Source organism: Roseivivax sediminis (assembly GCF_900112685.1).
Taxonomy (GTDB): domain Bacteria; phylum Pseudomonadota; class Alphaproteobacteria; order Rhodobacterales; family Rhodobacteraceae; genus Roseivivax; species Roseivivax sediminis.
The window spans coordinates 15,025-127,179 of record NZ_FOMS01000004.1; the positions used below are offsets into that span (position 1 = coordinate 15,025).

The following is a 112,155-nucleotide window of genomic DNA, read 5'->3' on the forward strand; positions in this document are numbered from 1 at the left end:
CCCTCCTCCTCCCTGGTGTCGCCGCACCGAACATCGCGGGACAGGCCGACGAGGCCCGATCCCGCTACCGGCCGCGGACCCCTCCTCCTCCCTGGGTCCACGGGCTCTGCGGCGGCGCCCCTCCTCCTCCCTGGCGCCGCCGCATCCGAGCCACCGCTTTCCCTTCCCGCCACGCTTCGCTAGACCGTCCCCGACCACGCCCGACAGGGCACGAGAACGGGACCACGACCATGGCGATGGACAAGACCTTCGACGCGGCGGAAGCCGAAGCACGCCTCTATGCCAGCTGGCTTGAGGCTGGCGCCTTTGCCGCCGGCGCCAACGCGCGCGAGGGCGCGGAGGCGTTCAGCATCATGATCCCGCCGCCGAACGTGACGGGCTCGCTGCACATGGGGCACGCCTTCAACAACACGCTGCAGGACATCCTCGTGCGCTGGCACCGCATGCGCGGGCACGACACGCTGTGGCAGCCCGGGCAGGACCATGCCGGGATCGCGACGCAAATGGTCGTGGAACGGGAACTCGCGAAGGAAGGCGGCCAGAGCCGGCGCGAGATGGGCCGCGAAGCCTTCCTCAAGAAGGTCTGGGAGTGGAAGGCGCAGTCCGGCGGCACGATCATCAACCAGCTCGAGCGGCTCGGCGCCTCCTGCGACTGGTCGCGCAACGCGTTCACCATGTCCGGGGCGCCCGGGGCGCCCGCGGGCGAGGATGGCAATTTCCATGACGCGGTGATCCGCGTCTTCGTGGAGATGTACGAAAAGGGCCTGATCTACCGCGGCAAGCGGCTGGTGAACTGGGACCCGCATTTCGAGACGGCGATTTCCGATCTGGAGGTCGAGAACGTCGAGACGCCGGGCGGGATGTGGCACTTCAAGTACCCGCTCGCGGACGGGCGCACCTATACGTATGTGGAGAAGGACGAAGACGGCAACGTCCTCTTCGAGGAAGAACGCGACTACATCTCCATCGCCACGACCCGGCCAGAGACGATGCTGGGCGACGGCGCGGTTGCGGTGCATCCCTCGGACGAACGCTATGCGCCCATCGTCGGCGCGCTGTGCGAGATCCCGGTGGGGCCGAAGGAACACCGCCGCCTGATCCCGATCATCACCGACGAATACCCCGACCCGGACTTCGGCTCGGGGGCGGTGAAGATCACCGGCGCGCACGATTTCAACGACTATGCCGTGGCCCAGCGTTGCGACATTCCCTGCTACCGGCTGATGGACACGGCCGCACAGATGCGGGCCGACGGCGCCCCCTACGCCGAGGCGGCCGACATCGCGCTGGAAGTCGCCAAGGGCGAGCGCACGCTGACGCAGACCGAGACCGATGCGATCAACCTCGTTCCGGACGACCTGCGCGGGCTCGACCGGTTCGAGGCGCGCAAGCGCGTGGTGGAGCAGATCACCGACGAAGGGCTGGCCGTCATGGTGCCGCCCACGGACCCGCGCCTCGGCGGCAAGGCGCCGGCCGCGCCCGAGGAAGGCGGCGAGCCGCGCGACGAACAGCTTGTCCCGCTGGTGGAGCACAAACCGATCATGCAGCCCTTCGGCGACCGCTCGAAGGTGGTGATCGAGCCGATGCTGACCGACCAGTGGTTCGTCGACACCTCCAAGATCGTCGGCCCGGCGCTCGACGCGGTGCGCGACGGCACGGTGGAGATCCTGCCGGAGCGCGACAAGAAGGTGTATTTCCACTGGCTCGAGAATATCGAGCCGTGGTGCATCTCGCGCCAGCTCTGGTGGGGGCACCAGATCCCTGTATGGCACACGCCGGGTTTCGGAGAGGAATGGCGCTCCTTCTGCGCTGCGACCGAGGCCGAGGCGCTGGAGCAGATGCACGCCACCTTCGGGGACGACGCCGAGTTCATCCTCGTCGAGGACGAGGCAGCGGCCACCGACATGCTGGCCGAGTATTTCCAGAACGCGACCGACACCACCGGCGTCGACCAGCGCCGCCGCCCGCAGGCGATTCCGGTCTTCCGCGATCCAGACGTGCTGGATACCTGGTTCTCTTCGGGGCTCTGGCCCATCGGCACGCTCGGCTGGCCCGAGGACACCGAGGAACTGAGGCGCTATTTCCCGACCTCCGTGCTGATCACCGGATTCGACATCATCTTTTTCTGGGTCGCCCGGATGATGATGATGCAATACGCCATCGTCGGGGAGCGCCCGTTCGACACCGTCTATGTCCACGCCCTCGTCCGAGACGAGAAGGGCAAGAAGATGTCCAAATCGCTCGGCAACGTGCTAGACCCGATCGAGCTGATCGACGAGTTCGGCGCGGATGCGGTGCGGTTCACGCTGTCTTCGATGGCGGCGATGGGCCGCGATCTCAAGCTGTCGAAGGACCGCGTCGCCGGCTATCGCAACTTCGGCACGAAGCTCTGGAACGCCTGCCGCTTCGCGGAGATGAACGGCGTGTTCGAAGGCCATAGCTTCCGTGCCGAGCCGCCGTCCGCGAAAGCTACGGCGAACGCCTGGATCATCGGCGAGACCGCGAAGGTGCGGGAAGAGGTGGACGCCGCCATGTCGGCCTTCCGCTTCAACGACGCCGCGAACGGGCTCTATGCCTTCGTCTGGGGGATCGTCTGCGACTGGTACGTGGAATTCGCCAAACCGCTCCTGAACGACGAGGCCACCGCGGCGGAGACGCGGGCCACGATGGCCTGGGTGCTCGATCGCTGCCTGCTGATGCTGCATCCGTTCATGCCCTTCGTGACCGAGGAGTTGTGGGGCACGCTGGGCGACCGACCCAAGATGCTGGTCCACGGCGACTGGCCGCAGGATCGCGCCGAGGCCTGCGTCACACCCGAGGCGGAGCGCGAAATGTCCTGGGTGATCGCGCTCATCGACGGCGTTCGCTCCGCCAGGGCGCAGATGCGCGTGCCGAACGGCATGCACGTCCCGCTTCTGGTCGCCGATCTGGATAAGGCGGGTCGGAACGCCTGGGCCGCGAACGAGGCCCTGATCGCGCGGCTCGCCCGCGTCGAAAGCCTGACCGAGACGCAGGACTTCCCCAAGGGCACCGTCACCATCCCGGTGGGCGGCGCGACCTTCGGTATGCCGCTGGACGGCATCGTCGATGTCGCGGCCGAGATGGCGCGGCTGGAAAAGTCGCTGTCAAAGCTGCAGAAAGAAGTGGCCGGCCTCGAGAAGCGGGTAAGCAACCCGAAGTTCGTCGAGAGCGCGCCGGACGACGTGGTGGAGGAAACCCGCGAATCGCTCGCCGCCCGGCGCGAAGAGGAACGGACCCTCGAAATCGCGCTGGCCCGCCTGCGCGAGATCGGCTGATCGACAATTCTCAATCGTCAGGCGGCCCGGATGGCCGCCCGACGACCGCGTGAACCACGCAAAGGCGGCTTCACGTCCTTCGGTAACCCTATTCACCTGTCAACCGTTTGAAGCCTTCGAAATTGCCTATATGTTAATTGGGATTGACAGGTTCCGGAGTCACCTTTGCTCGACACCCACCCTTCCCGGCCGGCGCGCGCGTCCGGCCTGCACCCGCACCTGCGCGAGGCGACCCGCGCGGCGCATCTGCGCACGGAGGACGCGTTCGCGCCCTTCCTGCGGGCGCCGGTGGCCGAGCTCGGCCCGTTCCTGGCCGCGCAACTGGGCGCCGCAAGGGCGCTGCATGCCGCACGTGACGGCACGCCCGTGGCGGAGGAAAACAGCCTGCTCTGCGACCTCGGCGACGCCTACGAAAACGATCTCCGCGAGATCGGGCATGCCCCTCTGCCCGGCAACGCAATCTTGGCGCCGCGGCCGCTCGATACGCTGGCCGTGGGGTATCTCACGCTCGGCGCACGGCTTGGCACGGCGGTTCTGGCGCGCGCGCTGACCGCAGCCGGTGGCACCCTGCCCCGGTCTTTCACCCTTTCGGCGCCAGAAGGCGCATGGCGCGCTTTCCGGCAGCGCCTCGACACCCATTCCCATGATCCGGCCCGGTCCGCGCGCATCGTCGCGGATGTCGTGGCCGGGTTCGACCTCCATCGCGCGGCGGCGGCGCGTGCATGGCCACACCACGAAGATCGGAGCCCATGAGCCACGCATCTCCCGCCAAGACCGACCGGACAATCGACCTCGACAGCTGTGCCAGCGAACCGATCCACCTTCTCGGGCGGGTCCAAAGCTATGGCGCCCTGCTGGCGGTGTCGTCCGACTGGATGGTCCAGCACGCGTCCGTCAACCTCGCGTCTCTGCTGGGCGAGGAGGCCGCGGCCGATCCCATCGGACGTCCGCTGGGCGACATCCTGCCGGACGAGGCCTTCGCGACCATCCGCCGGCGCCTGCGCAGTCTCGAATCCGGCGCGCAGGCCACCCGGATTTTCGGGGTGGCCCTGCATGACCGGCGCTTCGACGTGTCGATCCATCAAAGCGGCCGACATCTCGTGATCGAGTTCGAACCCGAGGCCGGGCACCGAGACGAGGACGCGCTGGCCGGGACCTATCCGCTGATCCAGAAAGTCCGCGAAGCCGACACTCTCTCGCGTGTGGCGCACGAAGGCGCCCGCGCCGTGCAGGCGTTGTCGGGCTTCGATTCGGTGATGGTCTACCAGTTCCAGGACGACGGATCGGGCAGCGTCATCGCCGAGAGCAAGGTCGGCGCCTCGCCGAGCTATCTCGGCCTGCGCTTCCCGGCGAGCGACATTCCCGCCCAGGCGCGCGCGCTCTACCAGCGCAACCTGCTGCGCCTGATCGCCGATATCGACGATCCGGGCGCGGAGATCGTGCCCGGCCGCTCCCCGGAGGGCGAGCCGCTGGACCTGTCGCTCGCGGTGACGCGGGCTGTGTCGCCGATCCATATCGAGTACCTGCGCAACATGAATGTCGCCGCCTCGATGTCGGTGTCAATCATCAAGGACGGCAAGCTCTGGGGGCTCTTCGCCTGTCACCATCGCGCACCGCATTACGTGCCGTTCGACAAGCGCACGGCGGTGGAGTTGTTCGCGCATCTCTTCAGCTACGAGCTGACGCGCCTGCAGGAACGCGCGCGTACACAGACCGAATCGCGGATGCGCGAGATGCAGGGCCAGCTCATGCGCAAGCTCGCCGTGGGCACCGACCTCGCCGAGAGCCTGACCGGCATTTCCGAGCCGCTGGACCGTATCATCCCCCATGACGGCCTGGTCCTTGTTTCGGACGGCGCGGTCAGCACGACCGGCGTGACGCCGACGAAGTCGGAGCTGAACGACCTCACCCGCTTTCTGAACACCGCGGCCTCGACCGAGGTCTACGCGACCGATTGCCTGTCGCGCGAACACGCACCCGCACGCGACTACAGCGCCCGCTGCTCGGGCATCCTGGCGCTGCCGATCTCGCGCACGCCCCGCGACTACCTGATCCTCTGCCGGCGCGAGGAAGCGCATACCGTCGACTGGGCCGGCGCGCCCGACAAGACGGTGAGCGAGGGCCGCCTGCACCCGCGCAAGAGCTTCGAGGCCTGGCAGGAGATCGTGCAGGGCCAGTCGACCCCCTGGGGCGAGGAGGCGCTACGCGCGGCGGACATGCTGCGCAGTCTGCTGCTGGAAGTCTTCCTGCGGATCTCCGATTCGCGGAACATGGAGCGCAAGCGCGCGCAGGAACGGCAGGAGCTCCTGATCTCGGAGCTCAACCACCGCGTCCGTAACATCCTCAACCTCATGCGCGGGCTGATCTCGCAAAGCCAGCGCGAGAACGTGACCATCGACCGCTTTGCCGGCAGCCTAGACGGACGCATCCAGGCGCTCGCCCGTGCGCACGACCAGCTGACCCGCAAGGAATGGGCGCCCGCGTCGCTCTCGGAACTGGTGCGCCTGGAGCTTGCCGCCTATGTCGAGAACGTGGACCGCGCGACGGTCGAAGGCGACGACGTCCTGCTCGCACCGGACGCCTATACCGCACTGGCGCTGGTTCTGCACGAGATGGTCACGAATTCCGTCAAGTACGGCGCGATGAGCGATGGCAACGGACACGTGACCATCGGTTTCTCGCGCGATGCCGCAGGCGCGCTCGAACTCGACTGGCGCGAGCGGGGCGGCCCGGTCGTGCGTCCGCCCGAGCGGCGCGGCTTCGGCTCCGCCATCATCGAGCGGTCGATTCCCTTCGAACTCAACGGCGAGGCGGAAATCGACTACCGTGCGACCGGCGTAGCCGCCCGGTTTCGCGTGCCGCCGCGCTACCTGTCGGAGCCGGAGAACGTCGTGGCGCTGCAGCGCGTCGACAAGATCGTGCACAACAGCAAGCCCAAACTCAAAGGCCCGGCGCTGGTGGTCGAGGACGCGATGATCATCGCCATGGATGCGGCCGACATCCTGCGGGACTTCGGCGCCAGCGACGTGCGCATCGCGGCCAACGTCGCCGAAGGCCTGCGCGAGGCGCAGCGCGAGCGCTACGAGGTTGCCATTATCGACGTGAACCTCGGCGGCGAACAGTCGGTGAAGGTGGCCGAGGCGCTGGCGATGGCCGGCGTGCCCCTGGTCGTGACCACCGGCTACGGCGAGCGGGAGAATCTGCGCTCGACCTTCCCGCCGTGCCAGATCCTGCAGAAGCCGTTCTCCAACGAGAGCATAGGTCAGGCGCTGGCCGAACTCGGCTTCACCCTGTGACGGGCTGCCCGGCGGCGGCCCTCACTCCTGCACCGGCGGGGTGCCGTGGGTGTGGAAGGTCTCGATCGTCTTGAGCCCCCAGGCCTGGCCCTTCTCGCGGTCGGCCTCGGTCCACATCACCGGCTCCCAGTCGGGGGCGAGGATCAGCCGCGCGCCGGCATTGGCGAGTTCCACCCGGTTGCCCGCAGGCTCCCATACGTACAGGAAGAACGTGCCCTGGATCGCGTGCTTGTGCGGTCCTGTCTCGATGTGCACGCCGTTCTGCAGGAAGATGTCGGCGGCCCGCAGGATGTCCTCGCGCTGGTCGGTGGCATAGGTGACATGGTGCAGGCGCCCGTCGCCGCGGCCGTGCTCTTCGGTACAGGCCAGATCGTAGCTCTTGTTGTTGACGGTAAACCAGCAGCCGCCGATGCGCCCGTTGTCGAGCTGGATGTATTCCGTCACCCGGGCGCCCAGGCAGGTTTCCATGAAGGTCCGGAACTCGGCCACGTCCTCGGCCAGCAGGTTGAGGTGGTCGATTCGCCGCGGCGGCACGCCGGTGAAGGCGCTCGACATGTTCTTCAGCGCGGGACGGTCCGCGCCCGCGGGCGCGTAGCGGTTGGTGTCGTAGTAGATTTCGAAGACATGCGCGAACGGGTCCTCGAAACGGAAGGCGCGGCCATGGCCGGGATCGCCATCGACCCAGCCATGGACCTTGTAGCCGGCCGCCTCGATCGCCGCCGCCCGCCGCTCCAGCGCCTCGGGCGAGGCGGCGCGGTAGCCGATATGGCCCACCCCGGTCGTCCCGGCCCGCGTGAGCTTCAGCGAATGATGCTCGTAATCGTCCCACGCGCGCAGGTAGGCAGAGGCCCCATCCTCCTCCGTCAGCTTCAGCCCGTAGACGCGCGTGAAGAAGTCGAGGCTCTCCTCGTAGCGGTCGGTGAGCATCTCGACATGGCCGAGATGCGCGATGTCGCCGGTCATGGTGGGCCTCCGGTCCTTGGTCGCACGTGAATATGCCCGGATCAGCGTGGCACGAGAGCGCCCCGGAGGCCAAATCCGAAGCGCGTGCCGGCCCATAACTTTCGCTCCGGACGCGGGCCCGGCTGGGGAGAGGGATTCGCGGCCCGCGACCGGCGAAGCGGCCCGCCAGACCTTATCCGCGCATGAGCCGGGTCTTGCGGGCAAAATTTTCGAGAGGCTTGCCGGGGAGCCTTGAACCGGTGCGCCGCACCGACGGAAGGCGCACAGCCGCGTTCGGCCCCAGTGCCGTCACACCCGCTCCGGCGATAACGGAAAATTATGACGGATGAGTGGACCATCCACCCGGACAGAGGTTTCGCCGCTCTGCAGCGCGCGGCCGGCCAGCGCCCCGGAGGAGGCCGCGCGCACACCGCCCCGCACCGCTCCCCAAAGCGCCGCGCCGACCTGCGCCATGTTGTCTCGGATAGACGGACGTTTGGTGTCTGGTATCCCACAACACGCTGAATGCCGAGAACTTCCCCAGAGCTGCCGGATCGCCTCACCCAAATGCCGCGCCACCCCCGGCTGCACGGGCGTCGATGCAAGGACCGCAGTTTCGGACAAGGGGGCACGCGATCCCCGCCGAACTCTTCAAGGGACCGGAATCAGACAAAAAATTTCGACGCTACGCCGCGGCGCGGCATAGCTCGCCGCGCTTCTCGACGATCAAGGAGGTTGATCCTGCTGCCCGGTCCCGGTCCACGCGGCCGACATGAGCAGAGGGCCGCGAAAGGGCTCCGGAGGCGCCGTCGCGGCCCATGGCGAAGGAGGATTTCGCGCAACAAAATGTCGCGCGGCACTTGAGAGTTGGGAGAAACTTCCGCACTAAAGGGAGCAACGATAATGCCAATCTGGGGTGGTCCTTGTCGCTGTTCATCGTCGTCCTCATGCCGTTCCTCGGCGCACTGCTGCCCGGCGTGCTCTATCCCGCCGGTCGCAGGACCTGCGCGCTCGGCACGCTATCGGTTACGCTGATCGCGCTGATCGGCCTGATCTCGAATTTTCCGGCCCTTCTGGCCGGCGAAACGGTGACCGCGCGCATCGAATGGATGCCCGCGCTGGGACTGAACGCCACGTTCTTCCTCGACCCGCTGGGGGCGTTCTTCGCCACGCTGATCCTCGGCATCGGGCTGCTGATCATCGCCTATGGGCGCTACTACCTGTCCAGCAGCGACAACATGGGCGAATTCTACACCTACCTGCTGCTCTTCCAGGGCGCGATGGTGGGGATCGTCCTGTCCGACAACATCCTCATGTTGCTAGTCTTCTGGGAGCTGACGTCGCTGTCGTCCTTCCTGCTGATCGGCTACTGGCGGCACCTTGCCGAAGGACGGCAGGGCGCACGGATGGCGCTCACCGTGACCGGGATGGGCGGGCTTGCGATGATCGGGGGGATGCTGATCCTCGGGCAGATCGCAGGCAGCTACGACCTGACGGTGATCCTCGAGAACCGCGACGCGATCCAGGAGTCGGACCTCTACCTGCCGGCGCTGATCCTGATCCTGCTGGGGTGCTTCACCAAGTCGGCACAGTTCCCGTTCCACTTCTGGCTTCCGCACGCGATGGCGGCGCCGACGCCGGTGTCGGCCTACCTGCACTCCGCAACCATGGTGAAAGCCGGCATCTTCCTGATGGCGCGGATGTGGCCGGTCCTGTCGGGGTCCGAGGCGTGGTTCTGGCTGGTGACCGGCGCAGGCCTGATCACCGTGGTCCTCGGGGCCGTGATCTCGTTCTTCAAGCATGACCTGAAGGCCATCCTCGCCTTCTCGACAGTGTCGCATCTGGGCCTGATCACCATGCTGCTGGGCACCGGCACCGCTTTCGGGGCGATGACGGCGATCTTCCACATCCTCAACCACGCGACGTTCAAGGCCGCGCTCTTCATGTCGGCCGGCATCGTCGACCACGAGGCGCATACACGCGACATCCGCCGCCTCGGCGGGCTGAGGCACCTGATGCCGGTCACGGCGACCATCGCCACGCTGGCGGCGCTGTCGATGGCGGGCATTCCGCTCTTCAACGGCTTCGTGTCCAAGGAGATGTGGCTCGAGGAGGCGCTCCACACCGAGTTCTTCGCCAGCCCCTACTTCGTCGCGGCCATCTGCACGATCGGCGCGCTGTTCTCGGCGGCCTATTCGTTCCGCTTCATCTTCCACACCTTCTTCGGCGACACCCGGCGCGACTATCCCAGCCACCCGCACGATCCCAACCCGGGCATGTGGCTTCCGCCGGCCTTCCTCGTCTGCCTCGTGCTCATCATCGGCATGGCACCGTTCCTGGCCGAACCGCTGGTGAAGTTCGTCACCGCCGCCGTACTCGGCAACACCGCCGAGGTGCCCACCTACCACCTGGCGATCTGGCACGGGTTCAAGCCGCCGCTCTATCTGTCCGGCATCGCGGTCGCGGGCGGTATCCTGCTGGTGCTGTTGCACGCGCCGCTACAGCGGCTGTGGGACGCCACGCCGCGCCCCGAGGCCAAGAGCATCTTCGAAGGGCTCATCGCCGGCTGCGTCTGGGTCGCCCGGCGGATCACCTGCGGGCTCCACGACGGGTCTTTCACCCGCTTCGCGGCGATCCTGATGGTCGCCATCGTCGCCGGCGGCGCGCATGCCTACTTCACCGGCAACGCGACCGCCGCCACCCGCGACATGCAGCCGGCCAGCGTCGTGGCGATTGCCACATGGGCGATGCTGATCGCGGCGACCGGCTTTCTCGTCGCCGCGCACCGCAAGCGGCTGGCCGCGCTGATCCTGATCGGGATCATCGGGTTGATCGTGTCGGTGGCCTTCGCCTTCTTCTCCGCCCCCGACCTCGCGATGACGCAAATCTCCGTGGAGGTGGTGACCATCGTGCTGATGCTGCTGGCGCTGAACTTCCTGCCCAAGGAGACGCCGGTCGAAAGCTCCGCCCTGCGCCGCCTGCGCGACGGCGCGATCGGTTGCGTTGGCGGACTGGGCGCCGGAGCATTGTGCTACTACCTCCTCGTGCGCGAGTCAGTTGCCCCGCCGATCTCCGACTATCACCTGGAGAATTCCTATGCCGGCGGCGGCGGGACCAACGTGGTCAACGTGATCCTCGTCGACTTCCGCGGCTTCGACACGTTCGGTGAAATCATCGTGCTCGGCATCGCCGCGCTGGTGATCTACGCGCTGACCGAGGCGCTGCTGCGCGGACCGGTGCGCGCGCGGCTCCTGAACCGCACGCCGGAATCGCCGCTCGCCGGCGACCGTCATCCGCTGATGATGGTGGTGCTGACGCGGGTGATCATGCCGGTGCTGCTGATGATCGGCATCTACATCTTCCTGCGCGGCCACAACCTGCCGGGCGGCGGGTTCATCGCCGGGCTCGTGGTCGCGGTAGCGGTGGTGCAGCAATACATGGCCTCGGGCTATGCCTGGGCGACGCAGCGCCAGCGCTACCCGTATCACGGCATCGTCGGGGCGGGCGTGCTGATCGCCGGCCTGACCGGCATCGGCGCCTGGTTCACGGGGTACGAGTTCCTCACCTCGTCCTTCACCTACATCAAGTTGCCGCTGCTGGACGAGTTCGAGGTCGCCTCGGCCATGGGCTTCGACCTCGGCGTGTTCCTCGCCGTGCTCGGCGCGGTGATGCTGTCGCTGGAGAGCTTCAGCCGCCTGGCCCGCCGCGCCCACACGACCGACAGCCTGCACGCGATGGACATCGACCCGTCGCGCGACGACCAGACCGAAGGGGACCACTGACATGGAATTCCTCGTGGCCAGCGGCATCGGCGTGCTGACCGCCGCCGGCATCTACCTCGTGCTGCGCCTGCGCACCTTCCCGGTGATCGTCGGCACCGCCCTGCTGACCTATGCCGTGAACGTTTTCCTGTTCGCCTCCGGCCGGTTGACCGTGGGGGCGCCGCCGATCCTGACGGACGCCGAGCGTTACGCCGACCCGCTGCCCCAGGCTCTGGTGCTGACCGCGATCGTGATTTCCTTCGGGATGACAGCCGTCGTCGTCGTCATCGCCCTCGGCGCCTATCTGGGGTCTGACGACGACCATGTCGACGAGCAGGAAGGCGCCCTCGACACCGCCCGCAAGCTGGAGAGTGCCGAATGAGCCACTGGATCGTCACCCCGGTCGTGCTGCCGGCGATGCTGGCCGCGATCATCGTGCTGCTGTGCCGACATCATCCTGTGCTGCAGCGCATCTTTGCACTGGCCGGAAGCGGGGCGCTGCTCGCCGTCGCCATCGGTCTTTTCGTGCAGGCGTCCGGCGGCACGATCACGCTCTACCAGCTCGGCGACTGGCAGGCCCCGTTCGGCATCGTGCTTGTCGCGGATCGCCTGTCGACACTGCTGGTACTGCTGACGGCGGTGCTGTCGATCTTCGTGCTGCTGCACGCCATCGGCACCGGCTGGGACCAGCGTGGCCGGCACTTCCACGCGCTGTTCCAGTTCCAGCTGATGGGCGTGATGGGCGCCTTCCTGACGGGCGACCTCTTCAACCTCTTCGTCTTCTTCGAAGTGCTGCTGATCGCGTCCTACGGGCTGATGATCCATTCGGGCGGAACGAAGCGGACGCAGGCGGGCACGCAATACGTACTCTACAACCTCCTCGGCTCCACCCTCTTCCTCTTCGCGCTCGGCACCCTTTACGCGGAGACCGGGACGCTCAACATGGCGGACCTGGCGAACCGCGTGGCCCAGATCGCGCCCGAGAACAGCGCCGGCATCCGCACCGCCGCGGTGCTGCTGGTCATCGTCTTCGCCATCAAGGCGGCGATCGCGCCGGTGCATTTCTGGCTGCCGGCCTCCTACGCGGAGGCGCCTGGCCCTGTCGCCGCGCTGTTCGCGATCATGACAAAGGTCGGCGCCTACGCGATCATTCGCGTGTACACGCTGGTTTTCCCGCCGGAACTGGAGCTTACGCAGGGCCTTCTCGAAATGTGGCTGCTGCCGCTGGCGCTGATTGGGCTGGCCGTCGGCATGATCGGCGTATTGGGGGCCGTGCGACTCGACCGGATGGTGACCTTCGCGGTGATCGGATCCATGGGCATGCTGACGGCGGCCGTGGCGCTCTTCACCGCAGAGGGGATCTCCGCCGCGCTCTATTACATCGTGCATTCGACGCTGGCGACGGCGGCCCTGTTCCTCATCGTCGACCTGGTGGAAGAGCATCGCGGTAGCCGCGGGGCGGAACTGTCCACCGCGCCGCCGATCCCCGGCAACTCCATCCTCGCCGGCATGTTCTTTGTCGCCGCCATCGCCATGGCGGGCCTCCCGCCGCTCTCGGGTTTCCTGGGCAAGCTGCTGATCCTCGACGCGGCCTTCGACAGCCCGCTCGTCGTCTGGACCTGGGCGGTGATCCTCGGCACCTCCCTGGTGTCCGTTGTGGGTTTCAGCCGCGCCGGCTCGACCGTCTTCTGGAAGGCGGCCGAGTGGGAAGAACGGATGGAGGCCGCGTCCGACGATCCCGCCACCCAGATGGACAACGTCGCCACCACGCCCGAGGCGCCGGCCCGGCCGCAGCCGATCCTCCCGCTGGTGACGATCGGCGGGCTGATCGGGCTGATCGTGCTCTATACGATATTCTCCGGGCCGGTGTCCCGCACCATGACCGCCACGGCCGAACAGCTCTTCTCGCCAGAGCCCTACATCTCCACCGTGCTCGACACGCCGGGCAAGGAAATCGATTATCACGGCGACTACGAAGAGGACGGCGACGGCGGCGAGGACCACGCGGACGAGGACCAAGGCGCCGGGTCCGGTGACCACGGAGCGGCCGCAGAGACCGATGGCGACACCGCAGAGGAGGCGCATTGATGAAGAGCCTGACCCGCGCGGTACTGCCGCATCCGCTGCTGACCCTCCTGCTGATCGTCACGTGGTGCCTGGTGACGAATTCCGTCGCCCCGGGGACGTTCGTGCTGGGCACGATCCTCGGCGTGCTGATCCCGATGGGCACGTCCGCGTACTGGCCCGGCGCGCCCAACGGGCTGCGCGCAGGCAAGATGCTGGTCTACCTCGTCATCGTCGTGTGGGACATTCTCCTCGCGAACATCGCCGTCGCCTGGATCGTCGTGACACGCTCCAACCGCGCGATGCGGTCGACCTGGGTGGCGATCCCGCTCGACATTCGCACGCCCGAGGCGATCACCATGCTCGCCGGGACGATCACGCTGACCCCCGGCACGGTGTCCGCCGACCTCTCCGACGAGGGGCATACCCTCCTTGTGCATGCCCTCGACGCCGAAAGCCCCGAGGACGTGCGCGACGAGATCAAGCAACGCTACGAACGCCGGCTGAAGGAGATCTTCGAATGACCGAATCCTTCGTCACCTACGCGATCTGGCTCGCCTTCGGCTGCGTGTCCCTGGCGCAGGTCCTGGCCATGGTCCGGCTCATCAAGGGGCCGAACACGTCCGACCGGATTCTCGCGCTCGACACGATGACGGTAAACGCGATCGGGCTGATCGTCATGCTGGGCATTGCGCAGGGCACACAGATCTATTTCGAGGCGGCGCTGATCGTGGCGATGCTCGGCTTCGTGTCGACTGTCGCCTATTGCCGCTTCGTTCTGCGGGGGGACATCATCGAATGACCTTGGACCTGGTTCTCGACATCGCCATGGCCGCAAGCCTCGTGATCGGCGCGCTTTTCACCCTCGTCGGCTCCTTCGGCCTTCTGAAGCTCGACGACGCGATGAAGCGGCTGCACGCGCCCACGAAGGCCAGTACGCTCGGCGTCGGCGCGCTGCTTCTGGGATCGAGCCTCGCCGCCTTCGGCCGGGGGGAGCCGTCGCTGCAGGAAGTGCTGATCCTTGCCTTCCTGTTCGTCACAGCGCCCATCTCCGCGCATTTCATCTGCAAGGTGAACCTGCACCGGCGGAGCTGCGACACCCCGCCAACGCCCGCCAAGGATCAGACCTGGGCAACGCTCGACACCGCTGGCGACGAGACCCGCTGAACGCCCGCGCCGAAAATCCCGATCAAGATACTGGGCCGATTTTCCCCGAAACATCGGCGTTTCACTCCCCGAGCGCGATACCTTCGCGCCGCGGATCGGCGGCGCCGCTGAGGCCGTCGGTCCCGACCGCGATGGCATGAAGGCCCGAGGTCAGCGCGCGCGTTTCCGTCTCGAAGCCGATCTCGGCCAAAGGACCCGCGAGTGCCTCCGCCACGGTGCCGGCCTCGAGATCCATCGTACCGAAGCGATTGACAAGATGCGGCGCCGCGACCGCCGCCTGCACGTCCATGCCGAAATCGATCACGTTGATCACCGCCTGCGCGACGTAGCCGATGATCCGGCTGCCGCCCGGGGACCCGACCACCAGCACCGGCGCCCCCTCCTGCATCACGATGGTCGGCGCCATGGAAGAGCGCGGCCGCTTGCCCGGTTCCACCCGGTTGGCGATGGGCCGGCCGTCCTCGTGCGTGGCGAAGCTGAAATCGGTGAGCTCGTTGTTGAGCAGGAAGCCCCCTGGCGCGAAGAGGCGCGAGCCGAAGCCGTTCTCGATCGTCGTGGTCATCGACAGCGCGTTGCCCGCCGAGTCGACGATGGAGATATGCGAGGTCGAGGGAAACTCGATCGAGGCATCATCGCCCCAGAGCGCCGCGTGATCCCAGTCCGGCGTGCCCGGCGCCACCGTCTCGAGCGCCGCGTCGCGCCCGGCGATCAGGCCGGCCCGCTGGCCGAGATAGGCCGGATCGGTCAGTCCCGCCGTCGGCATCGGCACGAAATCGGAATCGGCCATGTACCGGCCGCGGTCCGCGAAGGCGAGCCGCGAGGCATCGCCGATCAGCCGCCAAGTCTCCGCGTCGTCGGGTCCGCCGGCAAGCTCGAACGCCTCCAGCGTGCCGAGGATCTGCCCCACCGTCAGCGCGCCGGAGGACGGCGGGCCCATCCCGCACACCTCGTGCGCGCGGTAGTCCACGCAGACCGGCGCGCGTTCGCGGACCTCGTAGATCGCGAGGTCGGTCTCGCTCAGAAGGCCCGGGTTGCCCTCCGCCCCACGCACCGTCTCTACCACCCCGCGGGCGATGTTACCGGTATAGAACGCGTCCGCCCCGCCCTTCGCGATCGCCAGCAGCGTCTGCGCGTAGGCGGGGTTCACCAGCGTGTCGCCGGCGGCGATCGGCGTGCCGCCCGGCAGGAAGTAACTCGCGGTCGCCTCGAACCGAGACAGCCGCTCCCGGTCCTCGGCGACCAGCTCTGCGAGGCGTGGCGAGACGGTGAACCCACCCTCGGCCAGGCCGATGGCCCGGTCGAAGAGGCCGTCCCAGTCCTGCGTGCCCCAGCGCGCATGCGCCGCCTCGAGCAGCGCCGGCGTTCCGGGCGTGCCGACCGAGCGGCCGCCTACCACCGCGTCGAAGAAGGCGAGCGGTTCTCCGGCCTCGTCCTGGAAATAGCGCGGTGTCGCCTCCAGCGGCGCGGTCTCGCGCCCGTCGAGCGTGGTCAGCTCGCCGGACGCAGCATCGTACCACACGAGGAACGCGCCGCCACCGAGACCGGAGCTCTGTGGCTCCACCAGCCCCAGCACCGTCTGCACGGCGACCATCGCGTCGGCCGCACTCCCACCGTCCCTCAGCACGTCTGCCCCGGCCTCGACCGCAAGCGGGTTCGCGGCGGCGACCATCCACTCCTGCCCCTGCGTCGGCCGTCCCTCCGCCTTGGCGGCGAGCGCGGCCTGCGCCGCCTCCGACAGGGGCCCGAACGCCGCGGCGGGCCCGGCATCGGCCGCGGCCTCGGGCGCCACCGTGTCGGCGGCCTCTTGCGCGACGGCCGGCAACGCGGCGACGAGCAGGATTGGCAGTGCAAAGGTGGCGCGACGCATGGGCACTCTCCGGGGTTGGGACACGTGCCCAGAAGGATGGACGCACGCGCCCCGATGTCCACCGGAAGTTCACGCCCGGAGCGCTTGCCCTCCGTCTCTCTGACCGCTAATCAGCGAGGAGGCGCCGGTATAGCTCAGCTGGTAGAGCAACTGATTTGTAATCAGTGGGTCGGGGGTTCAAGTCCCTCTGCCGGCACCATGCTTGCCCCCTGATGTCGAGGCTGCGGGTGGCTCCCCCGAATTCGTCCTTCTGCGATCCACCTTTCCGCGCCGCTTCGGGCGCATATGGTGGAGCAAGGCTGCGGCAGTCTGAGGGGGAGTGGCTTTACCCCGAGAGTGGTAAGACCCTGCTACGTAACGGGAAGGAACTGGGCCGCCAGGACCGCGAACAACGCCGCGCCGAGCCCTCCCTCGACGAAGTAGCCACGCAGCTCGGCACGTCGCTTCGCTCGAATTTCGCTCTCGATTTCGCTGCGGGACATGAGTTTTGCCTTTTCTGATGGGCTACTTGGCGCGTCTGAAGTCGCGGTGGCCTCACAGTGGTCCGTGATTGCCTGCCGCCACATCGTGATACGCCCCTGACGTCCGAAAACGAATTGGGTTTGGGGATATCGCTCCTAGCCGAGCGGATAGGTCGAGTAGCGAGTGTCCCCTCGCTCTCCCAAACGAGCAAGTGACCGACGACGGAACGGGAAGCGGAAGGTGAACCGGAAGCCGACGTCCCTCAGGCTGCGGGAGACGGCCGACCGGAAGAGACGGAAGTCATCCGGGCCTGCGACATCGCGCGCGCAGGCCGCGGGCCACTATTCGGCGGCTCTGAAGCCCCTGAATATGGCCAGCGTCAGCAACAGCATCACGAAAAGGCCAAGGATATCGCCGATGGCGTAGAACAGCAGGACCTGAACGGCATTTTCCGGTACGACAAGGCCGCCGAATACGATGCTCTGCCCAATCGAGTTCACGATCGATGACACGATACCGATCATGAAAAGCTGCTGCCAATTCAGATGAGGGTTCGCTCCCGCATATGCGTCCTCTCCCGAGAGGCGCAGCGCTTCGAAGACCAGATACCCCGAAAGTGCCCCGACCGCTATGGATTCCAGCAGGACGGGCTGCATGATTTCCAGAAGGCTGCCGTCCGTGAAAATCAACTCGGAGGCGAATGCACCGGCAAACAGTCCCGGCAGTGCCTGCCAGCGCAGCAGCCAGACGGCGAGCACCCGCACACCGTGCGGCAGGTAGAGCAAGCTGGCAAAGTCCGTCGTATCTTGGAAGAGGGCATATTGCAGAGGCGTGATGACCAGAGCAGTGGTGGCGTGCGCAATCACGTAGAGACACGCGACCAGCGCGGTTCCGGCAAGCACCCTGACCGGTTTCAACCCGCCTTTCAGACCCTGCAAGCGGCCCCCTGCTCTCAGTTCAATCGACGAGCCGGATCAGCGACGTAAGCACGAAGCTCATCCTGTACGGGGTCCGGTTTGTCGTCGCCAACGCGCAGGTCCGCATCCATCTGATTCAGTATCAGAGTGATATGCCGACGCGCGGGTTCGTCCACGATATAGCTGAACAAGGCCTCCAACAGAAACTGAACCCTGCTGTACCGTTCGAAGTGCTCCAGCCGTTTGTCGGCAAGTTTGTAGTTCAGTTCCGCGTTCTCTTCGCTCAGTTTGCGGATCTTCTCGTCCTTGTCTCGCTCGTCCATATTGTCGTATTCCAGAAATCGCATTCCACCGTGAACTACGGAGTGGATTAAAATTCGGTATCATTGGAGGCGCAAGCCCATATCATCTGAGCGACCGGAAAATGTGTTTGTCTGTTCCGTGTATAACGCGCCCAACGCGGTAACTGCGATACCGACCGTGTTCGCCCCGGCCATCTCACCCGGACCCTGTGGGGTGTCGTGACATCGAAAATCTGCGGCGTGCGCCGCGCTGACCGCCGTCCCGGCCCGAAAGCGCGCCGCGCTGACTCAGCCCGAATACCGGACCGTCACGCTCTGCGCGATGGGCTGGGCATCGTCCACGGTCTCCATGAACGGCGCATCGCAGGCATCGCGGCCGACGCCGATCAGGACGGCGTCGGCTTCGGTGCTCATGCCCGTCGGGTCCACGAGGTGCCAGCCGTCGTCCAGCCAGACCTCGGCGACGGCGTGGAAATCCGGCGGCTCCACGCCCGGCGCATAGGCCGACGCGTAGCGCGCCGGAATGCCCGCGGCCCGCGCAAGGGCGCACACCATGTGCGCGAAGTCCCGGCAGACCCCCTCGCGCCGCGCAAAGGTGTCGAGCGCGGTTGTCCCGGCGTCCGAAGAGGCCGGGACATAGGCAATTTCAGTGGCGACCCAGTCGCGGATCGCCGCGACCTTCGCACCGCCCGAGAGGCCGCCGAAGCGCTTGTTCGCGAACGATCCGAACTGGTCGGACTGGCAGAAGCGCGACGGGCGCAGATACCCGAACGCCTCGGCCGGAAGCTCGGGCAGCGGCGCGGCGGCGTGCCGCTCGAGGTGCGGCGCCGGCCGGGTGACGTCGACCTCCGCCCGGTAGCGCAGCCGAAGCTCGTCGATCGCGAGACGCGCCCAGATCCGCGTCCCGAGGCCGCTTTCCCCCTCGATACGGTGCACGACGGCTTCCTCGATCGCGATGTTGTCGTGCAGGACGGATTGCCCCCCGCAGCGGGCCGCCTCGATCGCGAGCAGGACGGTGCGGCTGGGGCCGATGCTGTAGGTGAGGCCCAGATCGATCGAGACTTGCAACTTCGGCTCTCCTTCCGGGCAAAGACCGTCACAGATGGGCGCATGGGTGGGGCCGCGTCAACCCGGCGACGACGGTTCCGCCCTCGCCTCGCTGTCCACGAGGTCGCTTGACCGCCCCGTGCAGAAAATGCTCACATTTTGATCAAGGCGCCCGGAATACCGGCGGACTGACCGGGCGGCCGCGAGCGGCGCCCATCAGGCCGGCCCGGTCGTTGAGGCCCGGGGTGCACGCCGGATAGAAGCACCATGTTGAATTTGGGGGACAGACCATGAGGCACCACTTCCTGACCGCGGCCTTCGCCTGCGTTGCCGCGACCGCCGCGCAGGCCCAGACCGAGATGCCTTTCGCGCTCGACTGGAAATTCGAGGGGCCGGCGGCGCCGTACACCATGGCGATCGAGACCGGCCTCTTCGAGGACAAGGGGCTGAGCGTGACCATCACGGAAGGCAACGGCTCTCTCGACGCGATCCCGAAGATCGCCACGGGCGCATTCCCGGTGGGCTTTGCCGACATCAATTCGGTGATGCGCTTCAAGGACCAGAATCCCGACGCGCCGGTCGCCGCAGTGATGATGATCTACGACAAGCCACCCTTCGCCGTGGTCGGGCGGCGTTCGCTGGGCGTCGAGGCGCCGAAGGACCTTGAAGGCAAGGTGCTGGGGGCGCCGCCGCCGGACGGCGCCTGGGCGCAGTTCCCGATCTTCGCCGCCGAGAACGACCTCGACATGGACGCGATCACCGTCGAGCCGGTGGGCTTCCCGACACGCGAGCCGATGCTGGCACAGGAAGAGGTCGACGCGGTCACCGGCTTTTCGTTCTCGTCGACGCTGAACCTCGAACGGCTCGGCGTGGCGCCGGACGACATCTCGGTCCTCCTGATGGCCGATCACGGCGTCGACCTCTACGGCAACACGATCATCGTGAACACCGACTTCGCGGAGGCCAATCCCGAGGCGGTCACGGATTTCCTGACCGTGATCGCCGAAGGCTGGGCCGCCGCCATCGCCGACCCGGAGGCCGCGGTTGAGGCGCTCTTGGAGTACAACCCCGCCGCCGACGCGGAGCTGGAGACGCGGCGCCTGCAATTGTCGATCGACGACAACGTCGCCACCGATTTCGCGCTCGAGAACGGCATCGGCGGCATCGACCCGGAACGGATGGAGCGTGCCATCGAACAGACGCAGACCGTCTACGAATTCCAGAACGGTGTGCCGGCGGTGGAGGACGTCTTCGACGACAGCTACCTGCCCGACGCCTCCGCGCGCATGCTGCAGTGACAGGAGCCGGGGCGCCGCGAAGGTGCCCCGCGTGCCCATGACAGATTTCCTCTCCATCCGCGGCGTGCGCCACGCCTACGCGACCGAGGCCGGCCCGCTGCCGGTGCTGGACGGGCTCGACCTTTCCGTGCCCGAAGGGCGGTTCTGCGCCGTCGTCGGCCCGTCGGGCTGCGGCAAGTCCACGCTCACCCGGCTGGTCGCGGGCCTCATGCGCCCCGACGAGGGCGAGGTCTGGCTGGACGGCGCGAAGGTGACGAGCCCGCGCAAGAGCGTGGGCATGGCCTTCCAGAACCCCGTCCTGCTGGAATGGAGGACGATCCTCGACAACGTGATCCTGCCGCTGGAGATCGTCGATCCCGGCATGTCCCGGCGCAACCGAGTCGCGCGGGCCGAGGCGCTTCTCGACATGGTCGGGCTCTCGGGCTTCGAGGACAAGCGCCCGTCTGAACTGTCGGGCGGGATGCGTCAGCGCGCCTCGCTCTGCCGGTCGATCGTGCACAAGCCGTCGGTGCTTATCATGGACGAGCCCTTCGGCGCGCTCGACGCCTTCACGCGCGAGGACCTGTGGCAGACGATGCGGTCGCTCAAGGCCGCCGAACCCTTCACCGCCGTCCTGATCACCCACGACCTGCGCGAAAGCGTCTTTCTGGGCGATCAGGTCGTGGTGCTGTCGGGCCGGCCCGCGCGCACGCAACACGTGCTCGACGTCGATCTGCCCGAGGACCGCGACATCGACACGCTCTACACCCCCGAGGCCGGCGAGATGCTCCATACCCTGCGCGAAGAGATCCGCATCGCCCAGGGCCGCGGCACGGAGGCCGCCTGATGCGCAAGCTGAGCCAGATCGCCGTGCCCGTCGGCGCGCTCGTCGTCTTCGCGATCCTGTGGGAGGCGCTGGTCTGGGCCAATGGCTGGCCTGATTACGTCATGGCCTCCCCCTCCGACCTGCCGCAGGCCTATGCGCGGTTCTGGGAGCTGTTCCTGACCGGCGCGTGGCAGACGCTGTGGCGCACGGTGGCGGGGCTGCTGATCGCGGTGGTGATGGGGCTGATCCTCGGCATGGCGATGGGGTTCAGCCGGATCGCGCGCGACGCGCTCTACCCGCTGCTGGTGGGCTTCAACGCCATCCCCAAGGCGACGCTGGTGCCGGTTCTGGCGCTTCTCTTCATCGGGCAGCACGACTTCAACACCGTGCTGATGGCGGCGCTCATCTCCTTCTTCCCGATCGCGGTGTCGGTGGGGATCGGCCTCTCGACGCTGGAGCCGGAATACCGCGACATTCTCGCCGCGCTCGGCGCCTCGAAATTCACCATCTTCCGAAAGATCGCGCTGCCCAAGACCCTGCCCGAATTCTTCGGCGCGCTGAAGGTGTCGGTCACGCTGGCCTTCATCGGCACCAACCTGGTGGAGATCGTGTCGCCCCACGGCAAGGGCCTCGGCGCGCTGTTCCTGTCGGGGCAGACCAATTCCAACTACCCGCTGATGTTCGCGGTGCTGATCGCACTCGCCGTGCTCGGCATCGTGCTCTACTACGCCGTGGTGTTCCTCGAACGCACCTTCGCGGGCTGGGCGGAGCGCACGGGCTAGCGTGGCGCCCCGGCCGGGCCGGGGCGCCACGCCGGATCAGACGAGGTTGCGCGGGATCGACACGTCCCAATCGGTGTCACGCACAAGTTCTTCGCCGTGCCAGGCGCGCAGCCGCGCGACGATGCGGAACGCCTCCGCGTCGCCGGTCAGGCGGGTGTCGGTCACGGTCTTCACGTGCCAGCCCTCGCGCTCCATTTCGTGCGTCCACGTCACCTCGCCCATCGCCGAAAGCGGATCGGCCGGCAGCACGCTGTAGCGTTCGTGCCCTTCCGAGGAATGGCGGAAGTCCTGCGGATTGATCGTGGCGTCGCCCTCGTGGTCGCGGATCTCCACGGTGACGCGGCCGGTGTCGCGGTCCTCGGTCACCGACCATTCCGCCTCGGGCGGGGTGTCGAAATCGACGTCGAGCGGCGGGCCGGCCCGCGGCGCGTCGAAATCGGGCGCGATGTCGGCACCGGGATCGCGCAAGGGCAGCGACAGCTCCGACCGGCCCGGCAGGACGGTGAGCGTCACCGCCTCCGGCGCGGGCCAGGCGATCGGGAAATAGCTGGTGGAGAGCGCAAGCCGGATGCGGTGCCCGGCGCGGAAGATCTGCGCGACGTGCTTGAACGGCACCTCCACCGTGGTCTCGGCCCCCGGCTCCAGCGGCTCCGGCGTCTCGTGCCCGTTCCGGTGCGTGAGGTTGAGAAGCCCGTAGCTCACCCGCGTCGCCGCGCCGTCCGGCGCCACGTCGACGAGCCGCACCGCCACCTGCGCGACGGGGCGGTCGCTGCGGAAGGTCAGCGTCAGGCGCGCATCGCCGGCGATGGCGGTGTCTTCGGCCAGCGGCTCGGTCTCGAACACGAGGCTGCCGGCATCGTCGCGCCGCTGGTCGCCCGGCTGGTCGCCGGGATGCGCGTAAGAGCACCACTTGCCCGCCTGCACCCCGACCCAAAGCGGCGAGCAAACGGCCACCGGCGCATCCGGCCGGTCGCCGCCCTGCCCCAGCGTGCCGTCAGAGCCGAGCGAAAATCCGGTGCGCGTCACGTTCGTCGAGGGCCACGCCGGTTCGGTGATCCAGCGCCCCTCGCGCCGCTTGTAGTGGCTGCGCGGCGCGGCGTGGTCCTGCAGGAACAGCCGCAGCGGCGGCTCGTCCATGATGCCGGTGTCCCGGCCCTTCATCCAGTAATCCCACCACCGGGTTTCCTCGGTCAGCCAGTCAATGGCCGGGCCGGGTTCGCCCAGGTGTGGGTACTTGTGCGCCCACGGGCCGACGATGCCCTTGGCCGGGCTGCGCAGATTTTCCACCAGCCGGAAGACCGCGCGGCAATAGCCGTCGGCCCAGCCCGACACCGCGTAGACCGGCACCTCGATGTCGTCCCAGTTCTCGCAGACCGAGCCGTGTTTCCAGAAATCGTCGCGCGTCTGGTGCCCCAGCCATTCCTCGAGCCAGAGGCCCGAGCCGTCGAGCCGCGCCTCCCACAGCTCGCGCCAGCGCTCGCCCACATGCGCGGGGTCCGGCGGCAGCGTGTTGATCCCGAACATCACCGACGCCCATGACAGCTGATCGCCCAGAAGCGTGCCGCCCATGTAGTGGATGTCGTCGGCATAGCGGTCGTCGGTCGAGCAGATCGTCACCACCGCCTTCAGCGCCGGCGGGCGGAGCGCCGCGATCTGCAGCCCGTTGAACCCGCCCCATGAGATGCCGACGATCCCGACGCCGCCGTCGCACCACGCTTGCTCGGCAATCCAGGCGATGGCGTCGCAGCCGTCCTTGAGCTCGATCTCGGTGTATTCATCCTGCATCACGCCGTCGGATTCGCCCGTGCCGCGGATGTCGAGGCGCACATAGGCGTAGCCGTGACCGGCCAGCCAGGGCGCGCGGGCGGCGTCCCGCTCCAGCGTCTTGTCGTTCTTGCGATAGGGAATGTATTCGAGGATCGCGGGCACGGGCCGCGTCTCGGCATCCTCGGGCATCCAGATCCGCGCGGCAAGGCGCGTGCCGTCCGGCATCGGGATCTCGACGTGTTCAAGCTCGCGCACGTCGCGGGGCAGGTCTGTATCGATATGCATGGGGTCTTCCGGCTATGGCGGGGGGCGCACGGCCTTATCGCCGCCTCCCGCGCCGAAGTCCATGCACCAAGGCTATTCCTGGATGTCGGTGAACTCGTAGTTGAGCCTCTTCATCACCTGCTCGTAATTCCACAGGAGCTTGGACTGCTTGTTCGCCCCCATCCAGACGGAGGCCACCGCAAAGCTGTAGGCGTCCTGCTCGGGCAGTTCGGAAAGCTGCATGCCACGTTTCACGTAAGAGACGATGCGCGTGCCTTCCACCTGCTCGGCGGCGACCTCGATCTCCGCGCGCGACGGGGCGCGCGCGACCGTCGCGTCGCGGAAGAACACCCGGTAGAAGAATTCCGCTGCGACGTTGTCGGGCCCTTCGCCCTGCGGCATGTCGGGCTTTCGCCCGAGGCCGAGATCGATGGTCACCTGCTGGTGCGACACGCCGTCGACCATCTCGAAGAGGTCGCAATGCGATTGCGCGATGCGGGTGTTGATCTCCAGCAGCCAGATCTTGTCCTGCACCTCGTCCCAGTAATACTCGATGTTGAAGCCCGCGTTGTCATAGCCGATGTGGCTCATGATCGTGCGCGTGATCTCCCACATCTTGTTCTGCACCTTGCGGGGCAGCTGCGACGGATAGAGGTAGTAGAAGAAGCTCAGCACCTGCGGATAGCGGATCGAGTCCACCGTGCCGTAGGGCACGACCTCGCCGTCGTGGACGTACCCCTCCACGGTGCATTGCCGGCCGCCGATGACCTGTTCGGCCATGCAGTAATGGCCCTCGACCGCGCGGATCTCGTCCGGCAGGTCGGCCTGGCTCAGGACGTGATCGAAGGGCTCGCCGATGGTGCGGATCTCGGCGCGCAGCTTCTCGATCGCGTAATCGAAATCCTCGGGGCTGTCGATGCGGAAGCCGAGGCGCGAGCCCGACGACTTGATCGGCTTGACGAAGAAGGGAAAGCGCAGATCCGCCTCGCCGATCTTCGACAGCGCCTCGTCGTCGAAAGGGTCGAAGGCGGTGAATTTCGGGATGTGATCCGGGATCGCCTCCTTCATCACCGCGCGCGACCAATACTTGTGTTCGCACTTCAGAAGCGCCTCGAGCGAGACCTGCTTGGTGCCGTATTTCTTGCACAGGATCGGCAGCATGGTGGAGACGGGAAAGTCGATGTAACCGACGATGGCGTCGATCGACCCGTCGAAGGCGTCGAGCGTCGCCTCGGCTTCCTTCAGCATCGCGGGGATGTCGAAATCCTGCGTCTCCGACACCTGCGCCGGGGTGAGAAGCTGATGGAAGACCACGTCCTCCACCCCGCGCAGGCGCTTCAGACGCTCAGCGTTATGGTCGTTCAGACCGACGACGAACACGTTCTTGCTCATGGATCCCCCTTGCACGGCGCGCGGCCGGATGCGGGCCGCGCGCCTTTCGCGTCACTCTTGTCGTTGTTCAGGTCCGCGCGAGGTCGGCCTGCTTGGGGAAGCTGCGGCCCTTGAGGCGCGCCGTCGTCCCCTCGATGTCGTCAACGAGCAGCAAGAGGAAATCGCCCTGCGTCGCTTCCTCCATGGCGCGCTCCACCGCCTCGGCCTCGCTCATGATCACCTCGACGCGGCCGGCGGAGCCCGCCTCTTTCGCGCCCTCGGAGATGAGCTTGGCGACCTCGCCTTCTGCGCGCCCCCGCAAGTCGGATTCGTAGACAAAGACCGCGTCGCACATGCCGGCGAGTTCCGCGCCGAGGCCCTTAAGGTCCTCGTCGCGGCGGTTGCCCGGCGCCGTCGACACTGAGATCCGGCGCTGCGTGCCGAGTCCGGTAACCAACGGCGCGAGCGCCTTCAGAGCCGGGACATTGTGGCCGTAATCGATCAGGCACTTCACGCCGTCCGCCTCGAAATAGTTCGTGCGTCCGGGCATCTGCGCCGGCGTCGGGTGGAAGGTCAGCAGACCCGCGCGAACATCGTCGATCTCCAGCCCGTGCGCCAGCGCCGCCGCCGCGGCGGCCATCGCGTTCTGGACGTTGAACGGCGCGTGCCCCTCGAAGGCGATGGGCACGTCGTTGACCTCAACGATCTGCACCGTGACCTTGCCGCGCAGCAGCACGATCCAGCCGTTCTTGACGGTCAGCACCATGCCCATCTCGCTCAGATGCTCGGCCAGGGCGGGGTTGTCGGGATCCATCGTGAAATAGATGATCTCCCCCCGCGCCCAGTAGGTGCCGTGCTCCATCACCAGAGGATCGTCGGCGTTGAGCACGCAATAGCCGCCCTCGCCCTTGCGCTTGACCGCGTCGACCACGACCGTCTTGCAGCGCGCCAGTTCCTCAAGCGTGTGGATGTCCCGCTCCCCAAGGTGGTCGGAGGCGATGTTCAGAAGCACGCCCACATCCGCCTCGTCGAAGCCGAGACCGCGCCGCATGATGCCGCCGCGCGCCACTTCCAGCACGGCGTGCTCGACCGTCGGTTCGCGAAGGACGGCCTGCGCCGCCGCCGGTCCGGAATAGTCGCCGCGCAGGATCACGTGGTTGTCGATCTCCACAGTGCCGGTGCAGCCCATGCCCACGGACCAGCCTGCCTGCCGCAGGATATGTGTGGTGAGACGGGTCGTCGTGGTCTTGCCGTTGGTCCCGGTGATCGCGGTGATCGGGATACGCCCGTCGTCCGTCTGATCCGGGAACAGCATGTCCACGACGTGCTGCCCGACCGGCCGCGGGGTGCCGTGCGTCGGCGCCATGTGCATCCGGAAGCCGGGGCCGGCGTTCACCTCCACGATGCCCGCCGATTGCTCCTCGAGCGGAAGCGACAGCGTCTCGCACAGAAGGTCGATGCCGATGATGTCGAGCCCGACGATCCGCGCCACCCGCTCCATGGTGAAGCGCATCTCGGGATGCACCTCGTCGGTCAGATCGGTGGCGGTGCCGCCGGTGGAGATGTTGGCGGTCGCTTTCAGGAACGCCAGCTCGCCCTCCGGCAGCACGGTGTCGAGCGTCAGTCCCGCCTGGTCGAGCATCCGGCGCGTCTGTTCGTCCACGTGGATCTGCGTGAGCAGGTTCTCGTGGCCGACACCGCGGCGGGGATCCTTGTTCGCCTCGTCGATAAGCTGCTGGATCGTGTGCTTGCCGTCGCCCTCGACATGGGCGGGACGCCGCCGCGCGGCGGCGACGAGCTTTCCGCCGATCACCAGAAGGCGGTGATCCTCGCCCTTGATGTAGCTTTCCACGATGACGCCGGTGTTGTCGTCGCGGGCGCGGGCCAGGGCCGCGTCATAACCAGCCCTCAGATCCTCGTCCGAGGCGATGTCGGTGCTCACGCCCCGGCCATGATTGCCCGAGAGCGGTTTGGTCACCACCGGCCAGCCGATCCACGCGGCGGCCTCCTGCGCCTCCTCGAAAGAATAGCAGGTCTGCCCGCGCGGCACGGCGATGCCGGCATCGGCGAGCACCTGCTTGGTCCAGTCCTTGTCGTCAGCGATGGAGTGGCCGATGATCCCCGACCCGTCCGTCACCGTCGCCTGGAAGCGGCGCTGCTTCACCCCGTGGCCAAGCTGGGTATAGCTCGTCCCTTCGGTGAGATTGTAGGACGGGATGTTACGCTCTCTCGCGGCATTGACGATAGAGCCGGTGGAGGGGCCGAGCGCGTTGGCGTCCCGTACTTCTTTCAGGCGGTCGATGTGCGGCTGCAGATCGACCTCGGCACCGTCGTAGAGCTTTTTCACGATATCGACGGCCGCCTCGCCGGCGGCAAGGCCCGTGGCCTCGTCGCGGTAGCGGTAAACGACGTTGTAGACGCCCTTCTGGTAACTATCGACGGTCTTGCCATAGCCGACAGAGAACCCCACGAGGTTCTGCATTTCGATCGCCACGTGTTCGACCATGTGCCCCGCCCAGGTGCCGTTGCGCACCCGTTGCAGGAAGCCGCCCGGCTCCCCGACAGAACAGCGATGGTCGTGTATCGTCGGCATCAGCGCCTCGAGCCGTTCGGCTATGCCGTCGACCTGGTCGCTGGACCTGTCCTCAAGTTCCTCGATGTCCAGGCGCATGTAGATCGCCTGGTAGCGACTATAGTAGTTCGGGCCACGCAGCGCGCGGTGTTCAAGTATACGCAATCCTATGCTCCAGCCTTTCGGCCCTGAGCTCGTTGGGTCCCAGGACCCGCCGGTCCTTCAGGCAGTAAGCGTAGCCCTCGACCAGCGCGTGCATCCTAACGTCGGAAACCGCAACCGGTTCCCCGTCGGCGAGATCGAACACATTCGATCCGCTGATACCCGTGCTGTCAACCAGGATGACGTGGCCCGGCCCGAAGGCTCGGATGAGATCGCCGTCGAACTGCACCGCCGCATCCTCGCCGAGGCCGACGCCGAGGTATTCGGGGTTGGTCGCCCCGACCTCCATCAGCCGCGAGAACCGCCCGCGCTCGAGGAAATGGGTGTCGATGATGACTCCTTCGACGAAACCGAAGCCGGCGCTCATCTTCACCGCGCCCTTGCGCAGTGCGTCGTCGGCCGGGCCGCCATAGACCATCGTGCGCGACTGGCAGGCCGCGCCCGCCGAGGTGCCCGCCACCACCGCGCCGTCGGACCAGTGCTTGCGGATCTCCTCCAGCGCCGGCGAGGCGCCGAGGATGTTGGTCAGCCGCATCTGGTCGCCGCCCGACAGGAAGATCACGTCGGAGCGGCGGATCATCTCCAGGAACGTCTCGTCCGCGGCGTCGGCGCGACTGCGGATGCGGATGTCCAGAACCTCGGCCGCGCCGTGATGTCCGAAGGCGTCGCGGTAACCGGCATAGACGTCGTCCGGCACGGAGCTGGCCGTGGTTATGATGCCGACCACCGGCGCCTCCTTGGGCGTGAGCGCCATGACGCGGCGCAGGATGGCGGATTCGGCGTGCTTCTCCTCTGCCCCGCCGATGGCGATCAGCGGGCCCTTGGAGGAGATCTTTACGGGCATGTTCATCACGTAGGGGCTCCGGGGTCTGGACGTCTGTGACATAAACCTTGCGCCGATCATATCATCAAGCGATTAACTTCCACGCATCTTGTCGTGAGATCCCGCGCCGCGATGCGTGTTTGCCACATGAAATTGTGCCGGAACCGGTAAGTCAGCCCAGTTCTTGTGCATTGTAGGGAGGCTACATGGCCCCGACAGAAGGTTTTTCCCTTGTCATCCACGGCGGGGCGGGCGTGCTTCCGCGCGAAAAGATGACGCCTGAGCGCGAGGCGGCATGCCACTCGGCGCTGGATCGCGCGCTCTCTGCCGGTGAGGAGGTGCTGCGCGCGGGGGGCAGCGCGCTCGACGCCGCGACGGCCTCCGTGGTCGTTCTGGAGGACGAGCCGCTCTTCAATGCCGGGCACGGCGCAGTCTTCACCCGCGACGGCAAGCACGAGATGGATGCCGCCGTCATGGAGGGGCGCACGCGTTTCGCAGGCGCCGTCGCCGGCATCTGCGGGCCGCGCAATCCGGTCCGCCTCGCGCGCGCCGTCATGGAGCGCACGCCCCATGTCCTGATGATCGGAGAGGGCGCGCTCGCTTTGGCGCGCGAGGCCGGGATCGCCCTTGAGGACGAGAGCTATTTCTTCACGCAGGAGCGCTGGAACAGTCTGCAGGAGACTCTGCGGATGGAAGCCGAGGGCGCGCTCGACGACGACCCCTCGCGCCGGCACGGCACGGTCGGTGCGGTGGCGCGCGACGCGGACGGCAACCTCGCGGCTGCGACCTCCACCGGCGGGATGACCGCCAAGCGGCCTGGCCGCGTCGGCGACAGCCCGGTGCCCGGCGCCGGCACGTATGCCGACAACCGAACCTGCGCGATCTCGGCCACCGGCGACGGCGAGGCGTTCCTGCGCCTGTCGGTCGCGCACGAAGTCGACGCACGGATGCGGCTCGCCGGCGCAACGCTAGGGGATGCCGCAAGCGCCGTGATCGGCGAGGAGCTGACCGCGATCGGCGGCGGCGGCGGCCTGATCGGCGTCGGCGCGGACGGCTCCATCGCCGCGCCGTTCAACTGCGAAGGCATGTATCGCGGCTGGAGCACCGACTCCGGCGCGCGCGGCACCGCGATCTACTGACCGGGCGGGCGCCGCCGATCGCCGCGCGGCGCCTTGCCATCCCCCCTGCCCCGCCCCAGTTGGCACCCTTGCGCGGGGCTCCGGCCCCCGGCTTGGGCAGGACAGGGAAACGAGCCATGAGCGACCAGGAATGGTGGCGCGGCGCCGTCATCTACCAGATCTATCCGCGGTCCTTTCAGGACGACAATGCCGACGGTTTCGGGGATCTCGCCGGGATCACCCGGCGCCTGCCGCATGTCGCGGACCTCGGGGTGGAGGCGATCTGGCTGTCGCCGGTGTTCCCCTCGCCGATGGCCGACATGGGCTACGATGTCTCCGACCACCGCGACATCGACCCCTCCTTCGGCACGCTGGCGGAGTTCGACGGGCTGGTCGCGCGCGCCCACGGCCTCGGCCTGCGGGTGCTGATCGACCAGGTGCTCTCGCACAGCTCCGACAGGCACCCGTTCTTCACCGAAAGCCGCGCCTCGCGCGACAACCCCAGGGCGGACTGGTACCTCTGGGCCGATCCCAAGCCCGACGGGATGCCGCCCAACAACTGGCAGGCTGTGTTCGGCGGGCCCGCCTGGGAATGGGACGTGCGTCGCAAGCAGTACTACTTCCACACCTTCCTCAAGGAGCAGCCGGATTTCGACTTCAACAACGGCGAGGTGCAGGCCTGGGCACTCGACACGCTGCGCTTCTGGCTCGACCGCGGGGTGGACGGCTTCCGGCTCGACGCGGTGAACCACTACCTGCAGGACCCGCACCTGCGCGACAATCCGGTCGACTGGCGCGAGAAGACGGAGCCCGACTACAAGACCTACGAGATGCAGTTCCCGCAATTCTCCAAGAACCGGCCCGAGAACCTGCCGTTCATGGAGGACATGCGCGCGCTTCTCGACAGCTACGACGCCCGCGTCTTCGTCGGCGAGGTGGGCGAGTCCCACTACCCGGCGGAGCGGCTGGCCGACTACACCGCGCCGGGCCGGCTCCACATGGCCTACACGCCCGAGCTGATGGGCGAGAAATTCTCGGCCGCGCATGTGCGCCGGCAGATCGAATGGCTGCGGCAGGAAGCGCCCGACAGCTGGCCGTGCTGGGCCTTCTCCAACCACGACGTGCCGCGGCACATGACCCGCTGGGCGCGTTTCGGACAGAGCGAGGACGCGCTCGCCCGGCTCTGCGCGGCGCTGCTCCTGTCGCTCGAAGGTTCCGTCTGCCTCTACCAGGGGGAGGAGCTGGGACTGCCGCAGGCCGACCTCGACTACCACGAGCTTGTCGACCCAGAGGGCCGCGTCTTCTGGCCCGACAACAAGGGGCGCGACGGATCGCGCACGCCGATGCCGTGGGAGGGCGACGCTCCGCATGGCGGGTTCTCGCAGGCGGAGGAAACCTGGCTTCCGGTCAAGCCGCCGCACCTGGCCCGCGCGCTCGACCGGCACGATCCCGAGGACGGAATCCCCGCCTTCTACGCCCGGATGATCGCCCTGCGGCGCGCACACCCTGCCCTGCGCACCGGGCAGAGTACATTCGCCCAGACCGAGGAGCCGGTCCTCGCCTTCTGGCGCGGGGGGACGCATTTCTGCGCCTTCAACCTCGGCCCCGACGCGGCTGACGCGGACCTGCCGGACGGACTGACGCCGCTGTTGACCACGGACGGCGTTGCGGCGGGCGCGTCGCTGCACCTGCCGGGCAACGGCGTCTTCATCGCGCAGAGGGGCTGAGCCCATGGCCGCGACACCACACTGGTGGCAGAGCGCCGCCGGCTACCAGATCTATCCCCGTTCGTTCCAGGATTCGAACGGCGACGGGATCGGGGACATCCCCGGCATCCTCTCGCGGCTCGATCACCTTGCCGATCTCGGGATCGGCTTCGTCTGGCTCTCGCCGGTCTACCGCTCGCCCATGGTCGACAACGGCTACGACATCGCCGATTACCGCGACATCGCGCCGGAATTCGGCACGCTCGCCGACATGGACCGGCTGATCGCGGAGGCCCGGGCCCGCGGCATCGGCATCGTCATGGACCTCGTGGTCAACCATTCCTCGGACCGCCACGCATGGTTCGAGGCGGCGCGCACCTCTCGCGAGGCGCCCGAGCACGACTATTACATCTGGCGAGACCCGGCCCCGGACGGCGGCCCGCCGAGCGAACTTCAGGCCTGTTTCGGCGGCCCGGCCTGGACCTTCGCCCCGGAGGTCGGACGCTATTACCTCGGCTTCTTCAGCCCGGCGCAGCCCGATCTCAACTGGCAGAACCCTGCGCTCCGGCGCGAGATCTACGACATGATGAACTGGTGGTTCGACCGCGGCATCGCGGGCTTCCGCATGGACGTGATCAGCCTCATCGGCAAGGACGTGGATGCGGGCCTCTTCGAGGAAGGCCCGGACCTGCACCCCTTCCTGCAGGAGATGCACCGCGAGACGTTTGCCGGCCGGGACGTCGTCACCATCGGCGAAAGCTGGTCGGTGAGCCCCGAGACCGCGCCGCTTTACTGCGGGCGAGACCGGGGCGAGCTCGACATGGTGTTCCAGTTCAACCACGTCGTGCAGGGCTGGGACCCGGTCCACGGCAAGTGGAAGCCGCGGCCCTTCGATCTGCCGCGGATGAAGCGGGTGCTGAACGACTGGCAGGCGGCGCTGGCCGAGGACGGCTGGAATTCGCTCTTCCTGTCGAACCACGATCTGCCGCGGCACGTGTCGGTGTACGGCGACGACGGAGCGCATCGCGTCGCCTCCGCCAAGGCCTGGGCGACGGCGCTGCACCTGATGCGCGGGACGCCCTTCGTCTACCAGGGCGAAGAGATCGGCATGACCAACCGCCGCTTCGCCGACCTGTCGGAGTTCCGAGACCTCGAGACGCTGAACCACCACGCCGCCGAGACCGCGCGCGGCGTGAGCGAGGACGATTTCCTTGCCGGGGCCAACATCACCAGCCGGGACCACGCCCGCACGCCGATGCAATGGAGCGCCGCGCCCGGCGCCGGCTTCACCGCCGGCACGCCGTGGATCGGGCTCAACCCGAACCACGAGTGGATCAACGTCGCCGCGGACCGGGCGGACCCGGACGGCGTTTTTGAACGGTATCGGCGGCTGATCGCACTGCGGCGTGACCATCCGATCTTCGTCACCGGGCACCATACGCCGCTCGCAGAGGATCATCCGGCGGTGCTTGCCTACCTGCGCGAGGACGCAAGGCAAACCGCGCTGGTCGTCGCCAACCTCACCTCCGCGCCGGCGGTGCTTGATCTGCCCGAGGAACTTGCGGGGACGTATTCCGACCTTATCCAGGGCGGCGCGGTGACGCTTGACCGGCTCGTGTCTCTGGAGCCGTGGGAGGCGCGGGCGCTCCTGCGAGAGAGCTGAGCGCGCTCAGACGCGGCAAGGAGAGGCAGCACCCCGGTAGCGCTGATCGGTGTCCGCGCTCACACGCGTTTTCGACGTTCCGGCGTCAGCCGCTCGGACCCTCGCGCAGGGTCAGCCCACTCTCAGTGTCGAAGAGGTGGATCTCTTCCGCCGGCAGGCCGAGCGTCACCGTCTCGCCGATTTCCACGCCGGTCTGGCCGGGGCTGTGCATGGTCAGCGCCCGCCCGTCCCGCGTCGTGCCGTAGATGTACGACTCGCCGCCGAGCTGCTCGACCGTGTCCACATCGATCGACAGCGCGCCCGCCGGGTCCGGCCGGAGCGCCGTCGGCCGGATGCCGAGCGTCGCGGCCTGCCCCGCCCGCTGCGCAAAGCCCTCTTCCGGCAGCGCGATCCGCTCGCCGCTCGGCAGCACCAGCGCGGTGCGATCCTCCGCCACCGTCCCGGCGAGGAAGTTCATCTTGGGCGAGCCGATGAACCCGGCAACGAAGAGGTTCGCGGGATGATTGTAAAGCTCCAGCGGCCGCCCGAACTGCTCCAGCCGGCCGAGGCGCAGCACGGCGATCTTGTCGGCCATGGTCATCGCCTCGACCTGATCGTGCGTCACGTAGATCATCGTGTTGCCGAGCCGGCGGTGCAGGCCGGCGATCTCGCCCCTCATGCCCACACGCAGCTCCGCGTCGAGATTGGACAACGGCTCGTCGAACAGGAACACCTTGGGCTCGCGCACCACCGCGCGGCCGATGGCCACGCGCTGGCGCTGGCCGCCCGAAAGGTCCTTGGGCCGACGGTCCAGAAGCGGGTCGATCTGCAGCATCTTCGCCACCGCCTCGATCTTCTCGGCGATCTCGCGGCGGGGCGTGCCGATATTCTCCAGCCCGAAGCTGAGGTTCTGGCGCACCGTCATGTGCGGATAGAGCGCGTAGGACTGGAAGACCATCGCGAGGCCGCGGTCGGCGGCGGCGACGCGGTTCACCACCTCGCCGCCGATGGCGATCTCGCCGGCGGTGATGCCTTCGAGCCCCGAGATCATCCGCAGAAGCGTGGACTTGCCGCAGCCCGACGGGCCCACGAACACGCAGAATTCGCCGTGCGCGACGGCCAGGTCGATGCCCTTGATGACCTCGGTGGTCCCGAAGCTCTTGCGCACGTCCCTGAGTTCGATGCTGGCCATGGGTGCCCTTCTACTTGCCGCCGGTGGAGGCGATGCCGGTGGCGATGTATTTCTGCAGGAACATGAACACGCAAGAGATCGGCAGCAGCGTCAGCACCGTCATCGCCAGCAGGTTAGGCCAGTCGGTCTGGAACTCCCCCTGGAAGGAGAAGAGCGCGATCTGGAGCGTGAAGTTCTCGTTCTCGCTGAGGACGATCAGCGGCCATAGGAAATCGTTCCAGCGCCACATGATGGCGAGGATCGCCAGCACCGCGATCGCCGGGGCCGACAGCGGCAGGATGATCCGCCAGTAGATCTTCCACTCGCTCGCCTTGTCCATTCGCGCGGCATCGAGGATCTCGTCGGGGATCGTCACCATGTATTGCCGCAACAGGAACACGCCCGTCGGCGTCGCCGCGCCGGGGATGATCACGCCCCACAGGCTGTTGTAGAGGCCCATCTGCGTGACCAGCAGATAGAGCGGCACCAGCACCACCGTCTGCGGGATCATCAGCGTGGCGATGACCAGAAGCAGCACGGTCGTCCGCCCCCGAAACTCGAACTTCGACAGCGCGAAGGCGGCCATGGAGTTGACCAGCAGCATGATCGCCGTCGCCATGACCGTGATGAAGGTCGAATTGAAGAGATATCGGAAGAAGGTGAAGCGCTCGAACAGCTCGGTGTAGTTGGAGGTTGTGAAGGCCACCCGCTCCCGCGCCTCCAGCTCTTTCATCTGCAAGCGGATGCGGTTTTCCGGATCGTCCGGCACCACGACCTCCGCCCGCGATCCGGCGCGGCGCGTGAGCGCCACCCGCTGGCCTTCAAGCTCTCCGGCGGTGGCGGTGTAGACCAGCAGGGGGTCGTCGAAGCCTTCAACCTCCACCGTCTCCTGCACGTAGGGCAGGAAGCGCGGCGGGAAGCGGTCGAGCTCGTTCGGCGTCTTGAACGAGGACAGGACCAGCCAGACCACAGGGCCGAACATCAGAAGGAGGCCGAAGCAGAGGTAACCGTAGCTGACCCAGTCGGTCCAGTGCAGCCGCCCGCCCTTGCCCCGCGTCGCGGTCAGCATGTCCACGATCCTAGCCATCGACGCTCCTGCGGTTGAGCCAGAGCTGGATGCCGGTCAGCACGACCAACACCAGCGCCAGGAGGATCGACGCGGCGGCGGCGAGCCCAAAGAGACGCGGCTGCCCAGCGAAGCCCTCCTCGTAGATGTACTGGATGATGAAGGTGGTCGCGGTGCCCGGCCCGCCGCCGGTGAAGGCGTAGACCTCGTCGAAGGTCTGCACGCCCTTGATCAGCGCGAGGATCACCACCACCAGCATCGTCGGCGCCAGGAGCGGCAGGGTGATGCGCCGCAGCGTGCGAAAGGCCGAGGCGCCGTCCATCGTCGCCGCCTCGTAGACGTCGCGCGGGATCGCCTGAAGGCCGGCCAGCAGGATCAGCGTGTAAAAACCCATATGCGCCCAGACGCTGATGAACACCGACCAGAAGAAGGCCCAGCCGGCATCGGTGATCCAGGCGATACCCTGCACGCTCAGCGCCGTGCCGCCCAGCGCGACGATCACCGCGCTCAGCCCCTCGATGGCCCATGTTCCGTTCAGCCAGTCGAGGAAGGCATTCAGAATCCCCTCGCGCTGGAGGATCCATTTCCAGATCAGCGCCACGACGACCGGACTCAGCAGCACGGGAAAGAAGAACACCGATCGGAAGAAGCCGCGCGCGCGGATCTTGCGGTTGAGCACGAGCGCGGTGATCAGCGCGAAGCCCACCATGAAGCCGACCTGCAGCGTGACGAACCAGATCGTGTTGTAGACCGCGCGCCAGAACTTGTCGTCGCGGCAGGAATTGGGATCGAGGTAGTTGTCGCAGCTCAGCAGGCGTTCGAAATTCGCCGCGCCGACATTGGGCCGGTCGGCCAGCATGACGTCGGTGCCGCCGGTCATGCCGTAGAACACGTTCAGGATCACCGGCAGGAAGGCGAAGAGCCCGAACAGAAGAATGTTCGGCAGCAGGAACACCCAGGCGATCAGCTTCAGCCCCAGCCGTCGCTGCAGCCAGCGGAACGGCAGCTCGATCACGTTCATCACGGGTGCGATCACGCGCAGCATCGCCTCGGCCTCCGGATCGGGGCGGACCGGCCGTTTGCGGCCGGCCCGGTCGCGCGGATCACTCCGCGCCGACCTCCGCCATCGCGGCGTCGAGGTCTTCCTCCATCCGGCGCATCGCCTCTTCGACGCTGAGCTCTCCGACGACGGCCTGGCTGACCCGTTCGACCGTCACGTTGAACATCGCGCGGTTGTTCGTGTAACCCTGATAATCGTAGGCGACGGGCGAGATCTGCGGCACCTGCCGCGCCCACGCGTTGAGCGCGTCCGAGGCCGGCTCCGACACGCCTTCGTATTCCACGCCCGCCTCGGCCACGGCGGCATGCGCTGGGATGTTCAGCGTCCGCGCGGTTGCTTCGGCGTAGACCTCTTCCTGCGCGAGGAAGTCGATGATCGCGGCCACGACCTCGGGATGGTCGGTCTGCTCGAACCCCACGATGCCGGAGCCGCCGGGCATGCCGGTGCAGACGCCTTCGGGGCCGCAGGGGCTGCCGACCACCTGCCAGTCGAAGAAATCGCCGATCTGTTCTTCCATCCGGCCGGTGTTCCAGGAGCCCGAGTAGTAGAACACCAGTTCCCCGTTGATGAACTCCTGCGCCGCATCGACCGTGGTCGATCCCCCGGCGCCCCCCCAGACGTCGCGCGGCATGGTGCCGTCCTCGTGCCATTCCACGAATTTCGCGACATAGGCCTCGAAGCCTTCGTCCGACAGCGTCGGGTTGCCCTCCTCGTCGAAAAGCTGCGCACCGTAGGAGATCGCCGGCCCCGCGATGCGGTGGCCCGAGCGGTCCATCGCCATCGGGAAATCGGCCTCGGTCGCCTCGGTTACCGCTCGCGTCGCCTCAGCCCAGTCCTCCCAGGTGGCCTCTGAGCCCGGCATCTCCACGCCGGCTTCCTCGAAGAGCGTGGCATTCACGAACGGGCCGGTGATCGTCAGCTGCGAATGCATGCCGAAGATACCCTCGGGGTCGCGATCGCCGCGATACCAGCCGAGCGTGCGGTCGAAATTCTCTTCCCAGTAGGCGCGGTCGACATGCGGTGCGAGATCGAGATAATGGTCGCTCAGCCCGCCGAGATCGGTGACCTTGGCCATGTCCGGCCCGGTGCCGGCGGCAAGCTGCACCGGCAGGTTCTCGAGGATCGCCTGATAGGGCACAGTGTCGACGGCGACGGTCACGCCCTCGTTCTCTTCCTCGAAGCGGTCCAATATGTCGTCGTAGACCTCGCATTCATTGCCGTCCGAGTAGCACATGAAGCGGATTTCCTGCGCGCTTGCGTCCGCCGCCGCGGCCGCCAGCGCGGCGGCGAGCGCCGGTGCGGCCAGTCTGTGATATGTCATTCTGCGTCCTCCCAAAATCGCAGCCCTCGCGTCGTCGTCGTCACACCGCCCCCGGCAGCCAGCCGTGATAGAGCGGCGCGGCCTCGTCCAGCGGCAGCGCGACGCGCGCGCCCGTCCGGGCAGCTTGATAGACCGCGGTCACGAATTCAATCGACCTGCGCCCGTCCGCGAGGGTGACGGTGCGGTCGCCCCGTCCCTCCAGCGCATCGGCGATGGCCGCGAGGTAGCCGGCAAAGCCCGTCAGCGGCGGCGCCACCTGGGCCAGCACCGCGTCGATGTCGCCCTGGGTATAGGGCGGCCGCGCTGTGAAGCGCCAGCCCTCCGCCGCCGGGGCATAGGGCGCGGTGCCGCTTTCCGCGGTGAACCCGGCGAAGGTGAAGCGCAGGCGGCTTTCGTCCGTCGCCGCGCCGAGCGTGATCGAGCTGGTCGAGAGAGCGCCGCTGTCGTGCACCATCAGGATGGCGCCGCAATCTTCGGTCTCGATCGGGTTGACGCGGGTCGCGGTGCTCGCCGACAGCTCCGCCACCGGGCCGAAGACGCTGAGCAGCAGGTCGTGGTTGTGGATCGCGTGCCCCAGCACGGCGCCGCCAAGCTCCCGCGCCCAGGTGCCGCGCCACGGATTGTCGTAATAGGCGGCCGCGCGGTTCCAGTGGGTCTCGAGGCTCGCCGTGAAGGGTGTCCCGGCAAGCCCGGCCCCGGCCAGCGCTTCCATCTGCGCGGTGGCGAGGCCGTAGCGGTACTGGAAGACCGGAAAAATGCGCTTGCCGGCGCGCGCCTCCGCCTCGATCAGCGTGTCGGCCTCGGCCAGCGACCTCGCGATGGGCTTTTCGCAGATCGCGTGCTTGCCGGCTTCCAGCACGCGCGTCGCCACCGGCACGTGCAGGTGCGGCGGTAGGCACACGTCGACGAGATCGACCTCCGGATCGGCCAGCACGGCGTCCAGATCGTCCGTCACGGCGATGGACAGGTCGTCGCCCGCAACGGCGCGCGCCCGCGCGGTGTCGAGATCGCACAGGTAGCGCACTTCGAACCGGTCCGGCGACGCGCGATAGCCCGCGAGATGCTGCGCCCCGATGCCGGCCCCGAGGATCGCCGCGCGGATCACCCGCGCGCCTCCGCCATCGCCTGCGCCTTCAGTGCCAGTTCCATGACCTTGAAGGCATGCGCCTGCGGCATCGCGGTTTCGGTCCGGTCGCGGATGTCGGCGGCCAGGCGTGCGAAGTAGGGCAGGCCGGCATCGGCGCAGGCGATCTTCTCGCAGCGCGTGCCGTTCACCAGGATCAGGTGATCGGTGCCCTCCACGCCGCCCACGTCGACGTACTTGCGCAGCTCGATATACCCCTCGGTGCCGAGGATCGCCAGCCGCCCGTCGCCCCAGGTCGGCAGCGCGTCGGGCGTGTACCAGTCGACCCGCACGTAGCCGTGGCCGTTGTCGGAGCGGAGCGCCAGTTCGCCGAAATCCTGAAGGCCAGGATCGCCGGGATTGGCGAAGTTGCCGATGCTGGCGAGCGTGACCTCGGCATCCGTCGAGCCGGTGAAGTGCAGGAACTGGTCGATCTGGTGGCTGGCGATGTCGGTCAGGATGCCGCCGTAGGCGTCCCTCTCGAAGAACCAATCGGGCCGCGTCGGCCGGTTGAGCCGGTGCGGCCCCAGCCCCACGGTCTGCACCACCCGGCCGATGGCGCCCTCGGCCACCAACTCGCCCGCGCGGGTGACCGAAGGCACCTCGAAACGTTCGGAGAAATCGACGCTCCAGATCCGGCCGGTGCGCGCCTGCGCCTCGCGCAGCGCGGCCAACTGGCCCTCGGTCGTGCAGCCCGGCTTGTCGGTCATCACGTCCTTGCCCGCCTCCATCGCCCGGATCGCAAGTTCCGCGCGGTCGCACGGCACCGCCGCGATGAGGATCAGGTCGATCTCCGGATCGCTCAGCACGTCCTCGACATCGACAGCGCGGGGCACCCCCGGAAACCGCTTGTCGAAACCGTCCAGCGTGCCGGGCTCCCCGGCCGTCCACCAGCATTTGAAGCGGGCGCCGACATCGATCATGTGGCCTGCCATGCCGTAGATGTGGCGGTGGTCAAGCCCGAGCGCGGCGAAGGTGAGCGGCGCGGTCATTGCGGCACCTCCACGCAGCGCCCGTGCGCGGCGGAAAGGGCGATGGCGTCGATCAGCCGGTGCGCCGGTAGCGCCGCGCGGCCCGAAGCAACCGGCGCGCGCCCCTCTTCCAGCGCGTCGACGAAATCCTCGACGATGGCCTGGTGCCAGTCGTGGGTGAAGGCCATCGGGTCCGCGCCGCCGCCGGTCCCGGCCTCCGCGCCGTGCGTCTCTTCGCGCCCGTCGCGCCAGCGCACGCTAAGCACGCCTGAGCCGAGATGCAGGCTGGCGGCCTCGAAGTGCAGAACGATGGTCTCGGCGCCACCGGGAAAACTCGCCGTGCCGGCGACGAGCGAGCCCGCCGCGCCGTCCGCGAAACGCAGGCCGGCGGTGGCGAAGTCCTCGGCCTCCATGTCGTGAAAGCGGGTCGTCGCGGTCATCGCCTGCACCGACGCCACCGGCCCGGCGAGGCTGAGTGCGAGGTCGATCGTATGGATCGCCTGGGAAATCAGCACGCCGCCGCCGTCGCGCGCATAGCTTCCGCGCCCCGGCTCGTCATAATAGTCCTGCTCGCGCCACCACGGCACCGCGATTTCCACGACGCCCAGCGCGCCGAGTCTGCCGGAGGCGACCATCTCCGCCGCCTTGCGCGATGCCGCGCGCATCCGGTGCTGGAAGAAAATGCCGAGACTGACGCCCGCCGCCTCACAGATTCTGACGACCTTCTCGGCTTCCTCGGCGGTGCGGCCGACCGGCTTTTCCAGAAGGATGTGCTTGCCTGCCCGGGCAAGCGGTTCGATCAGCTCCAAACGCACATTGGGCGGCGTGGTGATGACGGCCACGTCCACCTGCGAATCGGCCGCGACATCGCGCGCATCGGGGTAGATGTGCAGCGGATCGCCCCCCGCGGCCTCGGCGAAACGCCGGGCGCTGTCCTCGCGGCTCGCCGCCACGCCGCGCAGCGTCACGCGGGGCGCGGCCGCGCGCAGGGCCGCCAGATGGGTCTTCGCCACCATGCCCGTTCCGATCAGGGCACAGGTCAGTCCGCCGCCGTTCGACAATTCGCGTCTCCCCCTTCGCCGGACCGCCGTCTCGCCGCGCACTCTGCCCAAGCCGTTGAGGCGCTTCAATCCCAAAGCCACCGGCGCCGGTCAGCCTGCGAGCGCCGCCTCGATCCGGGCAATGTCGATCTTCGTCATCTCCATCATCGCCGCCTGCGCGCGGGCCGACGCGGCGCGATCGGGATGCGACAGCGCCGCCATCAGCATCCGGGGCGTGATCTGCCAGCGATAGCCCCAGCGGTCCATGCACCAGCCGCACATGATCTCGGCCCCGCCATTGCCGGTGATCGCCTCCCACAGCCGGTCGGTCTCCTCCTGGTCGTCGGTGTAGACCTGCAGCGAATAGGCGTCGTTCGGCCGCACCTGCGGCCCGGCGTTGAGCAGCACGTATGGCAGTCCGCAGAGCGTCATCTCCACCACCTGCACCGCGCCCGCCTCGGTGCCCGGCACGCCATCCGGCGCGTGCACCACCTTCAGCACCCGCGAATCCGGGAAGGTCGCGGCATAGAATTCTGCCGCCTCTTCCGCCGCGCCGTCGAACCATAGAAAGACGGCTGCCTTGGTCTCTTGCATCATCGCATCCTCCTGACCGACCCGTGCCGCAAGCAGGCTAACACGCGATCCCGGGCGACATACGTCTTCCCGTGCAGGATCGGCGTGAAGCCGCCGCGGAACGGCGTTAGGGTGTCGCGATGACCCGTGCCACCCTTTCCAACCGCGCCGCGCGGCGGCTTTTTCTCGACCGGCACCTGCTGCTGCGCCCCGGAGGCGGGCCGGGGCGCGGTGCGGACCTCATGGGCGTGCTCGACGCGCTCGGCTTCGTGCAGGTGGACAGCGTCAACACGCTGGCGCGGGCGCACGACCTGATCCTGTGGGCGCGCCGCGGGCAGTACCGGCCCCGCGCGCTGCAGCGGCTGGTCGCCCGCGACCGCGCGGCGTTCGAGCACTGGACGCACGATGCGTCGGTGATCCCGATGCGTTTCTATCCCGCCTGGCGGCTGAAGTTCGAACGCGACGAGGCGCGGATGCGCCGGCGCTGGCCGGCCTGGCAGCGCGAAGGCTGGGACGCCGAGATCGACACCGTCCTGTCCTACGTGGCGAACAACGGCCCCACCTCGTCGCGCGATGTCGGGCCGGAGGAACCGCGCGGTGCCTCGGGCTGGTGGGACTGGCACCCGTCGAAAACTGCGCTGGAGTTCCTGTGGCGGTCCGGGCGGCTGGCGATCTGCCACCGGCAGGGTTTTCGCAAGCAATACGACCTGGCGGAGCGGGTGATCCCGTCCGAGTACCTCAATATTCGGATGGACAACACGGAGATCGTCGACTGGGCGATGGAGGCCGCCCTCGCCCGGCTCGGCTTTGCCACGAGCGGGGAACTGGCCGCCTTCTTCGCCATCGTCACCCCGGAGGAGGCAAAGGCGTGGTGCGCGGAGGCGCGCGCGATCGGCCGCATCCGCGAGGTCGACGTGGAGCTGGCCGACGGCAGTTTGCGCCGCAGTTTCACGACCGAGGCGGCACTCGACGCGGCCGCTTCGCTGCCGGAGCCGTCGGGCCGGGTGCGCCTCCTGTCGCCATTCGATCCCGCCTTGCGCGACCGCAAGCGGGCGGAGCGTCTCTTCGGCTTCCGCTACCGGATCGAGATCTTCGTGCCGGAGGCGCAGCGGCGCTACGGCTACTACATCTTCCCGGTGCTGCAGGGCGACCGGCTGATCGGCCGCCTCGATGCCGCGCGGAGCGGTGCGGCCCTGGCGCTGCGCGCCTTCTGGCCCGAGGATGGCGTGCGCATGGGCAAGGCGCGGCAGAAGGGGCTTCTGACCGAACTGGAGCGGGTGTGCAGCCTCTCCGGCACGGACCGGGTGGAGGCCGCGGAAGACTGGTTGCGGGCCTGACCCTGTTCAGCTCAACGTGTCCGCGCGTGGCGGTGGCGTGGAGGAAGCCTCCGCAAGCGCGGTGTCGCGGTCCTCTTCCGCAAGCTCGTGCACGTCCTCGGCCAGGACCGAGATGCCGCTCGGAGCAAAGAACACTTCGTCGCCAGTCAAGAACCGGTCGCGGTAACTTTGCGGCAGTCCGGCGCCGTGCGCCGACCCCTTCGCCAGCGCATCGAACCGGCTACGGAAGGACGCGAGCGCCCGGCCCTTCGCCGCGGCGGCCTCCCCGACCGGCAGCCGGTGCATGATGCCCGCGGAGCCGTCGGCCCCGAAGGTCGCCTCGGTCCATCGACTCCAGACCGCGTAATGGTAGAGTTCCAGACCGTACATCGACGTCGCGCGCTCGGCGATCTCGGCGGTCGCGCGGTGGTCGGCGTTGTCGCTGATCACGGCGGTGGAGAAGATGCGCCGTGCCCCGATCGCGCGGGCAATCGTGCCGACATGCGTGGCGAGCATCGCGAACGTGTCGCGCTGATCGGGCCAGCCGCAGGGCCGGCGCAGCGCGGTGACGTCGTCGGCCCGCCCGCCGAGATGCGCCATCGCGAGTTCAATCTCGCCCGGGCGCGGCGCGGGATGGCCGCCGTTGCGGCCCGAATGCGCGCCCTCGCCCATGCAGATCACGTGCGCGCCATTGCGCGCGAAGGCGTGGGACAGAAGCGCCCCGCAACCGAAAGCGTTGTCGTCAGGATGCGGCGTCAGTACGACAATGGGTCCGTCGTCCAGAAGTTTCGCAATGCAATCCGGCAGGGCCCCGCCGGGGGTAATGTCGGGTGTCATGATGTCTCCGGTACGGGGGTTCTGGATCTCGTTCGTTCCGGCACCTCGTCGGGAAGGCCGTCATAGGCGAGCGTCGGCACACAGTTTCGCAGGCAGTCGACGAAGCGCTGCGCCCAGCCCGACACGTCGCTGTCGCGCACGACCCGTAGGCAGGCCGCATGGCGCCGCTTGCGCTCCTCAAGCGGCATCGACAGCGCGGTGGCGATCGCCTCGGCCATCTCCGAGACGTCGTAGGGATTGACCAGCAGCGCCTCGGTCATGTCCTCGCCCGCCCCGGCGAAGCGCGACAGGATCAGCACGCCGGGATCCTCGGGATCCTGCGCCGCGACGTATTCCTTGGCGACAAGGTTCATGCCGTCGGCGAGAGAGGTGACGAGGCAGGCTTCCGCCCGGCGGTAGAGAACCGCCAGCAGATCGCGGTCCACCGCGTGGTGGATATAGCGGATCGGCGTCCAGTCGAGCTCCGAATGCGCGCCGTTGAGCCGGCCGGCGATCTCCTCGAGCTCGGCGCGGATGGCGCGGTAGGCGGCCACCCGTTCGCGCGTCGGCGGGGCGACCTGCAAAAGGCTGGCGCGGGGCGCGTCCTCGGGCTTGCGGTCGAGATATTCGCCGAACGCCCGGAAGCGGTTGGGCAGACCCTTGGAATAATCCAGCCGATCGACGCCGATCACCAGTTGCTCGCCCATATCGGCGCCGAGGTCCGCCGCGTCGGTCGGCGTAGCCGCCGCTTCTGCGAAGCGGTCGACCTCGATCCCGATGGGGAAGGAGCGCACGGACACGACGCGGTCCTGAAACTTCACGGTGCCATCGGTCATGAATTCCGCTCGCGGGTCGGAGCGGAACATCTCCAGGCACCGAGCGGTATCGCGGCGGGTCTGCAGCCCGATCAGGTTGTAGGAGGCCAGCCAGTCGGCGAAGTCGTCCGGCGACGGCAGCGTCGACAGTGCGCTCAGCGGCGGGAACGGAATGTGCAGGAAATAGCCGATCCGCGCCGAGACGCCGAGCTTGCGCAGCTCTCCGGCGAGCGGCAGGAAATGGTAGTCGTGGACCCAAACGGTATCGTCTGGCTCGATCTTGTCGGCAAGAAGCCGTGCGACCCGGCGATTTACCGCCATGTAGCCTTCCTCGTAGCTGCGCTCGAGTTCCACGAGGTCGGCGCGGCCGTGGCAGAGCGGCCAGAGCACCGAATTGGCAAAGCCGAGATAGTAGCTGTCGTATTCCGCTTCGCTGAGGTGGAAGGCGAGGCGCGTGTAGCTGCCCCGGTCGATCTCGGTCAGGCCGGTGTCGCCCGGACCGGCGGTGTCGGGATGCGCCCCGACCCAGAGCCCGCCACTTTGTTCGAGAGCGCCATGAAGCGCGACCACAAGCCCGCCGGAGGGTGTATCCCCGGTGGGAATGCGGTTCGAAACGACGACGAGTTTTCCGGACATCGCTGGATCGCCTTCCGTGTCGGAGTGTGCCATGACGCAGCATCGGCGCATCGCCGTGCCCGCCGCGTGTCTCCTAAACAGGCGTTCCGGGCCCCTCGTTCCAGCGGCGGAATTCGGGTTGATGAAGCGCAATCGGGGAACCGCGGGGGCCGCGTTCGGCGTTACCCCGACACCCCCGGTTACCCCTTCGTTTGCGGCATGCCTGGAGAGGATATCGGCACGATGAACGACACAACGACCCCCACTTCACAGCTACTGTCTCTGGTGCTCGGGCGCCGCGCGACACTGGACTCCGACGAGATCGCCGCTCTCGCCCAGCTTCCGGTGCGCAGCCGGCGGTTCAGCCATGGCGATACGATCATCCCCCAGGGGCCGGCCCCCGAGGAAAGCTGCCTCGTGGTGTCCGGCATGGCGCTCCGGGTGCAGCCGACCACGTCCGAGCGCGGCATCGTCTCCGCGGTGCAGATCCCGGGCGATTTCGTCGATCTGCACGCGCTTGTGCTCGACTATCTCGATCATTCCGTGGTCGCGCAGGGCGAATGCAAGGTGCAGCTCGTTCCCAAGGAGGCGCTGCAGGAGCTCACGCGCAACCACCCGCACCTGACGCGCCTTCTGTGGATGACAACGCTGATCGACGCGAAGATCCACCGCGCCTGGCTCGCCGCCGGCGCGACGCTGCGCGCCAAGGAGCGCATCGCGCATTTCCTGTGCGAGCTTTACGTACGCTACGACATCATCGGCTTCGTGGAAAACGGCAGCTTCGAGATGCCGCTCGACCAGAAGGACCTCGAGCGGATCTTCGGGCTGTCCAAGGCGCATGCCAACCGCGCGGTTCAGGAGCTGCGCGGCCAGTCGCTCATCGACTGGCATCGGCACCGAGTGGTGATCCACGATTTCGAGCGGCTGAGCACTCTCGCCCGGTTCGACCCGAGCTATCTTGAAGTCGCGCAACTCGGCCGTCAGTCGGCGCCGAGCATATCCAGCCAGCCGCTGAGCGCGACCACGGACGCCAGCCGGTAGCGCGCGGCCGTCTCTCCCGGCCCGATCTTGATGCCGAAGCCGCCGAGCGTTCCGGCCGCCTCGAACCCATGCTCGTCGGTGACGTCGTCGCCGATCATCACCGGGCTGCGGCCGGCGAAAGGCGGGCGCGACAGGAGCGTTCGTATCGCCTCGCCCTTGCCCGCGTCGGCCAGCACGACCTCGCTGACCATGTTCCCGTGCAGCGCCTTCAGCGCAGGGTCCGCGGCGGCCTCCTGCCGGACCGTGTCGCGCACCACGTCCTCGAGATGCGGCATCCCGCGGTAATGCAGCGTGAGGGCGCCGGGCTTGCGCTCCATCCGGATGTTGTTGCGGGCCGCGAAGGCGGTGAGCCGCGACTCCGCCGGGCGCAGCGGTTCTGCCAGCGGCGGCGCCCCGGTCTCGGGCGTTCCGGGCAGGTGAAGTTCGTGCCCGTGAGATCCCGACAACGCCACGTCGAGCCCGGCAACGAGCGGACGCAGATCCGCGAGCGCCCGGCCCGACACGATGGCCAGGGCACCGCCGAGACGGTCGCGAAGACCGGCGAGGATATCCCGCGTGCCCTCGGGCATCACCGCCTCCTCGGGCCGGTCGACGATCGGCGCCAGCGTGCCGTCGTAGTCGAGAAACAGCGCGTGCTGCGCAAGGTCGATATTCGGCGGCGTGTCGGTCATCGCGGTCCTTCGGTCCCTTCGGGCGTCGCAACGGGGCGACTTTGTTTGCCGGACCGCACAAGGTCCGTTTTGCCCAAGCCCCTTAGAGCGTGCCGCTGGCGACGGAAACGTTTGCCCGGCACGACACCTTTCGCGATTGCGATATGTCACTCGGCACCGACGAGCCACTGCTGGCGGCGCCGAAAGGCTTGCACGGCGTCCCAGAGACGGGTGATAATACCGGTTCCGCGCCACGCTCCAGGACGCCCCGCACGGGGTTGAGAGCATGATACGCCCACCGGCCGCGCCGGTGGGCGTCCCGGAAGGGAAGCCAGACATGCCGCTTACCCCATACGGCGAAAGCGCTCAGTCGCGACTGAGCGGCAGCTACGGCATCAGCGCCGACGCGGTCCGCACGCTGATGGAGGCGGTGACACGCGGCGGCGGCCGGCAGGCGCAATTCTCGCATCCCGAGCTTGGCGGCATGGGCCAGTGGTCGGCCGGCGGCATGACGATGGTCGGGGACATGTTCAACACACGGCTGCAGGGACTCGTGGCCAACCTGTGCAGCGACATCGCCACGGCGCTGACCGAAGGCCCGCTGCTCGAACCGGCGCCGCCCGCCTCGGGCCAGTGGCAGACGCAGGGCGGCCCGTCCCCGCAGGGTCCTGGGGCGGGATGGTGGCCCGAGAACTTGGGCACGCCGTCCTCCACCGGCGCGCAGAACGATCTGAGCTACGCGATCTTCCCCGATGCGCGGCGCCTGGCCACCCGGATCGGCGGGCGCGTCACGGTCTACGACACGGGCGGGCACCGGATCGGCGGGGTCAGCCAGCAGCAATCGGGGGCCGCGAACTGGACCTTCACCAGCCAGTTCGGGACGGTGCGGCTGCACGATCTGACGTTAGTCGAGGCGCGCGGCGACGAAGCGCTGCCCGCTTCCCCCGCGGCCGACGGCGACGCAAAGGCGGCGCCCGCTCCTTCCGCCGAGGCACCGGCGCCTCGGACCGACGTAGATCGGCCCGGGCCGGACCCGGCGCGCGCGGCGCCGGGCGCCGTGGGCAGCGCGGGCGACGTCTTCGCCGCGCTCGAGAAACTTGGCGCGCTCCGCGACAAGGGCATCCTGTCGGAAGAAGAGTTCGCCGCCAAGAAAGCGGAATTGCTCGCCCGGATCTGAGGGGCTGGCGCCCCTCAGTGCTTCACGATGGTTCCGTCGTCCTCGTAGAGCGGATAGCTGCCTTCCTCGTCGTGGTCTTCCGGGCCGACAAGCGCGGGCGTGAAGACGCACAGCACGGTCATCCCCTTCTCGCTCGACAGGATATGCTTCTGGTGCTTGTCGAGCGCGTAAAGCACGCCCGGCTCGAGATCCCATGTGCCGCCCTCGGTCAGGTCCTGGATCTGGCCGGAACCCTCGGTACAGATCACCGTCTCGCGGTGGTTCTTGTACCACATGTGGAGCTCTTCGCCCGGCTTGATGTAGGTTTCGTGGACCGAGTGACCCATTCCGTCCTTGCGCAACGTGTAGCGCTTGGAGACGAACTTGTCCTCGTCCACCGCGGTCTTCTCGGCGTCCTGTTTGTCGCGCACGATCATGGTTGTGTCCTCTTCGGTCGTTCAGGCGGTCTCGGCCGGGTCCGGCACGGTGGGAAAGCGCGCGGGATGCGCGTTGAGATAGGCGGCGGCGGCCCGCAGCACGCGGCGGTCGTCGTACTTGCCGCCCGCCAATTGGAAACCGACCGGCAGACCCTCGGCGGTGAAACCGCAGGGGATCGAGGCCGCCGGCTGCTGGCTGAGGTTGAACGGGTAGGTGAACGGCGACCATTCGGTCCAGTCGGTCATGTCCGAACCGGGCGGTACGTCGTGCCCGGCGCGGAACGGCTGGATCGGCATGGTGGGGCACATCAGCAGGTGATAGTCCTGATTGAACGCCTCCAGCCGATGGGTCAGCGCGGCGCGGTCCGCCTCTGCCCGGAACAGATCGACCGCGGTCCAGTTCTCGGCGGCGACCGCGTTGCCGGCAAGCCCCGGGTCGAGCTTGTCGCGATCCGACTCGGACAGCGACAGGTAAAGGTCGCGTGAGGCCGTCCACCAGATCTTCTTGTAGGTCTCGATCGGACAGTCGAAATCCGGTGGCAGGGTCTCCACGATCTCTGCGCCGAGCGCCTCGAGCCGCTGCGCCGCCTCGGCCACGCGCGCCTCGATTTCCGGATCGACGACCGCGTCGCCGAGCGTTCGGGCAAAGGCGATACGCAGACCCGACAGGCTGCGATCGAGCCCCTCGCCCCAGTCGTCAGGCTGACCGCGGATGGCGTAGGGGTCGCGGTGATCGTAGCGGCCGATGAGGTTTAGCATCATCACCGCGTCCTCGACAGTGCGGGTGATCGGGCCGATATGCGACAGTGTCGGCACCTTCGCAGGGGGCCATTGCGGCGTCCAGCCGAAGGTCGGCTTGAAGCCGAAGGTGCCGGTGAAGGCGGCCGGAATGCGGATCGAACCGCCGGAATCGCCGCCCTGGTGCAGCACGCCCATGTTGAGCGCCGCCGCCGCGGCCGCACCGCCAGACGAGCCACCCGGCGTCAGCGACGTGTCCCATGGATTCTTCGTCGCACCGAAGACGCGGTTGTCGGTCACGCCCTTCCAGCCGAATTCCGGCGTGTTGGTCTTGCCCAGGATCACCGCACCGGCCTCGCGCATCCGCGCGGCGGGCGGCGCGTCGCGCTCGCAAGGTTCGTCGGAGGTCAGAAGCGACCCGTCGCGCGCCGGCATGCCCTTAACCTCGGTGAGATCCTTCATCGACACCGGCACGCCGTCGAGCGGCGACAGTTGCTGCCCCTTGCCCCAGCGCTGCGCCGAGGCGCGCGCCGCGGCCTCCGCGCCCTCGCGGTCCACGTGCACATAGGCGTTCACGGCGTCGTTCATTCGGTCGATGCGGTCCAGCGCGGCGCGTGTCGCCTCCAGGGGCGATGCCTCCTTGCGCTCGAAGAGGCGGGACAGCTCTGCCGCCGTGCAGGTGCCGAGGTCGGTATCGTTCACAAGGTCCTCCGTCGCGAAATCGTGCCCGCTCAACACGCGATCGAGATCTGCGTTCCGCCGGATTTCCCGCCGGTTGCGACACCTCAATCGGTCCCCGGCGGCCCTCGCCCCCGCCCGAGCCCTGCTCATGCTGCATTGCGGCAATTCGGCATCGCAGCGCGCGCGCCGGGCCAATTCGCTTGAATTCGGGGGCTGCACCGGTCTAGACGCCGCGGCAACGCGACGCGTCGCGGACGACACGCCCTTTCCGATGGATGATTTCCCGATGAGCCTTCCGAACCAAGCGCCGATCCCCGAACTCTATGTCTCTTACGAGAGCGCCCAGAAACTGAAGGCGGAAGCCGGCAACCTCGTCAGTCACGACCTGTCGCCAAGACAGATCTGTGACCTGGAACTCCTGATGAACGGCGGGTTTCACCCGCTCAAGGGGTTCATGGGCGAAGAGGATTACGACAGCGTTGTCGAGACGATGCGCCTGGCCGACGGCGCGCTCTGGCCGATGCCGATCACCCTCGACGTGTCGGAAACCTTCGCGGAGAAGGTCGAACTGGGGCAGGACATCGCGCTGCGCGATCAGGAAGGCGTGATCCTCGCCACGATGACCGTGACCGACAAGTGGTCCCCGGACAAGGCGCGCGAGGCAGAGCGCGTCTTCGGCGCCGACGACGAGGCGCATCCGGCCGTATACTACCTGCACAACACCGCCGGGAATGTGTACCTGGGCGGCCCGGTGACCGGCATCCAGCCGCCGGTGCACTACGATTTCCGCGCCCGCCGCGACACCCCGAACGAGCTGCGCGCGCGCTTCCGCAAGCTGGGCTGGCGCAAGGTCGTTGCGTTCCAGACGCGCAACCCGCTGCACCGCGCCCACCAGGAGCTGACCTTCCGCGCCGCGCGCGAGAGCCAGGCCAACCTGCTGATCCACCCCGTCGTCGGCATGACGAAACCGGGCGACGTCGACCACTTCACCCGCGTGCGCTGCTACGAAGCGGTGCTCGACAAGTACCCGGGCTCCACCACGACGATGTCGCTGCTGCCGCTGGCGATGCGCATGGCGGGCCCGCGCGAGGCGGTGTGGCACGGCTTGATCCGCCGCAACCACGGCTGCACGCACTTCATCGTCGGCCGCGACCACGCCGGCCCGGGCAAGAACTCCCAGGGCGAGGATTTCTACGGCCCCTACGACGCGCAGGACCTCTTCACGAAGTACCAGGACGAGATCGGCATCGAGATGGTGCCCTTCAAGCACATGGTCTACGTGCAGGAGCGCGCGCAGTACGAGCCCGCGGACGAGATCGTCGACCAGGACCAGGTGACGATCCTCAACATCTCGGGCACCGAGCTGCGCCGCCGCCTGCAGGAAGGGCTGGAAATCCCCGACTGGTTCTCCTTCCCGGAAGTCGTGGCCGAGCTGCGCCGCACCAAGCCGCCGCGTTCCAAGCAGGGCTTCACGGTGTTCTTCACCGGTTTCTCGGGGTCCGGCAAGTCGACCATCGCCAACGCGCTCATGGTCAAGCTGATGGAGATGGGCGGCCGCCCGGTGACGCTGCTCGACGGTGACATCGTCCGCAAGAACCTGTCGTCCGAGCTCGGCTTCTCCAAGGAGCATCGCGACCTCAACATCCGCCGCATCGGCTATGTCGCGTCCGAGATCACCAAGAACGGCGGCATCGCCATCTGCGCGCCGATCGCGCCCTACGCCGCGACCCGCCGCGCCGTGCGCGAGGACGTGGAGCAGTACGGCGCCTTCGTGGAAGTGCACGTCGCGACCTCGCTCGAGGAATGCGAACGGCGCGACCGCAAAGGGCTCTACAAGCTCGCTCGCGAGGGCAAGATCAAGGAGTTCACCGGCATCTCCGATCCCTACGACGTGCCCGCCAACCCCGAGCTGAGCGTCGACACCGAGGGCCAGGAGGTCGACAACTGCGCCCACCAGGTCGTGCTGAAGCTCGAATCGATGGGCCTGATCGCCGGCTGAGCGTCGCGCTCGATCCGATTTCAAGGCGCCCGCGCACCATGCACGGGCGCCTTTTTCATGCGCGTCCCGAAGGCTGCGTGGCCGCCATGCCGGCACGTATCCGCCGCCGTTATTGACCGGTCTGCGCGGTTTATTATATCCACAAAAGAAGCAGAAAACCCAATCACATCAGAAACTTGGCATGGAACGCATCCTTGCATGCGCGGCATGTGCCGCGTGCGTCTCACTCGCGCCGGGCGCCGTCTTGAGCGATTCCGCCGCGCTGCGCACCGCGCAGGCGATGCTGGCGGCCAATGCCGGGGCGGCGGCGCAGGCAGCGCTGTCGCTGGCCGCATCGCTCGACACGGGTCCGGCAAAGTTCACCGACAACGCGGTCTACCTCGCCGGGCTCGGGCGCAGCGTCCTGGCCGACACATGGATATCCGTGCATGGCAAGGGATTCGACGGCAGCGTGCGCGGACACGCGGTGACGCTGACCTTCGGGCGCGACCTCGCTCGCCGCGGCGGCGCCCGCTACGGCGTCGCGATGTCGGCAAGCCGGAGCGCGCTGTCGCTGGACGGAGACCGGGCGCAGGCGGTCTCGGCCGCAATCGGACCGTACCTCACCCGCCGTTTCGGCGAGCATATCGATATGACCGGCTGGGGCCTCCTGTCATTGCCCCGCTACACCCTGCCCGGCCGCCACGCGATGGGACTGCGCTGGACCGGCGCGCTCGCCGCGTCGGGCCGGTACACTGCGGTCCGCACCGACCTCCTCGGCCGGCTGAGGCTGAACGGGCGCGGAGAGCTTGACCGGGGTGACGGCCTGCACCTGTCGCGGCACCGCCTCAGCGCCCATGCCGAGGGGCGCACGACCTTCCGGAAGGGGGCGCCGCTGCGGCCCTATCTCGGTGTGACGACCGATCTGGGCCTCGCCACCGCCGCGCCGCTGCGCACGACCTCGCGCATGACGCTCGGCCTCGCCTATCGGCATGCACGCACGCGGATGAGCTTCGACGTGGACAGCGGGCCGCTTGAGCGTCCTGGTCCGCAGACGCTCCGGCTGAGCTACGGCTGGCGGTTCTGAGGGGGGCAGGCCCCAGCATTAGTAGGCGCCGGCGTTGGCCGGCAGCCCTTCGTTCTTCAGTGCACCGTGACCGGCGCCAGATCGTTCTGCCGCGCCAGCACGAAGGCCATGCCGCGATCCTTCACGAGCGCGAGCCGTTCGCCGTCCGCGCGATGCACGGCATAGAGCGTATCCAGCCCGTCCGCCTGGCTTTTCACCTCGTCGGGCAGCTCCGCCACGGCCACCGGGCGGACATAGACGGTGCGCCCTTCGTCGAGCGCGTCGAAATTCACCTTGGTCTGCATGATCCTCACCCTTTCTTGATCTGGATCGTCTGCACCACAGTCTCCGGCCGCGAGAGCCGCAGATCGACATGCAGAAGTCCGTTTTCCATCGCCGCTTCGCGCACCTCCACACCGTCGGCGAGCACAAAGGAACGCTGGAACTGCCGCGCCGCGATGCCGCGATGCAGGAACACGCGATCCGAATCGTCCTCGCTCTGGCGTCCGCGGATCACCAGCTGGCGGTCCTCCACGGTGATCGACAGGTCCTCGTCGGAGAAGCCGGCCACGGCGAGCGTGATGCGGTAGGAATCGTCCGACGTCTGTTCGATATTGTAGGGCGGATATCCGTCATTGCCGGACTTCGCGGTGCGTTCCAGCAACCGCTCGAGCTGTTCGAAGCCCAGCATGTGGGGGTGTGCCCCCAGGGTGAGTTTGGTCATCGACACGTCCTTTTGGCAAGCGACCGTCTTTGTCTGGCCCCGTTCGGCGGCCTTCGCGTAAAATATGGTGCGCAATAGGCAGCTTCGCAAGTGCACCGCCCCTTTGCCGACGGCGCGGGATCGGCTATGCTAATCACCCAAGCCAGCCGCGCTGCTCCTGCATTGAACGGTCCAACCCATGAATGCCCACAACGATCTGTCGATGAAGACCGAGGACGTGCTTCGGACTGAACTCGACTATTTCAAGCGCGAACACAGCGATCTCGACGCCGCGATCCGCGCCTTGCAGGAACGCGCCACCGGCGACGCGCTGACGCTGCAGCGGCTCAAGAAGAAGAAGCTGTTGCTGAAGGACCGCATCGCGCGGATCGAGGACCGGCTCTTTCCCGACATCATCGCCTGAGCCTCTGGCCGCCCCCATTGCACCGCCCCGCTGCACGGCTATAACCGGCGGCGAGAAAAGGGGGCACAATGGCACAGACAGCTCTGGTCGGCATCGTCATGGGCAGCCAGTCGGACTGGCCCACCATGAAGGAGGCCGCGGCGATCCTCGAAGAGCTCGGTGTGCCGCACGAGGCGCGCATCGTGTCGGCCCACCGCACGCCGGACCGGCTCTGGTCCTACGGGACCGAGGCGGCGGGGCGCGGGATCAAGGTCATCATCGCCGGCGCCGGCGGCGCCGCGCACCTGCCCGGCATGATGGCGTCGAAGACGCCGCTGCCGGTGATTGGCGTGCCGGTGCAGTCGAAGGCGCTGTCGGGTGTCGACAGCCTGTATTCCATCGTCCAGATGCCGCGCGGCTTTCCCGTTGCGACCATGGCGATCGGCCCGTCGGGCGCTGCCAATGCCGGGCTGATGGCCGCGCAGATCCTGGCGCTCTCGGACGACGGCCTCGCGCAGCGGCTGGCCGACTGGCGTTCCGTCCTTTCCGCCGCGATCCCCGAGGACCCCACGCGCGACTGACGCGCGCCCCCGCGAAAGGCACAGCCATGACAGAGACGCTCCGTCCCGGCAGCACCATCGGCATTCTCGGCGGCGGCCAGCTTGGCCGGATGCTCGCCGTCGCGGCGAGCCGGCTGGGTCTGCGCACGCATATCTTCGACCCCATCGAGGGCGCGCCGGCCGGCGACGTCGCGCACGTGGTCACAACGGCGGGCTATGACGACGAAAGCGCCCTCTCCGCCTTCGCGCGGTCGGTCGACGTTGTGACCTACGAGTTCGAGAACATCCCGACCGAGGCACTGGACGCGATCGAGGCGATCCGCCCGATCCGTCCGGGGCGCGAGGCGCTGCGGGTCAGCCAGGACCGGCTGACCGAAAAGGACTACCTGTCGGGTCTCGGCCTGCGCACCGCACCCTACGCCGCCGTGGACGACACGGCCTCGCTGAAAGAAGCGCTCGACAGGATCGGCACGCCGGCGATCCTCAAGACGCGCCGCTTCGGCTATGATGGCAAGGGACAGGCGCGGATCGGCAGCCCGGCGGACACGGACTCGGCGCTCGCCGCGATGAACGGGGCGCCGGCGATCCTCGAAGGGCATGTCGCCTTCGACCGCGAGGTGTCGGTGATCGCGGCGCGCAGCCTCGGGGGCGCGGTCGCCTGCTACGATCCGGGCGAGAACGTGCACGAGGGCGGCATCCTGCGTACCACCACCGTCCCGGCCCGGCTGAATACCGCGCAGCGGACCGACGCCGCGCTCTTGGCGGGGCGGATCCTCAACGCGCTCGACTACGTGGGTGTCGTTGGGGTGGAGCTGTTCGTCACGGCGCAGGGCCTGGTCGTCAACGAGATCGCGCCGCGTGTGCACAATTCGGGGCACTGGACGCAGAACGGCTGCACCGTCGACCAGTTCGAACAGCACATCCGCGCCATCGCCGGCTGGCCGCTCGGCGACGGGCAGCGCTATGCCGACGTGGAGATGCAGAACCTCATCGGCGACGACGCGGACCGCGCGCTGGATCTGGCGCAGGAGCCGCGCGCCGCGCTGCACCTCTACGGCAAGGCGGAGGCGCGGCCGGGCCGCAAGATGGGCCACGTCAACCGCATCCTCGGCTAGATCAGCCGATGAAGCGTTCGGCAGCATCGCCGCGCAGGTAGCTCACCCGCCCGCCGGAGAGCGTGCCCGCGACCCTGCCCGCGCCGTCGAGGATAACGAGATCGGCGCGCCGCCCCGCCTCGATCCGGCCCCGGTCGTCCAGCCCCATGAGCCGCGCCGGCCCCTCCGACACCAGCCGCCACGCCGCCGGGAGATCGCACGCCCCGAGCGCCACCAGCCGCGTCACCGCCGCCAGCGGCGCCGGGTAATGGTAATCGGAGGCGAGCGCGTCGCAGAGCCCGTCCGCGATCAACTCCGCCGCCGACACGTTGCCCTTGTGGCTCGACCCGCGCACGACGTTGGGCGCCCCCATGACGATGCCGTCGCCGCCCTGCCGCGCCTCTTCGGCCGCCTCCCGCGTCTCGGGGAACTCCGCGATGTGCGCGCCCCTGCCCCGCCAGTCGATACGCGCCCCGGCGCTGCCGTCGTCGTGACTGCCGAGCGTGACGCCAGCCGCTGCCAGTTTCGAGGCGAGCACCGCGGACGCCGCCGGCACCTCCGGTCCCCGCGCGTGCAGGCCCAGCATCATCTCGAAATGCGCCTCGGGGCTGCGCCCGCTCTTCAGCGCCTGCCCGGTCATCTGCTTGGGGCGCCGCCCCTCGGCCAGCCGGCCGTGCTGGAGGTGGTCGTTGAAGACGAGGTAGCCGATGCGGTGCCGGGCCACCGTCTCGGCCACGCGCGGATAGTCGTCGATCATGTGCGTCTCGAGCCGGAGTTGCATGCGCAGATCGGTGGCGAAGCTGCCGCGCATCCTGGCCCATGCCGCGCAGACCTTCTCCGCGAAATCCGGCCCGCGCAGGCCCCCTTCCCAGCTCCAGAACTGCGCGAGGTAGCCGGTGGTGATGCCGTTCGCGGCCAGCTCCGCCTCCGTCGCGATGAGCCCGGCGCGGGTGTCCGACAGCGCGCCGCGACGCGGGGCGACGTGCCGCTCGAACCCGTCGCCGTGCAGATCGACGATGCCGGGCAGAACGCGGAAGCCCGACAGGTCGACCGCCCGCCCCTCCGGCGCAGCGATCACGCCGCCGGCGATGCCGACGGGCGCGTCGGACCATCCCTCGTGGCGCAGCACCGCGGCGCCGGAGAGCGTCAGCCGCAGCATCCTAGCGACGCCCCAGCGGCAGGACCGACAGCGCCACGCCGCCCAGCACTACGGCCGAGGCCGTCAGGAACGCCGGCGACGGCACCTCCCCGAGGAGGAGCGCGCCCCCGGCGATGGCGATGGGTGGCACGGTGAGCTGTGCCACCGCCGCGACGCTCGCCGGCAGGCGCGGCAGCACACTGTACCACAGCGCGTAGCCGAGCCCCGAGGTCACCGCCCCCGACAACACGGCGAGCACCAGCCCCGCGGCGCCCATAGCCCCGGTTCCCGGCAGCGCCAGCCCGATCAGAAGGCCGAGCGGCGCGGCGAGGATGAAATTCGCGGCGGTGCCCTGCAGCGGATCGCCCGCGCCGCGCCCGGCCAGCGAATAGATCCCCCAGCCGAGGCCCGCCGCCGCCATCAGAAGTCCGTGCCCCGTCGACACCTCGGCCCCCGCGCCGGGCCAGAGGAGCCAGGCGAGCCCGGCAAAGGCGAGCGCGGCGCCGATCCAGCGGCGCGGCGGCGGTCGCTCCCCGCCGGAAAGGCCGCCGGCGAACATCGTCACCTGCACCGTCCCGAAGAGGATCAGCGCCCCCAGCCCGGCATCGAGCGCCAGGTAGGCGCCGGAAAACGCGTACATGTAGAGAAGGAGCGCCAGCACGCCCGCCACGCGCCCCGGACCGCCGAACCGCAGGCTGCCACTGCGAAGAAGGCACAGGCCCGCCAGCATCAGCGCCCCGGACAAGAGCCGCACGGTCCCGAACAGCGCCGGGTCCATGCCCGCGCCGGCGACCGCGAGACGGTTCAGCACCGAGTTGGCGGCGAAGGCCACCATGGTCAGCGCGGTCAGGAGGAACAGGCGCATCCTCGGCCCCCGTGGATCAATCGCGCGGACCTTGCGCGGCTTCGGCGATGCCTGCAAGCAGGTCCTCGGGGCTGCGCCCGGTCTCATCCGCCAGCGCCTCGATCCGGGCGCGCAGCCGCTTCGGCAATTGCAGCGGCAGGCGCCGCACGGGGTGGCCGGGCCGCGGCACCGGGCCTGCGTGTGCCTCTGCCCGCCGTCGCAGCGCATCGGCGAGGCTGCGGCCCCGCGCGGCGCGCAAGGCATCCAGCGCGGCGGCGCTCAGCGGCACGCGCAGGGTGCGGCGCGGGTCCTTGCGGCTCACGCTTCGGGGCTCAGCGCCTTGGCATAAGTCAGGGTGGCACGCGGCACATCCTCGCCGGGGCGGGCGATCGCCGTGTGCTCCAGCGGGTACGGCGAGGTCAGGCCCTGCGCGCGCGCGACAGAAAAGCCGCAGCGCTCGTAGAAGGCGGGGTCGCCAAGGACGACAACCGTCTGCCCCGCCGCCACGGCCCAGGCCGACAGCATGCCGATCATCCGCCGGCCGATCCCCTGCCCCTGCACCTCGGGCGCCACCGCGACCGGCGCGAGGCAGATCCAGCCCTGCGGGGCCCGCATCGAGGAAAGCGCGAAGTATCCCGACGGCCCATCGGCGCCGGGCACCACGCATTCGCCGGCGATGTCCCCCGCGCGGCGCAGCGCGCCGACGATGTGCGCCTCGTCCTTGCGCCCGAACGCCGTCGTCAAAAGCGCGTCGACGGCGCGTTCTTCGCCCTTCTGCATCTCGCGCAGGAACCCGGTGTTCAGCATGGCGCGGCCCTTTTTTGCGGCGCGGGCCGATGGCAGCCCGCACCGCGCCTAGCACGAGCGGCAGGCTCAGGCCATGTCGGGCTGACCGTTGGAGGCGGAAAGACCCCCGTCCACGGCCAGGTTCACGCCGTTGACGAAGCGTGCGTCGTCGCTAGCCAGGAAAGCGATGACGCTCGCCACCTCTTCGGGTTCCGCCGCGCGGCCAAGCGGGATTCGGCCCGTGAAGGTCTCCAGTAGCTCGGGCTGGTCGCGCAGCCCTTTCGACATGTCGGTCGCCGTCATCGACGGGCAGACGGCGTTCACACGCACACCGCTGCGCTTGGCATCGAGCGCCATCGCCCGGGTCATGTTGGTCACCCCGCCCTTCGCGGCGTTGTAGGCCATCATGCCCCAGTCGCCGCCGGTGCCCGACACCGAGGAGACGTTAACGACCGATCCGCCCCGCGCCTCGAGATCCTTCGCGACGGCGCGGCTCATCAGGTAGACGCCGGTCAGGTCGATGCGGATGACCTCGTTCCAGTCCTCGGGTGCAACCTCGTCGACCCGGCCGCCGGATACGACGCCGGCATTGTTGACGAGAATGTCGATCCCACCGAAGCGGTCACGGGCTTCCTTCGCGACGGTCTCGACATCCTCGGCCGTGCCGACATCGGCGGCGACCGTGGCGGCACTCGGCAGATCCTTCGCGACGGTCTCGAGTTTCTCGCGCGTGCGGCCGACGAGCACGATGTTGGCGCCTTCGTCGGCGAAGCGTCGTGCGGTCGCGGCGCCGATGCCGGAGCCTGCGCCGGTCACGATGACGGTCTTGTCCTTGAAGCGGTGCATGGGATCCTCGTGTCGTTATGTCGCCCGTTCAACCCGGGGAATGCGGCCCCGTTCCACCCGGTGCCCGCATGTCGCGCTTGCGCGGAGTGCAAAAGCAGAAGGCCGCCCCGAAGGACGGCCCGCTGCGTGTCGATCCGATGCGTTCCGGCGGCGCTCAGGCCTGCGGCGAGATGCCCTTGGGGGCCTCGGCGGGCTGCGGCTGACGGCCGGCAAGCGCGATCAAAGCACCGCTCAGAAGGAAGGTCCCGGCCACGGCGGAGAGCATCAGGAAGGTGACGATGAGAGGATGCATGAGGTTTGTCTTTCTTGCCGATTCCTCGGGGCGGACCGCTCCGCCCCCTGTTCCGGGATACAACATACCGTGTCGCGGCAAAGTTCCGCCGATCAATTTGCACAACGGGCCAAGCTGTTGCCGAAAAGCAAAAATCAGCGGCCGCGGGGTCGGTTTTGAGCCCCGCGGAGGCAGCGCCCGCGCCTCGCTCGGGCCGCGGACCGGCGCTCCCGGCAGTCGAACGGCGGCGCCTCGTGGCGGCCGGGTCCGGACGACCTCAGAACCAAGCGCGACCATCCCCAAATCGCCGGGCCGGGGAACGGCCCGGCGATGCGTCGCGACCCGACGGATTCGGTTGCGCGCAGGGCATCGCTCGGCCCGCACACGAAAAGGGCCCGCGCGATCCGCGCGGGCCCCCGTGTCGTCCGGATGGACGGGCGATTACATCATGCCGCCCATGCCGCCCATGTCGGGCATGCCGCCACCGGCACCGGCACCGCCGCCATCCTTCTGCGGACGGTCGGCGACCATGGCCTCGGTGGTGATCAGCAGGCCGGCGATCGAGGAGGCATCCTCAAGCGCGGTGCGCACGACCTTCGCCGGGTCGATCACGCCGAACTTGAACATGTCGCCATATTCGTCGGTCTGGGCGTTGTAGCCGAACTTGAGGTCTTCGCTCTCGCGGATCTTGCCCGCGACGACCGAACCGTCGACGCCCGCGTTCTCCGCGATCTGGCGCAGCGGCGATTCGAGCGCCTTGCGCACGATCGAGATACCGGCGTTCTGGTCGGAGTTTGCACCGGTCAGACCGTCGAGCGCCTTGGCACCCTGCACGAGGCTGACGCCGCCACCGACGACGATGCCTTCCTGCACGGCCGCGCGGGTTGCGTTCAGGGCGTCATCGACGCGGTCCTTGCGCTCCTTCACCTCGACCTCGGTCGCACCGCCGACGCGGATGACGGCCACGCCGCCTGCCAGCTTCGCGACACGCTCCTGCAGCTTCTCGCGGTCGTAGTCGGAAGTGGTTTCCTCGATCTGGCCGCGGATCTGGTTGACCCGTGCCTCGATCTCACCCTTGTCGCCGTTGCCGTTGACGATGGTGGTCTCGTCCTTGGTGATCGACACGCGCTTGGCGGAGCCCAGCATCTCCATGCCGACATTCTCGAGCTTCATGCCGAGATCCTCGGAGATGACCTGGCCGCCGGTCAGGATCGCGATGTCCTGCAGCATGGCCTTGCGGCGGTCGCCGAAGCCCGGTGCCTTCACGGCCGCGATCTTGAGGCCGCCGCGCAGCTTGTTCACGACGAGGGTCGCGAGCGCTTCGCCTTCCACGTCCTCGGCGATGATCAGCAGCGGCTTCTGGCTCTGGATCACCTGCTCGAGCAGCGGAACCATCGGCTGCAGCGAAGAAAGCTTCTTCTCGTGCAGCAGGATGAGGCAGTCATCCAGCTCCGCGATCATCTTCTCGGAGTTGGTGACGAAGTAGGGGCTGAGGTAGCCGCGGTCGAACTGCATGCCCTCGACGACTTCGACGTCGGTCTCGGTGCCCTTGTTCTCCTCGACGGTGATGACGCCCTCGTTGCCGACGCGCTGCATGGCGTCCGCGATCATCTTGCCGATGCCCTCTTCGCCGTTCGCCGAGATGGTGCCGACCTGGGAGACCTCGTCGGAGTTCTCGACCTTGCGAGCGGCGGCCTTGATGTGCTCGACGACCTTCTGGGTGGCCAGATCGATGCCGCGCTTGAGGTCCATCGGGTTCATGCCGGCGGAAACGGCCTTCACGCCTTCCTTGACGATGGACTGGGCGAGAACGGTCGCGGTGGTGGTGCCGTCACCGGCTTCGTCGTTGGTGCGGCTGGCCACTTCCTTGACCATCTGCGCGCCCATGTTCTCGAACTTGTCCTCGAGCTCGATCTCTTTCGCGACCGACACACCGTCCTTGGTGATGCGCGGTGCGCCGAACGACTTGTCGAGGACCACGTTGCGGCCCTTGGGGCCGAGGGTCACCTTCACCGCATCGGCGAGGGTGTTCACACCCTTGAGCATGCGGTTGCGGGCATCCGTATCGAACTTCACGTCCTTGGCGGCCATGTTCACTTCACTCCTGGTTCAGGAAAATTCGGGTTGGTATGAAGAATGAGATCGGGCGCCCTTCAGGCCGCCTTCGCCTCCGCCGCGTCCACGGTCACGCCGAGGATGTCGGATTCCTTCATGATCAGCAGGTCTTCGCCGTCGATCTGCACCTCGGTGCCCGACCACTTGCCGAAGAGGATCTGGTCGCCCTCTTTCACGGCCATCGGGATCAGGTCGCCCGAATCCTTGCGCGCGCCTTCGCCACACGCAACGACCACGCCCTCAGCCGGCTTTTCTTTCGCGCTGTCGGGGATGATCAGACCACCCTTGGTCTTTTCGTCGCTCTCGACGCGACGGACCAGAACGCGGTCATGAAGCGGTTTGAATGCCATCTTCGAGTCTCCTTGGCTCAAAGTTTGTCCCGGGTCCCCCTGATGGGCGACCCCTTTAGCACTCACCATCGTCGAGTGCTAACGAGCCGGAGTTAGTGAATGCGCGAATGGCTGTCAACTGGCCGCTGCATGGATTTTTCACGCGCCTCTCTCCGTCTCGCGAGCGTGACGTGAGCATCTCCGGGCGCCGCTTCAACCGGCGCCGGTCGCGGCCTGCGGAGGCCTGCCGATTGCGGCGACGGGCGGGCGCTCAGCCCTCCCAGCTTCCTGCCCAGTGGACCAGACCCGCCCGGCCGGTGTCGCTGATTCCGTAGACCCCGCGCGAGACGCGCACGAACCAGCCGTAATGGTTGTCCGACATGATCCGCCGCGCCCCCGCGACACCCGTCGCCGCGGCCACGTCCCGGGCCCGCGCCTCGCCAGCTTCCGCCAGGTGCGCGGCGCAGGCCAGCGCGTCCTGCCGGTAGCCGGTGACGAGCCCGTGCCGCGTCGCCCCGCCGTCGTTGGGATCGCCCCGCAGGCGCGCGAAATCGCCCAGCAGCTTTGCCTCCGCCTTGCGGTTGCGGCGCGGCACGTAGGGCCCGGGATCGCAGCGCAGGTCGACCTTGCCATCCGGCCGCACGGTCAGGAACCCCAGCCCAAGCCGCCGGCAAAGCCGCGTGTTCTCGGCCAGGATGCGCCGCGCCGTGCGGCCCTTCGGCGCCGGCACCGCGATATAGACGTGGTCGGTCAGCGCCAGCCGCGCCACCGCCTGGTGATAGAGCCGTAGCGACAAGCCCAGCTTCAGCTCCACCACCACGGCCGGGGCACCGTCGCGACAGGCCACGAGATCAGCCGCCCCGACCTCGCCCTTGACGGCGTAGCCGAGCGCCTCCAGCCACGCCTTCACCGGCGCATATAGATCGCGTTCGCGTGTCATCGCGCGCAACCCTGCCCCGCCGCCTTGCCGCGCGCAATCGGCTCGCCTAGCGTCGCCGCCAGACAACAGGAGCCCTGTCCCATGCGCCTCGCCGCCCTCGTCGCGATCTGCCTCGGCCTCGCCCAGCCCGCCCTCGCCGATTGCGACGGCACCGACCTGCGCGGCACCTTCACCGCCGCCGAACGGGAGGACCTGGACCGCGCGCTCGACGGCCGGCCCTATGCCGAGGGCAACCACTGGATCGCCCGGCGCGGCGAGGAGGTCGTGCACCTCGTCGGCACGGTGCACCTGTCGGACCCGCGGCTCGACGGACCGCTGGACACGCTACGCCCGGTGATCGAGTCGTCGCGCCTCCTTCTCTTGGAAGCGACGCCCGATGGGCTCGCCGAACTGCAGGAACGGCTGAGAACCGATCCGGGCCTGATCGTCCTGCAGGACGCCTCCCTGCCCGAGCTCATGCCCGAAGCCGCCTGGCAACGCCTCGCAGACGCGGCCAGCGCCCGCGGCATCCCGCCGGTCATGGCGGCGAAGTTCCAGCCCTGGTACCTCACGCTGATGGTGTCGGTCCCGCCCTGCGCCACCGGGCAACTGGCCGATGCCAACGGTCTCGACACCCGCCTGCAGACCATCGCGGAGGACGCCGGCACGCCTATGGCCGCGCTCGAGGAGGTGGAGGCCGTCTTCAGCATCTTCCGCGACGCCCCGCTTGAGGACCAGGTGGAGATGCTGCGCGCCGCGCTGATCGACCCCGGCACCGGCGACGACATCTTCGCCACCCTGCTCGCCGCCTATTTCGAGGAGAAACCGGCGCAAAGCTGGGAGGTCACGCGCATCCTCGCCCGCCGCGACGCACCCGACGGCAGCCACCTCGACACGATGTTCCGCGATATGGAGGCAGCGCTGCTGCTGCAGCGCAACCGCGACTGGCTGCCGGTGATCCTTGATGCCACGGGGCCAGAACCCATCGTGGTCGCCGCCGGCGCCGCGCATCTGCAGGGCACCGGCGGGCTTGCCGATCTTCTCGAAGGCGAGGGCTTCACCCTGACGCGCGGGCCGTTCTGAGCCTCAGGCCGCGAGCCCCCGCCCCTTCAGAAGCGCCGCCACTCCCGGCATCTGCCCGCGGAACCGCACGTAGAGATCGCCCGCCTCTTCCGACCCGCCGGCCGACAGGATCGTCTCTTCGAGCCGCCGGGCGGTGTCGGCGTCGAACGCGCTTCCCGCCTCCTCGAAGGCGGCGAAGGCATCGGCATCCATCACCTCGGACCACATGTAGCTGTAATAGCCGCTGGAATAGCCGTCGCCAGCGAAGACATGGGCGAAATGCGGTGTCGCGTGGCGCATGACGATGGCCTCGGGCATACCGATCTGCTCCAGCACCTGTGCCTGCTTCTCCATCGGATCCTCCGGCGCCGGGGCGTCGTGCAACTCAAGATCCACCAGCGCGGAAGCGACATACTCGACGGTCTGGAACCCCTGGTCGGCATTCGCCGCCGCCAGCACCCGGTCCAGCATCTCCTTCGGCATCGGCTCCCCGGTCTCGGCATGGGTGGCGAACTCGGCCAGCACCTCCGGCACCTCCAGCCAATGCTCGAAAAGCTGCGAGGGTAACTCCACGAAGTCGCGCGCCACCGATGTCCCGGCGATGGAGCCGAACTCCACGTCCGAAAGCATCTGGTGCAGCGCGTGCCCGAATTCGTGGAACAGCGTGCGCGCGTCGTCATAGCTCAACAGTGCCGGCTGCCCGGCCGACGGCTTGGCAAAGTTGCACACGTTCACCACGATCGGCGTCTCTTCCACCGGGCGTTTCGCCTGCATGCGCATCGCCGAGCACCACGCCCCCGACCGCTTGGACGCGCGCGCGAAATAATCGGCCACGAAGACGGCGACATGCGCGCCGCCCCGCGTCACCTCCCACGTGCGGCAATCGGGATGATAGCGCGGCGCCTCGATCTCCCGGAACTCCAGCCCGAACAGGCGGTGCGCGCAGGCTTGCGCCGCTTCGATCATCCGCTCGAGCTGCAGGTACGGCTTGAGCGCGGTCTCGTCGAGGTCGTGCTCCGCCTGCCGCCGCTTCTCCGCGTAGTAACGCCAGTCCCACGGCGCCAGCGGCCCGTTCACCCCGTCCGCGCGCATCAACTCTTCCAGCGCGGCCTGGTCTTCCATGGCGCGCGCCCGCGCCGGCTCCCACACCGCCACCAGAAGCTCGCGCACCGCCTCCGGCGTCTTGGCCATCTCGGTCTCGAGCTTGTAGCGTGCGAAGGTGTCGTGCCCCAGAAGCCGCGCCCGTTCCTCGCGCAGGCCCAGCACCTCCGCGGCGATGTCCCGGTTGTCCGTCTCCCCGCCGCCGGCGCCGCGCGCCGTCCAGGCGCGCCAGGCCCGCTCACGCAGGTCGCGCCGGTCGGAAAATTGCAGGAACGGCACGATCAGCGACCGCGACAGCGTGATCACCGGGCCATCCGCGCCGCGTTCCTCCCCCGCCGCGCGGGCGGAGGCGCGAACGATCTCCGGCAGACCGTCCAGATCGTCCTCGGACAGTTCCATCTGCCAGCCGGATTCGTCCGCCAGGAGGTTCTGCGTGAACGCCGTCCCCAGCACCGACAGCCGCGCCTTGATCTCCTTCATCCGCTCCGCCTCGGGCCCGGTCAGCGCCGCGCCCGCGCGCACGAAGCCGCGATGCGTCAGGTACAGAAGGCGCGCCTCCTGCGGGCCCAGTCCCAACTCGTTCCGCCGCGTCCACAGCGCCTCGATCCGGGCGAACAGGGCCGCGTTGCCGTAGATCTCCGACGAATGGTCGGCGAGCTTCGGCGCGAAATCGCGCTGCAGCTCCTGCCGACGCGGATTGCTGTCCGCCCCCGCGAGCGAGAAGAACACCGACAGCACCCGGTCGAGCGTTCGCCCTGCGCCCTCGAGCGCCAGTATCGTGTTCTCGAAATCGGGCGGCTCGGGGTTCTCGGCAATCGCCGCCACCTCCGCCAGGTGCTCGAGCCGCGCGGTCTCGAACGCCGCCGCGAAGTCGTCGTCCCCGATCCGCTCGAACGGCGGCATCCCGAACGGCGTGTCCCAGTCGTCCAGCAACGGATTGCCCATCTCGCCTCTCTCCATATCCAATGTCTCGCCACGCCCCTGTCTTCATCTGCCCGGAAGTATCCCGGGGAGCGCGAGGGGCTGGCCCCTCGCTCCCAAGCGTTCCAGACGCTCGATCAGCCGGCCCTGCGCGCAGCCTCGCCACAGACCGCGCATCCCGGATCCCGCCGCAGCGCGATCTTCCGGGTCTCGCCCCAGAGCGCGTCGTAGATCAGCATCTCGCCCCGCAGGGGCGCCCCCGCACCGGTGATCAGCTTCACCGCCTCCACCGCCATCATCGCCCCGACGACGCCTGGCAGCGGCCCCAGCACCCCGGCCTCGGCGCAGGAGGGCGCGAGCCCCGGCGCCGGGCGCTCGGGAAACACGCAGCGATAGCACGGGCTCCCCCGTGCCGGATCGAACACCGAGAGCTGCCCTTCCCACTGGCTGAGCGCCCCCGAGATCAACGGCACCCCCGTGCCCACCGCCGTCGCGTTCGACAGGTAGCGCGTGTCGAAATTGTCCGACCCATCGAGCACGACGTCGTATTCGGCAAACAGCTCATCCGCGACCTCCGGCTCCAGCCACCGGTGATACGGGCGCACTGTGACATGCGGATTCTGCGCCCTCATCGCCGCTTCGGCCGAGAACACCTTGGGCACGCCGATATCGCCGTCACGGTGGATCACCTGGCGCTGCAGGTTGGCGTTCTCCACCACGTCGTCGTCGATCACCCCGATCGTGCCGACCCCGGCGGCGGCGAGGTATTGCAGCGCCGGCGCGCCGAGGCCGCCGGCTCCGATCACCAGCACGCGGGCCGACCGCAGCGCCTTCTGCCCCGGCCCGCCGATCTCGCGCAGGACGATGTGGCGGGCATACCGCTCCAGTTCCGTGGGCGACGGCCCATCGGTCTTCGCAGCACCGCGCTCCGGCGCCGCCTCGGCGACCTCCTTCTCAGTCGCACGGGCCTGCACGCGGCCAAGCACCGCGCGGTAGCCCAGCGCCAGCGCCGCGAGCCCGGCAAGCACCAGCCACAGCCCGGCGCTGCCGCCCGTCGCCGCGCGGAGCGGATGCCCGGCCGGCAGCGCCACCTGCACCGCAAGCACGGCGACGAACAACAGCCCCAGCATGTAGAGCCGCGCCGCCCGCGAGGCCCCCATGAGCCGCCCGACACCCCAGAGCGCGGCGGCGAAGATCAGCACCAGCACCATCAGCCGCGCCCCGTGGAGCCGAAGCCGCCCGCCCCGCGGGCGGTGTCCTCCAGCGTCTCCGCCTCGACGAAGGAAGCGCGGATCACCGGCGCCACAACGAGCTGCGCGATCCGGTCGCCGTGGGCGACGGTGAAGGCCTCTTGCCCGGCATTCATCACGATCACCCCGAGCGGCCCGCGATAGTCGCTGTCGATCGTGCCCGGCGCGTTCGGCAGCACGATTCCGTGCCTGAGCGCGAGGCCCGAGCGCGGCCGCACCTGCGCCTCGTACCCGTCCGGGATCGCCAGCCGAAGCCCGGTCGGCACCAGCGCCCGCGCCCCCGGCGCCAGCGTCATGCTCTCGCCGCCGGGCAGGTTGGCGCGCAGATCGGCGCCGGCCGCGCCCGCGCTCTCGTAGGAGGGCAGGCCGACCGACCGGTCGGCGCCGTCCTCCCAGGTGAAGGCCACGCTCACAGGCTCCATGCTGCCTCCGCTGCCGGTCCGCGACCTGATGCCGGCCCCAGAGTCTCAGCGATCCGCCGCGCCAGCGCCATGGCCACGGCATCCTTGCCCATCCGCTCCCAGCTGTCGGCGCCGTCCTCGGTGATGATCGTCACCGCGTTCTCGGCCCCGCCCATGATCCCGGTCGCGGGCGAGACGTCGTTGGCGACGATCCAGTCGCAGCCCTTGCGCGCGCGCTTCTCGGTGGCGTGGCGGATCACGTCGTCCGTCTCGGCGGCGAAGCCGACGACGAGTCCCGGACGCCCCTGCCCGAGCTTCGACACCTCCGCGAGGATGTCCGGGTTCTCCGCGAATTGCAGGGTGGGCGATTCGCCCACGCCCTTCTTGATCTTCGATGCGCTCTCGGAGGTGACGCGCCAGTCCGCCACCGCCGCCGCGAACACCGCCGCGTCCGCCGGCAGCGCCGCGAGGACGGCGTCGCGCATCTGCCGCGCGGTCTCCACGCGCACGACCTCGACCCCGGCGGGCGGTGGCACGCTGGCCGGCCCGGTCACGAAGACCACCTCCGCGCCCAGTCCCGCCAGCGCACGGCCCAGAGCCGTCCCCTGCGCGCCCGAGGACCGGTTGGCGATGTAGCGCACCGGGTCGATGGGCTCGTGCGTCGGACCCGAGGTCATCACGATCCGCCGGCCCTTCAGCGGCCCGTCCGCCAGCGCCGCGCCGATCGCGTCCACGATCTCGGCCGGTTCGGCCATGCGCCCCGGCCCGTGCTCGCCGCAGGCCATGTCGCCGTCGTTCGGCCCGACGCTCAGGATCCCGTCGCCCGCCAGAATATCGCGGTTCCGCACGGTCGCCGGATGTTGCCACATCCGCACGTTCATCGCCGGCGCGATCAGCACCCGCGTATCCGTCGCCATCAGAAGCGTGGAGGCCAGATCGTCCGCGTGCCCCTGCGCCATCTTCGCCATCAGGTCCGCGGTTGCCGGCGCCACCACCACCAGGTCGGCCACCCGGCTGAGCTGGATGTGGCCCATCTGCGCCTCCTTGGTGAGGTCGAAGAGGTCGCGGTGCACCTCCTCCCCCGCGAGGGCCGCGACCGACAGGGGGGTCACGAACTCCTCCGCCGCGCGGGTCATGACCGGCGTCACCGCAGCGCCCGCTGCGCGCAGGCGGCGGATCAGGTCCAGCGTCTTGTACGCCGCGATCCCGCCGCCGATGATCAGAAGAACGCGCTTGCCCGCCAGCATCTTTCGCCTTTCCCGGTCGTCCGGGCAGAGCCTAGGCCCGCACCCCGGCAAGGACAAGCGCGGCCCGGATCAGCCCTCGCGGAAGGCGGCGCAGGGATCGTCGCGGTCCACGTCCGGGCCGATCTCCACCGCGTCGAAATCGCCGTCCGGCGCGCCGTACGATGTCTCGCCCTGCCCCAACGCCGCAATGTCCACCTCGGGCGCGACACGGGCGATGTAGGCCGGTGCGCCCCAGTCGCGTCTTGCATGACCATTTCCGGTGATCACCGCGACCGGGCCGCCGGTTTCCGACAGTGCCTGCAGGGCGGTCTGCGCGATCCGCGCGTCGCGCAGACGCTGGATGCCGACCATCGTCGGCAGCATCTCGGCCGGCAACGCGTCGCAATGCGCCGCGGCCTGCAGCGCCTCCCGCGCTGTCCGCTGATCCCCTGGCAACGGCTCGGTCAGCCCGTACGCCGCCGCGCCGGACCCGAAGGACTCGGCCAGGCCACGCTCCATGGCGCCCCGCGCCTCGTCCCGCGGCACGGCGGCACCGTAATAAGCCGCGTCCGGCGCCTCGCGGAAGATCGGGTGATACATCTCGAAATCGGGCCAGCCGCTCTCCGCCCAGACCAAGGCGGCCTCAAGCGCCGCGCGGTCGGGGATCAGCTCCGGCGTGACCTGCGCCGCCTGCTCGGCATCCAGCATCTCGAAGACGAGCGCGGCCGGCTCCAGTTCGGCCACCAGCTCTGCCTGCCGCGCGTGATGCCGGGGATTGTCGTGCTGCTCGCCAAGGAAGACGATATCGGCGGCGCCGAAACCATCCGGCGCCGCGGCGACAGGCGCCGCGACACTCAGCAGCACCGCAAGGGTCGCGCGGATCACGCCAGGAAGGCGTGCACTTCGCGCGACTGCGCCTCGAGAGAGCGGCGCATCTTGGTGAACGCCGCCGCCTCGAGCTGACGCACCCGTTCCTTCGAAAGGCCAAGCTCGTTGCCGAGGCTCTCCAGCGTCCGGGCCTCATCGCGCAACTTGCGTTCGCGCACGATGAAACGCTCGCGATCGTTCAGCGCGGACATCGCGGAGACCAGCCAGTCGCGAAGCTGCTCGGTATCATGGGCGTTCTCCACGAGCTCCGAGGCCTGGTCGGATTCGTCCTCCAGCGCGTCGATCCACTCGCGGCCCTCGTCCTCCACCGACTGCGTCGCGTTGAGCGAGTAATCGGAGCCCGAGAGCCGGCCCTCCATCATCTCCACGTCGTGCAGCGGCACGCCGATCTCGGTCGAGATGAGCTGGCGCAACTGGTGACGGTCCAGGGTCTCGCCGTTCGCCGCGGCCTCGCGTTCGAGTCGCGCCTGTACCCGGCGCATGTTGAAAAACAGCGATTTCTGGGAGGAAGTCGAGCCGGTGCGCACCATCGACCAGTTGCGCATCACGTAATCCTGGATCGAGGCCTTGATCCACCACACCGCGTAGGTCGAGAAACGCACCCCGCGGTCGGGATCGAACTTGTCGGCGGCCTTCATCAGGCCCAGACCCGCCTCCTGGATCAGATCGTTCATCGGTGCGCCGTAACGCTTGAACTTCGATGCCATGGAAATCGCGAGCCGCATGTAGGCCGTGATCAGGCGGTGCAGCGATGCCTCGCAGCGCTCGTCCCGCCAGGCATAGGCCAGCTTGAGCTCCGTCTCGGCGTCCAGAAGCTCCGCCTTCATGGCGCGCCGCGACAGCGTCTGGTCGTTGAAGGTATCAAGTGCCATGGTCGCTCCCCGTCTCGGATACGATTGTTCGGCCTGGCGGCCGGCGCTCGTATCGGATTACGACGGCGAAACGCTGCCGGATCACACTTGGTTGCAAAAAAATTTCGGAACCCCTCGACTTTTCGGAACAATACCTTAGGGAGAACCGCTCCGCACGACCTATTGCATAGTTTCCTGGCGCCTGGACAAGGACTTGTGCGCCATTCGCTCAAGTTTCGGCGCGGCTGTCACAGCAGCGTGAGCGACGAACCGCCGGTTTTCCGATCCCGAGACAGGCATGCCTTCGTCGTTAACCGTTTGCTAACCATGCCGCGCGAGGCTGCGCTGCGGGAGTTCGGGACACGGCAATGGTCGCACATGCCTACACGGTAGCGTTCGAGGGTGTCGATGCGCGCGTCGTCGAGGTGCAGTGCGCCGTGACGGCGGGCCTGCCGGGCTTTTCCATCGTCGGGCTGCCCGACAAGGCGGTCAGCGAGGCGCGCGACCGGGTGCGCACGGCGCTGACCTCCATGTCGATCGCCCTGCCGTCCAAGCGCATCACGGTGAACCTCTCGCCCGCCGATCTGCCCAAGGAGGGATCGCATTTCGACCTGCCGATCGCTCTCGGCCTGCTGGCCGCACTCGAGATCCTGCCGCGCGACGCGGTCGCGGGCACCCTGGCGCTGGGAGAACTGTCACTCGACGGCGAGCTGGTGCCGGTAATCGGCGCCCTGCCCGCGGCGATGGCGGCGGCGGAGGACGACCGGTCTTTGCTCTGTCCCCGCGCTTCGGGGGCAGAAGCCGCCTGGGTCGACGCCTGCACGGTCCTCGGCGCGGCGACGCTGATGGACGTGGTCAACCACTTCTCGGGGCGCGCGGTGCTCGAACCCTGTGCCGCCGGAGAGGTCGTGCCCGACGCGGCGGCGCGCGACATGCGCGACGTGAAGGGCCAGGAGACCGCCAAGCGCGCGCTGGAGATCGCGGCGGCCGGGCGTCACCACTTGATGATGGTCGGCGCTCCGGGGTCGGGCAAGTCGATGCTGGCGGCCCGCATGCCGGGCATCCTGCCGCCGCTCGCCCCCGTCGAGGCGCTGGAGACCTCGATGATCCACTCGCTCGCCGGGCTCCTCGACGAGGGCGGCATTTCGCGCGCCCGGCCCTTTCGGGAGCCGCACCACACTGCCAGCCAAGCGGCGATCATCGGCGGCGGGCGCAACGCCAAGCCCGGAGAGATCAGCCTTGCCCATAACGGCGTGCTGTTCATGGACGAGTTCCCCGAGTTCCCCCGCCAGGTGCTGGAAACGCTGCGCCAACCGATCGAGACCGGCGAGGTGATGATCGCCCGCGCCAACGCGCATATCCGCTATCCCTGCCGCTTCCTGCTGGTCGCGGCGGCGAACCCCTGCAAATGCGGCTATCTCGCCGAGGCCGCGCAGGCCTGTTCGCGCGCGCCGGGTTGCGGCGAGGATTACCTCGGTCGCATCTCCGGACCGCTGATGGACCGCTTCGATCTGCGTATCGAGGTACCCCCCGTCGCCTACGCCGATCTCGAATTGCCCGCCTCGGGCGACAGCTCGGCCGAGGTCGCCGGCCGGGTCGCCGCGGCCCGGCAACGGCAGGCCGAGCGGTTCGGCGCCCATCCCGGAATCCGCACCAATGCCGACGCGCAGGGCGGCGCGCTGGAGGAGATCGCGGCGCTCGACGGCGAAAGCCGCGATCTCATGGGCCGCGCCGCCGACCGCTTCAAGCTGTCGGCGCGCGGCTATCACCGGGTGCTGCGGGTGGCGCGCACCATCGCCGATCTCGACGGCAGCGCGGCCGTGGCGCGCCCGCACGTGGCCGAGGCGCTCGCCTATCGGTTGGTGTCGAGTTCCAGGGAGGCCTGAACGAAGCGCGCGGTGCTCTCGAGGCTCGCCCGCGCCTCCGGAAGCCAGCCATCGAGGATCTGCCAGACATGCGGCACGTCCGGCACCACCTCCTCCGTGACCTCGGCGCCGAAGCCGCGCAGACGCTCGGCCATGCGGCGCGAATCGTCACGCAGGATCTCCGCCTCGCCGTATTGCAGCAGGACCGGCGGGCAGCCGGGAAACTCGGCGTAAAGCGGCGAGGCGCGCGGATCGGTGCGGCTGTGGCGGCCGAGATAGAGCTCGATCACCTCCTCCATCTTCTCCACCGGCAGGATCGCGTCGATGTCGCGGTTCGCGGTCAGGCTCTCCCCGGTCATGGCAAGATCGGTCCAGGGCGAGAAGGCGAAGGCGGCGCGCGGCGGCGTGCCGCGGCGGCAGAGCGCCGACAGAAGCGCAAGCGCCAGCCCGCCGCCGGCACTGTCGCCACCGATCACGACATCCTCGGCTGAGTAACCCAGGCCGTGCAGGGACCGCCAGGCGCGTTCTGCGTCCTCGTAGGCGGCGGGGAACGGGTGATCGGGGGCGAGCCGGTAGCGCGGGGCGCAGACCTCCACGCCGGTGAGCCGCGACAATTGACCGAGCGGGCCGGAATAGCTCCTGGGCGAGCCGGCGACATAGGCGCCGCCGTGGAAATAGAGGATCGCGCGGCCCGGCACGGTAGGGCCCGCGCTGATCCAGGTCAGGCCGTCGGGTCGGCGGAAGCGGCGCAGAAAGGGCGGGCGCCGCAGCAGCAGATTGGCCCGCCCGACATCCTGGGCAAAGTCCCCGGGATTCGCGATACGGGCGAGCCAGGGTTTGACCAAGGCCCGCATGTGCCGTGCCAACAGCTTGGCCTGCCAGCTCATTTCTGCCGCTTCGCCTCGATCGCCTCCCAGACCTGACCGGCAACATTCGCGTTGTCGAAGCGTTCGAGTTCCTGCAGCCCGGTCGGCGAGGTCACGTTGATCTCGGTCAGCCAGTCGCCGATGACATCGATCCCCACGAAGATCTGCCCCTTCTCGCGGAGCACCGGCCCGATGGCGGCGCAGATCTCGCGGTCCCGCGCGGTCAGTTCCGCCTTTTCCGCCCGCCCGCCGACATGCATGTTGGAGCGCACCTCGCCCTCGGCGGGCACCCGGTTGATGGCGCCCGCGGGCGCCCCGTCGACGAGGATGATGCGCTTGTCGCCGCGGGTGACCGCCGGCAGGAATTTCTGCACGATCAGCGGCTCGCGCGAGAAGCCGGTGAACATCTCGTGCAGCGACGACAGGTTGCGATCCTCGGCGCCGAGCTTGAAGATACCCGCGCCGCCATTGCCGTAGAGCGGCTTGAGAATGACATCGCCATGACGGTCGCGGAACGCCTTCAGCGTGGCCAGATCGCGGGCGATGGCCGTCGGCGGGGTCAGTTCGGGAAAGTTGAGGACCAGCAGCTTTTCCGGCGAATTACGCACCCAGAACGGGTCGTTCACCACCAGTGTGCCCGGCCCCAGCCGCTCCAGCAGGTGCGTGGTGGTGATGTAGTGCATGTCGAACGGCGGATCCTGACGCAGCCAGACCACGTCGAAATCGGCCAGGTCGACATGCTGCATCTCGCCCAGCTCCGCCGGGTCGCCAGCGGTGCGGCGCACGCGCATCGACTGGCCGCGCGCGGTGATGCGCCCTTCTTCGTAGGCGAGGTGATCGGGCGTGTAGTAGAACAGCTCGTGCCCGCGCGCCTGCGCTTCCTCGGCAAGGCGGAACGTGCTGTCGGCGTCGATGTCGACGGACCCGACGGGATCCATCTGGAAAGCGATCTTCATGGCGCACCTCGAGGCAATTGGCCCGCGCATAGATGGGCCAGCCGGCGGCCCGAGGCAATGGCCGCGCCTGCCTCGCCGTCAGGCAGAGCCGAATGCGTTCTCGATCACCCGGACCTGGCCGTGGGCATCGACCAGCGCCACGTCGAACCGGATGTCGGTGAGAGAGCCGCGCGGCTCCCCGGCGCAGAATTCCTCGGCCGAAGCGCAGAGCCGGTCCATCTGTCGCCGCGAAAGCCGTTCGGCGGCACGCGCGAAACTGCGGCTTTTCTTGACCTCCACGAAGATCAGCCCGTCGCCGTCGCGGGCAATCAGGTCGACCTCCCCGCCCCGGCCGCGCCAGCGATGCCGGGCCACGGGATAGCCACGACGCTCGTAATCCTGGGCGATGCGCAGTTCCGCCGCGCGGCCGGCTTCATGGGTCGTCGCCCTGCGCGTCGCTCTCTCCGTCTGTTGCATCACGCTTCCACTTCATCGCCTTCTGATACACCGGGCGGCGCGAGACGCCGAACGTGGAGGAGACGTGATCCGCCGCATCCCGCACCGACATCGTTTCCAGCGCCGCCGCCAGTTCCCGGTCTACGTCCTCTTCCCTAACGTTCCCTGAATCGCCGCGCGCCACCAGCAACACGACCTCGCCCTTGGGCGACACGTCGGCATAGGTCTCGGCCAGGTCCGCAAGCGTGCCGCGGCGCACCTCCTCGAACCGCTTGGTCAGCTCCCGCGCCACGACCGCGCGGCGCGCGGCGCCCAGCCGCGTCGCCGCCGCCGCCAGCGTCGCGCCGATGCGCCGGGGCGATTCGTAGAGGACCAGCGTCGCCGGGACCGCCGCCAGCTCGTCCAGCGCCCGGTCGCGGGCGCCCTTCTGGTTCGGGAGGAACCCGGCAAAGAGGAACCGGTCGCTCGCCAGCCCCGACAGCGTCAGCGCGGCGACGGCGGCCGAGGCCCCGGGCGCGGCGGTCACCGGGTGCCCGGCCTCCTGTGCTGCGCGCACGAGGTCGAAACCTGGATCGGAAACCAGCGGCGTGCCCGCCTCGGAGCAATAGGCGACGCTTTTCCCGGCCGCCAGCTCGGCCAGAAGGCGCGGGCGCATCTTCGCGCCGTTGTGGTCGTGATAGGCGAGGCAAGGCCGGTCGCCGAGCGAAATGCCGTGGATTTCCATCAGCCTGCGCAGCGCTCGCGTGTCCTCTGCCGCCAGCACGTCGGCGGTGCCCAGCACGTCGAGGGCGCGCAGCGTGATGTCGCGGGCGTTGCCGATGGGGGTCGAGACCAGCGTCAGCCCGGGCGCCGCGCCGCCATTCTTCGGATTCATGGTTGGAGAGGTCCCCTGCCTGCACTACACTCCGCGTCAAAACCGCGCGGTGTCGGCGGCCCCTTACATCCAGTACCGCACCGGACAGAACGCCACGAGAAAACCGAGATCGAGGGAGCCCTCCACACATGATCGCCCGTTTCGCCCCCGCCCGCAAGGCATGCCGCCGGGTGGCCGCCGCGCTCGCCTTGACGGCGCTCGCTGCCTGCGACGCCGCCCTTCTGCCCTCCAGCGGCCCCGGCCTGCGCTCCGGTGAGCCGGTTCCGGTCGCGCTCCTGCTGCCGCAATCGGATGCCAGTGCCGGCCCGCTGGCCCGCAACCTCGAGAATGCCGCCCGGCTCGCCATGGCCGACCTCGACGGGGTAGAGATCGACCTGCGCGTCTACGACACCGGCGGCAATGCGCAGACCGCCGCGCAGCAGGCCCAGCGCGCGGTCGACGAGGGCGCTGGCATCATCCTCGGCCCGCTGCGCAGCGACGCGGCCAACGCCGCCGCGGTGCAGGTCGCCGACGAGGGCGTGAACGTGCTGGCCTTCTCCAACAACACCCAGGTCGCCGGCGGCAACCTCTTCCTGCTCGGCGCGACGTTCGAGAACAGCGCCAACCGCGTGGTCTCCTACGCCGCCGACCAGGGCACTGACGATCTGGCGGTGCTCTACACAAACAACGTGCCCGGCCAGGTCGGGCGCAACGCGGTGCAATCGGCGGCGGCCCGCAACGGCGCCCGCGTCGTCGCCGCCGAGAGCTACGACCTCAACAGCGAGAGCCTCTCCTCCGCCATGGGCCGGGTGCAGCCGCTGGTCGAAAGCGGCCAGGCCGACGGCCTCGTGCTGACCGACGACTGGCAGGCGGGCCTGTCCGTCGCGCTGCAGCTCGGCCCCGAACAGGGGCTGACACCGTCGGCGGTACAGTACATGGGTATCACGCGCTGGGACGCACGGCCCGACGGCTTCTCGCTGCCGGGGATCCAGGGCGCCTGGTTCACCATGCCCTCGCAAAGCGCAAGCCAGGCGTTCGAAAGCCGCTACCAGGCCGCCTATGGCAGCGCGCCGGCGCCGCTTGCCGGGCTCGCCTTCGACGGCATCGCGGCGATCGGTGCGCTCGCGGGAGGCGGACGATCCGATGCACTTTCGGCGCGCTCGCTGACCCAGAACTCTGGCTTCCAGGGCGCCACCGGTGTATTCCGCCTGCGGTCCGACGGCACGAACGAACGCGGCCTGGCCGTGGCAACCGTGCGCAACCAGCAGGTGGTGATCCTTGACCCAGCCCCACGCGGCTTCGGCGGCGCCGGTTTCTGAACCGGCCCCCGCGCCCCAGACGCAGAGTCCGCCGCCCGTCCTCATCGCCCCGGCCGAGGAGATCTTCGACCGGGACGCCGTGCGGGCGGCGCTGGACGCGGAAATCGGCACGGCCACGGACGAAGCGACCGTGCGCCGCGCCACCGTCGCCGTCCTGTCGGACGCCCGCGACCGCGGCCGCGCCCGCGTGGCGGAGGCCTTCCGCGAAAACCCCGTCGCGTCGAACCCCACCACCCGCGCCTATTCCTGGATCACGGACGGGCTGGTCACGCTCGCCTGGGAGGTCGCCACCGAGCGCCTGCACCGCCGCCCCAACCCGACGGAGGGGGAGCGCATCGCGGTCCTCGGCGTCGGCGGCTACGGCCGTGGCGAGATGGCGCCGCATTCCGACGTCGACCTGCTGTTCCTCACTCCCTGGAAGATCACCCCCTGGGCCGAGAGCGTCATCGAATCGATGCTCTACATTCTGTGGGATCTGAAGCTGAAGGTCGGCCACGCCTCGCGCACGGTGAAGGATTGCCTGCGCCTCGGGGCGGAGGATTTCACCATCCGCACCGCGATGCTGGAGCATCGCTACCTCACTGGCCACGCGCCGCTCGCCGACGAGCTGGAGGCGCAGCTCTGGTCCGAGCTCTTCCAGGGCAGCGAGCGCGAATTCGTCGCCGCCAAGCTGGAGGAGCGCGACGCCCGCCACGAGAAGCAGGGCAACAAGCGCTACCTGGTCGAGCCCAACGTGAAGGAGGGCAAGGGAGGCCTGCGCGACCTGCAATCGCTGTTCTGGATCACCAAGTACGTCTACCGGACCGACGACACCGCCGAACTTGTGAAGCTCGGCGTGTTCCGGCCCGACGAGCACGCGACCTTCATCAAGGCGCAGTCGTTCCTCTGGGCCGTGCGCAGCCACCTGCACCTGATCGCCGGCCGCGCGATGGAGCAGTTGACCTTCGATCTGCAGGTCGAGGTCGCCGCCGCCATGGGCTTCAAGGACCGCGGCGGGCGCCGGGCGGTCGAGGTCTTCATGCAGACCTATTTCCGCCACGCCACGGCGGTCGGTGATCTCACCCGGATCGTCCTGACGTCGCTCGAGGCGCAGCATTCCAAGGCGCCGCCGCTGCTGGCGCGGGTCTTCCGCCGCACGCCCAAAGTCGCCGACGGCTACGTGGTCGAGAACAACCGGCTGATCTTCTCGGACGCGAACACTTTCCTGTCGGACAAGCTGAACCTCCTGCGCATCTACGAGGAGGCGCTGCGCACCGGGCTGCTGATCCATCCCGACGCGATGCGGCTGATCAAGGCGAACCTGCACCTCATCGACACGGAGATGCGCGCCTCGACGGAGGCGCAGCGGATCTTCCTCGACCTGCTGCTGGAGCACGGCAACCCCGACCGCGCGCTTCGGCGGATGAACGAGCTTGGCGTGCTCGCCGCCTTCATCCCCGAATTCGAACCCATCGTCGCGATGATGCAGTTCAACATGTATCACAGCTACACGGTGGATGAGCACACCATCCAGTGTATCTGGCACCTGCACGAGATCGAGGAACACAAGCTGGTCGAGGAGCTGCCGGTCGCCACCTCGATCCTAGAGGAGGGCGTGAACCGCCGCGTGCTCTACGTGGCGCTCCTCCTCCATGACATCGGCAAGGGCCGGGACGAGGACCATTCGGTGGTGGGCGCGAAGATCGCCCGCAAGGTGACTCCCAGGCTCGGCCTGCCGAAGGAGGAATGCGCCACCGTCGAATGGCTGGTGCGCCACCACCTTCTGATGTCGGACATGGCGCAGAAGCGCGACATCGCCGATCCGCGCACCGTGCGCGACTTCGCCAAGGCGGTACAGACGCGGGAGCGGCTGGACCTTCTGTTGCTGCTCACCGTGTGCGACATCCGCGGCGTCGGGCCCGGGACCTGGAACAACTGGAAGGCGGCGCTTCTTCGCGCGCTCTACCGCCAGACCCGCCGCGCGCTCGAATCCGGGATGGAGGATCTGAACCGCGAGAACCGCGGGGCGGAGGCCAAGAAGCTCCTCGAGGAGAAACTTCCGGACTGGAGCGCCGTAGAGGTCGAGACCGAGATCGAGCGGCATTACGACCCCTACTGGCAGGGCCTGCACGTCACCGCGCACTTGGTCTTCGCGGACCTTCTGCGCGGCATCTCCACCGACGAGATCCGCATCGACATCCACCCCGACGAGGACCGCGATGCCACCCGCGTCTGCTTTGCCCTCGTCGATCATCCCGGCATTTTCTCGCGCCTCGCCGGGGCGCTGGCGCTGGTCGGCGCGGACGTGGTGGACGCAAGAACCTACACGACGAAGGACGGATTTGCGACGGCGGCGTTCTGGATTCAGGACGGCGACGGTAGCCCTTACGAGTCCTCGCGCCTGCCGCGTCTGCGCGAGACGATCCGCAAGACGCTGATGGGCGAGGTCGTTGCCCGCGAGGCGATGGAGCCCAGGGACAAGATCAAGAAGCGCGAACGCGCCTTCCGCGTGCCGACCTCGATCACCTTCGACAACGACGGCTCGGAGATCTATACGATCATCGAGGTCGACACCCGCGACCGCCCCGGCTTGCTGCACGACCTGACCCGCACGCTCGCCGCCCAGAACATCTACATCGCCAGCGCGGTCATCGCGACCTACGGCGAACAGGTGGTGGACAGCTTCTACGTCAAGGACATGTTCGGGCTGAAACTGCACTCGGCCCAGAGGCAGAAGGCGCTGGAGCGCAAGCTGCGCGACGCCATCGCCGCGGGAGTGGAGCGGGCGTACAGCTGACATTAAGCATGTCCGGTCGCCCTTCCGAGCCGCGCATCGGCGGGCCGCGGTCCGGCGATCCCGACCTCCGAGCGGCAGCGCTTTACGGCAACCACGTCCGCACGACCTCCGGGCGTCGTGCCAAGCCTTACCAAATCGCCGGTCCGGGGAGCGGCCCGGCGATGCGCGGCGGCCTTCGGCCTAGATTCCGCGCAAGGAACCGTTCGACCGGAGCGGACGCCCCCGGCCACTCTGTCCTCTGAATGTACTAACACGAGGCACAAGCCGACCTTGGCAGGAAAAACGCCTGGCGCACCCGATCGCCACCACTGCCCCGCACCGCGACATGGTCCCCCCGGATCCGCGAAAGCCCGCCGCCGATGCGGGTGCGGTCTGGTCCGCCGCGCCGCAAACACCTAACTCGCCCCGCATGTCGAAAGGAAGCTTCATGCCACGTGCCGCGCGCGCCCTGATCGCTCTCGCCCCTCTGGCACTGGCCGGATGCCTCGCGCTCTCGGCCGCCGACACCGCCAAGGACGCCGCCGTCTTCACCACCAAGACGGCCGTGAAAGGCACCGCCTCGGCCGGACGCATCGCGACCGCACCGCTACGGGGCGACGAAGAGGACGACGACTGATCCGATCAGAGCTGACGCGAGATGTACCATTGCGTGCCCGAGGCGTCCGCGACCCCGCCGCGATAGTCGCCGTCGCCCTTGTGCTGCATTTCCTGCAGCACGGTGGCGCCGGCCGCCGTCGCGCGGTCGAAGGCGTCGTCGGCGTCCTCGGTATAGACGTGCAGAAGAGCGGGTGCGCCGCCCTCGGCGCCGCCCAGCATCACCACGCTGTCGCCGATCCGCATTTCCGCGTGCATGATGCTCCCGTCCTCTCTGTGGAAGATCCGCAGCCGCTTCGCGCCGAACACGGTCTCGGCGAAGGTCAAAACCGCCTCCACGTCGGCCACGACGAGATAGGGCGAGACGTCGGTATATCCCTCGGGCTTGTACATCGCGCGCCTCCGCTTTCCCTCGCAGCCTAGTCGCCGCCGCGCGCGCCGCGCAAGCGGCCCCTTCCGCCCCTCCTGCCGATGCGCTAGACCTCGCCCGTCACGCAGCGCCCCGCCCGGGGCAGAGGCCATCCCCATGAGACCAATCCGACTTCTGACCGGCGTTCTTACCGTGGGCGTCTGGACCATGCTGTCCCGCGTTCTCGGCCTGGTGCGCGAGATCGCGATCCTCGCCCTGATCGGGCCGGGTCCGGTCATGGACGCCTTCGTCGCCGCCTTCCGCCTGCCGAACATGTTCCGCCGGTTCTTCGCCGAGGGTGCGTTCAACGCCGCCTTCGTGCCGATGTTCTCCAAGCGGCTGGAGGCCGACGAGGGCCCGCTCGACTTCGGATCGGAGGCGTTGTCGGGCCTCGGCTTCGTGCTGCTGGTCCTCTCGGCGCTGGCGATGATCTTCATGCCGGCAATGGTCTACGCGACCGCCGGAGGGTTCGCCGGCGACGAGCGTTTCGAACTCACGGTCGCATTCGGCCGGGTGATGTTCCCCTACGTCCTCTTCATCTCGCTCGCGGCACTGTTTTCGGGCGCGCTCAACGCCGCCGGGCGCTTCGCGGCGGCAGCGGCAGCGCCCGTGCTGCTGAACGTGATGTTCATCGCGGCGATGCTCGGGGCCGACCTGGTCGGGGTGGCGGTCGTGCGCGTGCTCGTCTGGACGGTGCCCGTCGCCGGCATCGCGCAACTCGCGCTCGTGTGGATCGCGGCAGAGCGCGCGGGGCTGCGCCTGCGTCCCCGCCGGCCGCGCTGGAGCCCGGAGATGCGCCACCTCACCCGGGTCGCGATCCCCGCGGCGCTGGCGGGCGGCGTGATGCAGATCAACCTGCTGGTGGGCCAGCAGGTCGCGTCGAACTTCGACAAGGCGGTGGGCTGGCTCTATGCCGCCGACCGGCTCTACCAGCTGCCGCTTGGGGTCGTCGGCATCGCCGTCGGCATCGTGCTGCTGCCCGAACTTTCGCGCCGACTGAAGGCCGGCGACGACGAGGGCGGACGCCACGCCTTCAGCCGCGCCACGGAAATTTCGCTCGCGCTGACCCTGCCGGCGGCGGTGGCGCTGATCGCGATCCCGCTGCCGCTGGTGTCGGTGCTCTACGAACGCGGGGCGACGTCTGCGGCGGATTCGCAGGCGATCGCCGCCGCGGTGGCGATCTACGGCCTCGGCCTGCCGGCCTTCGTGCTGCAGAAGGCGCTGCAGCCGCTGTTTTTCGCGCGCGAGGACACCAAGACCCCGTTCCGCTACGCGCTGGTCTCGATGGTCGTGAACGCGGTGCTGGCCATCGGGCTCGCGCCATGGCTGGGCTGGATGGCGCCCGCCATCGCCACCAGTGCCGCGGCCTGGGCAATGGTCGCGCTCCTGGCCATCGGCGGGCGGCGTCTCGGTCCGGTGGCGCGGCTCGATGCACGGTTCCGCGCCCGTGCGGGCCGTGTCGTCGCGGCCTCACTCGTGATGGGCGGAGTGCTTTGGGGAACGGCATCGGCCCTCAAGCCTTTACTAGGTATGGGGGGCGTGCGTTATCTCGCTTTGATGGCGCTCATCGCAATCGGGATCATTGTTTATGGCATCGCAGGACAGGCCATCGGAGCCTTCCGACTCTCCGAATTCCGCGACGCCCTCCGCCGCAAGCGGCGTTGAGGCGGCGCAGCTCAGGGCGCTCATCACCGCGGCCGAGGTCTATCCCGCGCTCGAGGAGATGGTCGATGGCGCCGAGCGCGAGGTGCTGCTCTCGTACCGCGTGTTCGAGCCCTCGACGGCGCTGCGCAGCCCGCGCCTGCGGGCCGAGGGGCTGGAGACGTGGCTCGACCTGCTCGACCGGGTGACGGCGCGGGGCGTTTCGCTGCGGCTGGTCATCACCGATTTCGACCCGCTCTTCGCGTCGGACCTGCACCGGCTGTCCTGGACCGCCGCGAGCCGCTTCGCCGACCGGGTCAGCGGCGACGTGCAGATCCTGGTGGCGCCGCACGGCCAGACCGTCGGCTGGATCTGGCGCCGCGCACTGGTCTTCAAGATCGTCGAGAAACTGAAATCGCTGAAGCAGTCGCCCAAGGACCGGCTGACGCCGATACAACGCAAGCTGCTGGATGCGCGGCCCTACCTGCGGCCGGTATCACTGCACCAGAAGGTCGCGGTGATCGACGGTGCGCGCACGATCGTCGGCGGGATGGACGTCGACGAGCGGCGCTGGGACGACAACCTGCACGACCGCCCGGCCGAAGAGACCTGGCACGACGTTTCGCTGAGCGGCGAGGGCGAGATCGCCGCGGCGGCACGCGCCCATTTCGTCGACACCTGGAACGCGGCCCTGCGCGACGAGGCGGCGTCGCTCGCCGATCACGCGCGCCCGATGGAGGCGCCGTCGCGGCCCCAGGGGCGACCCGAGCTCAGGCTCGTTCGGACCATGTCGAAGCCGCGCACCGGCCCGCTGCGCTTCGGACCGAAACCCTATCTCGTCGAACATGAGGAGGAGACGCTGAAGGCAATCGGCACGGCGGAGCGGCTGATCTACCTCGAGAGCCAGTTCCTGCGCCACCGGCCGATCTCGGACGCGCTGTGCGCGGCGGCGCGGCGCGTGCCGGACCTGCAGCTGATCCTGCTCTTGCCGCCCGAGCCCGAGCGCATCCTCTTCGGCGGCGCCGACAGCTGGGACGCCCGGCACGCCCACGCGCTGCAGACGCTGGCGCTGAACGATTTGCAACGGACCTACGGCGACCGCGTGGCGCTCCTGTCGCCGGGACAGACGCGGCCGGCCTCCGAGGGGTTCTCGCGCGCGCTTGGCGGGGCGGGGCCGATCTATGTCCATGCCAAGGTGACTTTGGTGGACGAGACCTTCGGGATGGTCGGATCGGCGAACCTCAACGGCCGGTCGATGCGCTGGGACACCGAGGCGTCGATCCTGTTCCGCGACCGCGCCCTCGCGGAGGATCTGCGCCTGCGGCTCGCCCGGAAGTGGCTGGGCGCGCAGCTCGGCGACAACGACCCGGCGCTGGCGGCGACATGGAATGCGGCGGCGCGCAAGAACGCCGATCTGGAGCCCGAGGCGCGCATGGGCTTCGTGATGCCCTACCCGCTCGGCCGCGCGCGCCGCTTCTCGCGCCACCTGCCGATACTGCCGGACGAGATGTTCTGAGCCGCCAGTGTGGGTCGGGACGGACGCGGCGCGCGTGGGACGCGCGCGCGAAATTGGGGGCGCTGCCCCCGTCGCCTGCGGCGACTCCCCCGGGATATTTGCGGGCAGATGAAACGCGGGGAGCGGCAGACCTGTACGGCGGCACTCAGCGGCGGATGCGGTGCAGCAGGCGCCGGGCGCCGCCGGGGACGAGGAGAACGGCCAGGCCGAAGCCGCTGAGAAAGCCGCCGATCTCGGCCACCCAGAACGGGCCGCCGCCGAACAGGAGGCCGAAGACCAGCTGGATGCCGAGCAGAACGCCGATCAGCGTGAAGGCGCGGATCTGGGCTTCGCCCGCCTGACCGAGGCGTACCCAGAGCAGATAGGTGAAGGCGCCGATCAGCCCGTAGACGGGGGGAAAGCTGCCATAGAGCGCAGGGCCGCCTGGCAGCACCGCGGTGTAGATCAGCGCACCGCCGATGGCGGCGCCGAGGAATACCGCCAGCGTGCGGGGCTGACCGATCGCCTCGGCCACCATCTTGCCCAGCGCCAGCAGCATCACGCCGGCGAAAAGCGTCGCGGTGAAGGCGCCGTTGACGAACGGGTAGGTGACGATGCGCGCGAGATGTTCGGGCGGCAGCTGGCGGGTGCGGACCATCCAGTCGAGGATCTCGGGCGCGTAGGCGAAGCGTTCGATCATCGCCACGCGCCAGCCGATCGCGCCCGGACCGCCCATGAGCCCGCGGGCGCCGAGCGAAAAGGCCAGTTCCGCCACCGCGAGGATCGCGAAGAGCGCCAGCACCACCGGCGGCAGCGGGTTCACCGGGCTGGCATTGTGATCGTGCATGGCGCGGCTCCTCTTCGGGGCGGAACGGTCGCGACCTGCCTAAGCGAGCGGCCCGGCGATGGCCAGACACCGACGGCGGCTTATCTGCAAGCGTCATGGATGAGCGCGACCGATACCTCTCTGCCCCTCTGCCGGTGCCGTCGCGCCGGCTGGGGCGGCTGATGCGCCTTGGCGGGCTGACCGGCGGGCTGGTGGGCCGCGCCGCATGGGCCGGGGCCGGTGAGCTGGCGCGCGGGCGGCGCCCCGAGGCGGGCCGGCTGCTGCTGACGCCGGCCAACGCCGCGCGGGTGACGGCGGAGCTGGCGCGGATGCGCGGAGCTGCGATGAAGCTGGGGCAGCTGATCTCCATGGAGGCGGGGGAATACCTGTCGCCGGAGCTGGCGCAGATCCTCGCCGCCTTGCGCGCGGAGGCGCATGCGATGCCGCCGCCGCAGCTCAAGCGCGTGCTGTCGGACGCCTGGGGCGACGACTTCCTGCACCGCTTCCGGCGGTTCGACGTGCGCCCCGTCGCCGCGGCCTCCATCGGGCAGGTGCACCGCGCCGAGGCGAAGGACGGCCGCGAGCTTGCCGTGAAGGTGCAGTATCCCGGTATCCGGGCGAGCATCGACAGCGACATCGCCAATCTCGGCGCGGTGATCCGCTGGTCGGGACTGGTGCCGAAGGGGCTCGATCTTGCGCCGCTGCTGGAGGAGGCGCGCGCGCAATTGCACGAGGAGGCCGATTACGCGCAGGAGGCGCGGTCGATGGCGCGGTTCGCCGATTTGCTGGAGGGAGAGCCGGGCTTTGCCGTGCCGCGCCCGCACGACGACCTGACGACGCGCGACATACTGACCATGGACTTCCTGCAAGGTGCGCAGGTGGAGAATCTGGCCGGCGCCGCTCAAGAGGTGCGCGACGACGTCGCGCGGCGGCTGATCGCGCTGATCCCGCGCGAGCTGTTCGAGTTCGGCCTGGTGCAGACCGATCCCAATTTCGCCAACTACCGGTACGAGGCCGAGACGGGGCGGATCGCGCTCCTGGATTTCGGGGCGACGCGGGCGATCCCGGCGGCGCTCGCCGCGGATTTCAGGGCGCTGCTGCAAGCCGGGCTCGCCGAGGACCGTGCGGGGATGAGGGCGGCGGCGATGCGCATCGGATACCTGTCCGAGACATTGGAGCCGGGCCGGATGGAGACACTGCTGGACATGATGGACATGGCCTTCGCGCCGCTGCGCAGCGAAGCGCCCTTCGACTTCGCCGCATCGGACCTGCCCGACCGGCTGACCCGGGCGGCGATCGCCATGGGGCGGGAGCGCGACATCGCCCCGCTTCCGCCGGCCGACGCGCTGTTCTTGCAGCGCAAGGTTGCAGGGCTCTACCTTCTCGCGGCGCGCATCGGCGCGCGGGTGGCACTGCGGCCGCTGGTGGCGCCCTGGGCCAACTCTGTGCGCTGACGCACCATGTCGGTCCGGCCGCGCCGATTTCGCACAAGACGCACCGCGCCTATCTTCGGGTCAACCACACAGACCGGAGCCCGCCCATGACCACCCAAGCCCCCGACACGATGCAGATCGGCCATGTCCACCTGCAAGTCTCCGACCTCGAGCGGTCCATCGCGTTCTACCGGGATGTCATCGGCCTGTCGCTGGTGCAGCGCTACGGGCGTCAGGCGGCCTTCCTGTCGGCGGGCGGCTATCACCACCATGTCGGCCTCAACACCTGGAACAGCGCCGGTCAGCCGCCGGGGTCCAAGCGGCATCCGGGCCTCTTCCACACCGCATTCCTGTTTCCCGACCGCGCCACGCTCGGCGCCGCGCTGAAGCGGGCCGTCGATGCCGGCGTGACGATCACCGGAGCGGCCGATCACGGGGTCTCCGAAGCGGTCTATTTCGACGATCCCGACGGCAACGGGGTGGAGATCTATCGCGACCGTGCGCGCGCCGACTGGCCGCGCGACGCGGAAGGCATGATCGAAATGGTGAACGCGCCTCTCGACCTGCCGGCGCTTCTGGCGGAAGCGGCCTGACCGGCTGGACCTTCCCGGCCGCCCCGATTAGCGTCGCGCCCGAATTCGCAGGAAGGAGAGCGCGATGGCAACCGGCCGCAACATCCGCACCTACGTGGACGGCGCATGGCACAGCGGCGACGCCGCCATCATGCGCGCTGCCGATCACGGCGCGTGGCTCGGCTCCACCGTCTTCGACGGGGCGCGCTTCATCGACGGGATGGCGCCGGATCTGGACCGGCATTGCGCGCGCACCAACCGCTCGGCCAAGGCGCTGATGATCGAGCCGACGAAGACCGACGCGGAGATCCTCGAGATCGCGCGCGAGGGGCTGGCGATGTTCCCCCGGTCGGCGCCGGTCTACGTGCGCCCGATGTACTGGTCACTGAACTCCGAGCCGTCGGCGATCATGCCCAAGATCGGGGCGGAGCATACCGGCTTCGCGCTTTGCCTCGAGGAATTCCCGATGCTGCCGGAAGAGCATCTGGTCTCGCTCGGGCGCACGTCCTTCCGCCGCCCGGTGCTCGACGACAACGTGGTCAACGCCAAGGCGGGCTGCCTTTACGCCAACAACGCGCGGATGCTGCGCGAGGTGGGCCTGCGCGGCTTCGAGAACGCGCTGGTGGCGGATGCGATGGGCAACGTGGCCGAAACCGCGACGTCGAACGTCTTCATGGTGCGCGACGGGGTGGTGTTCACGCCGATCCCGAACGGCACGTTCCTTGCCGGGATCACCCGCGCGCGGCATATCGAGAACCTGCGCGCCGACGGGATCGAGGTGGTGGAGACCGTGCTCACCTTCAGCGACTTCGAGGCGGCGGACGAGATCTTTCTGACCGGCAACCTCAACAAGGTCACGCCGGTCGGCCGGTTCGAGGACCGCACCTACGAGTTCGGCCCCCTCACCCGCCGCGCGCGGCAGATCTACTGGGACTGGGCGGCCGGCCAGGCGGTGTGAGCCCCGCGGGCCCCCGCCATGGACAGGCCCGGCCGCCTTCGCCATGATCGCTGCGACTGGGGAGGCCGAAGATGCGCAAGTTCATGGTCGTGCTCGACGACAGCCGCGAATGCCTCAACGCGATGCGCTTTGCCGCCATGCGCGCGGCCAGGACCGGCGGCGGCGTGTCGATCCTGTCGGTGATCCCGCCGGACGAGTTCAATCACTGGATCGGTGTCGGCGACATCATGCGCGAAGAGGCGCGCGAACGCATCACCGCGCATTTCGAGGTCTTCGCCAAGTGGATGCGCGACCGTCAGAACGTCGACCCCGAACTGGTGATCCGGGAGGGCGACCCGGTCACGCAGATCGTCGCGCAGGTCGGTGACGACCCCGAGATCGGGGTGCTGGTGCTCGGTGCGGGCACCGACAAGTCGGGTCCCGGCCCGCTGGTCACACAGCTTACGCGGAGTGCCGGCTCCCTGCCGATCCCGATCACCATCGTGCCGGGCGACCTGTCGAAAGAGCGGCTGGAAGCCATCACCTGACGCTCTGCCCGCCAGATCGCACGGGTCACGGCTCCATCCGGGTCACTCCGCATGTCGGCGCCAGCTTGGCCGAGCGCGTCAGGGACAGCCGTCGCAGCCTCAGAACTGCCCGAAGCCTGCCGGCAGACTTTAGAACCGTTCCAAACACCTTGACCCTGTGCCGGCCCGTGAGCATATTTGCAGGTAACCGAGAAAGGGCCGCCACATGTTCATCCAGACCGAATCGACGCCCAACCCCGCGACGTTGAAATTCCTGCCCGGGCAGACCGTGCTCGACGCCGGCACTGCCGATTTCCCCTCGCCCGAGGGCGCCGGCGCCTCGCCGCTGGCCACCCGCCTGTTCGACGTGCCCGGCGTGCGCGGCGTGTTCTTCGGCAACGACTTCGTCACCGTGACGAAGGCCGACGACACCGACTGGGACCACGTCAAGCCGGCGATCCTCGGCGCGATCATGGAGCATTTCCAGTCCGGCCAGCCGGTCATGGCCGATGGCGCCATGGACACGTCCGGCGGCGGTCACGCCGACCATGACGGCGAGGACGGCGAGATCGTCGGCCAGATCAAGGAGCTGCTCGACACCCGCGTGCGCCCGGCGGTGGCGCAGGACGGCGGCGACATCACTTTCCACGGGTTCGAGCGGGGCGTCGTCTACCTGCACATGCAGGGCGCCTGTGCCGGCTGCCCGTCCTCGACGCTGACGCTCAAGATGGGCATCGAGAATCTCCTGCGTCACTACATCCCCGAGGTGACCGAGGTGCGCCCGATCGGTGTCTGATCCTCTGATCCTCGGCTTCGACACATCGGCCGCGCATTGCGCGGCCGCTTTGCTGTCGGGCGACCGCATCCTCGCCGCGCGCGGCGAGGAGATGGCGCGCGGGCAGGCCGAACGCCTCATGCCGCTTCTCGAAGAAGTGCTCGACGAGGGCGGCGCCACATGGGCCGACCTTGCACGGATCGGTGTCGGCGTCGGGCCGGGTAACTTCACCGGAATCCGCATATCGGTGGCCACCGCGCGCGGCCTCGCCTTCGCGCTGGAGATCCCCGCGATCGGCGTCTCGACGCTTGACGCGACGGACGGCCCCTGCCCCGTCGTGCCCGCCCCGCGCGACATGGCCTATGCGAGAACGCCCGGCAGGGCGGTGGAGCTCCTCCCCCGCGTGGACCTGCCGGCCGAGGTCACCTGGCCGCCGGCGCCGGAGGCGCTCGCCGCCGCCATCGCCCGCCGCGCCCAGGGCGCCGTCCCAGGCGCGCCGCCGGCACCGCTCTATGTCCGGCCCGCCGACGCCGCTCCGGCGCGAGACGCCCCGCCCCGAATTCTCGATGAAGCCTGAGGACATGGCCGCGCTGATGGCGCGCGCATACCGCCACCAGGCTCCCTGGGGCGCCGCCGACATCGCCGCGCTGAGCGCCCGTCCGGTGACGAGACTGATTGGCGCGCCCGAAGGCTTCCTGATCGCGCAAGTGGTCGCAGACGAGGCGGAGATCCTCGCGCTCGCGACCGATCCGGCCGCACAACGCCAGGGCGTGGCCTCCGACCTGCTCACCCAGTTCCACACCCTATGCGCCTCCGAAGGCGTGACCCGCGCCGTCCTCGACGTCGCACACGACAACGATCCGGCCCTGGCGCTCTACACCCGCTTCGGCTACGCCGAGACCGCGCGGCGCGCCGGCTACTATCGCCGGCCGGACGGCAGCCGCGCCGATGCGCTGCTCATGGCGCGCGCGATCCGCCCCGATAACGCCGCGTCGCCCGCCTAGCCGCCCGCGAACACGGGAAAAACCGGTTGACCCCCTCGGGCCGGTCGGTCCTAAATCGTGGCGAGATCGCTTCGATCCAAAGGGACGCAGGGGACGAACCCCCGCCCCGCACCACGTTTCAGGGAGCCCCGCGCATGACCGTTCTGAAATCCCTCCTTGGCGCCTCCGCCGCGCTGGCGCTGTCCACAGGCGCCGCGCTCGCCGATCCGGCGCTGATCTACGATCTCGGCGGCAAGTTCGACAAATCGTTCAACGAGGCCGCGTTCAACGGCGCCGAGCAATGGGCCGAGGAAACCGGCGGCAATTACCGCGACATCGAACTGCAATCCGAGGCGCAGCGCGAACAGGCCCTGCGCCGCTTCGCCGAAGCCGGCTTCAACCCCGTCATCACCACCGGCTTCTCCATGTCGACGCCGATCGACAACGTCGCGGGCGACTATCCAGACACCAAGTTCGTGACCATCGACGGCTATGTCGACCCCGAGGAACACCCGAACGTGAAGTCGATCTCCTTCGCGGAGGAGCAGGGCTCCTACCTCGTGGGAATGCTGGCTGCGATGGCGTCCGAGACCGGCACAGTATCCTTCGTCGGCGGCATGGACATCCCGCTGATCCGCGCCTTCGCCTGCGGCTATGCCCAGGGCGCCAAGGCGGTGAACGAGGACATCGAGGTCATCGCCAACATGACCGGCACGACGCCCGCGGCCTGGAACGACCCGGTGAAGGGGTCCGAGCTGACCAACGCGCAGATCTCCCAGGGCTCCGACGTGGTCTTCGCCGCCGCCGGCGGCACCGGCATCGGCGTTCTGCAGACCGCCGCGGACGAGGACATCCTGTCCATCGGCGTCGACAGCAACCAGAACCACCTGCATCCCGGCCAGGTCCTGACCTCCATGCTCAAGCGCGTGGACGTCGCCACCTACGAGGCGATGCAGGCGGGCGAAGACCTCGACACCGGGACCGAGCGGCTGACGCTCGAGGATGACGGCGTCGGCTACGCGCTCGACGAGAACAACCGCGATCTCATCACCGACGAGATGCAGGAACGCGTCGACGAGGCGCGCCAGGCGATCATCGACGGCGAGGTCGAGGTGCACGACTACCGCTCCGACGACAGCTGCCCGGCCCTGTCGTTCTGAGCCCGGACGGGCGGCCGCCGCGCCGCCCGGCGCCGATCCCGGGGCCGCGTGGCGCGCGGCCCCGCCCCCGCATCCCGCGAGGCCCCCTACGCCCATGACCGACCCCGCCATCGAACTCAAAGGCATCTCGAAGGCCTTCGGACCGGTCCAGGCCAACAAGGACATCTCCATCCGCGTGATGCCGGGCACGATCCACGGCATCATCGGCGAGAACGGCGCCGGCAAGTCGACGCTGATGTCCATCCTCTACGGCTTCTACGCCGCCGACGCGGGTGAGATCTGGGTCAAGGGCCAGCGCACGCAGATCCCCGACAGCCAGGCCGCGATCCGCGCCGGCATCGGCATGGTCTTCCAGCACTTCAAGCTGGTGCAGAATTTCACGGTGCTGGAAAACGTCATCCTCGGCGCCGAGGACGGCGGCCTGCTGAAACCCTCGCTCGCCAAGGCGCGCGGCGCGCTGAAAAGCCTCGCCGAGGAATACGAGCTGTCGGTCGACCCCGACACCCAGGTCCAGCACCTGTCGGTCGGCCACCAGCAGCGGGTCGAGATCCTGAAAGCGCTCTACCGCGAGGCCGATATCCTGATCCTCGACGAGCCCACCGGCGTGCTCACCCCCGCCGAGGCCGACCACCTCTTCCGCATCCTCGATAACCTGCGGGCCGAGGGGAAGACGATCATCCTCATCACCCACAAGCTGCGCGAGATCATGGAGATCACCGATACGGTGAGCGTGATGCGCCGCGGCGAGATGACGGCCACCGTCAAGACCGCCGAGACGAGCCCCGAGGAGCTGGCCGAGCTCATGGTCGGCCGCAAGGTGCTCTTGCGCGTCGACAAGGCGCCGGCGCAGCCCAAGGCGCCGGTCCTTCAGATCGAGGACCTGCGCCATGTCGACGGCCAGGGGGTCGAACGGCTGCGCGGCATCTCGCTGGAGGTCCGCGCCGGCGAGATCCTCGGCCTCGCCGGTGTCGCCGGCAACGGCCAGTCGGAGCTTCTGAACGTCCTCGGCGGCTACGCGGACGCGACGGGCACGGTGCGCGTGAACGGCAAGGATATCCCGCTCTCGGGCGCCGGCTGCGACGGCATGGCCCGACGCGGCGCCGGCATCGCGCACGTCCCCGAGGATCGCCAGCGCGAGGGCCTCATCATGCCCTACACGGCGTGGGAGAATACCGTCTTCGGCTACCACCGCGACCCGGCGATCCAGTCCGGCGTCCTGATGAACAACGCCGCCATCCGCGAAGAGGCCGGCGCCAAGATGCAGCGCTTCGACGTGCGCCCGCCGAACCCCGACCTCGCGGCGCGCAACTTCTCGGGCGGCAACCAGCAGAAGATCGTCCTCGCGCGCGAGATCGAGCGCAATCCGGACGTCCTGCTGATCGGCCAGCCCACCCGCGGCGTCGACATCGGCGCCATCGAGTTCATTCACCAGCAGATCGTGCGCCTGCGCGACGAGGGCAAGGCGATCCTGCTGGTGTCGGTTGAACTCGACGAAATCTTCGCGCTGTCGGACCGCATCGCGGTGATGTTCGACGGCCGCGTCATGGGCACCCGCGACGCCGCCGACACCGACCAGCGCGAACTGGGCCTCCTGATGGCCGGCATCACCGAGGATCCCGGCGGCGACGCCTTCGAGGCCGTCGACGCCGCGCTCGAACGCAAGGACCGCCGGGAGGCCGTGCATGGATAAGCTGCCCCCCTGGGCCGACGCGGTGCTGGTGCCGCTGATCTCGCTCCTGCTTGCCGCCGCGCTGTCGGCGCTCGTGATCCTCGGCATCGGCGAGAACCCGGTGGACGCCTTCACGCTCATGGTCGAGGGCGCGCTCCTGCGCTCCGCCGGCTGGGGCTACACCCTCTATTACGCGACCAACTTCATTTTCACCGGCCTCGCGGTGTCGGTCGCCTTCCACGCCAGGCTCTTCAACATCGGCGGCGAGGGGCAGGCGATGATCGGCGGCCTCGGCGTCGCGCTCGTCTGCCTCTACCTGCCCTGGCCGCACTGGACGCTGGCGCTCGTCGCGGCCTCGATCGCCGCGGCGATCTTCGGCGCGGCCTGGGCGTTCATCCCGGCCTATCTTCAGGCGAAACGCGGCAGCCACATCGTGATCACCACGATCATGTTCAACTTCATCGCCGCGGCGCTGCTGAACTATCTTCTCGTGAACCTGATGAAGCCCGCGGGCCAGCAGGACCCGGCCACGGCGATCTTCCCCGCCGCCACCCACCTGCCCACCTTCCAGGACATGTTCGCGGCAGAGGCGAACCCGCTGTTCCGCGGGGCGCCGGGCAACGTGACGTTCTTTCTCGCCATAGCCGCCTGCGTCTTCGTCTGGCTGCTGATCTGGCGCACGCGCCTCGGCTACGAGATCCGGGCGCTGGGCCATTCCGAAAGCGCCGCGCGCTATGCCGGCATTTCCCCTGTAAAGACGATCGTGGTTGCGATGCTGATCTCGGGCGGGCTCGCCGGGCTCATGGGCGTCAACACCGCCATGGGCGAGGCCGAGCGGCTGGTGATGAACTCCACCGAAGGTGCCGGCTTCATCGGCATCGCGGTGGCGCTGATGGGCCGCAATCACCCGGTCGGCGTCTTTCTCGCCGCGATCCTCTTCGGCTTTCTCTACCAGGGCGGGGCGGAACTCGCGCTCTGGACCAATATCCCGCGCGAGCTGATCGTGGTGATCCAGGCGCTGGTGATCCTGTTCACCGGCGCGCTCGACAACATGGTACGGATACCGCTCGCGCGCCTCTTCGCCCGCGGCCGGAGGGCCCGCTGATGGATTTCGCGACGGTCCTGCAGGTCCTCGATTCGACCGTCCGGCTGGCCACCCCGCTGCTCTTCGCCTGTCTCGCGGGGCTGTTTTCCGAACGCGCCGGGGTCATCGACATCGGCCTTGAAGGCAAGATGCTGATCTCGGCCTTCTTCTCGGCGGCCGTCGCGGCGGCAACCGGGTCGGTGTGGCTGGGCCTCCTCGCCGGCATCGTCTCCTCGGTGATGCTCAGCCTCGTGCACGGGCTCGCGTCGATCACCTTCCGCGGCAACCAGCTCATCTCGGGCGTGGCGATCAACTTCCTTGCCGCGGGCCTGACGGTGCTGATCGCGCAGGACTGGTTCGGCCAGGGCGGACGCACGCCCTCGCTTATCGGCCAGGGCCGCTGGGGCAACATCACCCTGCCCTTCGCCAATGCGCTCTCGGACGTGCCGGTCCTCGGCCCGCTCTATGCGCAACTGATTTCGGGCCATTCGCTGCTGGTCTATCTGGGCCTGCTGACCGTACCGCTCACCTGGTGGATCCTCTTTCGCACCCGCTTCGGCCTGCGCCTGCGCGCCGTGGGGGAGGCGCCCGAGGCTGTTGATACCGCCGGCATCTCGGTCACCGGCCTGCGCTTCGCGGCCGTGGCGATCTGCGGGCTCCTGTGCGGGCTCGCCGGCTCCTACCTCGCCACCGGGCTGCAGGCCGGCTTCGTCCGGGACATGACCGCAGGGCGCGGCTACATCGCGCTCGCGGCGCTCATCTTCGCCAAGTGGCGGCCGTGGTACGCGCTGATGGCCTGCCTGCTCTTCGGTCTCCTGCAGGCGGTGGCCTTGCGCTATCAGAACATCGACCTTGGCGGCCTCACGATCCCGGTTCAGCTCATGGACGCCCTGCCCTACATCCTCACGGTGGTCATCCTCGCCGGCTTCGTCGGCAAGGCGATTCCCCCCCGCGCCGGTGGCGAGCCCTACGTCAAGGAACGCTGACCGCCCGGCGTCCCAAGCCGAAGGCGCGCCCCGCTTCTTTGGGCCGCAAATACTCCGGGGAGCGCGAGGGGCCGGCCCCTCGCTCCCGTCCGTACCGGGACGCGCGCCATGCGGCACGGGGACGACAATCGCAAGCGGGCCCTGCCCCGGAAACGCGATCGCCCAGCCGGCTGCGCGCCGCCCGCCACAGACGCGGCCCTGCGGCATCACTCAGCCCGCCGACCCGTTGCCAATTCCCGCGCGCTTGCGCACTCTTCGCCCATGCAGCTCTACCTCCCCATCGCCGAGGTCTCGGTCTCGCTCTTCCTGCTCCTCGGTCTCGGCGTGATGGTGGGAATCCTGTCGGGCATGTTCGGCGTCGGCGGCGGTTTCCTGATCACGCCGCTGCTGTTCTTTCTCGGCATCCCGCCCGCCGTCGCCGTCGCCACCGGCGCCAACCAGATCGTCGCGAGCTCCGTTTCGGCCGTGCTCGCCCATCTCAGGCGGCGAACGGTCGATCTGCGGATGGGCACGGTGCTGCTGATCGGCGGTCTCGGCGGCTCCGCGCTCGGCGTCTGGCTCTTCAACGCGCTGAAGGCGGCCGGGCAGGTCGATCTGCTGGTGCGGCTCTGCTACGTCGTCTTCCTCGGCATCATCGGCGGGCTGATGCTGGCAGAGAGCATCCGCGCCCTGCGCAGCGCCTCGCGGGGGGCGGCGCCGAAGCGGCGCCAGCACGGCTGGGTGCACGGGCTGCCCTTCAAGATGCGCTTCCGCGCCTCGGGCCTCTACATATCCGCGATCCCGCCGCTTCTCGTCGGCGCCTCGGTCGGGGTGCTGGCCGCGATCATGGGGGTCGGCGGCGGCTTCATCATGGTGCCCGCGATGATCTACCTTCTGGGCATGCCCACCAAGGTCGTCATCGGCACATCGCTCTTCCAGATCATCTTCGTGACCGGCTTCACCACGGTTCTGCACGCCGTCACCACCCAGACCGTCGACATCTTCCTGGCGCTCGCGCTGATCACCGGCGGCGTCGTCGGCGCGCAGATCGGCGCAGCCATGGGCGCCCGGCTCCGCGCCGAACAGCTGCGCATCCTGCTCGCGCTCCTCGTCGTCGGGGTCTGCATCAAGCTGGGGCTGGATCTCGTGCTGACCCCGTCCGAACTCTTCGTGATCAGCCAGGAAGGCGCGCCGACATGATCGCGCGCCGCATCCTCGCCGCCCTCGCCCTGGCCCTTCTCGCCGCCGGCTGGGCCACCGCCCAGCCGGAAACCGACGCCGCGCCGCCGCCGGCCGAGGAGGCGCCGGCCGGCGCCGAGGAGGTCGCCCCGGCAGACGAGGCCCCCGCCCTCGCGCCCACCACTGCACAAGAGGAGGTCGTGCTCGGCCTCAGTCAGGACAGCGTCTCCATCTCCACCGATTTCGACGGCTCGGAGATCCTCGTCTACGGCGCCGTGAAGCGCGAGATCCCCATTCCCGCCGACCCGCCGCTCGAGGTCGTGGTCACCGTGTCCGGCCCATTCGTGCCGGTCACGGTCTACCGCAAGGAACGGCGCTTCGGGATCTGGGTCAACGCCGACGCAGTGGAAATCGACCTCGCCCCGTCGTTCTACGCCGTCGCCACGTCCGGTCCCTTCGGGTCGGTCATGTCGAACGTGGAGGACCTGCGCCACAGCGTCTCGGTTCCGCGCGCCATCCGATCCGTCGGCGCGCCGATGAACGTGGACAATGCGCAGGCGTTTTCAGAGGCCGTGATCCGCATCCGCAGCGACAGCGGCCTCTACCAGCGCCTCGAAGGCGCCGTCGACGTGCGCGAGGAGACTTTGTTCGCCACCCGGATCCGCCTGCCCGCCAACCTGACCGAGGGCGCCTATGCCACGCGCATCTTTCTCACCCGCGGCGGCCGCGTGGTCAGCCAGACCGAACGGGTGATCGACGTGCGCAAGGTCGGGCTGGAGCGCTGGCTCTACAACCTCTCGCGCGATCTGCCGCTGGCCTATGGCCTTCTGTCCCTGACGCTCGCCATCGCGGCGGGCTGGGGCGCCTCCACCGCCTTTCGCCTGATCCGGAACTGACCCCATGTCCCGCACGCCGCCGCCCGCCCGCGCCGAGTTCGCCGCCTTCCTGCCGGTCCAGACCCGCTGGGCCGACAACGACGAATACGGCCACATGAACAACGCGACCTATTACGCGATCTTCGACAACGTCATCTCGCTCTGGCAGATGCGGCAGGGGATCGAGATCCGCGGCCCGGGCGCCATCCGTTTCGTCGTGGTCGAGAACGGCTGCATCTACTTCCGCGAGGTCGGCTTTCCCGACGCGCTCGAGGCCGGGCTCAGGCTGGCGAAGATCGGCACGTCGTCCTACCGGATCGAGGTCGCGCTCTTCCGCGAGGGCGAGGACGAGGCCGCCACGCTCGGCTTCTTCCAGAACGTGCTGACGGACGAAAAAGGCCGCCCGAGACCGATCCCGGACGACCTGCGCGACGTGCTTGGGCGGCTGTCGCCCTGATCAGTCGTCCGCGTCTTCGAATTCCGGCGCATCGTCGAGCTGCTGCTCGTTCAGCCGCGTGACGATGGTGATGGTCTCGTCCTCGGGCGACCGGGCGAGGCGCAGGTCGCTCAGCGGGATCATCACCGTCTTCTCGCCGATGCCGAGGAACCCGCCGATATCGGTGGTGATGCCCTGCACCATGCCCGCGTCGTCCAGCAGGATTTCCTCGACCGAGCCGATCTCGCTCAGTCCCGCCATGATCGGCTGCAACGGCTGGTCGCCCTCCCAGGTCTCGGCGTCGTAATCGCCCTCGAGCGACACGATCCGTGCCTCCTGGATCATCGTCGCGGTGATGTAGGGCGCCTGGTCGGGCTCGGCGCCCGCCTGCGGGTCCGTCTGGGCGTCGGCCTGGGCGGCGGGTTCGTCCGTCTGCGTGTCGGACCCGGTGTCCTGGGCGGCGGCCGGCAGCGCCAGGGCGGCAGCCACGAGCGCGGCGAGAGAGGTGCGGAACATGTTTTCCCCTTCGTTCGAATACAGTGGCTGCGGCCTTGCAACCTTCCAAGCTCAACCTCCCCTCGCCCGCTCGGTTCCCGGCAAAGAGTCGCCGGCGTTTCCGGCGGCCCGCCGCGCGCCTCTTGGCTCATGGTCCATCTTGCCTTGATCCGAAATCCCCGCATGATCGCAAGATGGCGCCCCTGCGCGCCCGGCCGGGAGCTCCGCACATGAAAACCCTGATGCACTTCACCCTCGCCCTGTCGCTGGCCCTGCCGGTGACGGCCGTCGCGCAAGAGGTCCGCGAGGTCCACTTCGGCGCCGGCAATTTCGGCACGATGATCGAAGGTACGATCACCGGACACGACTATCTCGACTACCGCCTGGGCGCCGGCGCCGGGCAGCAGATGTTCGTCGAACTTGCGGTGACGCGCAGCGACGGCTTCGGCAACGTGAACTTCAACGTCATGCCGCCGGGCGCGGAATGGGAGGTGATCTACATCTCGTCCAACGACGGCAACAGCGCCACTGTCGACCTGCCCGAAGACGGCACCTACACGATCCGGGTCTATCATCTCGGCAACGACGAGGACGCCGGCGCGACCTCGGCCTTCACGCTCGATCTGTCGATCCAGTAGAGCCCCCGCGGGACGGCGGGCGGGGCGACGGCCTTCAGGCCGAGCGCCGTCCGGCGTCACCCGCCCTCGTTGAAATGCGCGTAGATGCGTTCGGCCAGCGCAGCCGAGACGCCCTCGACCGCCTTCAGATCGGCGAGGTTCGCCCGGCCCACCGCCTTGGCCGATCCGAAATGCTGCAAGAGCGCCCGCTTGCGCGAGGCGCCCACCCCGGCGATCTCGTCCAGCGGATTGGCCGACACCGCCTTCGACCGCTTCGCCCGGTGCGAGCCGATGGCGAAGCGGTGCGCCTCGTCCCGCAGCCGCTGTACGAAATACAGAACCGGGTCGTTGCGCCGGAGCGCGAAGGGCCGCTGGCCGAAACGGTGGAACTCCTCCTTGCCGTGATCGCGGTCGACCCCCTTGGCGACGCCGATCATCGCCACGTCCTCGACGCCGAGCTCGGCCAGGATCTCGTGCACCGCGCTCACCTGACCTTGCCCGCCGTCGATCAGCAGGAGATCGGGCCACAGCCCCTTGTCGCGATCCGGGTCCTCTTTCAGGAGACGCTTGAAGCGCCGGGTCAGCACCTCCTTCATCATTCCGAAATCGTCGCCGGGTGTCAGTTCCTCGCCCTTGATGTTGAACTTGCGGTACTGGTTCTTGAGGTAGCCCTCCGGCCCCGCGACGATCATCGCGCCCACCGCGTGCGCCCCCTGGATGTGGGAGTTGTCGTAGACCTCGATCCGCTCCGGCACCGTCTCCAGCCCGAAGGCCTCCGCCAGCCCGCGCAGGAGCTTTCCCTGCGCCGCGCTCTCGGCCATCTTCCGCCCGAGGCTCTCGCGCGCATTGCGCAGTGCGCCCTCGACCAGCTCGGCCTTCTCGCCCCGCCGCGGCACGGCGATCTCGACCTTGCGGCCCTTCTTCTCGGTCAGAAGCTCGGTCATCAGGTCCGGGCTCTCGATCTCGTGGCTCAGCAGAAGCAGGCGCGGCGGCTCCTTGGTGTCGTAGAACTGGCCGATGAAGGCCTCCAGCACCTCGGAGGCCTCCACGTCCTCGCCCACGCGGGGGTAGAAGTCGCGGTTGCCCCAGTTCTGGTTGGCCCGGATGAAGAAGACCTGCACGCAGGCCTGCCCGCCCTCCATGTGCAACGCCAGGATGTCGGCCTCGGTCACGCCGCGCGGGTTGATGCCTTGCGCGCTCTGCACCTGGGTCAGCGCGCGGATGCGGTCGCGCAGCGCTGCCGCGCGCTCGAACTCCATCGCCGCGGAGGCCTCCTGCATCGACGCGGCCAGCGTCTCCTGGATCTTGGTGTCCCGGCCCGAAAGGAAGCGTTCGGCGTCGTTCACGCTCGCGGCGTAGTCCGCCTCCGAGATCTTGCCGACGCAGGGCGCGCTGCACCGCTTAATCTGGTGCAGAAGGCAGGGCCGCGTGCGCGTCTCGAACACCGAATCCGAGCAGCTGCGCAGGAGGAACACCTTCTGGAGCTGGTTGAGCGTGCGGTTCACCGCCCCGGCGCTGGCGAAGGGGCCGTAATAGGCGCCCTTCTCCTTCTTCGCGCCGCGGTGCTTCTTGATCTGCGGATAGCCGTGATCGCCGGTCACAAGGATGTTCGGGAACGACTTGTCGTCGCGCAGCAGGACATTGAACTTGGGCTTGAGCTGCTTGATCAGGTTCTGTTCGAGCAGCAGCGCCTCGGTCTCGGTCCGCGTCGTGAGGAACATCATCGACGCGGTCTCGCGGATCATCCGGGCGATGCGCGGCGTGTGGCCCGTGGGCCTGGCATAGCTCGACACCCGCGCCTTGAGGTTGCGCGCCTTGCCGACATACAGCACGCGGCTCTGGGCATCGAGCATGCGGTAGACACCGGGCCGGGTCTCCAGCGTCCTCAGGTAGCCCTGAATGACCCCGTGCCCGGTCGGCGCCGGCGCCGTTGAGGTCGTTTCTTTCCCTGTTTCCGTTTCGTCCGTCATGTCCTTTCGCGCGGGTCCCCGCCCCATACGTTCCATCCCGAAGCGCCAATTGCGACGGCTTCGATTCGCGGTTTTCGCACCCCAAGTTCGCCCGATCTTTCAAGCCTGAAGAGATCCACCGAAACTGTGGACAAGTCTGAGGGAAACTCCGTCTGAGACCCGAAATCCCCTTGCATACTTGGCCATCCGTTACATTGCTCAATAATTGGGCGCTTTACTAACCCATTGAAAGAATTCATCAAAAAAATGGACTCTGAATAAGCTACTGTTTTTGTTAACGGTTCTGTGACACTTGGATGACGCATGTCGCACCGGTGCACAACTTTCCCCGGCGTCACTCGACGCCGACCACATCCGGGGTCTGCCAGGCCAGGTGCTGGCCCCCGTCGACACAGATCATCTGCCCCGTCACCGCCCGCGCATCGAGGATGTATCCCAGCGCCGCGGTTATGTCGGTCTCGTTCGCGCCGCGCTCCAGGATCGTGGCAGCGCGCTGCGCGGCAAAGTGCTCCGCGCTCTGGTCGGGGCCCTGCAGCGTGGGGCCGGGGCCGATGCCGTTGACCCGCACCCGCGGGGCGAGGCCCTGCGCCGCCGTCTGCGTGAAGGCCCAGAGCCCCATCTTGGCGATCGTGTAAGTCATGAAGTGTGGCGTCAGCTTGCGCACCCGCTGGTCGATCATGTTCACCACGACGCCCTGCGCCTCCGGCTCGCCTCGCTCGTCCGGCTCCGGGTCCGGCACCTGCGCCGCAAGCGCCTGGGTCAGCACGAAGGGCGCGCGCAGGTTGCTGCCGAGATGCCGGTCCCAGCCGTCACGGGTGGCATCCTCGATCGTGTCGTGCTCAAAGATCGAGGCGTTGTTGACCAGCCGCGTGATCGGCCCGCCCAGCCCTGCCGCCGCGCGCGGCAGAAGCGCCGCGGTCTCCGCCTCGTCCAGCAGGTCGGCCTGCAGCGTGACCGCCGCCTGGCCCTTCTCGCGCACCAGCGCCGCGACCTCCTCGGCTGCGTCGGCGGATCCGCCGTAATGCACCGCCACGTCGCAGCCCCGATCGGCGAGGTAGAGCGCCATGGCGCGGCCCAGACGGCGCCCGCCGCCGGTCACCAGTGCACGATGCCGAATGTCGCTCATGCCTTCCTCCTCAGCCCAGGACGGTGACCACATAAAGCACGTAGGCCGCCGACAGCGCGATGCCCACCGGCCGCGTCATGTTGAACCGGAAGAAGACGAACGGAAGCAGCAGCACCGACGACGCCAGCATCACCCACAGATCGAAGCGCAGGAACTCGGCGTCGACCTCCATCGGCGCGATCAGGGCGGCAACGCCGATGATCGCGAGGAGGTTGAACATGTTCGACCCGATCACGTTGCCGAGCGCCACGTCCGCCTGCCGCCGCAAGGCCGCCGACACCGTCGTTGCCAGCTCGGGCAACGATGTGCCCACGGCCACCAGCGTCAGGCCGATCACCGTGTCCGACACGCCGAAGCGCTGCGCAATCTCGGTCGCGCTATCGACCAGCAGGTCCGCGCCCAGAGGCAGACCACCGAGGCCGAGCACGAGATAGAGGATGATCTTCCACCACGCCATCTCGGGGTCCGCGCCCTCGACGTCCTCTTCCTCGGGCACGGTCTCGCCCTTGCGACGGTGCTGGCGCGCCTCCCAGAAGTTCTCGGCCAGGATGGCAAAGAGCGCGGCCAGCAGGACCAGCCCGGAAATCCAGTCGAAGGTGCCCCGGAAGGCCAGCCCGATGAACAGGATCGAGGCGCCGAGCATGATGACATAGCTCTTGCGGGTGTCGCACTCGGACGTGTGCATGACCGCGAGGATGGCCGGAATGCCAAGCACCATCAGCACGTTGGCGGTATTCGACCCGACCACGTTGCCGAGCGCGATCCCCGGCACCCCGTCCAGCGCGGCGTTGACGGAGATCAGCAACTCCGGCGCCGATGTGCCGAAGGCGACGATGGTCAGCGACACGATCAGCGCCGGCACCCCGGCCCGGAGCGCGAGGTTCACCGCGCCCTTGACCAGCGCGTCGCCGGCCAGGAGCAGGATCACGAGCCCGAGCGCCGCGTAGAACCAGACCATCTCAGCCGCGCCCCTCGACCTTGCCGCAGGGGCACGGGCCCTTGCCGATCCGGTGGCGTCCGCAGTTCGGACACTTCTGCGGCCCGCGCAGCGCCTTCGGCATCCGCAGCTTGCCGAACATGCCCATCACGCCCATGAAGACGAGGAAGAGGATGACGATCTTCAGGATCACGTCAGAGGCCGTAGCGCGCGAAATCCGCGCGTTCCTCGACCGAAGCGAGCGCGTCCTGCGCGATCCCCGCGCCGAACCGGCTCAGCAGCGGCTTGCGCTGGTCGTAGCGGCGGAACCGCACCTTGTCGCCGAAGCGGGCTTTCATCGTCGGGACGAGGTGCCCGATCCCGTCGGCAAGCCCGACGTCGACCGCCCGGTCGCCGATCCAGATCTCGCCGTTGAACAGATCCTCGTTCTCCGAAAGCTTCGCGCCCCGCCGGTCGCGCACATGCCCGATGAAATTGCCGTGCAGCTGCTCCAGCCAGCGATTGAGCCGCGCGACGTCCTCCTCGCTTTCGGGGCGGAACGGGTCGAGCATGGATTTCGACGTGCCCGCCGTGTGCACGCGACGCTCAAACCCCTGCCGCTGCAGGAAGACATGCGCGCCGAACCCGGACGAGATGACGCCGATGGAACCCAGAATCGACGAATGATCGGCAAAGACCTCATCGGCAGCCGCGGCCAGCCAGTAGCCGCCGGAGGCCGCCACATCCTCCACGAAGGCGAAGACGGGAACCTTCTTTTCCTCTGCCAGCCGCCGGATGCGGGCGCCGATCAGCGCCGATTGCACCGGAGAGCCGCCGGGGGAGTTGATCTCGAGAGCGACCGCCACGGGCTTGCCGCGCGAGAACGCACGGTCGAGCTGCTGGGCGACGCTGCGATCGGAGATCGCGGTGCGGCCCATGCCGCCGATCGTGCCCTGAAGGCGGACGATCGACACGAGCGGGCCGGATTTCAGGAACGGCAGACGGAGCTTCATGCCGCGAGATGTAGAGGCCGGGTGCAGGACAAACAAGCCGCAGCGGACGGGGTTTCGGCCCGTGGCGGAAGTTGCGCGCCGAAAGGTGGCGCGGGGCGCCTCCCCCATGCGTGGCTGGCGGGCAATGTCGGGCTCACATGAAACTTTGCGGGTCGATGTCGATGGCCAGCCGGACGTCGCCGCGGATGCGGATCTGGCCCACCCAGTCGGCGATGGCCCGTTGCAGCGGCACGCCCTTCGGGGCCTTAACCAGCAGCCGCACGCGGTGGCGCCCCCGGATTCGCGCGACCGGTGCCGGCGCGGGCCCGTAGACCTCCGCGCCGACCTGCCGCAGCGGCCCGTCGCCGCGCGCCAGCGCGTTGCCGATATCGAACACTGCCTGCACGTCGGGCGAGGACAGGATCACCCCGGCCATCCGCCCATAAGGCGGCACCCCGGCGTGCCGTCGCTCTTCGGCCTCCGCGCGCCAGAACCCTTCCTCGTCGCCCGACAGAATGGCGCGGATCACCGGATGCTCCGGCTGGTAGGTCTGCAATAACGCGACGCCGCGCTTTTCCGTCCGGCCCGCGCGCCCCGCGACCTGCCGCATCAGCTGGAAGGTGCGTTCGGCCGCGCGCAGATCGGACCCCTGCAGGCCGAGATCGGCGTCAATCACCCCCACCAGCGTCAAGAGCGGGAAGTTGTGCCCCTTGGCCACGAGCTGCGTGCCGATGATGAGGTCCGCGCCGCCTTGCGCGATCTCCTCGATCTCCGCCTTCAGCGCGCGGGCCGAGCCGAAGAGGTCCGAGGACAGCACCGCGATGCGCGCGTCCGGGAAGGCCGCGCGCGCCTCTTCGGCCATGCGCTCCACCCCCGGGCCGACGGCAGCGAGCTTGCCTTCCACCCCGCAGGCCGGGCACGCCTCGGGCATCGGCGTGGTCTCGCCGCATTGATGGCAGACGAGACGGTTCTGGAACCGATGTTCCACCATGCGCGCGTCGCACTGGGCGCAGCCGACCTGGTGCCCGCAGGCCCGGCAGAGCGTCACCGGCGCGTAGCCCCGGCGGTTGAGAAACAGGAGTGCCTGCTCTTTCCGCGCCATCCGCGCCTTGACTGCGGCAGCGAGCGTCGGAGAGATCCAGCGATTGGACGGCAAATCCTCCACGCGCATGTCGATGCTGCGCATCTCGGGCATCACCGCCTCCCCGAAGCGCGAGGTCAGCGTCAGGCGGTCGTACTTGCCGGCCTCGGCATTGGCCCAGCTTTCCAGCGACGGCGTGGCGGAGGCGAGCACGACGCGCGCGTCGTTCAGCGAGGCGCGCAGCACCGCCATGTCCCGCGCGTTGTAAAGGACCCCATCCTCCTGCTTGTAGGAGGTGTCGTGCTCCTCGTCGACGACGACCAGCCCGAGCCGCTGGAACGGCAGGAAGAGTGCCGAGCGCGCGCCGACCACCAGTTCCGCCCCGCCGGTCGCCACCATCGACCAGACGCGTCGCCGTTCGGTCTGGGTGACGCCGTGGTGCCATTCGGCCGGTTTGGCGCCGAAACGCGCCTCGACGCGGGTGATGAACTCCGAGGTCAGCGCGATTTCCGGCAAGAGGACCAGCGCCTGCCGCCCCTGCCGCAGGCATTCCGCGACCGCTTCGAGATACACCTCGGTCTTGCCGGAGCCCGTCACGCCCTTCAGCAGCGTCGTGCCGTAGCGCCCGCTTTGCAGTCCCGCGCGCAGCGCCTCGGCGCCCGTGGCCTGATCCTCGGTCAGGGCCTTGCCGCCCCAATCGGGGTCGAGTCGCGGATAGGGCGTGTCGCGCGGCGCCTCCTCCTCGCGCACGACACCCTGTTTCGCCAGCCCCTTGATGACCGAGGCGGTCACGCCCGCGGCATCCGCCAGTTCCTTCTGAGTCAGGGCGAGTCCGCCCATCTCCTCCAGCACGGCGAGGACGCGGCGGCGCGCGTCGGTCTCCCGGTCCGGGCGTCCCTCCCCCAGCCGGTAGACCCGGCGGGCCGACGGCGCCGCGCCGAGCGCCGGCGCCCGCGTGGCAAGCCGCAGCATCGCCGGCATCGGCGTGAGCGTGTAATCGCCGGCCTTGTCCAGGAAATCCCGCAGTTCGGCGCGCATCGGCGCGACATCCAGAACGCGGGTGATCGGACGGATCTTCGCAGGGTCGAAGTCCCCTTCCCCCGGCCCCCAGACGACGCCCCAGACGCGCCGGGGGCCAAGCGGCACCTCCACGTAGGCGCCCTGCCAGCAGCCGCCTTCCGGCGCGCGGTAGTCCAGCGTGCCGCCCAGGGGCTGGGCCGTCAGCACGCCCACGATCTCGCCCGGGTCGTAGAAGCCGTCCATCCTTCACGCTTTCATGTTAGCGCCCCAACTCACGGGGTTTTGCAGCCGGAGCCCTTGGGGTATGACACGGGCGAGCCTTTGCCAATCACTCCCGGAGGGGGATCCCATGAAGTTCTTCGTCGACACCGCCGACATCGACGCGATCCGAGAGCTGCACGCGCTCGGCATGCTCGACGGCGTGACCACCAACCCCTCGCTGATCCTGAAGTCGGGGCGCAACATCCTCGAGGTCACCAAGGAGATCTGCGAGACCGTGGACGGCCCGGTTTCGGCCGAGGTGATCGCGCTCAGCGCGGAAGACATGATCGCCGAGGGCCGCAAGCTGGCGGAGATCGCCGACAATATCGCCGTGAAGGTGCCGCTGACCTGGGACGGGCTCAAGGCCTGCAAGGTGCTGTCGGGCGAAGGCAAGATGGTGAACGTCACGCTGTGCTTCTCGGCCAACCAGGCGATCCTGGCTGCCAAGGCGGGGGCGACGTTCATCTCGCCGTTCGTCGGCCGGCTCGACGACATCAACCTCGACGGGCTGCAGCTGATCTCGGACATTCGTCAGATCTACGACAATTACGGCTACGAGACGCAGATCCTCGCCGCATCGATCCGCTCGGCCAATCACATGTCCGAGTGCGCCAAGATCGGCGCGGATGTCTGCACGGCGCCGCCGGCGGTCATTCACGCGATGGCCAACCACGTGCTGACCGACAAGGGCCTCGACGCCTTCGTCGCGGACGCGCAGAAGGCCGGCATCAAGATCGTCTGAGACCGGCGTATCGACTTTGGGGATGGTGCCGGGCTGTCGCGAGTTCGGCACCGCTTCCGGAATCCCGCGTCACGTTTCTTCGAACGAGGCCCCCCGCGCGGAACCAAGGCCGAACGGCAACGAGGGACCGGCGCGCCAGTGGCGCTGCGCAGGCCCGAGGAGCGCGCATCGCCGCGCCTCCCCCCGCACCGGCGATTTAACGACGATTGGCGCAACGCTCCACGGTCTTTCGGATATGGCAGATACAAAGCTCCGCCGCCCGTCGGTCTGGACTCGCCGGACCGCGGCCCGCCGACACGCGGCTCGTCCGCTTACAGAAAAACTAAGGCCCCGCCGAGGCGGGGCCTTTACGATCCGGCACGGGTCCGATCAGCTTGTCTTGCGCTTCTTGATCGGTGCCCAGATGCGCTTGTTCGTCAGATAGAGCAGCACCGCCAGCAGCGACAGGAACACCACGCCGACGAAGCCCGCCTGCTTGCGCGCCATCATCTTCGGCTCCGCCGTCCACATCAGGAAGGCCGCGACGTCCTTGGCCTCCTGCTCAAGCGTCGGGGTCGGCTGACCCTCGGCGTATTCCACGTCCTCGCCGTAGAGTGGCGGCGCCATGGAGATATAGCCGCCCGGGAACGCCTCGTTCTCGTAGAGGATGGTGCCCGCCTGCTCCATCTGCTCGCCGGTGTAGCCGGTCAGCAGCGAAGCAATGTATTCGGCCCCGCCCATGCCCTTGAAGAACTGGTTGAGCCCGGTGCCGTAGGGGCCGTGAAAGCCCGCGCGGGCCTTGGCCATAAGAGACAGGTCGGGTGCGCCCACGGAGGTCACGGCGGGGAAGTGATCGGTCGGCGTCGCGGGGCGGTATTCGTCCGCCTCCTCGTCGTAGACTTCGAAGTTCTGCTCGGCATAGGCGCGGACCTCCTCGTCGGAGAGCCCGACGCCGCCCTCGTAGCCGAGCGAACGCAGCGGCACGTATTCGAGGCCGTGGCAGCCCGAACAGACCTGGGTGTACACTTGCAGCCCGCGCTGCAGCTGCGCCTGATCGTAGCTTCCGAACGGCCCCTCGAAGGAGAAGTCGTAGTCGGTGACGTGCCCGCCCTCTCCGGCGGCAAAGGCGCCGCCGGCCAGGGTGAGGGTCGCCAGACAGGCGGAGAGTACGGTTTTCCTGAACATCGCTTTCGTTCCGTCCTTGTCTGTTATTCCGCCGGCGACAGGTTCGGCTTCTGCGCCTCGCCGCCCGTGGGTCCGTGATGCGCGTCGTACTCCGCCTCGATCGTGTCCGGGCGCGGCAGCGGCTTCTCGATCACGCCGAGCAGCGGCAGGATCACCAGGAAGTAGACGAACCAGTAGGTCGACGCGATGAGCGAGATCCAGTCATAAGGGAATTCCGTCGACTGGGCGCCCACCCACATCAGCACCATGAAGTCCACGACTAGAAGCGCGAACCACCACTTGAACATCGGCCGGTAACGGCCCGAGCGCACACTCGAGGTGTCGAGCCAGGGCGCCAGCGCCATCACCGCGATCGCGCCGAACATCGCCAGCACGCCGAAGAACTTCGCGTCGATGATGCCGGCCGTGATGAAGCTCACGAACTGCACCGCCCAGACCTCAGAGGTAAACGCCCGCAGGATCGCATAGAACGGCAGGAAGTACCATTCGGGCACGATGTGCTCGGGCGTCGCCAGCGGGTTGGCTTCGATGTAGTTATCGGGGTGGCCGAGGTAGTTCGGCATGAAACCGACGATCGCGAAGAAGACCGCGAGGATCACGGCGAGCGCGAAGAGGTCCTTCATCACGTAGTAGGGCCAGAACGGCACGGTGTCCTTCGCGGCATCGGCCTTCGACGTGCGGCGCACCTCGACCCCGGAGGGGTTGTTGTTGCCGGTCGTGTGGAAGGCCCAGATGTGCACGATCACGAGGCCCGCGATGATGAACGGCATCAGGTAGTGCAACGAGAAGAAGCGCGTCAGCGTGTAGTTGCCCACCGCCGGCCCGCCGAGGAGCCACGTTTGCAGACCTTCGCCGATGCCCGGGATCGCCCCGAAGAGGCCGGTGATCACGGTCGCGCCCCAGAACGACATCTGCCCCCAGGGCAGCACGTAGCCCATGAACGCGGTGCCCATCATCAGCAGGTAGATAAGGATGCCGATGATCCAGGTCACCTCGCGCGGGGCCTTGTAGGACCCGTAGTAGAGGCCGCGGAAGATGTGGAAATAGACCGCCACGAAGAACAGCGAGGCTCCGTTCATGTGGATGTAGCGCAGCGCCCATCCGCCGTTCACGTCGCGCATGATGTGCTCGATCGAGCCGAAGGCGAGGTCAACGTCCGGCGTGTAGTGCATCACCAGCGTGATGCCCGTGACGATCTGCAGGACCAGCGTGAAGGTCAGCACGATGCCCCAGATCCACATCCAGTTGAGGTTCTTGGGCGTGGGGATCATGATCGTGTCGTAGAGGATGCCGAGGATCGGCAGCCTCGAATGCAGCCACTTCTCGCCGCCCGTCTTGGGTTCGTAGTGGTCGTGGGGAATGCCAGCCATGTTCGTCCTCCCTCAGCCCAGCCGAATCGTCGTGTCGTCTTCGAACGCGGCGACCGGAACCGGCAGGTTTTCCGGCGCCGGGCCGCGGCGGATGCGGCCGGCCGTGTCGTAGTGCGAGCCGTGGCAGGGGCAGAACCAGCCGTCGAAATCGCCCGCGCCCTCGCCGATCGGCACGCAGCCGAGATGCGTGCACACGCCCATCATCACCAGCCACTTGCCCTCTTCGTCGAGGGTGCGGTTCTCGTCGATGGCGTCGGCGCCGTCCTGGATGTTCTCGTTCCGCGCCTGCGGATCGATCAGGTCGGAGACGTCCACCTGGCGGCCGGCCTCGATCTCTTCCTGGGTGCGGTGACGGATGAAGACCGGCTTGCCGAGCCACTGCACCGTCATCTGCGAGCCTTCGGACACGCCCGAGACGTCGACCGGGATCGACGCCAGCGCGCGCACGTCCGCGGACGGGTTCATCTGGTTCACGAGCGGCCACACCGCCGCGCCTGCGGCGACGGCGCCGCCGCCCGCGGTGGCGTAGAAGAGGAAGTCCCTCCGGGTGCCTGCGGTATCGTCTGCGTGGGACACGAGAGTTTTCTCCATTCCTTGAGCCCCGACAATACCGGGGCACACGTGGCCTCATCCCGCCCGCGGCCGGGGCCGCGAACGCCAATTACGGGCGGTGTTTAACGGGGCCTTCCCCTGTCGTCCAGAACACAAACGGGTGCAATCGGCCGCAGTGCTCTTGTGTCGCGGTTGAGCGCGCCCCAAAGACACTATATCCCGGTATTCGACGCCGGACGCGGCCTTGGGGATGATAATGAAGACGATTCTTGGCGCAGCACTCGCGCCCGCATTGCTGATCGGAACGCTTGCCGCGGCACCCGCCGCTGCGCAGGATTACGAATTCTCGCTCTATTCGGGTTGGCAAACCGCGCCGCACAGCCGCATCCGTGGCGAATATCCCGGCACCGGCGCCGATTTCGACGAGCTTATCGGCTGGGAAGGCCGGTCTTTCGAGATGCCGCCCTATTACGGCCTGCGCGGCACCTGGTGGCGGAACGAACAGCTCGGCTTCGGACTGGAGTTCACGCATACAAAGGTCTACGCCCCCGAGGACGAACGCGAGGATGCCGGCTTCGACTCGCTGGAATTCACCGACGGGCTGAACATCCTCACAGCGAACGCGATGTATCGCTGGCCGGACCAGTGGGGCACGTTCACCCCCTATGTGGGAGGCGGCTTGGGCCTGTCGCTGCCGCACGTGGACGTGGACACGCCGGACTCGGACACCTACGAGCTTCAGATCGGCGGCCCGGCGATGCGCCTGACCGCCGGGGCGAGCTACGATCTGACCGAGCGCGTGTCGGTCTTCGGCGAATACCAGTTCACCTACTCGTCCAACGACGTGGATCTGGACGACGGCGGCTCCCTGGAGACCGACATCAAGACCAACGCGGTCAATTTCGGCCTGACGCTGAAGTTCTGAGGCCGCGCCTCAGGCCGGCCGCGTCGCCACCATGGAGGCGCGCTCGGCGAAGTCGCGCTCCCATGCGGCCAGCGCCGGCCGTCCGGCCCGCCAGTCCCGGCCAGCGTGGCGCAGGTCGAGGTAGCCGAGCGCGGCCCCGAGCGCGATCTGCGCCCCGGTGAGCTTGCCGGAGAGATGCGACACCCAGAGAGAATCGATCGAATCGAGCGCGCGGGCGGCCTTCTGCCATTGCCCCTCGATCCACGGCTCGTGAACCTTCTCGGCTGGCCGGAACCGGCCCTCGTAGACCATGCCGACCGCGGCCTCCATGATGCCGTGGGCCGTCGCCTCCAGCGTCAGCACCTCCCACAGGCGGCTCTGCGGGTAGAGACCCGCGCCGCTCTGCGCGTCGAGGTAGCGGCAGATCACCCGGCTATCATAGAGCGTCGGGCCGTCGTCGCGCCCCAGCGCGGGGATCTTGCCCAGCGGATTCGCGGCGGTCAGCGTGGAGTCGGGCTCCATCGGATTGGTGCCGACCTCGCGCCGCTCCGTCCGGCGGTCGAGCCCGGTCTCGATCAGGGTGACCCGCACGGTGCGGACGAAGGGGGACGCGTCGGAGCCGTATAGCGTGAACATGGATGTGGATCCCAGTCTGCGGTGGCAGTCGCCGCTACCCTAGGCCCGTGCCCGGCCCGCGGAAAGCCCCCTCGGCGGGCGCTCAGCGCGCCTTGGGATGCGCCTCCGCGTAGACCCGCATGAGATGCGCGCCGTCCACGGCCGTATAGGCCTGCGTCGTGGACAGGGAGGCATGGCCCAGCAGTTCCTGGATCGCCCGCAGATCCCCGCCCGAGGCCAGAAGATGCGTCGCGAAGCTGTGCCGGAAGGCGTGTGGTGTCGCGGTCGCGGGCAGGCCGAGCTGCATGCGAGCCTTCTCCGTCACCTGCCGCACAATCCGGGGGTTGAGCGCGCCGCCCCGCACGCCGCGGAACAGCGGCGCCTCGGCGGTCAGATCGTGCGGGCAAAGTTCGGCGTAGCGGGCGACCGCATCGCGCGCCGCCGGCAGCACCGGCACCAGCCGTTCCTTGCCGCCCTTGCCGACGATCCGCAGCGCCGCGCCCAGCGGCAGCGCCGCGCCGGTGAGGCCCAGCGCCTCCCCCGTGCGCAGTCCGCAGCCGTAAAGCAGTGTGACCACGGCGACGTCGCGCGCCGCGATCCACGGTTCGGACGCCTGCACCTCGACGGTGCCGATCATCTCGCGCGCGGCGCCCTCGTCCATCGGGCGCGGCAGCTTCTTCTGGAAGCGCGGGGCGCGGGCCGACAGGACGGCCGTCGGCTCGAAGCCCTCGCGTTCGGCCAGCCAGCCGTAGAACCCCTTCACCGCCGACAGCTTGCGCGCCATAGACCGCGCGCCAACGCCGCCCCCGCGCATCCGCGCCATCCAGGCGCGCATGTCGCGGGTGTCGATCCGGGACAGCGGGGCAAGGCCCTGCGCCTCGCCCCGATACTCCGTCATGAAAGCGATGAATTCGGTGACGTCGCCGC

105 protein-coding genes and 1 tRNA gene (1 of these 106 only partly in view) are annotated in these 112,155 nt (G+C 68.5%); 48 read left to right on the plus strand and 58 right to left on the minus strand.

From position 1 onward, the window contains the following. Nucleotides 1-230 precede the first annotated feature (230 nt). The 3 genes from F3H57_RS07410 (at nt 231) to F3H57_RS07420 (ending at nt 6,592) form a co-directional block, all read left to right on the plus strand. Nucleotides 231-3,296, plus strand: coding sequence for a valine--tRNA ligase (locus tag F3H57_RS07410; RefSeq protein ID WP_149755273.1), 3,066 nt, complete (start codon nt 231-233; stop codon nt 3,294-3,296). A gap of 165 nt (nt 3,297-3,461) precedes the next feature. Beyond that, nucleotides 3,462-4,049 carry a heme oxygenase-like domain-containing protein gene (locus F3H57_RS07415; protein ID WP_149755274.1) on the plus strand — a complete coding sequence of 196 codons (588 nt, stop codon included), beginning with the start codon at nt 3,462-3,464 and terminating at the stop codon, nt 4,047-4,049. After that, nucleotides 4,046-6,592, plus strand: a complete 2,547-nt coding sequence (locus tag F3H57_RS07420; protein ID WP_149755275.1) for an HWE histidine kinase domain-containing protein — start codon at nt 4,046-4,048, stop codon at nt 6,590-6,592. Before F3H57_RS07415 ends, F3H57_RS07420 begins: the two co-directional genes overlap by 4 nt. Nucleotides 6,593-6,613: 21 nt before the next feature. Here the strand turns inward: F3H57_RS07420 and F3H57_RS07425 are convergent, their stop codons facing one another. Further along, entirely contained in the window at nt 6,614-7,555 is a 942-nt protein-coding gene (locus tag F3H57_RS07425) for a VOC family protein (protein ID WP_149755276.1), read from the minus strand. Nucleotides 7,556-8,457: 902 nt separating this feature from the next. Here F3H57_RS07425 and F3H57_RS07430 point away from each other — a divergent pair. Genes F3H57_RS07430 through F3H57_RS07455 form a run of 6 tightly spaced genes read left to right on the plus strand, consistent with a single transcriptional unit; the run spans nt 8,458 to nt 14,526 of the window. Then, nucleotides 8,458-11,316, plus strand: coding sequence for a monovalent cation/H+ antiporter subunit A (locus F3H57_RS07430; protein ID WP_149755277.1), 2,859 nt, complete (start codon nt 8,458-8,460; stop codon nt 11,314-11,316). Between the two features lies 1 nt (nt 11,317). After that, nucleotides 11,318-11,677, plus strand: a complete 360-nt coding sequence (locus tag F3H57_RS07435) for a Na+/H+ antiporter subunit C (RefSeq protein WP_149755278.1) — start codon at nt 11,318-11,320, stop codon at nt 11,675-11,677. Continuing rightward, nucleotides 11,674-13,383, plus strand: coding sequence for a monovalent cation/H+ antiporter subunit D (locus F3H57_RS07440; RefSeq protein ID WP_149755279.1), 1,710 nt, complete (start codon nt 11,674-11,676; stop codon nt 13,381-13,383). The genes F3H57_RS07435 and F3H57_RS07440 overlap by 4 nt, the downstream gene beginning before the upstream one ends. After that, nucleotides 13,383-13,883: a Na+/H+ antiporter subunit E gene (locus tag F3H57_RS07445; protein ID WP_149755280.1), complete on the plus strand. Its 501-nt coding sequence runs from the start codon at nt 13,383-13,385 to the stop codon at nt 13,881-13,883. Before F3H57_RS07440 ends, F3H57_RS07445 begins: the two co-directional genes overlap by 1 nt. Continuing rightward, nucleotides 13,880-14,161, plus strand: a complete 282-nt coding sequence (locus F3H57_RS07450) for a K+/H+ antiporter subunit F (protein WP_149755281.1) — start codon at nt 13,880-13,882, stop codon at nt 14,159-14,161. Before F3H57_RS07445 ends, F3H57_RS07450 begins: the two co-directional genes overlap by 4 nt. Then, nucleotides 14,158-14,526 carry a Na+/H+ antiporter subunit G gene (locus F3H57_RS07455; RefSeq protein WP_149755282.1) on the plus strand — a complete coding sequence of 123 codons (369 nt, stop codon included), beginning with the start codon at nt 14,158-14,160 and terminating at the stop codon, nt 14,524-14,526. The genes F3H57_RS07450 and F3H57_RS07455 overlap by 4 nt, the downstream gene beginning before the upstream one ends. A 61-nt stretch (nt 14,527-14,587) precedes the next feature. Here the strand turns inward: F3H57_RS07455 and ggt are convergent, their stop codons facing one another. Then, a complete protein-coding gene (ggt, locus tag F3H57_RS07460; RefSeq protein ID WP_149755283.1) occupies nt 14,588-16,393 on the minus strand; it encodes a gamma-glutamyltransferase in 1,806 nt (601 codons plus the stop codon). 123 nt (nt 16,394-16,516) lie between these two features. On the opposite strand from ggt, the gene F3H57_RS07465 reads away from it, so the two are divergent. Then, nucleotides 16,517-16,592, plus strand: a tRNA-Thr gene (locus tag F3H57_RS07465). A 151-nt stretch (nt 16,593-16,743) separates the two neighbouring features. Here the strand turns inward: F3H57_RS07465 and F3H57_RS22775 are convergent. From F3H57_RS22775 to F3H57_RS07480, 4 genes are all read right to left on the minus strand, one after another. Next, nucleotides 16,744-16,875: a hypothetical protein gene (locus tag F3H57_RS22775; protein WP_262504494.1), complete on the minus strand. Its 132-nt coding sequence runs from the start codon at nt 16,873-16,875 to the stop codon at nt 16,744-16,746. 321 nt (nt 16,876-17,196) lie between these two features. Then, on the minus strand, nt 17,197-17,793 hold the full coding sequence (locus F3H57_RS07470) for a hypothetical protein (protein ID WP_149755284.1): 597 nt from the start codon (nt 17,791-17,793) through the stop codon (nt 17,197-17,199). 14 nt (nt 17,794-17,807) lie between these two features. Continuing rightward, a complete protein-coding gene (locus tag F3H57_RS07475) occupies nt 17,808-18,095 on the minus strand; it encodes a hypothetical protein (RefSeq protein ID WP_149755285.1) in 288 nt (95 codons plus the stop codon). 267 nt (nt 18,096-18,362) lie between these two features. Beyond that, nucleotides 18,363-19,142, minus strand: a complete 780-nt coding sequence (locus tag F3H57_RS07480; protein ID WP_149755286.1) for a transglutaminase-like domain-containing protein — start codon at nt 19,140-19,142, stop codon at nt 18,363-18,365. Nucleotides 19,143-19,411: 269 nt separating this feature from the next. Between F3H57_RS07480 and F3H57_RS07485 the strand changes: the two genes are divergently transcribed. The 3 genes from F3H57_RS07485 to F3H57_RS07495 are packed head-to-tail and all read left to right on the plus strand — an operon-like array spanning nt 19,412 to nt 22,006. Then, nucleotides 19,412-20,419, plus strand: a complete 1,008-nt coding sequence (locus F3H57_RS07485; RefSeq protein ID WP_149755287.1) for an ABC transporter substrate-binding protein — start codon at nt 19,412-19,414, stop codon at nt 20,417-20,419. Between the two features lie 37 nt (nt 20,420-20,456). Continuing rightward, complete coding sequence (locus F3H57_RS07490; protein ID WP_149755288.1) at nt 20,457-21,245, plus strand: ABC transporter ATP-binding protein; 789 nt, start codon at nt 20,457-20,459, stop codon at nt 21,243-21,245. Continuing rightward, nucleotides 21,245-22,006, plus strand: coding sequence for an ABC transporter permease (locus tag F3H57_RS07495; RefSeq protein ID WP_149755289.1), 762 nt, complete (start codon nt 21,245-21,247; stop codon nt 22,004-22,006). Before F3H57_RS07490 ends, F3H57_RS07495 begins: the two co-directional genes overlap by 1 nt. Before the next feature lie 36 nt (nt 22,007-22,042). On the opposite strand, the gene F3H57_RS07500 is transcribed toward F3H57_RS07495, so the two are convergent. The 4 genes from F3H57_RS07500 to F3H57_RS07515 form a co-directional block, all read right to left on the minus strand. Beyond that, the gene (locus F3H57_RS07500; protein WP_188129626.1) at nt 22,043-24,058 is read right to left on the minus strand and encodes a CocE/NonD family hydrolase; all 2,016 of its coding nucleotides are present in this window, start codon (nt 24,056-24,058) and stop codon (nt 22,043-22,045) included. A 72-nt stretch (nt 24,059-24,130) separates the two neighbouring features. Next, nucleotides 24,131-25,429 carry an ATP-grasp domain-containing protein gene (locus F3H57_RS07505; RefSeq protein WP_149755290.1) on the minus strand — a complete coding sequence of 433 codons (1,299 nt, stop codon included), beginning with the start codon at nt 25,427-25,429 and terminating at the stop codon, nt 24,131-24,133. Between the two features lie 67 nt (nt 25,430-25,496). After that, a complete protein-coding gene (gene cphA / locus F3H57_RS07510; RefSeq protein WP_149755291.1) occupies nt 25,497-28,145 on the minus strand; it encodes a cyanophycin synthetase in 2,649 nt (882 codons plus the stop codon). After that, the gene (locus F3H57_RS07515) at nt 28,132-28,992 is read right to left on the minus strand and encodes a cyanophycinase (RefSeq protein WP_149755292.1); all 861 of its coding nucleotides are present in this window, start codon (nt 28,990-28,992) and stop codon (nt 28,132-28,134) included. Before F3H57_RS07515 ends, cphA begins: the two co-directional genes overlap by 14 nt. Before the next feature lie 179 nt (nt 28,993-29,171). On the opposite strand from F3H57_RS07515, the gene F3H57_RS07520 reads away from it, so the two are divergent. The 3 genes from F3H57_RS07520 (at nt 29,172) to F3H57_RS07530 (ending at nt 33,452) form a co-directional block, all read left to right on the plus strand. Continuing rightward, entirely contained in the window at nt 29,172-30,104 is a 933-nt protein-coding gene (locus F3H57_RS07520) for an isoaspartyl peptidase/L-asparaginase family protein (protein WP_149755293.1), read from the plus strand. 116 nt (nt 30,105-30,220) lie between these two features. Next, nucleotides 30,221-31,810 (plus strand): alpha-amylase family glycosyl hydrolase, encoded by a 1,590-nt coding sequence (locus F3H57_RS07525; protein ID WP_149755294.1) that lies wholly within the window; start codon nt 30,221-30,223, stop codon nt 31,808-31,810. Nucleotides 31,811-31,814: 4 nt separating this feature from the next. Continuing rightward, nucleotides 31,815-33,452 (plus strand): glycoside hydrolase family 13 protein, encoded by a 1,638-nt coding sequence (locus F3H57_RS07530; protein WP_149755295.1) that lies wholly within the window; start codon nt 31,815-31,817, stop codon nt 33,450-33,452. An 85-nt stretch (nt 33,453-33,537) separates the two neighbouring features. Here F3H57_RS07530 and F3H57_RS07535 read toward each other — a convergent pair whose 3' ends face one another. Genes F3H57_RS07535 through F3H57_RS07570 form a run of 8 tightly spaced genes read right to left on the minus strand, consistent with a single transcriptional unit; the run spans nt 33,538 to nt 41,777 of the window. Then, complete coding sequence (locus F3H57_RS07535) at nt 33,538-34,623, minus strand: ABC transporter ATP-binding protein (RefSeq protein ID WP_149755296.1); 1,086 nt, start codon at nt 34,621-34,623, stop codon at nt 33,538-33,540. A 10-nt stretch (nt 34,624-34,633) separates the two neighbouring features. After that, nucleotides 34,634-35,689, minus strand: coding sequence for a carbohydrate ABC transporter permease (locus tag F3H57_RS07540; RefSeq protein WP_149755297.1), 1,056 nt, complete (start codon nt 35,687-35,689; stop codon nt 34,634-34,636). Beyond that, nucleotides 35,682-36,713 (minus strand): carbohydrate ABC transporter permease, encoded by a 1,032-nt coding sequence (locus F3H57_RS07545; protein WP_149755298.1) that lies wholly within the window; start codon nt 36,711-36,713, stop codon nt 35,682-35,684. Before F3H57_RS07545 ends, F3H57_RS07540 begins: the two co-directional genes overlap by 8 nt. 58 nt (nt 36,714-36,771) lie before the next feature. Continuing rightward, nucleotides 36,772-38,049, minus strand: coding sequence for an ABC transporter substrate-binding protein (locus F3H57_RS07550; protein WP_149755299.1), 1,278 nt, complete (start codon nt 38,047-38,049; stop codon nt 36,772-36,774). A 40-nt stretch (nt 38,050-38,089) separates the two neighbouring features. Then, nucleotides 38,090-39,154 carry a Gfo/Idh/MocA family protein gene (locus F3H57_RS07555; RefSeq protein ID WP_149755300.1) on the minus strand — a complete coding sequence of 355 codons (1,065 nt, stop codon included), beginning with the start codon at nt 39,152-39,154 and terminating at the stop codon, nt 38,090-38,092. Then, nucleotides 39,151-40,164 carry a Gfo/Idh/MocA family protein gene (locus F3H57_RS07560; RefSeq protein ID WP_149755301.1) on the minus strand — a complete coding sequence of 338 codons (1,014 nt, stop codon included), beginning with the start codon at nt 40,162-40,164 and terminating at the stop codon, nt 39,151-39,153. Before F3H57_RS07560 ends, F3H57_RS07555 begins: the two co-directional genes overlap by 4 nt. Continuing rightward, nucleotides 40,161-41,246 carry a Gfo/Idh/MocA family protein gene (locus F3H57_RS07565; protein ID WP_223163018.1) on the minus strand — a complete coding sequence of 362 codons (1,086 nt, stop codon included), beginning with the start codon at nt 41,244-41,246 and terminating at the stop codon, nt 40,161-40,163. Before F3H57_RS07565 ends, F3H57_RS07560 begins: the two co-directional genes overlap by 4 nt. Before the next feature lie 48 nt (nt 41,247-41,294). After that, nucleotides 41,295-41,777, minus strand: a complete 483-nt coding sequence (locus F3H57_RS07570) for a VOC family protein (RefSeq protein ID WP_149755545.1) — start codon at nt 41,775-41,777, stop codon at nt 41,295-41,297. 119 nt (nt 41,778-41,896) lie between these two features. Here F3H57_RS07570 and F3H57_RS07575 point away from each other — a divergent pair, with 119 nt between their 5' ends. After that, on the plus strand, nt 41,897-43,093 hold the full coding sequence (locus F3H57_RS07575; protein WP_149755303.1) for a winged helix-turn-helix domain-containing protein: 1,197 nt from the start codon (nt 41,897-41,899) through the stop codon (nt 43,091-43,093). Between the two features lie 6 nt (nt 43,094-43,099). On the opposite strand, the gene F3H57_RS07580 is transcribed toward F3H57_RS07575, so the two are convergent. Together F3H57_RS07580 and F3H57_RS07585 are read right to left on the minus strand one after the other, a co-directional pair. Beyond that, a complete protein-coding gene (locus tag F3H57_RS07580; RefSeq protein ID WP_149755304.1) occupies nt 43,100-43,909 on the minus strand; it encodes a PIG-L deacetylase family protein in 810 nt (269 codons plus the stop codon). Beyond that, on the minus strand, nt 43,906-45,372 hold the full coding sequence (locus F3H57_RS07585) for an alpha,alpha-trehalose-phosphate synthase (UDP-forming) (protein WP_223163004.1): 1,467 nt from the start codon (nt 45,370-45,372) through the stop codon (nt 43,906-43,908). Before F3H57_RS07585 ends, F3H57_RS07580 begins: the two co-directional genes overlap by 4 nt. Nucleotides 45,373-45,561: 189 nt before the next feature. Between F3H57_RS07585 and F3H57_RS07590 the strand changes: the two genes are divergently transcribed. Further along, entirely contained in the window at nt 45,562-46,359 is a 798-nt protein-coding gene (locus F3H57_RS07590; protein ID WP_188129627.1) for a Crp/Fnr family transcriptional regulator, read from the plus strand. Here the strand turns inward: F3H57_RS07590 and otsB are convergent. After that, on the minus strand, nt 46,299-47,030 hold the full coding sequence (gene otsB / locus F3H57_RS07595; RefSeq protein ID WP_188129628.1) for a trehalose-phosphatase: 732 nt from the start codon (nt 47,028-47,030) through the stop codon (nt 46,299-46,301). The two genes, F3H57_RS07590 and otsB, sit on opposite strands and share 61 nt — an antisense overlap. Before the next feature lie 316 nt (nt 47,031-47,346). Between otsB and F3H57_RS07600 the strand changes: the two genes are divergently transcribed. After that, entirely contained in the window at nt 47,347-48,186 is an 840-nt protein-coding gene (locus F3H57_RS07600) for an SHOCT domain-containing protein (RefSeq protein ID WP_149755308.1), read from the plus strand. 14 nt (nt 48,187-48,200) lie between these two features. Here the strand turns inward: F3H57_RS07600 and F3H57_RS07605 are convergent, their stop codons facing one another. Next, entirely contained in the window at nt 48,201-48,602 is a 402-nt protein-coding gene (locus F3H57_RS07605) for an ectoine synthase (RefSeq protein ID WP_149755309.1), read from the minus strand. Nucleotides 48,603-48,623: 21 nt separating this feature from the next. Further along, the gene (locus tag F3H57_RS07610; protein WP_149755310.1) at nt 48,624-50,042 is read right to left on the minus strand and encodes an amidase; all 1,419 of its coding nucleotides are present in this window, start codon (nt 50,040-50,042) and stop codon (nt 48,624-48,626) included. A gap of 250 nt (nt 50,043-50,292) precedes the next feature. Between F3H57_RS07610 and F3H57_RS07615 the strand changes: the two genes are divergently transcribed. Then, a complete protein-coding gene (locus F3H57_RS07615) occupies nt 50,293-52,020 on the plus strand; it encodes a bifunctional sulfate adenylyltransferase/adenylylsulfate kinase (protein WP_394349824.1) in 1,728 nt (575 codons plus the stop codon). 244 nt (nt 52,021-52,264) lie between these two features. Then, on the plus strand, nt 52,265-53,086 hold the full coding sequence (locus F3H57_RS07620) for a hypothetical protein (protein ID WP_149755312.1): 822 nt from the start codon (nt 52,265-52,267) through the stop codon (nt 53,084-53,086). 56 nt (nt 53,087-53,142) lie between these two features. Here the strand turns inward: F3H57_RS07620 and F3H57_RS07625 are convergent, their stop codons facing one another. Beyond that, nucleotides 53,143-53,370 carry a DUF1150 family protein gene (locus F3H57_RS07625; RefSeq protein ID WP_149755313.1) on the minus strand — a complete coding sequence of 76 codons (228 nt, stop codon included), beginning with the start codon at nt 53,368-53,370 and terminating at the stop codon, nt 53,143-53,145. Nucleotides 53,371-53,375: 5 nt separating this feature from the next. Then, nucleotides 53,376-53,789, minus strand: coding sequence for an Hsp20 family protein (locus F3H57_RS07630; protein ID WP_149755314.1), 414 nt, complete (start codon nt 53,787-53,789; stop codon nt 53,376-53,378). A 178-nt stretch (nt 53,790-53,967) separates the two neighbouring features. Between F3H57_RS07630 and F3H57_RS07635 the strand changes: the two genes are divergently transcribed. The 3 genes from F3H57_RS07635 (at nt 53,968) to F3H57_RS07645 (ending at nt 55,846) form a co-directional block, all read left to right on the plus strand. Further along, nucleotides 53,968-54,192 carry a YdcH family protein gene (locus F3H57_RS07635; RefSeq protein WP_149755315.1) on the plus strand — a complete coding sequence of 75 codons (225 nt, stop codon included), beginning with the start codon at nt 53,968-53,970 and terminating at the stop codon, nt 54,190-54,192. Nucleotides 54,193-54,260: 68 nt separating this feature from the next. After that, entirely contained in the window at nt 54,261-54,752 is a 492-nt protein-coding gene (gene purE / locus F3H57_RS07640) for a 5-(carboxyamino)imidazole ribonucleotide mutase (RefSeq protein WP_149755316.1), read from the plus strand. 26 nt (nt 54,753-54,778) lie between these two features. After that, on the plus strand, nt 54,779-55,846 hold the full coding sequence (locus tag F3H57_RS07645) for a 5-(carboxyamino)imidazole ribonucleotide synthase (RefSeq protein ID WP_149755317.1): 1,068 nt from the start codon (nt 54,779-54,781) through the stop codon (nt 55,844-55,846). 1 nt (nt 55,847) lies between these two features. On the opposite strand, the gene F3H57_RS07650 is transcribed toward F3H57_RS07645, so the two are convergent. The 9 genes from F3H57_RS07650 to F3H57_RS07685 all read right to left on the minus strand — a co-directional run bounded on the left by F3H57_RS07650 (nt 55,848) and on the right by F3H57_RS07685 (nt 63,094). Further along, complete coding sequence (locus F3H57_RS07650; RefSeq protein WP_149755318.1) at nt 55,848-56,984, minus strand: alpha-D-ribose 1-methylphosphonate 5-triphosphate diphosphatase; 1,137 nt, start codon at nt 56,982-56,984, stop codon at nt 55,848-55,850. A gap of 1 nt (nt 56,985) precedes the next feature. Beyond that, on the minus strand, nt 56,986-57,828 hold the full coding sequence (locus F3H57_RS07655) for a DMT family transporter (protein WP_149755319.1): 843 nt from the start codon (nt 57,826-57,828) through the stop codon (nt 56,986-56,988). Between the two features lie 16 nt (nt 57,829-57,844). Continuing rightward, on the minus strand, nt 57,845-58,129 hold the full coding sequence (locus F3H57_RS07660) for a hypothetical protein (RefSeq protein WP_149755320.1): 285 nt from the start codon (nt 58,127-58,129) through the stop codon (nt 57,845-57,847). Continuing rightward, entirely contained in the window at nt 58,126-58,614 is a 489-nt protein-coding gene (locus F3H57_RS07665; RefSeq protein ID WP_149755321.1) for a GNAT family N-acetyltransferase, read from the minus strand. Before F3H57_RS07665 ends, F3H57_RS07660 begins: the two co-directional genes overlap by 4 nt. Nucleotides 58,615-58,680: 66 nt before the next feature. After that, a complete protein-coding gene (locus tag F3H57_RS07670; RefSeq protein ID WP_149755322.1) occupies nt 58,681-59,439 on the minus strand; it encodes an SDR family NAD(P)-dependent oxidoreductase in 759 nt (252 codons plus the stop codon). Nucleotides 59,440-59,593: 154 nt separating this feature from the next. Beyond that, nucleotides 59,594-59,731: a hypothetical protein gene (locus F3H57_RS22135; protein WP_188129629.1), complete on the minus strand. Its 138-nt coding sequence runs from the start codon at nt 59,729-59,731 to the stop codon at nt 59,594-59,596. Nucleotides 59,732-60,151: 420 nt separating this feature from the next. Continuing rightward, entirely contained in the window at nt 60,152-61,801 is a 1,650-nt protein-coding gene (groL, locus tag F3H57_RS07675) for a chaperonin GroEL (RefSeq protein ID WP_149755323.1), read from the minus strand. Nucleotides 61,802-61,863: 62 nt separating this feature from the next. Continuing rightward, nucleotides 61,864-62,175 carry a co-chaperone GroES gene (locus F3H57_RS07680; RefSeq protein WP_149755324.1) on the minus strand — a complete coding sequence of 104 codons (312 nt, stop codon included), beginning with the start codon at nt 62,173-62,175 and terminating at the stop codon, nt 61,864-61,866. 250 nt (nt 62,176-62,425) lie between these two features. After that, nucleotides 62,426-63,094, minus strand: a complete 669-nt coding sequence (locus F3H57_RS07685) for a DUF2161 domain-containing phosphodiesterase (RefSeq protein ID WP_149755325.1) — start codon at nt 63,092-63,094, stop codon at nt 62,426-62,428. Nucleotides 63,095-63,175: 81 nt separating this feature from the next. On the opposite strand from F3H57_RS07685, the gene F3H57_RS07690 reads away from it, so the two are divergent. Continuing rightward, entirely contained in the window at nt 63,176-64,156 is a 981-nt protein-coding gene (locus tag F3H57_RS07690; protein ID WP_149755326.1) for a TraB/GumN family protein, read from the plus strand. A 3-nt stretch (nt 64,157-64,159) separates the two neighbouring features. Here the strand turns inward: F3H57_RS07690 and F3H57_RS07695 are convergent, their stop codons facing one another. The 6 genes from F3H57_RS07695 to F3H57_RS07720 all read right to left on the minus strand — a co-directional run bounded on the left by F3H57_RS07695 (nt 64,160) and on the right by F3H57_RS07720 (nt 70,794). Next, nucleotides 64,160-66,181, minus strand: coding sequence for a M3 family metallopeptidase (locus F3H57_RS07695; RefSeq protein WP_149755327.1), 2,022 nt, complete (start codon nt 66,179-66,181; stop codon nt 64,160-64,162). A gap of 113 nt (nt 66,182-66,294) precedes the next feature. Next, nucleotides 66,295-67,368 (minus strand): HesA/MoeB/ThiF family protein, encoded by a 1,074-nt coding sequence (locus F3H57_RS07700; RefSeq protein ID WP_149755328.1) that lies wholly within the window; start codon nt 67,366-67,368, stop codon nt 66,295-66,297. Then, nucleotides 67,368-67,829, minus strand: a complete 462-nt coding sequence (dut, locus tag F3H57_RS07705; protein WP_149755329.1) for a dUTP diphosphatase — start codon at nt 67,827-67,829, stop codon at nt 67,368-67,370. Before dut ends, F3H57_RS07700 begins: the two co-directional genes overlap by 1 nt. Continuing rightward, the gene (gene coaBC, locus F3H57_RS07710; protein WP_149755330.1) at nt 67,817-69,055 is read right to left on the minus strand and encodes a bifunctional phosphopantothenoylcysteine decarboxylase/phosphopantothenate--cysteine ligase CoaBC; all 1,239 of its coding nucleotides are present in this window, start codon (nt 69,053-69,055) and stop codon (nt 67,817-67,819) included. Before coaBC ends, dut begins: the two co-directional genes overlap by 13 nt. Before the next feature lie 69 nt (nt 69,056-69,124). Further along, nucleotides 69,125-69,919: a ChaN family lipoprotein gene (locus tag F3H57_RS07715; protein WP_149755331.1), complete on the minus strand. Its 795-nt coding sequence runs from the start codon at nt 69,917-69,919 to the stop codon at nt 69,125-69,127. Then, nucleotides 69,916-70,794 carry an RNA polymerase factor sigma-32 gene (locus F3H57_RS07720; RefSeq protein ID WP_149755332.1) on the minus strand — a complete coding sequence of 293 codons (879 nt, stop codon included), beginning with the start codon at nt 70,792-70,794 and terminating at the stop codon, nt 69,916-69,918. The genes F3H57_RS07715 and F3H57_RS07720 overlap by 4 nt, the downstream gene beginning before the upstream one ends. A 347-nt stretch (nt 70,795-71,141) precedes the next feature. Here F3H57_RS07720 and F3H57_RS07725 point away from each other — a divergent pair, with 347 nt between their 5' ends. Next, complete coding sequence (locus F3H57_RS07725; RefSeq protein ID WP_149755333.1) at nt 71,142-72,659, plus strand: YifB family Mg chelatase-like AAA ATPase; 1,518 nt, start codon at nt 71,142-71,144, stop codon at nt 72,657-72,659. Here F3H57_RS07725 and F3H57_RS07730 read toward each other — a convergent pair. From F3H57_RS07730 to rsmI, 4 genes are all read right to left on the minus strand, one after another. Further along, entirely contained in the window at nt 72,626-73,525 is a 900-nt protein-coding gene (locus F3H57_RS07730; RefSeq protein WP_149755334.1) for an alpha/beta hydrolase, read from the minus strand. The genes F3H57_RS07725 and F3H57_RS07730 overlap by 34 nt on opposite strands. Continuing rightward, nucleotides 73,522-74,460: a glutathione synthase gene (gene gshB, locus F3H57_RS07735; protein ID WP_149755335.1), complete on the minus strand. Its 939-nt coding sequence runs from the start codon at nt 74,458-74,460 to the stop codon at nt 73,522-73,524. The genes F3H57_RS07730 and gshB overlap by 4 nt, the downstream gene beginning before the upstream one ends. A 78-nt stretch (nt 74,461-74,538) precedes the next feature. Further along, the gene (locus F3H57_RS07740; protein ID WP_149755336.1) at nt 74,539-74,916 is read right to left on the minus strand and encodes a YraN family protein; all 378 of its coding nucleotides are present in this window, start codon (nt 74,914-74,916) and stop codon (nt 74,539-74,541) included. Continuing rightward, on the minus strand, nt 74,873-75,769 hold the full coding sequence (rsmI, locus tag F3H57_RS07745) for a 16S rRNA (cytidine(1402)-2'-O)-methyltransferase (RefSeq protein ID WP_149755337.1): 897 nt from the start codon (nt 75,767-75,769) through the stop codon (nt 74,873-74,875). Before rsmI ends, F3H57_RS07740 begins: the two co-directional genes overlap by 44 nt. 128 nt (nt 75,770-75,897) lie before the next feature. On the opposite strand from rsmI, the gene F3H57_RS07750 reads away from it, so the two are divergent. The 3 genes from F3H57_RS07750 to F3H57_RS07760 all read left to right on the plus strand — a co-directional run bounded on the left by F3H57_RS07750 (nt 75,898) and on the right by F3H57_RS07760 (nt 80,459). Beyond that, a complete protein-coding gene (locus F3H57_RS07750) occupies nt 75,898-77,067 on the plus strand; it encodes a penicillin-binding protein activator (protein WP_149755338.1) in 1,170 nt (389 codons plus the stop codon). Then, entirely contained in the window at nt 77,027-79,843 is a 2,817-nt protein-coding gene (locus F3H57_RS07755; protein WP_149755339.1) for a [protein-PII] uridylyltransferase, read from the plus strand. Before F3H57_RS07750 ends, F3H57_RS07755 begins: the two co-directional genes overlap by 41 nt. A 427-nt stretch (nt 79,844-80,270) precedes the next feature. After that, nucleotides 80,271-80,459 carry a hypothetical protein gene (locus F3H57_RS07760; protein WP_149755340.1) on the plus strand — a complete coding sequence of 63 codons (189 nt, stop codon included), beginning with the start codon at nt 80,271-80,273 and terminating at the stop codon, nt 80,457-80,459. Between the two features lie 5 nt (nt 80,460-80,464). On the opposite strand, the gene F3H57_RS07765 is transcribed toward F3H57_RS07760, so the two are convergent. Further along, entirely contained in the window at nt 80,465-80,830 is a 366-nt protein-coding gene (locus F3H57_RS07765; RefSeq protein WP_149755341.1) for a VOC family protein, read from the minus strand. A 133-nt stretch (nt 80,831-80,963) separates the two neighbouring features. Here F3H57_RS07765 and murJ point away from each other — a divergent pair, with 133 nt between their 5' ends. Both murJ and F3H57_RS07775 read left to right on the plus strand, forming a co-directional pair. Further along, the gene (gene murJ / locus F3H57_RS07770; RefSeq protein ID WP_149755342.1) at nt 80,964-82,511 is read left to right on the plus strand and encodes a murein biosynthesis integral membrane protein MurJ; all 1,548 of its coding nucleotides are present in this window, start codon (nt 80,964-80,966) and stop codon (nt 82,509-82,511) included. Next, nucleotides 82,435-84,003: a phospholipase D family protein gene (locus tag F3H57_RS07775; protein WP_149755343.1), complete on the plus strand. Its 1,569-nt coding sequence runs from the start codon at nt 82,435-82,437 to the stop codon at nt 84,001-84,003. The genes murJ and F3H57_RS07775 overlap by 77 nt, the downstream gene beginning before the upstream one ends. Nucleotides 84,004-84,148: 145 nt before the next feature. On the opposite strand, the gene F3H57_RS07780 is transcribed toward F3H57_RS07775, so the two are convergent. Beyond that, on the minus strand, nt 84,149-84,829 hold the full coding sequence (locus tag F3H57_RS07780) for a rhomboid family intramembrane serine protease (protein WP_149755344.1): 681 nt from the start codon (nt 84,827-84,829) through the stop codon (nt 84,149-84,151). Between the two features lie 95 nt (nt 84,830-84,924). On the opposite strand from F3H57_RS07780, the gene F3H57_RS07785 reads away from it, so the two are divergent. The 14 genes from F3H57_RS07785 (at nt 84,925) to F3H57_RS07850 (ending at nt 97,424) form a co-directional block, all read left to right on the plus strand. Beyond that, nucleotides 84,925-86,262, plus strand: coding sequence for an ABC1 kinase family protein (locus F3H57_RS07785; protein WP_149755345.1), 1,338 nt, complete (start codon nt 84,925-84,927; stop codon nt 86,260-86,262). 86 nt (nt 86,263-86,348) lie between these two features. Beyond that, nucleotides 86,349-86,834 (plus strand): VOC family protein, encoded by a 486-nt coding sequence (locus F3H57_RS07790; protein ID WP_149755346.1) that lies wholly within the window; start codon nt 86,349-86,351, stop codon nt 86,832-86,834. Between the two features lie 64 nt (nt 86,835-86,898). Further along, nucleotides 86,899-87,771, plus strand: coding sequence for a branched-chain amino acid aminotransferase (locus F3H57_RS07795; protein WP_149755347.1), 873 nt, complete (start codon nt 86,899-86,901; stop codon nt 87,769-87,771). 71 nt (nt 87,772-87,842) lie between these two features. Continuing rightward, the gene (locus F3H57_RS07800; RefSeq protein WP_149755348.1) at nt 87,843-88,298 is read left to right on the plus strand and encodes a universal stress protein; all 456 of its coding nucleotides are present in this window, start codon (nt 87,843-87,845) and stop codon (nt 88,296-88,298) included. A 205-nt stretch (nt 88,299-88,503) separates the two neighbouring features. Then, a complete protein-coding gene (locus tag F3H57_RS07805) occupies nt 88,504-89,073 on the plus strand; it encodes a NifU family protein (protein ID WP_149755349.1) in 570 nt (189 codons plus the stop codon). Then, nucleotides 89,066-89,629, plus strand: a complete 564-nt coding sequence (gene tsaB, locus F3H57_RS07810; RefSeq protein ID WP_223163005.1) for a tRNA (adenosine(37)-N6)-threonylcarbamoyltransferase complex dimerization subunit type 1 TsaB — start codon at nt 89,066-89,068, stop codon at nt 89,627-89,629. The genes F3H57_RS07805 and tsaB overlap by 8 nt, the downstream gene beginning before the upstream one ends. A gap of 4 nt (nt 89,630-89,633) precedes the next feature. Continuing rightward, nucleotides 89,634-90,056, plus strand: a complete 423-nt coding sequence (locus tag F3H57_RS07815; protein ID WP_223163006.1) for a GNAT family N-acetyltransferase — start codon at nt 89,634-89,636, stop codon at nt 90,054-90,056. 134 nt (nt 90,057-90,190) lie between these two features. Beyond that, on the plus strand, nt 90,191-91,195 hold the full coding sequence (locus F3H57_RS07820) for a BMP family lipoprotein (RefSeq protein WP_149755351.1): 1,005 nt from the start codon (nt 90,191-90,193) through the stop codon (nt 91,193-91,195). 94 nt (nt 91,196-91,289) lie between these two features. Further along, the gene (locus F3H57_RS07825) at nt 91,290-92,885 is read left to right on the plus strand and encodes an ABC transporter ATP-binding protein (RefSeq protein WP_149755352.1); all 1,596 of its coding nucleotides are present in this window, start codon (nt 91,290-91,292) and stop codon (nt 92,883-92,885) included. After that, nucleotides 92,878-93,969 (plus strand): ABC transporter permease, encoded by a 1,092-nt coding sequence (locus F3H57_RS07830; RefSeq protein ID WP_149755353.1) that lies wholly within the window; start codon nt 92,878-92,880, stop codon nt 93,967-93,969. Before F3H57_RS07825 ends, F3H57_RS07830 begins: the two co-directional genes overlap by 8 nt. Continuing rightward, a complete protein-coding gene (locus tag F3H57_RS07835; protein WP_149755354.1) occupies nt 93,969-94,934 on the plus strand; it encodes an ABC transporter permease in 966 nt (321 codons plus the stop codon). Before F3H57_RS07830 ends, F3H57_RS07835 begins: the two co-directional genes overlap by 1 nt. Nucleotides 94,935-95,195: 261 nt before the next feature. Beyond that, a complete protein-coding gene (locus F3H57_RS07840; protein ID WP_149755355.1) occupies nt 95,196-96,113 on the plus strand; it encodes a sulfite exporter TauE/SafE family protein in 918 nt (305 codons plus the stop codon). Next, complete coding sequence (locus tag F3H57_RS07845; RefSeq protein WP_149755356.1) at nt 96,110-96,988, plus strand: TIGR02186 family protein; 879 nt, start codon at nt 96,110-96,112, stop codon at nt 96,986-96,988. Before F3H57_RS07840 ends, F3H57_RS07845 begins: the two co-directional genes overlap by 4 nt. Before the next feature lie 4 nt (nt 96,989-96,992). Further along, nucleotides 96,993-97,424: an acyl-CoA thioesterase gene (locus F3H57_RS07850; protein ID WP_149755357.1), complete on the plus strand. Its 432-nt coding sequence runs from the start codon at nt 96,993-96,995 to the stop codon at nt 97,422-97,424. Here the strand turns inward: F3H57_RS07850 and F3H57_RS07855 are convergent, their stop codons facing one another. Next, nucleotides 97,425-97,919, minus strand: a complete 495-nt coding sequence (locus F3H57_RS07855) for a PRC-barrel domain-containing protein (RefSeq protein WP_149755358.1) — start codon at nt 97,917-97,919, stop codon at nt 97,425-97,427. It abuts the gene before it with no gap. Between the two features lie 209 nt (nt 97,920-98,128). Here F3H57_RS07855 and F3H57_RS07860 point away from each other — a divergent pair, with 209 nt between their 5' ends. Next, entirely contained in the window at nt 98,129-98,536 is a 408-nt protein-coding gene (locus F3H57_RS07860) for a hypothetical protein (protein ID WP_149755359.1), read from the plus strand. 56 nt (nt 98,537-98,592) lie between these two features. Here the strand turns inward: F3H57_RS07860 and uvrC are convergent, their stop codons facing one another. The 6 genes from uvrC to F3H57_RS07885 form a co-directional block, all read right to left on the minus strand. Beyond that, nucleotides 98,593-100,485 (minus strand): excinuclease ABC subunit UvrC, encoded by a 1,893-nt coding sequence (uvrC, locus tag F3H57_RS07865; RefSeq protein WP_149755360.1) that lies wholly within the window; start codon nt 100,483-100,485, stop codon nt 98,593-98,595. 334 nt (nt 100,486-100,819) lie between these two features. Next, nucleotides 100,820-101,611, minus strand: a complete 792-nt coding sequence (locus F3H57_RS07870; protein ID WP_149755361.1) for an SDR family oxidoreductase — start codon at nt 101,609-101,611, stop codon at nt 100,820-100,822. A gap of 10 nt (nt 101,612-101,621) precedes the next feature. Then, nucleotides 101,622-102,569, minus strand: a complete 948-nt coding sequence (locus F3H57_RS07875; RefSeq protein WP_149755362.1) for a calcium/sodium antiporter — start codon at nt 102,567-102,569, stop codon at nt 101,622-101,624. 1 nt (nt 102,570) lies between these two features. Continuing rightward, nucleotides 102,571-102,741, minus strand: a complete 171-nt coding sequence (locus F3H57_RS22140) for a hypothetical protein (protein WP_188129630.1) — start codon at nt 102,739-102,741, stop codon at nt 102,571-102,573. A 1-nt stretch (nt 102,742) separates the two neighbouring features. Further along, the gene (locus F3H57_RS07880) at nt 102,743-103,540 is read right to left on the minus strand and encodes a S49 family peptidase (RefSeq protein ID WP_149755363.1); all 798 of its coding nucleotides are present in this window, start codon (nt 103,538-103,540) and stop codon (nt 102,743-102,745) included. A gap of 133 nt (nt 103,541-103,673) precedes the next feature. Beyond that, the gene (locus F3H57_RS07885) at nt 103,674-105,863 is read right to left on the minus strand and encodes a primosomal protein N' (protein ID WP_149755364.1); all 2,190 of its coding nucleotides are present in this window, start codon (nt 105,861-105,863) and stop codon (nt 103,674-103,676) included. 106 nt (nt 105,864-105,969) lie between these two features. Here F3H57_RS07885 and fsa point away from each other — a divergent pair, with 106 nt between their 5' ends. Continuing rightward, a complete protein-coding gene (gene fsa / locus F3H57_RS07890; RefSeq protein WP_149755365.1) occupies nt 105,970-106,623 on the plus strand; it encodes a fructose-6-phosphate aldolase in 654 nt (217 codons plus the stop codon). 369 nt (nt 106,624-106,992) lie between these two features. Here the strand turns inward: fsa and F3H57_RS07895 are convergent, their stop codons facing one another. From F3H57_RS07895 to petA, 3 genes are read right to left on the minus strand one after another with little or no spacing between them, the layout of a single operon-like run. Beyond that, entirely contained in the window at nt 106,993-107,787 is a 795-nt protein-coding gene (locus tag F3H57_RS07895; protein WP_149755366.1) for a cytochrome c1, read from the minus strand. 23 nt (nt 107,788-107,810) lie between these two features. After that, complete coding sequence (gene petB / locus F3H57_RS07900) at nt 107,811-109,157, minus strand: cytochrome b (RefSeq protein WP_149755367.1); 1,347 nt, start codon at nt 109,155-109,157, stop codon at nt 107,811-107,813. A gap of 12 nt (nt 109,158-109,169) precedes the next feature. Continuing rightward, nucleotides 109,170-109,733, minus strand: coding sequence for a ubiquinol-cytochrome c reductase iron-sulfur subunit (gene petA / locus F3H57_RS07905; protein WP_188129631.1), 564 nt, complete (start codon nt 109,731-109,733; stop codon nt 109,170-109,172). 232 nt (nt 109,734-109,965) lie between these two features. Between petA and F3H57_RS07910 the strand changes: the two genes are divergently transcribed. Next, nucleotides 109,966-110,634 carry an outer membrane protein gene (locus F3H57_RS07910; RefSeq protein ID WP_149755369.1) on the plus strand — a complete coding sequence of 223 codons (669 nt, stop codon included), beginning with the start codon at nt 109,966-109,968 and terminating at the stop codon, nt 110,632-110,634. 9 nt (nt 110,635-110,643) lie between these two features. Here F3H57_RS07910 and F3H57_RS07915 read toward each other — a convergent pair whose 3' ends face one another. Further along, the gene (locus F3H57_RS07915) at nt 110,644-111,249 is read right to left on the minus strand and encodes a glutathione S-transferase (RefSeq protein ID WP_149755370.1); all 606 of its coding nucleotides are present in this window, start codon (nt 111,247-111,249) and stop codon (nt 110,644-110,646) included. 82 nt (nt 111,250-111,331) lie between these two features. After that, nucleotides 111,332-112,155, minus strand: the 3' portion of a protein-coding gene (locus tag F3H57_RS07920) for a tyrosine recombinase XerC (RefSeq protein ID WP_149755371.1). It continues 103 nt past the right edge of the window; the window shows 824 of its 927 coding nt (coding positions 104-927); its start codon lies off the right edge, out of view; its stop codon occupies nt 111,332-111,334.

What these genes read in the sequence shown, in the direction of transcription:
- F3H57_RS07410 (WP_149755273.1), top strand. Translation starts at nt 231, where the DNA reads ATGGCGATGGACAAGACCTTCGACGCGGCGGAAGCCGAAGCACGCCTC.
- F3H57_RS07420 (WP_149755275.1), top strand. Translation starts at nt 4,046, where the DNA reads ATGAGCCACGCATCTCCCGCCAAGACCGACCGGACAATCGACCTCGAC.
- F3H57_RS07425 (WP_149755276.1), bottom strand. Translation starts at nt 7,555, where the DNA reads ATGACCGGCGACATCGCGCATCTCGGCCATGTCGAGATGCTCACCGAC.
- F3H57_RS07435 (WP_149755278.1), top strand. Translation starts at nt 11,318, where the DNA reads ATGGAATTCCTCGTGGCCAGCGGCATCGGCGTGCTGACCGCCGCCGGC.
- F3H57_RS07440 (WP_149755279.1), top strand. Translation starts at nt 11,674, where the DNA reads ATGAGCCACTGGATCGTCACCCCGGTCGTGCTGCCGGCGATGCTGGCC.
- F3H57_RS07445 (WP_149755280.1), top strand. Translation starts at nt 13,383, where the DNA reads ATGAAGAGCCTGACCCGCGCGGTACTGCCGCATCCGCTGCTGACCCTC.
- F3H57_RS07450 (WP_149755281.1), top strand. Translation starts at nt 13,880, where the DNA reads ATGACCGAATCCTTCGTCACCTACGCGATCTGGCTCGCCTTCGGCTGC.
- F3H57_RS07455 (WP_149755282.1), top strand. Translation starts at nt 14,158, where the DNA reads ATGACCTTGGACCTGGTTCTCGACATCGCCATGGCCGCAAGCCTCGTG.
- ggt (WP_149755283.1), bottom strand. Translation starts at nt 16,393, where the DNA reads ATGCGTCGCGCCACCTTTGCACTGCCAATCCTGCTCGTCGCCGCGTTG.
- F3H57_RS22775 (WP_262504494.1), bottom strand. Translation starts at nt 16,875, where the DNA reads ATGTCCCGCAGCGAAATCGAGAGCGAAATTCGAGCGAAGCGACGTGCC.
- F3H57_RS07475 (WP_149755285.1), bottom strand. Translation starts at nt 18,095, where the DNA reads ATGGACGAGCGAGACAAGGACGAGAAGATCCGCAAACTGAGCGAAGAG.
- F3H57_RS07485 (WP_149755287.1), top strand. Translation starts at nt 19,412, where the DNA reads ATGAGGCACCACTTCCTGACCGCGGCCTTCGCCTGCGTTGCCGCGACC.
- F3H57_RS07490 (WP_149755288.1), top strand. Translation starts at nt 20,457, where the DNA reads ATGACAGATTTCCTCTCCATCCGCGGCGTGCGCCACGCCTACGCGACC.
- F3H57_RS07495 (WP_149755289.1), top strand. Translation starts at nt 21,245, where the DNA reads ATGCGCAAGCTGAGCCAGATCGCCGTGCCCGTCGGCGCGCTCGTCGTC.
- F3H57_RS07500 (WP_188129626.1), bottom strand. Translation starts at nt 24,058, where the DNA reads ATGCATATCGATACAGACCTGCCCCGCGACGTGCGCGAGCTTGAACAC.
- F3H57_RS07505 (WP_149755290.1), bottom strand. Translation starts at nt 25,429, where the DNA reads ATGAGCAAGAACGTGTTCGTCGTCGGTCTGAACGACCATAACGCTGAG.
- F3H57_RS07515 (WP_149755292.1), bottom strand. Translation starts at nt 28,992, where the DNA reads ATGAACATGCCCGTAAAGATCTCCTCCAAGGGCCCGCTGATCGCCATC.
- F3H57_RS07520 (WP_149755293.1), top strand. Translation starts at nt 29,172, where the DNA reads ATGGCCCCGACAGAAGGTTTTTCCCTTGTCATCCACGGCGGGGCGGGC.
- F3H57_RS07525 (WP_149755294.1), top strand. Translation starts at nt 30,221, where the DNA reads ATGAGCGACCAGGAATGGTGGCGCGGCGCCGTCATCTACCAGATCTAT.
- F3H57_RS07530 (WP_149755295.1), top strand. Translation starts at nt 31,815, where the DNA reads ATGGCCGCGACACCACACTGGTGGCAGAGCGCCGCCGGCTACCAGATC.
- F3H57_RS07535 (WP_149755296.1), bottom strand. Translation starts at nt 34,623, where the DNA reads ATGGCCAGCATCGAACTCAGGGACGTGCGCAAGAGCTTCGGGACCACC.
- F3H57_RS07540 (WP_149755297.1), bottom strand. Translation starts at nt 35,689, where the DNA reads ATGGCTAGGATCGTGGACATGCTGACCGCGACGCGGGGCAAGGGCGGG.
- F3H57_RS07545 (WP_149755298.1), bottom strand. Translation starts at nt 36,713, where the DNA reads ATGCTGCGCGTGATCGCACCCGTGATGAACGTGATCGAGCTGCCGTTC.
- F3H57_RS07550 (WP_149755299.1), bottom strand. Translation starts at nt 38,049, where the DNA reads ATGACATATCACAGACTGGCCGCACCGGCGCTCGCCGCCGCGCTGGCG.
- F3H57_RS07560 (WP_149755301.1), bottom strand. Translation starts at nt 40,164, where the DNA reads ATGACCGCGCCGCTCACCTTCGCCGCGCTCGGGCTTGACCACCGCCAC.
- F3H57_RS07570 (WP_149755545.1), bottom strand. Translation starts at nt 41,777, where the DNA reads ATGCAAGAGACCAAGGCAGCCGTCTTTCTATGGTTCGACGGCGCGGCG.
- F3H57_RS07575 (WP_149755303.1), top strand. Translation starts at nt 41,897, where the DNA reads ATGACCCGTGCCACCCTTTCCAACCGCGCCGCGCGGCGGCTTTTTCTC.
- F3H57_RS07580 (WP_149755304.1), bottom strand. Translation starts at nt 43,909, where the DNA reads ATGACACCCGACATTACCCCCGGCGGGGCCCTGCCGGATTGCATTGCG.
- F3H57_RS07585 (WP_223163004.1), bottom strand. Translation starts at nt 45,372, where the DNA reads ATGGCACACTCCGACACGGAAGGCGATCCAGCGATGTCCGGAAAACTC.
- F3H57_RS07590 (WP_188129627.1), top strand. Translation starts at nt 45,562, where the DNA reads ATGAACGACACAACGACCCCCACTTCACAGCTACTGTCTCTGGTGCTC.
- otsB (WP_188129628.1), bottom strand. Translation starts at nt 47,030, where the DNA reads ATGACCGACACGCCGCCGAATATCGACCTTGCGCAGCACGCGCTGTTT.
- F3H57_RS07600 (WP_149755308.1), top strand. Translation starts at nt 47,347, where the DNA reads ATGCCGCTTACCCCATACGGCGAAAGCGCTCAGTCGCGACTGAGCGGC.
- F3H57_RS07605 (WP_149755309.1), bottom strand. Translation starts at nt 48,602, where the DNA reads ATGATCGTGCGCGACAAACAGGACGCCGAGAAGACCGCGGTGGACGAG.
- F3H57_RS07615 (WP_394349824.1), top strand. Translation starts at nt 50,293, where the DNA reads ATGGATGATTTCCCGATGAGCCTTCCGAACCAAGCGCCGATCCCCGAA.
- F3H57_RS07625 (WP_149755313.1), bottom strand. Translation starts at nt 53,370, where the DNA reads ATGCAGACCAAGGTGAATTTCGACGCGCTCGACGAAGGGCGCACCGTC.
- F3H57_RS07630 (WP_149755314.1), bottom strand. Translation starts at nt 53,789, where the DNA reads ATGACCAAACTCACCCTGGGGGCACACCCCCACATGCTGGGCTTCGAA.
- F3H57_RS07635 (WP_149755315.1), top strand. Translation starts at nt 53,968, where the DNA reads ATGAATGCCCACAACGATCTGTCGATGAAGACCGAGGACGTGCTTCGG.
- purE (WP_149755316.1), top strand. Translation starts at nt 54,261, where the DNA reads ATGGCACAGACAGCTCTGGTCGGCATCGTCATGGGCAGCCAGTCGGAC.
- F3H57_RS07645 (WP_149755317.1), top strand. Translation starts at nt 54,779, where the DNA reads ATGACAGAGACGCTCCGTCCCGGCAGCACCATCGGCATTCTCGGCGGC.
- F3H57_RS07650 (WP_149755318.1), bottom strand. Translation starts at nt 56,984, where the DNA reads ATGCTGCGGCTGACGCTCTCCGGCGCCGCGGTGCTGCGCCACGAGGGA.
- F3H57_RS07655 (WP_149755319.1), bottom strand. Translation starts at nt 57,828, where the DNA reads ATGCGCCTGTTCCTCCTGACCGCGCTGACCATGGTGGCCTTCGCCGCC.
- F3H57_RS07665 (WP_149755321.1), bottom strand. Translation starts at nt 58,614, where the DNA reads ATGCTGAACACCGGGTTCCTGCGCGAGATGCAGAAGGGCGAAGAACGC.
- F3H57_RS07670 (WP_149755322.1), bottom strand. Translation starts at nt 59,439, where the DNA reads ATGCACCGCTTCAAGGACAAGACCGTCATCGTGACCGGCGCAGGCTCC.
- F3H57_RS22135 (WP_188129629.1), bottom strand. Translation starts at nt 59,731, where the DNA reads ATGCATCCTCTCATCGTCACCTTCCTGATGCTCTCCGCCGTGGCCGGG.
- groL (WP_149755323.1), bottom strand. Translation starts at nt 61,801, where the DNA reads ATGGCCGCCAAGGACGTGAAGTTCGATACGGATGCCCGCAACCGCATG.
- F3H57_RS07680 (WP_149755324.1), bottom strand. Translation starts at nt 62,175, where the DNA reads ATGGCATTCAAACCGCTTCATGACCGCGTTCTGGTCCGTCGCGTCGAG.
- F3H57_RS07685 (WP_149755325.1), bottom strand. Translation starts at nt 63,094, where the DNA reads ATGACACGCGAACGCGATCTATATGCGCCGGTGAAGGCGTGGCTGGAG.
- F3H57_RS07690 (WP_149755326.1), top strand. Translation starts at nt 63,176, where the DNA reads ATGCGCCTCGCCGCCCTCGTCGCGATCTGCCTCGGCCTCGCCCAGCCC.
- F3H57_RS07695 (WP_149755327.1), bottom strand. Translation starts at nt 66,181, where the DNA reads ATGGGCAATCCGTTGCTGGACGACTGGGACACGCCGTTCGGGATGCCG.
- F3H57_RS07700 (WP_149755328.1), bottom strand. Translation starts at nt 67,368, where the DNA reads ATGGTGCTGGTGCTGATCTTCGCCGCCGCGCTCTGGGGTGTCGGGCGG.
- dut (WP_149755329.1), bottom strand. Translation starts at nt 67,829, where the DNA reads ATGGAGCCTGTGAGCGTGGCCTTCACCTGGGAGGACGGCGCCGACCGG.
- coaBC (WP_149755330.1), bottom strand. Translation starts at nt 69,055, where the DNA reads ATGCTGGCGGGCAAGCGCGTTCTTCTGATCATCGGCGGCGGGATCGCG.
- F3H57_RS07720 (WP_149755332.1), bottom strand. Translation starts at nt 70,794, where the DNA reads ATGGCACTTGATACCTTCAACGACCAGACGCTGTCGCGGCGCGCCATG.
- F3H57_RS07725 (WP_149755333.1), top strand. Translation starts at nt 71,142, where the DNA reads ATGGTCGCACATGCCTACACGGTAGCGTTCGAGGGTGTCGATGCGCGC.
- F3H57_RS07730 (WP_149755334.1), bottom strand. Translation starts at nt 73,525, where the DNA reads ATGAGCTGGCAGGCCAAGCTGTTGGCACGGCACATGCGGGCCTTGGTC.
- gshB (WP_149755335.1), bottom strand. Translation starts at nt 74,460, where the DNA reads ATGAAGATCGCTTTCCAGATGGATCCCGTCGGGTCCGTCGACATCGAC.
- F3H57_RS07740 (WP_149755336.1), bottom strand. Translation starts at nt 74,916, where the DNA reads ATGCAACAGACGGAGAGAGCGACGCGCAGGGCGACGACCCATGAAGCC.
- rsmI (WP_149755337.1), bottom strand. Translation starts at nt 75,769, where the DNA reads ATGAATCCGAAGAATGGCGGCGCGGCGCCCGGGCTGACGCTGGTCTCG.
- F3H57_RS07750 (WP_149755338.1), top strand. Translation starts at nt 75,898, where the DNA reads ATGATCGCCCGTTTCGCCCCCGCCCGCAAGGCATGCCGCCGGGTGGCC.
- F3H57_RS07760 (WP_149755340.1), top strand. Translation starts at nt 80,271, where the DNA reads ATGCCACGTGCCGCGCGCGCCCTGATCGCTCTCGCCCCTCTGGCACTG.
- F3H57_RS07765 (WP_149755341.1), bottom strand. Translation starts at nt 80,830, where the DNA reads ATGTACAAGCCCGAGGGATATACCGACGTCTCGCCCTATCTCGTCGTG.
- murJ (WP_149755342.1), top strand. Translation starts at nt 80,964, where the DNA reads ATGAGACCAATCCGACTTCTGACCGGCGTTCTTACCGTGGGCGTCTGG.
- F3H57_RS07775 (WP_149755343.1), top strand. Translation starts at nt 82,435, where the DNA reads ATGGCATCGCAGGACAGGCCATCGGAGCCTTCCGACTCTCCGAATTCC.
- F3H57_RS07780 (WP_149755344.1), bottom strand. Translation starts at nt 84,829, where the DNA reads ATGCACGATCACAATGCCAGCCCGGTGAACCCGCTGCCGCCGGTGGTG.
- F3H57_RS07785 (WP_149755345.1), top strand. Translation starts at nt 84,925, where the DNA reads ATGGATGAGCGCGACCGATACCTCTCTGCCCCTCTGCCGGTGCCGTCG.
- F3H57_RS07790 (WP_149755346.1), top strand. Translation starts at nt 86,349, where the DNA reads ATGACCACCCAAGCCCCCGACACGATGCAGATCGGCCATGTCCACCTG.
- F3H57_RS07795 (WP_149755347.1), top strand. Translation starts at nt 86,899, where the DNA reads ATGGCAACCGGCCGCAACATCCGCACCTACGTGGACGGCGCATGGCAC.
- F3H57_RS07800 (WP_149755348.1), top strand. Translation starts at nt 87,843, where the DNA reads ATGCGCAAGTTCATGGTCGTGCTCGACGACAGCCGCGAATGCCTCAAC.
- F3H57_RS07805 (WP_149755349.1), top strand. Translation starts at nt 88,504, where the DNA reads ATGTTCATCCAGACCGAATCGACGCCCAACCCCGCGACGTTGAAATTC.
- F3H57_RS07815 (WP_223163006.1), top strand. Translation starts at nt 89,634, where the DNA reads ATGGCCGCGCTGATGGCGCGCGCATACCGCCACCAGGCTCCCTGGGGC.
- F3H57_RS07820 (WP_149755351.1), top strand. Translation starts at nt 90,191, where the DNA reads ATGACCGTTCTGAAATCCCTCCTTGGCGCCTCCGCCGCGCTGGCGCTG.
- F3H57_RS07825 (WP_149755352.1), top strand. Translation starts at nt 91,290, where the DNA reads ATGACCGACCCCGCCATCGAACTCAAAGGCATCTCGAAGGCCTTCGGA.
- F3H57_RS07830 (WP_149755353.1), top strand. Translation starts at nt 92,878, where the DNA reads ATGGATAAGCTGCCCCCCTGGGCCGACGCGGTGCTGGTGCCGCTGATC.
- F3H57_RS07835 (WP_149755354.1), top strand. Translation starts at nt 93,969, where the DNA reads ATGGATTTCGCGACGGTCCTGCAGGTCCTCGATTCGACCGTCCGGCTG.
- F3H57_RS07840 (WP_149755355.1), top strand. Translation starts at nt 95,196, where the DNA reads ATGCAGCTCTACCTCCCCATCGCCGAGGTCTCGGTCTCGCTCTTCCTG.
- F3H57_RS07845 (WP_149755356.1), top strand. Translation starts at nt 96,110, where the DNA reads ATGATCGCGCGCCGCATCCTCGCCGCCCTCGCCCTGGCCCTTCTCGCC.
- F3H57_RS07850 (WP_149755357.1), top strand. Translation starts at nt 96,993, where the DNA reads ATGTCCCGCACGCCGCCGCCCGCCCGCGCCGAGTTCGCCGCCTTCCTG.
- F3H57_RS07855 (WP_149755358.1), bottom strand. Translation starts at nt 97,919, where the DNA reads ATGTTCCGCACCTCTCTCGCCGCGCTCGTGGCTGCCGCCCTGGCGCTG.
- F3H57_RS07860 (WP_149755359.1), top strand. Translation starts at nt 98,129, where the DNA reads ATGAAAACCCTGATGCACTTCACCCTCGCCCTGTCGCTGGCCCTGCCG.
- uvrC (WP_149755360.1), bottom strand. Translation starts at nt 100,485, where the DNA reads ATGACGGACGAAACGGAAACAGGGAAAGAAACGACCTCAACGGCGCCG.
- F3H57_RS07870 (WP_149755361.1), bottom strand. Translation starts at nt 101,611, where the DNA reads ATGAGCGACATTCGGCATCGTGCACTGGTGACCGGCGGCGGGCGCCGT.
- F3H57_RS07875 (WP_149755362.1), bottom strand. Translation starts at nt 102,569, where the DNA reads ATGGTCTGGTTCTACGCGGCGCTCGGGCTCGTGATCCTGCTCCTGGCC.
- F3H57_RS07880 (WP_149755363.1), bottom strand. Translation starts at nt 103,540, where the DNA reads ATGAAGCTCCGTCTGCCGTTCCTGAAATCCGGCCCGCTCGTGTCGATC.
- F3H57_RS07885 (WP_149755364.1), bottom strand. Translation starts at nt 105,863, where the DNA reads ATGGACGGCTTCTACGACCCGGGCGAGATCGTGGGCGTGCTGACGGCC.
- fsa (WP_149755365.1), top strand. Translation starts at nt 105,970, where the DNA reads ATGAAGTTCTTCGTCGACACCGCCGACATCGACGCGATCCGAGAGCTG.
- F3H57_RS07895 (WP_149755366.1), bottom strand. Translation starts at nt 107,787, where the DNA reads ATGTTCAGGAAAACCGTACTCTCCGCCTGTCTGGCGACCCTCACCCTG.
- petB (WP_149755367.1), bottom strand. Translation starts at nt 109,157, where the DNA reads ATGGCTGGCATTCCCCACGACCACTACGAACCCAAGACGGGCGGCGAG.
- F3H57_RS07910 (WP_149755369.1), top strand. Translation starts at nt 109,966, where the DNA reads ATGAAGACGATTCTTGGCGCAGCACTCGCGCCCGCATTGCTGATCGGA.
- F3H57_RS07915 (WP_149755370.1), bottom strand. Translation starts at nt 111,249, where the DNA reads ATGTTCACGCTATACGGCTCCGACGCGTCCCCCTTCGTCCGCACCGTG.